This is a genomic window from Blautia sp. AM42-2 (genome assembly GCF_003480245.1).
Taxonomy (GTDB): Bacteria; Bacillota; Clostridia; order Lachnospirales; family Lachnospiraceae; genus Fusicatenibacter; species Fusicatenibacter saccharivorans.
The window spans coordinates 58062-173404 of record NZ_QUIM01000005.1; the positions used below are offsets into that span (position 1 = coordinate 58062).

The following is a 115343-nucleotide window of genomic DNA, read 5'->3' on the forward strand; positions in this document are numbered from 1 at the left end:
AAGTATCAGGGCCTGCCCGATGATCTCGACGATCTGATTTCCATTGGAACGATCGGCCTCATCAAGGCGGTGATGACATATGATTCGAAAAAAGGAAACCGGCTGGCCGCATACGCCGCCCGCTGTATTGATAATGAGCTGCTGATGTATCTTCGGAGCAAAAAGAAAACGGCACGGGAGATTTCCCTCTACGAGCCGATCGGAACCGACAAGGAGGGAAATGAGATCCATCTGCTCGACATCGTGGAGGGCGGCGGGGAGGATATCGCGGAACAGTACAACCGGAAAGAGGACGCGGTGCGACTGTACTGTTATCTGGATTCGGAATTAAAAGAGCAGGAAAAACAGGTGCTTCTTCTCCGGTACGGCCTTGGCGGAAAAGCAGAATACACACAGAAACAGGTCGCTGCCCGGCTCGGCATCAGCCGTTCGTACGTGTCGCGGATCGAGAAGAATGCAATTGAAAAGTTGCGGTTACGGTTTGCCGCTTCGTAAATGCTTGACATTTCAAACGGACTGCTTCTATAATAAAGGGTAAGGAAATCAGGTGCAGAAAAGGTTTCCTTATCCTTACTTTTTCGAACAAAAATCAAAGATAATATCTTCCCGGTGTTCTTGCCGGACATTTTCCCAAAATGAAAAATAAATAGGAACTATACGACCTGCTACTGAAAGAAAAGGAGGTTTTCTTTGTATTGCAGTGTATTATCAGCCACCGTCTCGGGCATGGAGATGATTCCGGTGCAGGTGGAGGCGGATGTCAGTGACGGCATGCCGCAGTTTACGATGGTCGGCTACGTGAGTGCCCAGGTAAAGGAGGCGCAGGACCGCGTGCGGACAGCCCTCAAAAACATGGGAATTTCCCTGCCGCCGAAACGAATTACGATTAATTTATCCCCGGCGGACGTCCGAAAAGAAGGATCGCGTTTCGATCTTCCGATTGCAGCGGGCGTTCTGATGACGCTCGGCCGGATTCCGCCCGGGTCACTCCGGAAAACGATGGTGCTCGGCGAACTCGGCCTTGACGGCCATGTGCAGGAGATCAGCGGTGTATTTCCGGCAGCGGCGAAGGCGCGGGAGCTTGGATGCACAACGCTTCTTGTTCCAGCCGGAAATGCCGCGGAAGGGGGTCTGGTCGGCGGGCTTCACGTCGTTGGAATCCAGAATTTACAGGAGCTTTTGAACTACTGCTGTGAAGGGAAAATGCCGTCGCTTCCGTCTATAGAAAATCAAAAGAAGGAGGACGGAAAAGAGCCGGACTTTTCCGAAGTGCAGGGCCAGACGGCGGCGCGGCGGGCGGCGCTCATCGCTGCGGCCGGATTTCACAATCTGCTGATGCTGGGGCCGCCGGGCAGCGGAAAATCCATGATCGCAAGGCGGATTCCGACGATCATGCCTCCGATGTCTGAGGAGGAGCAGATGGAAGTAACGCGGATCTACAGCATCGCCGGAATGCTTGCCAAAGGAGAGGGTGTCCGCCGGGAGCGGCCCTTCCGTGCTCCGCATCACACGGTGTCGCCGCAGGCTCTTGCAGGCGGCGGAAAACAGCCGTCCCCGGGCGAAATTACGCTGGCACACCGCGGCGTTCTCTTCCTTGATGAACTCCCGGAGATGACGCGCACAACCATTGAGATCCTGCGCCAGCCGCTCGAGGAGCACCGGATTGTGATTTCCCGTGTCAGCGGAAACTATGTGTTCCCGGCGTCATTTCTGATGGTGGCGGCAATGAACCCCTGCCCCTGCGGCTTTTACCCCGACTTATCGCGCTGTACCTGCGCACCCGGCGACATCAGCCGGTATCTCTCGAGAGTCAGCCAGCCGTTCCTCGACCGCATGGATCTCTGCGTGCAGGTGGAAGCACTTTCCTACGAGGATCTGCACGGCGAGGAGCGGTGCGAATCCTCGGCCAAGATGCGGGAAAAAGCGACGGCAGCGGCGGAAATTCAGGCGGCGCGCTACCGGCAGGAGTCGATTCATTTCAATAGCGAACTGAAAGCAGGCCAGATCGAGAAATACTGTATCCTGGAAAAGGCAGCGGAAGAGCTTTTAGAGGATGCCTTCCGCCGCCTGCGCCTCAGCGCGCGTTCCTACCACGGGATTATCCGCACCGCGCGGACAATTGCGGATCTGGACGGGGCGGTCAAAATCGGCGTGCCGCATATCAGCGAGGCGATCTGCTTTCGGAGCGCCGACAAAAGTATATGGAGGATCTGACGTATGGCGATGGAAATCTTTACAGTCGGCCGCGGGCAGGAGGGCTATCCGGAGCGGCTTATGCCGTTCGCGGACATGCCGTCCCGCCTTTTCGTGCGGGGCGCGCTGCCGGCGGATGAGCAGAAAACAGCGGCGATTGTGGGCGCGCGGATATGTACGGCGTACGGAAAGAGCCAGGCGGCCTTTTTCGCGCAGGTGCTGGCGGCAAACGGCGTGGCGGTGATCAGCGGACTGGCGTGCGGAATCGACGCGGCGGCGCACGAGGGGGCACTGCGCGGAAAGGGAAAGACGTTTGCCGTGCTTGGCTGCGGCGTGGATATCTGCTATCCGAAACAGAATTACCCGCTGATGCGGCGGATGCTGGAAAACGGAGGCGGTGTCTTAAGCGAATTTCCGCCGGGCGCAGAGCCGCTTCCGTGGCATTTCCCGATCCGCAACCGCGTGATCAGTGCGCTGGCAGATGTCGTTCTGGTAATTGAGGCAAAAGAGAAGAGCGGCTCGCTCATTACGGCGGACTACGCGCTGGAGCAGGGAAAAACGGTATTTGCCCTGCCCGGACGGACAACGGATGCGACAAGCCGCGGCTGCAACCGCCTGATCGCGCAGGGAGCGGAAATTGCGATTTCACCCGAAACGATTCTCGAGGAGCTGGGCGTGAAAAAGGCCGGGACAAAAAGAGCCGCACCGCGTCCGCGCTATGGAAAAGAGGCGGAAATGGTTCTGAAAACACTCGCGGCAGAACCGCAGAATCTTGCACAGCTTGCCGGCAGCACCGGAATCCCGCTGCAGGAGCTGACCGGCATTCTGCTGGCACTCGAAATTGACGGCGTTATTGCGGAAAATCCGCCGGGCGTGTACATGGCGTTATCGTAAAAGGGACGAGGAAAAGAAAGGTTTTGTGATATTCCGCCCGGTGCACAATTATAATAGAAGAAAAAGAAAAAAGGGGGCTCTTCTGCGCCGCGTGCATGTCTGAAAAAGGAAAAAGAAAAGAAAAAAATCAGGAAAAATCGTTAAAAAATAGAAAAAATCCTGTTATTTTGTCGGGAAACATCGAAAAATGGTACATTTTAAAAATGGAAAACACTTGCAAGAAAAAACTTTTTGGTGTATAGTCAGTGGAAGTTACGACTAATTTAGGAATTATTCTGGAATTTGTAATGATGCAGAACTATGCGATATGAAAAACGCAATATAGATCTGGACAGTTATAAAAATATGTATTCAGGAGGCATCAGAGGTGGCAAAATATCTTGTAATAGTGGAATCACCGGCAAAAGTCAAGACGGTGAAAAAGTATCTCGGGGCAAATTACGAAGTTGCAGCATCTATGGGCCATGTGCGCGATCTGCCGAAAAGCCGGCTTGGAATTGATGTAGAACATGACTTTGAACCAAAATATATCACCATCCGCGGAAAAGGAGAGCTTCTGGCATCTCTTCGAAAAGCCGCAAAAAAAGCAGATAAAGTTTATCTCGCAACTGACCCTGACCGCGAGGGAGAGGCAATTTCCTGGCATCTGTCGATTGCGCTGAATCTCGATGAGAACAAGATGCGCCGCATCACCTTCAACGAGATCACAAAATCAGCAGTCAAAGCGTCGATCAAACAGGCACGCGACATCGATATGAACCTGGTGGACGAGCAGCAGGCGCGCCGCTGCCTCGACCGTATGGTAGGTTATGAAATCAGTCCATTGTTATGGAAGAAAATCAAACGCGGACTTTCCGCCGGCCGTGTGCAGTCCGTTGCACTGCGCATCATCGGCGACCGCGAGGATGAGATCAATGCGTTCATTCCGAAAGAATACTGGACACTGGAAGCAGATCTGAAAATTCCGGGCGAGAAGAAACCGCTCGTCGCAAAATTCCACGGCAAAGGCAGTGAAAAGATGGCGGTCGAGACGAAAGAGCAGCTCGATGAAATCTTAAAGGGACTGGAAAATGAGACCTTTACCGTATCCGAAGTGAAAAAAGGAGAGCGTTCCAAGAAAGCGCCGCTTCCGTTCACCACGAGTACCCTGCAGCAGGAAGCATCGAAGGTGCTGAACTTCTCCACGCAGAAGACGATGCGTCTGGCGCAGCAGCTCTACGAGGGCGTGGAAGTAAAAGGAAAGGGAACGATCGCTCTGATTTCCTATCTGCGTACCGATTCTACACGAATCAGCGAGGAGGCCGATGCGGCAGCACGTTCCTTTATCCAGGAGCAGTACGGCACAAAATATACCGCAAGCGGGGACACGACGGAGAATAAAAACAGCAAGGCACAGGATGCGCACGAGGCCATCCGTCCGACCGATGTGACGAATACACCGGTAATGGTAAAAGAATCCCTGCCAAGAGATCTGTTCCGCCTGTATCAGCTGATCTGGAAACGCTTTGTGGCAAGCCGCATGCAGCCAGCCGTCTATGAGACAATTTCCGCACGGATCAATGCAGGAGAGTATCTCTTTACAGCAGCTTCCTCCCGTCTGGCATTTGATGGTTTCATGTCCGTTTACACCGATCCGGATGAGGAAAAGAAAGAGAAAAACGCCGCTGTCCGGAGCCTGGAGGCAGGAACGAAGCTGGCACTGGAAAAGATGGATCCGCAGCAGCACTTCACACAGCCGCCGGCACACTACACCGAGGCATCCCTTGTCAAAACACTTGAGGAACTCGGCATCGGCCGTCCAAGTACGTATGCGCCGACCATCACAACGATCATCAACCGCCGTTACGTGGCAAAGGAGAACAAGAACCTCTATATGACAGAGCTCGGCGAGGTGGTCAACAACATGATGAAAGAGGCATTCCCGAGCATCGTGGATGTCAACTTTACGGCAACGATGGAAGCTCTGCTCGACAGGGTTGGAGATGGAAGTGTTCCGTGGAAGACAGTAGTCGAGAACTTCTGGCCGGATCTCTATGAGGCGGTCACAGAGGCAGAAAAGAACCTCGAAGAAGTTAAGGTAGAGGATGAGGTGACAGATGTCATCTGCGAGAACTGCGGCCGCAACATGGTGGTCAAATACGGCCCGCACGGAAAATTCCTCGCCTGCCCGGGATTCCCGGACTGCAAGAACACGAAGCCGTATCTGGAAAAGATCGGTGTTCCGTGTCCGAAGTGCGGAAAAGAAGTGATCCTGCGCAAGACGAAAAAAGGACGGAAATATTATGGATGCGAAAACAATCCGGAATGCGATTTCATGTCCTGGCAGAAACCGTCTGCCAAGAAATGCCCGCAGTGCGGCGGCTATATGCTGGAAAAAGGCAATAAGCTGGTCTGCGCGGACGAGCAGTGCGGCTATGTAGAAGCACGCGAAAAGAAAGACGAAGACTGAGAATGACAAAGCGGTCTGTACTGGTGAAAAACTGGTGCAGGCCGTTTTTTTGCTTATCGCGGCGGAAAAACAGGAAGATCCGAAAAAATTTAGCATGAATTTTTATAAAATTTATAGTTTTCTGAAAAATATATTGATTTCCGGAAAACTACATGATAGAATGAGCTTAGTTTTAAGGGTTGTCTGAAAAAGGCATCAGTGTGCATTTTTTTCGGCGGATACGCCAAAAAAATGCAGAAAATAAAGAAAGGAGAAGAACATGAGCGTACAACTGCTGGATAAAACCAGAAAAATCAACAAACTGCTTCATAACAATCACTCCACGAAGGTCGTGTTCAACGATATCTGTGAAGTCCTGATGGAAACGTTAAGTTCCAATATCCTGGTGATCAGTAAAAAAGGAAAAGTGCTGGGCATCAGCCTTTGCCCGGGCGTGGAAGAAATTACGGAGCTGATCGAGGATAAGGTGGGCGGTTATGTCGATGCCGCATTAAACGAGCGTCTCCTCGGCGTACTCTCCACAAAAGAGAACGTCAATTTACAGACCCTCGGCTTTGAGCGGCCTGGTGTAGAGCGCTACACCGCAATTATCTGCCCGATCGAGATCGCCGGAGAACGCCTTGGTACCGTATTTATGTACCGCTGCACCCCGCAATACGATATCGACGATATCATCGTCAGTGAGTATGGCACAACCGTTGTCGGACTGGAAATGATGCGTTCCGTCAACGAGGAAAATGTGGAGGAAAACCGCAAGGTTCAGGTGGTTAAATCCGCATTCAACACGCTGTCCTTCTCCGAACTGGAAGCCATCATCCATATCTTTGATGAACTGAACGGGGATGAGGGCATTCTGGTTGCAAGCAAAATTGCAGACCGCGTCGGCATCACAAGATCCGTCATCGTAAATGCCCTCCGCAAATTCGAGAGCGCAGGCGTCATCGAGTCCCGTTCCAGCGGTATGAAGGGAACGTATATCAAGGTATTAAATGATTATATCTTTGATGAACTCGACGAGATCAAAGCAAGAAAGAACCTGAAAGGAAAGGGCGATGCCCATCCGGACGAGGCGAAAAAATAAAAAAGTGGAATGTAGAAAAGAATCGGAGCCGTTTAAGAATGGCGCCGTTTCTTTTTGTGCAAAAAGCATTCGGGGAGCGGAAAAAAATGGTATCATTCCCGTTTTTAGGAATAAACTATAATTAGATTCTAAAGAGAGTATAAAATATGAAAAAATTGCCAAAATAAGAAAAAACGAGGAAATAAGAGAAATTAAGAGTTATCACGAGAGAAAAAAAGAGAATTACAAAATTCATGCATTTGCGAAATGAGGTGGAAAACACTATAGTAAGAACCATCAAGTAGCACTCGAATGAACTGAGTGCTAATAAATAAAACTGAATGAAATCTTGAAGGAGGAAACATAAATGAAGTTAGTACCTTTAGGTGACAGAGTTGTATTAAAAGAGTTAAAAGCAGAGGAAACCACAAAATCCGGTATCGTACTTCCGGGACAGGCACAGGAGAAACCGCAGCAGGCTGAGGTTATCGCAGTAGGACCTGGAAAAGTAGAAGACGGCAAAGAAGTAAAAATGGAAGTTGCAGTCGGAGATCAGGTAATCTATTCCAAATATGCAGGAACCAACGTCAAACTGGAAGATGAAGAGTACATCATCGTAAAACAGGATGACATTCTGGCAGTTGTAAAATAAAGAATAATCAAGTAAAAATCAGGAGGCATGACAATCATGGCAAAAGAGATTAAATATGGAGCAGAGGCAAGAAACGCTCTTCAGAATGGTGTAAACCAGCTTGCAGATACCGTACGTGTAACCCTTGGACCGAAAGGAAGAAACGTTGTTCTGGACAAACAGTACGGCGCTCCGCTCATCACAAACGATGGTGTTACGATTGCAAAAGAGATCGAGCTGGCAGACGGTTTTGAAAACATGGGCGCACAGCTCATCAAAGAAGTTGCTGCAAAGACCAACGACGTAGCAGGTGATGGTACCACAACCGCAACCGTTCTGGCACAGGCTATGGTAAACGAAGGAATGAAAAACCTGGCAGCAGGTGCGAACCCGATCGTTCTTCGTAAGGGAATGAAGAAAGCAACCGATAAAGCTGTTCAGATCCTTGCAGAGATGAGCCAGCCGGTAGCAGGCAAAGAGCAGATTGCAAAAGTTGCAGCTGTTTCTTCCGGAAGCGAAGAAGTAGGCCAGATGGTAGCTGACGCTATGGAAAAAGTTTCCAAAGACGGCGTTATCACCATCGAGGAGTCCAAGACCATGCAGAACGAGCTGGAGCTGGTAGAAGGTATGCAGTTCGACCGTGGATATATCTCCGCTTACATGTGCACCGATATGGAGAAAATGGAAGCCGTTCTCGACAATCCATATATCCTGATTACCGATAAGAAACTGTCCAACATTCAGGAAGTTCTTCCGCTGCTGGAGCAGATCGTACAGAGCGGCGCAAGACTACTGATCATCGCTGAGGACGTAGAGGGCGAGGCTCTCCAGACACTCGTGATCAACAAACTGCGCGGAACCTTCAACGTAGTAGCTGTCAAAGCACCGGGATACGGCGACAGAAGAAAAGCAATGCTCGAGGATATCGCAATCCTGACCGGCGGCCAGGTGATCTCCGAGGAAGTTGGTCTGGAATTAAAAGACGCTACTCTGGAAATGCTCGGACGTGCAAAATCTGTTAAAGTTCAGAAAGAGAACACCGTTATCGTTGACGGTGCCGGCGCAAAAGATGCCATCGCAGCAAGAATCGGCCAGATCAGATCCCAGATCGAGGAGACCACTTCTGAGTTCGATAAAGAGAAACTGCAGGAGAGACTGGCAAAAATGGCAGGCGGCGTAGCTGTTATCCGTGTAGGTGCAGCAACCGAGACCGAGATGAAAGAAGAAAAACTCCGTATGGAGGATGCTTTAAATGCAACGAGAGCAGCCGTAGAAGAGGGTATCATCGCAGGCGGCGGTTCTGCATACATTCATGTAACAACACAGCTTGCAGAGCTGATTGACAGCCTGGACGGCGACGAGAAGATCGGTGCAAGAATCGTACAGAAAGCACTCGAGGCTCCTCTGTTCCACATCGTAACAAACGCAGGTCTGGAAGGCGCTGTTGTGATCAACAAAGTAAAAGAGTCCAAAGTAGGTGTTGGATTTGATGCATACAACGAAGAGTATGTAGACATGATCCAGGCTGGTATCCTTGATCCGGTTAAGGTTACCAGAAGCGCACTGCAGAACGCTACCAGCGTTTCCGCAACCCTGCTGACCACCGAGTCCGTAGTTTCCACCATCAAAGAGCCGGCTCCGGCTATGCCGGCAGGCGCAGACGGCGGAATGGGAATGATGTAATTTCCGGGATAAAAATGTCTGGTAAAACAAAATAAGAAAACCGGCTGGCAAAGACCGTAGCGGAACATGGGTTCCGAAGTCCTGTCTTTGCCGGCCGGTTTTTTAGTGGAAAGTTTTTCTTCCATTTCGCATGGCTCTGAATCGTTACAAAAAATTTCAGAAAGTTTTCATGCTTTCGCCGGGCGGCGTATATGGACGCTTCCGGCGTTTTATGCTATACTGATTTGTAGGATGTTGGGGGAAATACAACAAAGGAGAAGAAACACACATGGCAAGTCGTTATGAATCCGACATGACAAGGAAGGAGAAGATGCAGCTCGAAAAAGAGAAGCTGTCGAAAATGAATTTTAAAGAGAAACTGGCCTATATCTGGGAATACTACAAGGCTGTTATTTTCGGCATCATCGCTGTTATCTTCATCATCGGCACGATTGTGAATATCCATGAAAATGCGAAGTATTATGACCTCGTGAGCATTGCCGTAGTGGATTACGCAGGACTGCAGGATGTAAGTCCGATCGAGGAGGACCTAAAAGAAGCGCTCGGAACCGGAGATAAGTACGAAAAGGTAAGCATCGATACGAGCTACAGCTTCGGTGAAAACCTGGAAAACGCGGATTACAACACGCTGATGAAATTCACAGCCGTGATTGCCGCACAGAGCATGGATGCTCTGATCTGTTCACAGGCCGTGTACGACAACTACAGCAAAGACGATTATTTTCTGGATCTGTCCACACTGTTTGACGAAGCGACGTGTGAGAAGTACGGGATAAAGGCGGGAGATACCTGCCTCGACATTTCCAAATTGAAAAAGTACCAGGATATGGGCCTTACGTACTATGAGCCGTGTTATCTGACCGTGTTGGTCAATACAAAGAACGCGGACAATGTAGCAAAACTGATCGAATATCTTGAGGAGGATGGAGTAAATGAGTGATCTTTACACAGAAGTGCTGGTGAAAAAACAGCAGACAGGAAAAGACAAGGTGATCAAAGGAGTTCTGATCTTCTTTACCGTTCTTTTTGCAGCCGCAGGAATTATGATGAATCCGCTGATTCTGCTTCTTGCGCTGGTACTTGGAATCGTAGACTATATTTTTATCCCGAAGCTTTCGGTAGAGTTTGAGTATCTGTACGTCAACGGCGAGCTCGACATCGACCGTATCTATTCGCAGTCAAGAAGAAAAAGAGCCGCAAGCTATGAGCTTTCCAACATGGAAATCCTGGCTCCATACCAGTCCCATCAGCTCGATTCCTACAAAAACAATCAGAGCATCAAACGTTACAACTATTCCTCCGGAATCGAAGGACAGGGCCACAAACCGTATGCATTTGTGATCTCCAAGGACAACACAATGCAGATGGTGATCTTCGAACCGGATGAAGTGATGTTAAAAGATATCCGCAACCGCGCACCAAGAAAAGTATTTATGGATTGACAGCTTTTTTGTTTTGTGTTAAATTAGGTGATAAATCAAAAAGACTTAAGAAGAAAGGAAGATAAGAAAATGGGTACAATTATTGGTGATGGTATTACCTTCGATGATGTGCTTCTGGTTCCGCAGTATTCTGAAGTAACCCCAAACATGGTAGATCTGACTACGCATCTGACCAAGAAGATCAAGCTGAACATCCCGATGATGAGCGCCGGCATGGATACGGTTACAGAACACCGTATGGCAATTGCCATGGCACGTCAGGGAGGAATCGGTATTATCCACAAGAATATGTCGATTGAGCAGCAGGCAGAAGAAGTAGACAAAGTAAAACGTTCTGAGAACGGTGTTATCACCGATCCGTTCTATCTGTCTCCGGAGCACACCCTGGAAGATGCCAATAATCTGATGGCAAAATTCCGTATTTCCGGTGTCCCGATTACCGAGAACGGAAAACTGGTTGGTATTATTACAAACCGTGATCTGAAGTTTGAAACTGATTTCACCAAGAAAATCAAAGAGTCCATGACCAGCGAAAACCTGATCACTGCAAAAGTAGGCGTTACGCTGGACGAGGCAAAAGCAATCCTTGCAAAATCCAGAAAAGAAAAACTTCCGATTGTCGATGACGATTTCAACCTCAAAGGTCTGATCACCATCAAAGATATCGAGAAAACCATCAAGTACCCATTGTCCGCCAAGGATGAGCAGGGACGTCTGCTCTGCGGTGCCGCAGTCGGCATCACGGCAAACGTGCTCGATCGTGTCGATGCGCTGGTAAAAGCACACGTAGACGTGATCGTCATCGACTCCGCTCACGGACATTCCGCAAATATCTTCAAAACACTTCGTCTCATCAAAGAGCATTATCCGGATCTGCAGGTAATCGCCGGAAACGTGGCAACCGCAGAGGCAACAAGAGACCTGATCGCAGCCGGAGCAGACGCTGTTAAAGTCGGTATCGGACCTGGTTCTATCTGTACGACCCGTGTCGTTGCAGGTATCGGTGTACCGCAGATCACAGCCGTTATGGACTGCTATGAGGAAGCAAAGAAGACCGGAACTCCGATCATCGCCGATGGCGGTATCAAGTACTCCGGAGACATGACAAAGGCTATCGCAGCCGGTGCCAATGTCTGCATGATGGGAAGCATCTTCGCAGGATGCGATGAGAGCCCGGGAGATTTCGAACTGTTCCAGGGAAGAAAATACAAAGTATACCGTGGAATGGGATCCATCGCAGCCATGGAGAACGGAAGCAAAGACCGTTACTTCCAGACCGGCGCCAAGAAACTGGTTCCGGAAGGTGTGGAAGGCCGTGTAGCATACAAAGGCCTCGTAGAGGACACTGTATTCCAGCTGATCGGCGGACTTCGTTCCGGTATGGGCTACTGCGGAGCGAAAGATGTTGAGACCTTAAAGGAGACCGGAAAATTTGTGAAGATTTCCGCAGCATCCTTAAAAGAGTCCCATCCGCATGATATCCACATCACCAAAGAGGCTCCGAACTACAGCGTGGACGATAAATAAGAATAAAAAGTCGCAAAAGGCAGAAGGGGGAAAGGGCAGAAACTTTTCAGCTTCTGCCTTTTCAAATGAGGGGGCGCTTATTTGCAGCGGGGAGAGAACATATGGCACAGAAGAGACGGGGAAAAATGACAAGAAAACAGAGGCAGCGCCAGCTTCACCGCAGAATGTTTCTGACGGGAGTTCTGGTGGTGCTGATCTGCGTCGGCATTTACAGCGGCATCCGCCGTGTGGCAAAAACGGCAAGTGATATCACGGCCGTTGACTATTCCGGTTCTGATTATGAGGACAACGATATCACCGACTGGACCGGCGCTCCGCCGATTGATGTGGAGCTTCTGACGCCGAACAGCTGGTCCAGACCGCAGACGAGGCTGAAAAAGGTGGACGGTATCGTTATTCACTACACCGCAAACCCGGGAAGCACGGCGATGCAGAACCGTGATTACTTTGAAAACCTGCCTGAGACGCAGGAGGCGCAGGCCAGCAGCCATTTCGTCGTCGGCATCGAGGGAGAAGTCGTTCAGTGTATCCCGACGAGTGAATGGTCGTATGCATCGAACCAGCGTAATTTCGATACAATCTCGATTGAATGCTGCCACCCGGATGACAGCGGTGAATTTACCGATGAGACATACAATTCTGTGGTCCAGCTCGCCGGTTTCTTATGCAAGCGGTTCAATCTGACTTCGGACGATGTGATCCGTCACTATGATGTAACCGAAAAGCTCTGTCCTCTGTACTACGTGGAGCATGAGGATGCCTGGATTCAGATGAAGGCAGATATTCAGGCGTATGCGGATTCACTTTCCTAAGAGCTGTTTTTAAGAAAAATGAAAAAATCCCCGTTGGGAAAATCAGTTTCAGGAGAAATGATTTTTCCAACGGGGATTTTTCTGTTATCCAATATTTTTAGTAATAGTAACGCCGTCTGCGCCGCTTTCTTTTTTTCGTATTTCCGCCGAGTGCAATCCAGCAGAACAGCCGTACAAACGTGATGCCGAAGAGAACGCCGATGCTGTCGATGCCGACGTCCTTTACCGACGGGCCGCGGTTGGCGACCATCGTCTGGTGGAACTCATCGCTCGCGGCAAAGGCGACACAGAGGATGCCGGCAAGAAACGTGAGCGCGAAGCCGCGCAGGCCGTAGACGTAGAGCGGAAGCGAAACACAGATTGCAAGCAGACAGTACTCTGTCATATGAGCCAGCTTCCGCACCGGGTACTGATACTCGTCAGCCAGTTCCTGGATCTTTTCATCATCCCATCCGCGGTCCATGACGTGGTCGATCGTGATGAAAATGCCGCGCGCCACTTTTTCACTGAGCTGTGAGGATTCCGTTCCGTTCTGGGAAGAGAAGGAGAAAATCATCGACATCATCAGAATCGCCGGGATGAAGGAAAACGGTTTTAACAGTGCAATTACAATTCGATTCATAAAATACCTCCGGTAAAACAAAGCAGGTCAGATCGGAAACTTTTTATGCGGTATGCTCGCGGATTCTGGCAATCGCAGAAAAGATCAGGAATGCCAGCAGGTTCACGATTACGACCGTCGCTCCGGCAGGGGAGGACAGGAAAAACGAGAGGGACATGCCAAGAAGGAAGCACACCACCGAGAGAACCGCGGAGCAGATCACCACGCTCTGGAAGGTATGGCAGAGACGCATCGAGGTCAGTGCCGGGAAAATCAGCAGGCTGGAGATCAGAAGCGCGCCCATCATGCGCATGCCGAGGACGGTGGTGATGGCGGTTAAGAATGCCAGCAGCATGTTGTAAACCTCTGCGCGGACACCGGTTGCTTTGGCAAATGTCTCGTCGAAAGTGACGGCAAAAATACGGTTGTAATACAGGACGAACAGGATCAGCACGACGATGGAGAGCACCACGGAGAGAACAACGTCCTCATCACTCATCGCAAGGATGCTTCCGAACATGTAGTTGTTGACATCGGTGTTCATGCCGCTCGACCACGAAACCGTGATGACACCGATCGCAAGCGCAGAGCTTGAAATCAGGCCGATGGCGGCGTCGCCTTTGATCTTGCTGGATTCGTTCATGCGGAGCAGCAGAAAGGCGGCAAGCACGACGACAGGGATTGTGAAGGCAAGCGGAGCAAAACCGAGAGCCGCTGCAATTGCAAGAGAGCCGAATCCGACATGGGAGAGGCCGTCGCCGATCATGGAGTAGCGCTTTAACACGAGGCTGACACCAAGCAGTGCGGCACACAAAGAGACGAGAATGCCGACCACAAGGGCACGCTGCATAAACGGATAAGAAAGCATTTTCAGCAGATTCGAAATCATAAGTCAGCACCTCCTAAAAACTGTTTTCCCGCCTCGGTTTTCAGATACTCGTCCATCGGACCGAAGAAGACCTGCTTCTGGTCGAGCTGGAGAATGTGCGTTGCGTCCGGCAGAATATTGCGGATATCGTGGGAAACCATGATGATCGTAACGTTCTGCTCGCGGTTGATGCGGCGGATGAGCTGGTACATTTCGTTTGTCATGACCGGGTCAAGGCCAGTGACCGGCTCGTCGAGGAGCAGCAGTTTCTTTGTGGCGCAAAGCGCACGAGCGAGAAGCACACGCTGCTGCTGGCCGCCGGAGAGATCACGGTAGCATCGTTTCTTTAATGGAAGGAGGTCGAGAAGCTCCATATTGCGGAGCGCGTCCTCTTTGTCTGCCTTTGTGTAAAACGGCGGGAAATGCGGGTGGTTCTGCCGGCCGGACAGCACGACTTCCCAGACGCTCGCCGGGAAATCCTTTTGTGCGGCGGTCTGCTGCGGCAGATAGCCGATCTCGCTTGGATGAAGCCCGTCGCCGGTTGTGATCGAGCCGGTGGACGGATTTTTTAAGTGAAGCAGTCCCTTGACCAGAGTACTTTTTCCGGAACCGTTCTCGCCCACAATACAGAGGTAGGAGCCGGCTTCCAGGGCAAAGTTGACATCGGTCAGGACCGGGATGCCTTCGTAGGAGAAGGTGACATCACTGCAGGTAAGTAGAGCCATTAGTTCAGAGCCTCCTTTAGTGCGGCGACATTCTGTTCCATCAGGGAAAGATACGTGGCGCCGTTTTCGAAATCATCTTTGGATACGTTGTGACAGGAGTGAAGCAGCAGCTTTTTCGCGCCGGTCGCCTCACAGATGCAGTCCGTCATTTTTTCGTTGGACAGCTCGGTGTGGAAGACGACAGGAATCTGCTCTTTGGTGATATTGTCAATTAAAAAAGAAAGTGTTTTGGCACTCGCCTCGGATTCCGAGGAGCAGCCGGGGAATGCCGCGTAATAGTCGAGGCCGTAGGCGTCCGCGAAATAGCGGAACGGAAAACGGTCGCCGAAAACGATGGTGTGGCGGCTGGCATTCGCTGTGACATCGGAAAATTCCTCATCGAGGGAGGTAAGCGAAGCAAGATACGAGGCGGTGTTTGCCTGGTATTCATCCGCATGCTCCGGGTCGAGGCGGCAGAGGGAATCACAGAGCTTCTGGACAATCCGCATTGCATTTTTCGGCGAGGTCCAGACGTGCTCGTCCTGTTCGCCGTGGGATTCGTGCGCATGATCATGGGAAGATTCGTCGTGTGTATCCTCGTCCTCATGGTCGTGTACATCCTCGTGATCTGCATCTTCGTCCTCATGGTCGTGCGCATCCTCGTCCTCATGATCGTGTGCGTGGCCGTGGGTCTCCATTCCCTCGACGGTTTCCTCGGCAACGGTGTCAACGCAGTCCATCAGCGTCACTACCTCTTTGTTCGAGGTATCGACAGAATCAAGGATTGTCTCGACCCAGGCATCGGAATCGCCGCCGACGTAGACGAAGAGATCACATTCGGAAACCGTAATCATATCGCCCGGTGTCGGTTCAAACGAGTGACTTTCCGCACCCGGGGAAAGCAGCATGTGGAGATCGAGATGATCGCCGCCGATGGCGCGCAGAAAATCATACTGCGGAAAAATCGTAGCCACGGCGGAGAGTTTCGTGTTCTCCTGGGAATCCGCCGTCTCTTTTGAGGATCCCGCACAGCCCGTCAGAAGAAGGAGGGCAGGAAGGAGGAGAAGGCGTAACGTTTTTTTTGAAAAAAATGTCATGATACTCCTTTCTGAAAGAAAACACGGAGGCATTCGAAAAAGCTCCGTATCAGACTGTTTCGTGACAAATGCCGCAGGAGTGGGAAGCGGCAGACGGGAACAAATGTCCCCGAAAAAAGATCAGTTATCATCATATAGCAGGGAGGATTCATTTGTCAAGGAAAGGAAAACCAGTTATAGAAAAGAGGGAAAAAAACTGCCTTTCCCTGTAAAAAAGAAAGGCAGTTTTGAGAAAATTTCTTGATTTTAGGATACCCGGCGGAACTGTGCCTGGTAGAGCTGGTAGTACGCACCCTGCTTTGCCATCAGTTCGTCGTGGGTTCCCTGCTCGAAAATCTTTCCGTGGTCGATCACGAAAATCCGGTCCGCATTTTTAATAGTAGAAAGACGGTGCGCAATGATGAACGAGGTACGGCCCTTCAACAGGCTTTCGATTCCCTGCTGCACCTGAATTTCTGTCTGTGTGTCGATGCTGGACGTCGCCTCGTCGAGAATCAGAATCCGCGGATCGGACACCATCGTTCTGGCAAAGGCGAGAAGCTGGCGCTGGCCGTTGGAAAGACGGGCACCGCGCTCGCTGATCTCGGTGTCATAGCCGTCCGGCAGCTCTATGATAAAGTCATGGGCATGCACGGCCTTTGCGGCGGCAATGATTTCTTCCTCCGTGGCATCGAGCTTTCCATACGCAATGTTGTCGCGGATCGTGCCGGAGAAGAGAAAGTTGTCCTGTGTCATCACACCCATCTGGGCACGCAGGCTGTTGATGGAGACATCCGTCAGGCTGTGGCCGTCGACGCGGACCGTTCCCGAAGTAATATTGTAGAAACGGCTGATCAGATTGACAATGGTCGTCTTTCCAGCGCCGGTCGGGCCGACGAGTGCGATCGTCTCACCGGGAGCCGCTGTAAAGCTGACATCTTTTAAAACCAGCGTGTCCGGATCATCGGAGTAGGCAAAGCTGACGTGGTCGAACGTTACTTCTCCTTTGATCGGCGGCAGTTCTGTGACGCCAGGCTTGTCGGCAACCTCCGCCGGTGTGTCGAGGATCTCAAAGATTCGCTCCGCAGCGGAAAGGTTCGTGATCAGCTTGTTGTAAAAACCGGCCAGGTTCTGGATCGGATCCCAGAACATCGTCAGATACATCGCAAACGCCGTGAACGTACCGATCGGAACGGCATCCACGCCGAGTACGGAAATACCGATAAAATACAGAAGAAACGTTCCGATGCCCCATGTCACTTCGATCACAGCGGAAAAACCATCCGCCAGGCGGACCGCATGGATGAAGGAGTTCTGATGCTCAAGAAGAAGCCGGTCAAACTCGCCCTGCGATTCCTGCTCTGCGGTAAAGCTCTTGATGATGCGGATACCGGAGAAGTCCTCGTGGATATACGCCGTAACATTGGAAGATTTTTTTCGGAACGTCTGCCATCTCTTGTGTGCGACGATCTGAATAAAATACATGCCGATAGCGATCAGCGGCAGCACGAGAATCGCACTTAAGGAGAGCCAGATGTTTTTGATCATCATGATCACCAGAATGGCGATGATCGTGAGAATGTTTGGAATCAGCTTTGTGACACCGTCGTTCAGCACATCCTTTAACGAGTTGACATCGCCGATGATGCGCGCCAGGATCTTTCCGGCCGGGCGTGTATCGAAAAAGCTGAAGCTTAAGGTCTGGATATGCGTGTAGAGCTCGTCACGGATTTCCAGAAGAATGTTGTTGGTAATGCGCGCCATCAGAAGCATCCGCAGGCGGACACCGGCCGCGTAAACCAGGTTGATCACAACCATGAATACGCAGAGGGCAACAAGCCCACGCCAGTCTTTCTGCGCAATATTGACGTCGATGGCGTACTCCAGGAGCAGCGGGTTCACAGTGGAAATCGCGATGGTAACGGCGAGAACCACGAGAACGACGGCAACCTGGCGTTTATAATTTTTTAAGTAGGAGAAGAGGCGGCGGATGGTCGCGCTCTTTAAGACCTCTTTCTGCTCTTCATCTACTTTACTGGAATTGATAGCCATAATCGTATTGTTCCTCTCTTAACGGGTAAGTAAATACAGAAGTTGTCGGGTAACAGATTAAATTGAATTAAGCATTGGCAGGAAGTGCCTGCTCGAGGGCTGCCTTTGCTTTATGGTAATCACCGTACTGAGCCTCCCAGGTGGAGTAGTACAGGCCTTTCTGTGCCATCAGACTCTCATGCGTGCCGCGCTCGGCGATGCGTCCGTGATCGAGATACAGGATCTCATCGGCATTCTGCACTGAAGAAATGCGGTGGGCAATGATGATCTTGGAAACATCTTTTTTCTCGGCGAGATGGCTCTGGATTTCGTATTCGGTCTCCATATCGAGCGCCGAGGTGGAATCATCCAGTACGAGGATCGGAGCCTGTTTTGCCAGGGCGCGTGCGATGGAAAGACGCTGCTTCTGACCGCCGGAAAGTCCCATGCCGCGCTCGCCGATGACCGTTTCGTACTGATCGGAAAGGTGATCGACGAACTCGGAAGCACACGCAGCGGAGACGGCGTTATGTACCTCTTCGGATTTCATTGTGCTGCGGCTGCCGAGGCGGACATTCTCAGAAATCGTGTCTGAGAACAGGAAGACGTCCTGCATGACGACGGAAGAAGTATCGCGCACGGTGCGCAGCGGCAGGGTGCGGATGTCGTGGCCGTCGAGACAGATGGAACCGTCGGTGACATCGTAAAAACGCTCGAGCAGATTGACGATGGTTGTTTTTCCGGAACCCGTCATACCCATGATGCCGAGTGTGTGGCCCTGCTTTAAGGTAAAGTCGATATCCTGCAGAATCGGTGTGTCATGCAGGGAGAAATCGACGTGATGGAATTCCAGGTCACCCGGAAGTTTTGAAAGCTCCACCGGATTTTCCGGTTCTGCGATCTGCGGCTCCTCTGCGAGAATTTTGTTCAGCTTCTTGTTGGAAGCAATCGCAGAAGCGAAGCAGTTGCCGAGCCAGCCGACGTTTTCGATCGGCCAGGTGATCTTGGAGGTGTACTCCATAAAGGCCGTTAAAACACCGAGCGTAATGCGTCCGTGGATGACACCGTAGCCGCCCGCGAGAAGGACGAGCACGCGCATCAGCTTCGTAAGAAACGAGATGGCGGGATCGTATTTCATCAGGACGCGCGCCTGATCCATGTTGAGATCGCAGTATTTCTGATTGTGTTTCCGGAATTTTTTGATCTCATACGGTTCCCGTGCAAAGGATTTGACGGTGCGGACACCGGCGAGATTTTCCTGTGCAACGGTATTCATGACGGCGTTTTCCTCGCTGATCGCATCGTAGACACGGTCGAGTTCTTTTTCGAGGCGGATTGCGATGCCTGCGACGAAAGGAAGGATCGCCACGGAGACGAGTGTCAGCGGCAGATCCAGTTTGACCATACTGACCATTGCCATCATGATACAGATCAGGCCTTCTAAGATCAGCATGCCGGCAAAGCCGAGGATATCCCAGATCCGGTCGACGTCATCGCGCACGCGGGCGAGGAGTTCGCCGGTATTGTTTTTGTCAAAGTATTCCACCGAAAGCCGCTGGACGTGGCGGAACAGGTTGTCCCTCATCTGGCTGGCGACGCGGACGCTGCTGACATCGAATAAAAATTCTTTGATGTACTGAAACAGGGCTTTTGCGGCACCGATCAGAAGAAAGGCGGCAAGGTATTTCCAGAGCAGTTCCATTTTGTGACCGACCAGCACGTCATCCACGATGTGCAGCGTGACAAGCGGCGCGAGCATATCGAGAAAGACACTTAAGGCCATGGAACCAAAAGCGAAAACGTAGTAGTACCAGTTCTGGAGCAGGTACTTACCGATTGGATTTTTCTTCATGAATGTTAAAACCTCCTCATTGATGTCGTTTGGGTGTCTGGCAGAACATAGGCTTTCAAAAGCTCCGTAAGTGTGGGAACGGAACAACGGGAAACGAAAGCGAAGGCTGCGTTTGTATATAAAAGAAGGGAATCGATGCGGTAAGAAGACCGCGGAATCTGCCTGCCGGAAACGGAGCGAAGCCGGAAAGAACGGTTTCGTACTGTTTATAGCAATAAAAAAAGCCGCAGTATCGACGTACCGCGCCTTCTGTGCGAAATAGCAGGCATAAAGAATGCATAGAGATTTGTTATGCAGAGTTAATGCTTACAAAGAATTTCGAAAGAAGGGCAGCCACCTGGTTTGATCGCCATACGAAGTTTATTCTGTTTTACGCTGGATGCATAAATAAGATTGATCATAAGTGGTGTTCTCCTTTCATGATTTTTTCTGCCGCATCTGATCGAACACGACAGCTTATGGTTCTAAGCTACTCCTGTTTTCCGGATTTGTCAATTGTTATTTTCAAAAATTAAAAAATAAAAGCTGCAAAAGGTATGAAAATTGCGAATTTGGGTAGCTGTTTTGGGGAATATGAGATATAATATTACTGTTCAATCAGCAGTGAAACACTTGCTGTTTCGCTGCGTAAGAAAGTGATTCAGGTGTGAGCAGCCCTCCTTTTGCGTAGCAAAACTTTCAATGAGGGCTGCGAATGTTACAGTTCGCAGGTATCTGTGAACTGTAACGATATAATAAACGAGAGTATAAGCGGAAAAATCACAAGCTAACATGTGAAACGAGGGGACAAAAAGATGGAAAAAATAATTGCAGGCCTGGTGCAGATGGATTCCGGGCCGGATATGAATGAAAATATGCGTATGGCCGAGCAGTATGTGCGGGAGGCGGCGGAACAAGGAGCGAAGCTGATTCTTTTCCCGGAGACCGCAGAATACACGGGAGCAGACATGCCGGGCCACGCAAGTGCAGTGCCGGGCTACGTAAGCCGCCGGTTTTCCAGCCTTGCCAAACGGTACGGTGTCTATCTGCACTGCGGCAGCATGACGGTACGGCGCCATCCGGGGCGTCCGTCCAACACGTCGTTTCTGTTCGGACCAGATGGAGAAACGATTGCAGAATACAGCAAAATACATATGTTTGACGTAAATATTCCGGGCAGTGTCTCCTACGAAGAATCACACGAGATCTGCCCGGGAAATGAAATTGTTCTTGCGGACACGGCGCTTGGCCTGTTCGGCATGAGCATCTGCTACGATATCCGCTTTCCGGAACAGTACCGGCTGATGGCATCCTCCGGAGCCGATGCATTTCTGATAGCGGCGGATTTTACGAAAGCAACGGGAGAGCGCCACTGGGAAGTACTGCTGCGCACGCGCGCCATTGAAAACGGATGCTACGTGCTCGCCGCCAACCAGTGCGGCCAGAAAGCGCGGTTTGAGGCGTACGGCCATTCCATGATCATTGCGCCGGACGGCGAAATTCTTGCGGAGGCAGATGATACCCCGCAGGTACTCATCGCAGAGCTGGATCCGGAAGTGCTGGAGCGGACAAGAAATGAAATCCCGTCTCTGGAAAACAGGAGAGACGATCTTTACCGTGTAAGCTCGGGAAACGTACGGATTTATGAAGAATAAAAATGCAGGGAGGAAATAAGAAGATGGATCAGTTTATACAGTATACCCCGACGGAAGTCGTGTTCGGAAAAGAGACCGAAAACCAGGCAGGCGCTGAGGTAAAGAAATGGGGCGGCACAAAGGTGCTCGTCGTTTACGGAGGCGGAAGTGCAAAACGGAGCGGTCTTCTGGAACGAGTGGAAGCATCTCTTGCAAAAGAGGGCCTTGCCTTTGAAGAGCTTGGCGGCGTAAAACCAAACCCGAGACTTGCCCTTGCCGAGGAGGGTGTGAAAAAAGCAGTGGAAATGCAGGCAGACTTTATTCTTGCCGTCGGCGGCGGAAGCTCAATTGACACCGCAAAAGCCGTTGCGCATGGAGCTGCAAATCCGGAGGAGGCACTCTGGGATATCTGGACGAAAAAAGTACCGCTGACAAAATCTCTCCCGGTAGGAGCGGTTCTGACGATACCGGCAGCCGGAAGCGAGATGAGCGATTCAGCCGTTCTGACAAACGAGGCAATCGGCAAAAAGGCCGGCATCAACACGCCGTTCAACCGCTGCAAATTTGCCATCATGAACCCGGAGCTGGCAGCAACCCTGCCGAAATACCAGATTGCCTGCGGAGTAACCGACATCATGATGCACACGATGGAGCGCTATTTCATTCCGGAGAGCCAGTGCGAGATGACGGACGAGATTGCAGAGGGACTCCTCCGTACCGTAATCAAAAACGGACCGAAGGTTCTGGAAAACCCATCCGATTACAATGCGATGGCGGAAATCATGTGGTGCGGAAGCCTGTCACACAATGGACTGACGGAGTGCGGACGCGGCAAAGATTTTTCGGTACATAAATTTGGCCATGCGTTAAGTGCAAAATATGATGTAGCACACGGCGCATCCCTGGCGGCAGTCTGGGGTGCCTGGGCGAAATACCAGTACGATGAGGAGACGGTTCTCTGGCGGTTTGCACGGTTTGCAGAAAAAGTCTGGGGCATCACAGAGGGAAGCGATCACAAACGGGCAACGGAAGGCATTGAGCGCACAGTAGCGTTCTTCCATTCGCTCGGCATGCCGACCTCCCTGCATGAGCTTGATATTCTGAACCCGTCGGATGAGGATCTGCGTGCCCTTTCCATGGATGCAACACAGCAGGACACCGTAAAACTGTCCCGCATCCGCAAGCTGGGCGCACAGGAAGTATATGAGATTTACCAGATGGCGCGATAAAAGGAGGAAAACCAGATGGCAAAAAAGAAAATCGCAGCACTGCTGATCGCAGCGGCCGTTGCGGCAGGAGGCTGGGCGCTTCCGGCAAGGGTAAGCGCAGCAGAAAATGACGGCACGGCCGTAACCTGGCAGCAGGATGAGACGGAAAGTTCCGAGCAGAATTCGGATGAGGAAGCGGCAGCGCAGGAGCAGAGCGGTACTTCGGAAAACGAGACGCCGGCTGTTACGATTCCAGGTGAGGACAACGAACAGGAGCCGGAGGAGAAACTTCCTGCCGGCTGGGTGAAACAGGAGGACGGAAGCTGGAAATACAGAAAAGAGGACGGCACGATGGCCGCCAGCGAGTGGATCACCCATCTGAACCGGAGATATTATCTGAATGCAGACGAAATCATGTGCACGGGTCTTTCGATGGTCAACGGAAAGCTCTATTATTTTGAGAGCTGGGGCGGAGCCGGTTTCCAGGGCTGGAAAAAAGTCGGCGGGGCATGGTACTATCTGAACGAGGACGGAAGCGTCAAAACGAATGAATGGTTCGTTCACGACAAGAGAACATACCATGTAGATGAAAACGGTGTGATGAGCACCGGACTGCAGAAGATTGACGGAACGCTCTACTACTTCGAGAGCTGGGGCGGAGCCGGATTCCAGGGCTGGAAAAAAGTCGGCGGAACATGGTACTATCTGAATGAGGACGGAAGCCTCAGAACGAATCAGTGGTTTGTGCATGATAAAAGAACGTACCATGTAGACGCAGACGGTGTGATGAGTACCGGCTGGCAGACGATTGACGGCGTTGATTATTACTTTGAAAGCTGGGGCGGCATGCGCGTGAACGCCTGGGCGGCCAAGGGCAGTGACTGGTATTACATGGACAGCAACGGAACCCCAAAAGGGGAAGGCTGGCTGCTGTATGACAAGAACTGGTATTATCTGAGGCAGGACGGCAAAATGATGCACAGTGAATGGCTGTGGTATGATAATAACTGGTATTACCTGCAGAGCTGGGGCGGCATGTATAAGAGCCAGTGGGTAACGATCAAAGGCGCAACGTATTACTTCCGGAGCTGGGGCGGTATTTACAAGAACGGCTGGCAGGAAGTGGACGGAAAAACGTATTACTTCCGAAGCTGGGGAGGCATCTATAAGGATACCTACATCGACGGCTATTACGTTGATAAAAACGGTGTCCGCCGGAACAGCAAAAATATCTGCGTGGCAATCGACGCAGGACACCAGAGAAGAGGAAACAGCGAGAAAGAGCCGATCGGACCGGGATCATCGACCTATAAGGCGAAGGTTGCTTCCGGAACATGCGGTGTGGCAACCGGCATCAATGAGTATGAGCTGAACCTTGCGGTATCTTTAAAGGTACGCGATATCCTTGAGGAGCGCGGCTACGATGTTTACATGATCCGCGAGACGCACGACGTCAATATCAGCAACTCCGAGCGTGCAAAACTTGCCGCGCAGAACGGAGCAGACATTCTCGTGCGTGTACACGCGAACGGAGATTCGAACCAGTCGGTTTACGGAGCACTCACGATGGCACCGAGCAGCAGAAATACGTATCTTTCCGGTGATGTGGTCAGCAAGAGCCAGAAGCTCTCCCAGAAGATGATCGCAGCATTCTGCAAAGACACCGGTGCGAAGAACCGCGATGTGATTTACACCGATTCCATGAGCGGCATCAACTGGAGTACCATTCCGGTCACGATCATTGAGCTTGGCTTCATGAGCAATCCTTCCGAGGACCGTTTGATGGCAACCGAGGATTACCGAAACAAGATGGCACAGGGAATTGCGGACGGAATCGACGCATATTACGAATAAACAAAGGGACCTGCCTGAAATGGGCGGGTCCTTTTTGTATGCAAAAAAAGAAAGCGGAGCGAGTCCGCTTTCTTTTGGGAATCCATAGGATCAGATCTTATTTGTTGTTGTTTTTCTCCAGCTCCTGCATTTTCATCGCACGAACCTTCAGCGGCAGACCGAACAGTGTGATGAATCCGTCTGCATCGTGGTGATCGTAGAGATCGCCGGTGGTGAAGGAAGCAAGAGACTCATTGTACAGGCTGTACGGAGAAGACTCGCCGGCTTTGATGATGTTGCCTTTGAACAGTTTGAATTTTACTTCGCCTGTTACATATTTCTGGGTGACATCAACGAATGCCTGGATTGCCTCGCGCAGAGGAGTGTACCATTTTCCTTCGTAAACAACCTCAGCAAGCAGGTTTCCGAGATCTTTCTTTGTTTTCAGGGTCTCACGGTCGAGAATCAGCTCCTCTAACTGCTCATGTGCAGCCATCAGGATGGTTCCGCCAGGAGTCTCATAAACACCGCGGGATTTCATGCCGACAACACGGTTCTCAACGATATCAACAATACCGATGCCGTGTTTTCCGCCCAGCTTGTTCAGCTCGGTGATGATTTCAGAAACTTTCATTTCTTTTCCGTTTAAGGTCTTCGGAACGCCGGCCTCAAAGGTCATGGTTACGTACTCGCCTTCGTCCGGAGCTTTTTCCGGAGGAGTGGTCAGTACGAGAAGATCGTCGTAGTTCGGCTCGTTGGACGGATCCTCAAGCTCAAGTCCCTCATGGCTGATGTGCCACAGGTTACGATCACGGCTGTAGCTGTGGTTTGCATCAAACGGAAGGTCGATGCCGTGTGCTTTACAGTAAGCCAGCTCGTCTTCACGGGACTGCATGGTCCATACATCGGTCATTCTCCAAGGAGCGATTACTTTGATATCCGGAGCAAGGGCTTTGATGCCGAGCTCGAAACGGATCTGGTCATTTCCTTTACCGGTAGCGCCGTGGCAGATGGCAACAGCACCTTCTTTTCTTGCGATCTCAACGAGTTTCTTTGCGATAACCGGACGTGCCATGGAAGTACCGAGCAGGTATTTGTTCTCATAAACAGCGCCTGCTTTTACGCACGGCATGATGAAGTCTTCACTGAACTCGTCGATAACGTTTTCGATATATAATTTGGAAGCGCCGGAAAGTTTTGCTCTCTCATCGAGGCCAACCAGCTCGTTTCCCTGGCCGCAGTCGATGCAGCAACAGATTACTTCGTAGTCAAAGGTCTCTTTCAGCCACGGAATAATGGCAGTAGTATCAAGTCCGCCGGAATAGGCAAGTACAACTTTTTCTTTCATAATGTAAGATCCTCCTTGGATTTCTCGTGCACCTATATGCGCGGTGCATCGTCAATGACTAAAATATACATCATACGACAGGATTATGCAAGCTTTTTTTCAGAAATTCAAAAAAAACTTGCATAATATACATTTGAGGTGTATACTTATGCAATCGACGGTATATGACAGCAGAAAACAAAGATTTTTCATTGAAAAAAGAAAATAATTGAGATATCATAAAGAAAAAAGAAAAAATGTCCGGCAAGACAAGAAAACGGGCGAAAGAAAAAAGGAGAAAAAGGTATGATCAGAGCAGGAATTATCGGTTCTACAGGATATGCAGGAGGCGAGCTGGTGCGTATTCTCCTGGGACACAAAGATGTGGAGATTAAATGGTATGGTTCCAGAAGCTATATCGATAAGAAATATGCGTCGGTTTACCAGAATATGTTTCAGTTAGTAGACGATGTCTGCAAGGACGACAACATGGAGCAGCTTGCAAAGGAAGTAGACGTCATTTTTACAGCAACTCCGCAGGGACTCTGTGCTTCCCTGGTAAATGATGAAATTCTTTCGAAAGTAAAGGTCATCGACCTGAGCGCCGATTTCCGTATTAAAGATGTAAAAACGTATGAAGAGTGGTACAAGATCGAGCATAAATCCCCGCAGTATATCGACGAGGCGGTTTACGGACTGTGCGAGATCAACCGTGAGAAAGTAAAACAAGCGCGCATCGTGGCAAACCCGGGATGCTATCCGACCTGCTCAACTCTTTCGATTTATCCTTTATTAAAGGAAGATCTGATTGATGGAAACACCATCATTATTGATGCAAAATCAGGAACTTCCGGAGCAGGAAGAGGAGCGAAAGTGGACAACCTCTACTGTGAGGTCAATGAAAACATCAAGGCATACGGCGTTGCCGGCCACCGCCACACACCGGAGATCGAGGAGCAGCTTTCCTATGCAGCCGGCTACCCGATCACCCTGAACTTCACCCCGCATCTTGTTCCGATGAACCGCGGCATTCTCGTAACGGCATATGCATCCCTGAAAAAAGATGTGACTTACGAAGAGGTTAAAGCCGTTTATGATAAGTATTATGCCAACGAGCAGTTTGTACGTGTTCTCGATAAGGATGTCTGCCCGCAGACGAAATGGGTCGAGGGAAGCAACTATGTGGATGTCAACTTCAAGATCGATCCGAGAACGAAACGAATCATCATGATGGGTGCGATGGACAACCTGGTCAAAGGCGCAGCAGGACAGGCGGTACAGAATATGAACCTGATGTTCGGCCTGCCGGAAAACGAAGGCCTGTGCATGCCGCCGATGTTCCCGTAAAAAAGACAGAAGCAGACAACAGACGGAATTTACGAAAAGTGAGGATAAAAGAATGAAAAAGATTGAAGGAGGCATCACTGCTGCAAAAGGTTTTCAGGCAGCAGGCGGCGCAGCAGGAATTAAAAAACAGGGCGTAAAGGATATGGCACTTGTCTACAGCGAGGTACCGTGCGTAGCAGCAGGAACCTTTACTACAAACATCGTAAAAGCAGCTCCGGTCAAATGGGACCAGGAGATTGTATACAACCATCCAACCGCACAGGCAATCGTCTGCAACAGCGGAATCGCCAATGCATGCACCGGCGAGGAGGGCCATGGCTACTGCAGAAAAACCGCAGAGGCAGCATCGGCTGCACTTTCCATTCCAGAGGACTCCGTTCTCGTTGCATCGACCGGTGTTATCGGAAAACAGATTCCGATCGATAAGATCGCAGCCGGCGTGGAAATGCTGAAACCGCAGCTTGCAGCTACAAGAGAAGCCGCAGCTACAGCAGCACAGGCGATCATGACAACCGACACCGAGCCGAAGGAAGTTGCTGTTCAGATCGAAATCGGCGGAAAAACCGTAACGATCGGCAGCATGTGCAAGGGCTCCGGCATGATCCATCCGAATATGTGCACCATGCTGAGCTTTGTGGCAACCGATGCCAATATTTCGAAAGAGATGCTGCAGAAAGCACTGAGCGAAGTCGTACCGGACACCTACAACATGGTTTCCGTAGACGGTGATACTTCCACAAACGATACCGTTCTCCTTCTGGCAAACGGTCTTGCCGGAAACCCGGAAATTACGGAAGAAAACGAGGATTACAAGATTTTCAAAGAAGCACTCTTTGAAGTCAATAAAACACAGGCGATGCACATCGCAGGCGACGGCGAGGGCGCAACCGCACTGTTCGAAGTGACGATTCAGGGAGCCGAGAGCAAAGAGCAGGCCGTGACACTGGCAAAATCCGTCATCACATCGAGTCTGACGAAAGCGGCAATCTTCGGCCATGACGCCAACTGGGGAAGAATCCTCTGCGCGATGGGTTACTCCGGAGCAAAATTCGATCCGGAAAATGTAGATCTCTACTTTGAGAGCGCAGCCGGAAAACTGCAGATTATCACGAAAGGTGTTGCCGTTGACTACAGCGAGGAGGAGGCAACGAAGATCCTCTCCGAGCCGAAAGTAACTGCGATCGCCGACATCCACATGGGAGAGGCGACAGCAACGGCATGGGGCTGCGACCTGACCTACGATTACGTAAAAATCAACGCAGATTATCGTTCCTGACCGGATCCGGAACAGGCACGGGAAAAGAGCATAAGAGGAGAAAAAATCATGGTAAATCAGATGTATCTGGACAAAGCAAATGTGCTGATCGAGGCACTTCCTTATATTCAGCGGTTCAACCGCAAAATCATTGTCATCAAATACGGCGGAAGCGCAATGGTGGATGAAGAGTTAAAGAGAAACGTCATCCAGGACGTAGTTCTTCTGAAACTGGTCGGCTTCAAACCGATCATCGTACACGGCGGTGGAAAGGAAATCAGCCGCTGGGTCGGAAAAGTCGGCATGGAACCGAAATTCGTCAACGGTCTTCGTGTAACGGATGCCGATACGATGGAAGTGGCAGAGATGGTGCTGAATAAGGTCAACAAAGAGCTTGTCACCATGATTCAGTCACTCGGAGTTAATGCTGTCGGCATCAGCGGAAAAGACGGCGGACTCTTAAATGTAGAGAAGAAGCTGTCCAAGGGCGAGGATATCGGCTTCGTTGGAAATATCAAGAACGTAAACCCGAAGGTGCTGTACGATCTTCTGGAGAACGACTTCCTTCCGGTTGTCTGCCCGGTAGGCATGGATGATGATTTCAATACTTACAATATCAACGCAGACGACGCGGCATGCGCCATCGCTGAGGCGTTAAATGCAGAAAAACTGGCATTCCTGACCGATATCGAGGGTGTCTACAAAGATCCGAAGGATCCGGAGAGCCTGATTTCCGAGCTCCACGTACAGGAAGCAAGAGATCTCATCACAAATGGAAATGTCGGCGGCGGCATGATTCCAAAACTGCAGGGCTGCATCGATGCGATCGAGAACGGCGTATCGAGAGTCCACATCATGGACGGAAGAATCCCGCACTGCCTGCTGCTTGAGATCTTTACGAACAAAGGAATTGGTACGGCTATTTTAGGGGAAAACAAGGAGAAATTCAATCATGAAGACGAATGAGTATATGGAACAGACCGAGCAGTACGTGCTCCACACCTATAACCGGTTCCCGCTTGTGATCGACCACGGCGAGGGCGTTCATCTGTATGACACCGACGGAAAAGCATATCTGGACTTTGCGGCAGGTATCGCGGTATATGCGCTCGGCTACAGCAATGACGATTATAAAAAAGCAGTGAAAGACCAGGTGGACAAAGTCATCCATGTTTCCAACCTGTTCTACAATGTTCCGATGGGCTCCGCGGCGGAAAAGCTGGCGAAGGCATCCGGCATGGATAAAGTATTCTTTACGAACAGCGGTACGGAGTCGATCGAGGGAGCCATCAAAGTAGCGAGAAAATACGCTTACTTAAAAGACGGCAGCAACGATCACGAGATCATCGCGATGAACCATTCCTTCCATGGAAGAAGCCTTGGAGCGCTTTCTGTAACAGGAAATACGCATTATCAGGATCCGTTCAAACCGCTGATCGGCGGCATTAAATTTGCGGATTTTAATGATCTGGAGAGCGTAAAGGCACAGATTACCGACAAGACATGTGCGATCATCATGGAGACTGTACAGGGCGAGGGCGGTATCTATCCGGCAACGAAAGAATTTTTACAGGGCGTGCGCGATCTGTGTGACGAGCACGACATCCTGCTGATTCTCGACGAGATCCAGTGCGGTATGGGAAGAACAGGAAAACTGTTCGCATGGCAGGATTACGGCGTACAGCCGGATGTCATGACGTGTGCAAAAGCACTTGGCTGCGGCGTTCCGGTCGGCGCCTTCGTGCTGAATAAAAAGACGGCAGAGCATTCGCTCGTTCCGGGAGACCACGGAACGACATACGGCGGAAACCCGCTGGCCTGCGCGGCTGTCAATGCTGTATTTGAATGCTATGAGAAACAGCATGTCGTAGAGCATGTAGCAGAGACGGCTCCGTATCTGGAGAAAAAGCTGGACGAGCTGGTGGAAAAATATGACTGCCTCGCAGCACGCCGTGGAAAAGGCTTTATGCAGGGCCTTGTCGTAACGGGCCGTCCGGTCGGAGAAGTCATCAACCGCGCGATTGAGAACGGACTTCTTGTGATTTCCGCCGGAAGCGACGTTCTTCGTATGGTACCGCCGCTTGTGATTACGAAAGATGACATCGATGAGATGATTGAAAAACTGGAGAAAGCATTACAGTAATGTGAAATAGACAGCCGTCTGGTTTCCTAGGCAGGAGACCGGGCGGCTGTTTTTCTGCTGTCCCTGAGTTCTGTATAAAAACGGGGAAAAAAGGAATAGTATAAAATGTACTCTCGGAGCCTTTCTGCACTTGCTTTTACGGCCGATTTTCCGCCAGCTGCACCCAAATTTCATCAACGTACGCACCGCGTACGCCTCAGAAATTTGGGCACAACTGACAAAAAATCTTCTCGTAAAATCAAGCGCAGAAAGACTCCGAGAGTACATAAAAAAACAGCAGGAGGAAAAATCAATGGCGGGAATTTTAACAGCGCTGCTTTCCGGCGCACTGATGAGTATTCAGGGCGTTTTCAACACAGAGGTGACGAAACAGACGAGTACATGGCTGGCGGCCGGCTGGGTGCAGATTAGTGCGTTTGCCGTCTGTCTTGCGGCATGGTGCATCACCGGGAGGGAGCCGATCGGGGATCTGTTCCGCGTAAAGCCGTGGTATCTGCTGCTCGGCGGGGCAATTGGCGCGTTTATCACGATCACGGTTATCTGGAGTATGGCAGGCCTCGGCCCGGCGAAGGCGGCGATGCTGATCGTCATTTCCCAGCTCGCAGCGGCGTGGCTGATTGAACTGTTCGGCCTTTTCGGTATGGAAAAAACGGATTTCACCGTGCGCAAGTTGCTCGGCATGGCAGTGGCAGTTGTGGGAATTGTAGTGTTTCAGTGGAAATAAAGGTACAGATTTCTACTTGTATTTTTGCGGCATCTCCGATACAATAGAAACGTAGTTATGCGTACACAAGGGACCCTTGCGCGTCAGATGCGAAGCGGAAGGGAGTACACAGCATGAAATTGAAAAAACAGCAGAACAGAGGCAGAAAACATGCAAAAATACTGGCGGCGATGCTGGTTTTTTTGCTCTGCGGATGCAACCACAGGGATACAGAATACAAACTGTCAGATAGCACGGGCGGGAGCACGGCGGAAACCGTTTTCGGGAATCAGAAGGAAGTGGATGAGGAGCAGACGGTTTCCGAAAAAAGCGCCGGAGAAACCACAGGCATTCCGGAAAAACGTGAGGCACAGGAGACAGCACCGGAAGAAACAGTGCAGGTTTATATCTGCGGTGCGGTTGCTTCCCCCGGTGTCTACACGCTGCCGGGCGGAAGCCGCGTAGTGCAGGCTGTGGAAGCGGCAGGCGGATTTCTGCCGGATGCTGAAGAAAAAATCCTCAATCTTGCACGGAAAATCGAAGACGGAGAGCAGATCACCGTCTGGACGCGCGAGGAGGCAGAAAACATGGAAATCACGGAAACGCCGCAGCAGAATACGGGCGGCACGGAGCAGGCTTCCGGTTCCGGCAAAGTCAACCTGAACACGGCCGGAAAAGAAGAACTGATGACACTCTCCGGCATCGGAGAGAGCCGTGCGGATGCCATCATCGCCTACCGCGAAGCAAACGGCCCGTTTGGTTCGATTGAGGAGATTATGAACATTGAGGGCATCAAGGGAAAGATGTTTGAAAAGATAAGGGGTTCTATCGAGGTTTAGAACAAGAAGGAGAAGAAATGGCAAAGAAAGTTCTTGTAGTTGATGATGAAAAACTGATCGTAAAAGGAATCCGCTTCAGCCTGGAGCAGGACGGCATGGAGGTTGACTGCGCATACGACGGCGAGGAAGCACTCTCCATGGCAAAAGAAAAAGAATACGATATGATCCTTCTGGATCTGATGCTGCCAAAGCTGGACGGATTGTCCGTCTGCCAGCAGATCCGTGAATTTTCCAACGTTCCGATCGTCATGCTGACCGCAAAGGGCGAGGACATGGACAAAATCCTGGGACTGGAATACGGCGCAGATGATTACATCACAAAGCCGTTCAACATTCTGGAAGTAAAAGCACGCATCAAGGCCATCATGCGCCGTGCGGCCCGCCAGGAGCCAAAAGAAGAGAAAGCAAAAGTCGTACAGGTGAAAGACCTGCGGATCGACTGCGAGAGCAGAAGAGTCTTCATCGGAGACCGCGAGATCAATCTGACTGCGAAGGAGTTCGATGTGCTCGAGCTTCTCGTCTTCAATCCGAACAAGGTGTACAGCAGAGAGAACCTGCTGAACATTGTCTGGGGCTATGAGTACCCGGGCGACGTGCGCACCGTAGATGTACATATCCGCCGTCTGCGCGAAAAGATTGAGAAAAATCCAAGTGAACCGAAGTACGTTCACACAAAGTGGGGAGTTGGTTACTATTTCCAGGCTTAAAAACAAAGAAAAATGGAAGTTTCTGCGGAGTCTGCGCTTCCGCATCACGGTGATTCTTGTGATCATCGGCATTGTACCGTGTGTGATCCTTGAGAAGAGCATCGTAAACAGCTATGAGGACCGTGCGGTATCGGTGCGCAGCATTACCGTAAAAAATCAGTGCGATATTATCTGCAACCAGCTCATCCAGCAGAATTACATGGAAGATCCTGGATCGGATGTCATCAACGGACAGCTCAGTATGCTGACGAATATCTACGGCGGCAGAATCCTGATTATCGACCAGGATTTCCGCGTCATCAAAGATACGTACGATATGGACCGCGGAAAGACGATTATCTCGCAGGAGGTCATCCAGAGCTTTCAGGGCAAGGAGACGAGCCAGTACGACCGGAAAAACAGCTATCTGGAAATGACGGTGCGGATTCAGAATACCGAGACGAAGGAGACGCTCGGCGTTATGCTCGTCAGCATTTCGACGGATGAGATCCGTGCGAATATGAAAATTCTGGAGACGAAGGGAATGACGATTCTTTCGATCATTACGCTTCTCGTGCTGGTCTTTGGCTATCTGCTCGCGGGCATTCTGATGAAGCCGTTCCAGAAGGTCACCCGTTCCATCGAGGACATCACCGACGGCTATCTCGACGAAAGCATTTCTGTTCCGGATTACCTCGAGACAGAGCTGATCACGGACGCATTCAACAAGATGCTGACCCGCGTCCGTACGCTCGACGATTCCCGCCAGGAATTTGTTTCGAACGTCTCGCATGAGTTAAAGACGCCGCTTGCGTCCATGAAGGTTCTGGCGGATTCGCTGAACGGGCAGGAGGGCGTTCCGGTGGAACTTTATCAGGAATTCATGCAGGATATTACCTCGGAGATCGACCGCGAAAACCAGATTATTACCGACCTTTTGTCGCTGGTCAAGATGGATAAAAAGGTGGCAGACCTCAATATCACCCAGGTCAATATCAACGAGCTGTTAGAGCAGCTGCTGAAGCGGCTTCATCCGATTGCCGCACAGAAAAATGTGGAGCTCATTCTCGACAGCTTCCGCCCGGTCAATGCAGAGGTGGATGCGACGAAGCTCTCGCTGGCGTTCTCGAACCTGATCGAAAACGGCATCAAGTACAACAACGAGAATGGATGGGTGCGTGTATCCTTAAATGCGGATCACAAATATTTCTACGTGACGGTGGCAGACTCCGGCATCGGCATCCCGGAGGAGTCGATTGCGCATATCTTCGAGCGTTTCTACCGCGTGGACAAGTCCCACTCGCGGGAAATCGGCGGAACCGGCCTTGGCCTTGCGATTGCGCGGAGCGCGATTGTCATGCACCGGGGAGCGATCCGTGTATACAGCAAAGAAAACGAGGGAACGACATTTTCCGTGCGGATTCCTCTGAATTACGTGATGTAGGAGGTGGCGCACATGAAACGGATACTTGGCGTACTGCTGGCCGGCGTGCTGCTTCTTAGCGGCTGCGGGCAGTGGCAGAAGAGCCAGAAGGAGTCGGCGTATCACCTGTACTGCCTAGACAAAACCGGCACAACACTGGTGCAGGAGCCGTATGAACCAAAAGAAGGAACGGATCAGAAACTGATCAAGGAGCTGGTTGACGCGCTGCAGGAGAAACCTGCCAAGGACGGAAACCAGGCACTTCTTTCCAATGGGATTTCCATCAAGACATATACGCTGGAGAACGGGCTCCTTACGCTGAACTTAAGTGGAGAGTACGGAGAGCTTGCGCGGCCGCAGGAGGTTTTGGTGCGTGCAGGACTGGTGCGTACCTTTGTGCAGGTTCCGGAGGTGGAGCGCGTGACGCTTCTGATTGACGGGGATCCGTTAAAGGATTCCAAAGGACGCGAGATCGGAACGATGACGGCGGACAGCTTTCTGGAAAATTCCGGAAGGGAAATTTATCAGTATCAGTATGCGACGCTGACACTGTATTTTGCAAATGAAGCAGGCGATCATCTTGTGAAGGAGACGCGGCGGGTGCCGTACAGCACGAACATTCCGCTGGAGCGGGTCGTGGTGGAGCAGCTGATGAAGGGACCGAAAGAAGACGGCCATTATGCAGTGCTGCCGGATACGATGAATGTCTTAAGTGTCACGACATCCGATCGGATTGCCTATGTGAATTTTGACAAATCTTTTAAGGATTCTGCGCTTTCGAGTGTGGCGGAGCAGATTCCGATTTATGCGGTGGTGGATTCCATCACGGCGAACTGTAAGGTGGATAAGGTGCAGTTTTCCATCAACGGAGAGAGCGATGTAACCTTCCGTGAAACGATGAAACTCAATCAGTTCTACGAGGAAGACCTGTCTTATCTGGAGGAAAAAGATACATGAGAAAACGGCCCATGTGCCTGGCGTGTCTTGGATTCATGCTGGTGCTTGTGCTGCTGCGGATTGCGGGCGTGCCTCTTGGCACGCCTTTTTCTGACCCCAAATACGAAAACAAAGCGCAGCAGGGCAGGAAGGTGTGGATTGCAGGGACAATTGAAACGTATGAGAAAAAGAGCAGCAACAACGGGTATGTGCTGCGCGGGGAGGGAAGCAAAGGGAAAATTTATCTGCTCGCAAAGCGGGGAGATCTGCCGGTCGGAGCCGCTGTGCGGGTGTACGGAACTGTAAAAAAGCCGGAAAGCCCGCGCAATCCGGGGATGTTTGATGAGAAAACATATTATGAGGGAAAAGGCTGTGCGTTCTACGTGATTTCGGAGCGGGAGGAAGTTGTGGATGTCGGGCGGTGGAATCTCGGCGAAGCGCTCCGGCTGGAGCGGGAGCGGTGCTGTGCCGTTTTAAAAGAAATGATGCCGGAGGAGGAGGCAGGTGTGCTTTCTGCGATGCTGCTCGGGGAACGGTCGGAACTCACGGAGGAGACGTATCTGGCGTATCAGCAGAGCGGTCTGCTGCACCTGATTTCCGTTTCCGGCATGCATCTGATGCTGCTCGGCATGGCACTCCGACGGCTGCTGATGGCGCTGCATCTGCCGAAAACTCCCGCGTCTCTGGCGGCGGCCGCCGGTATGGTGCTGTATGGCATGTTTACCGGCAGCGGAACGGCGACCGTGCGTGCAGTGGTGATGTTTGCAGTGCGGATGGGAGCTGTCGCAGTGGGAAGGACGTATGATTCCTTAAGTGCGCTCTCTCTTGCGGCAATTCTGATGCTGGCAGAAAACCCCTCGTATCTGGAGCAGAGCGGGTTCTGGCTTTCGTTTGGAGCAGTAACAGCCATTTCCGGGGTTTATCCGGTTCTGGCGGGGGAGAAGGCGGAACGGAAGAGACGCGGGGAAAAAACGGGGCTGGAAAAACTTGCGGCGAAAGGGAAAGAGGCTGCGATGGTGTACCTTTCCCTGCAGCTTGTCATGATCCCGCTGCAGGCGTGGTATTTTTATGAGATTCCGCTCTTTGCGTTTCTGCCGAATCTGTTTGCAGGAGCTGTCATGACGGCGGTGCTGCTGACGGGTGCTGCGGGGCTTCTGGCGGGACTGGCAAGCGTGAAAGCGGGAAGTGTTGTTCTGCTTCCGGCGCGGTTCCTGCTCACACTTCTGCGGCAGATGACAGCGGCGGTCGCACAGATTCCGGGAAATGTGTGGATCTGCGGTCAGCCGGAAAAATGGCAGATGGCAGGATATGGAATCATTCTGACCGGTCTGCTGGTGATACTGTATGTGCGAAAACGAAAACGGGAGATGAATCCGGATGGGGCAAAACGAAAAGGTGCGCAGGCACGAAGGCGGGAGCGGATGCTCTTTGGTATTACCATGTTTTTTGCCTGTGTTCTGCTTTTTTACCGTCCCCGGGAAACGTTTTCCATTACAGCGCTTGACGTCGGCCAGGGCGATTCGCTGGTGGTGGAGAGCGGCCGTTTTGTGATGCTGAATGACGGCGGGAGCAGCAGTGCGTCTGCGATCGGGGAAAAAAGGATTCTCCCATATCTGAAACAGCGCGGCATTGCCGCTCTTGATGCCGTTGTTATCACGCACCCGGACGCAGATCACACGAACGGAATCCTCGAACTGCTGGAGCTGATCGGGGAGCAGAAAACGGCGCTTCGCATCCGCCATCTGTTCCTGCCTGTGTGGATGAAAGGAAGCGAAAAAGAAAATCCTTTTATTTTAGCCGCACAAAAAGCGGGAATTATGGTAGAATATCTAAAAAAGGGAGACGAGATCCGTGCAGGAGAACTCACCGTATCGGTACTTCATCCGGGAGCGGGCGAAGACTATACGGGAGAGGAAAACGCCGGAAGTGTTGTATTACAGCTTTCCTGCGGTGCCTGCCGCGCACTTCTGACGGGAGATCTGGAGGGAAGCGGAGAAGAAGAGGTCCTGGGGGCGGCAGAGCGGTGCCAGATTTTAAAGGTGGCGCACCACGGCTCGAGAAATTCAACGAGCGAGGCATTTCTGAACCGCATACAGCCGCAGATCAGCCTGATTTCCTGCGCGTGGCCGGGACGGTACGGCCATCCGCACCGGGAGCTGCTGGAGCGGCTTCGTGCCTGCAAAAGCCATATCTACGGAACACCGGTGGATGGAGCCGTGACAGTACAGCTGAAGCGTGACCGCCTGGCGGTTCATGGATACCGGTCGGATGTGGAATTTCCCGTCTCCTGAATGGTCAAAAGCTCCGGCTGCTGCGGCACTGCGCAAACGTGCTTCTGCCGGAACGAAAGAAAGAGGATGGAATGAAAAGCATTTTAGAAGATATCAAAACGCAGAATTTTAAGCAGGCCTACCTGCTCTACGGAGAAGAAGCCTATCTGAAGCATCAGTATAAAAACAAGCTGAAAAACGCACTGCTGCCGGAGGACGACACGATGAATTTCTCCCGCTTTGAGGGAAAAGGAACCGAGATTCCCAAAGTGATTGACCTTGCGGAGACGATGCCGTTTTTTGCGGACCGCCGTGTGATTCTGCTGGAAAATACAGGATTTTTCAAAAACAAAGCCGACGCGCTGGCAGACTACATGGGATCCCTGCCGGATTATCTGGTGCTGATCTTCGTGGAGGAGGAAGTCGATAAGCGGAACCGTATGTACAAGGCGGTGCAGAAGCAGGGAAGAGCAGTGGAATTTGCTCGTCAGGACGAAAAGACGCTGATGACCTGGGTACTCGGCATGATGAAAAAAGAGGGAAAAAAGATTACGCGCCAGGATATGGAAGATTTTCTGGAAAAGACGGGCACGGATATGGGAAATATCTCGCAGGAGCTGGAAAAACTGCTCAGCTATACGATGGGAAGAGATGTGATCACGCGGGCGGATATCGAGGCAGTCTGCACAACGCAGATTACGAACCGGATTTTCGAGATGATCCGCGCGGTAACGGAGAAGAAGCAGCGGAAAGCGCTCGATCTGTATCAGGATCTGCTGGCTTTAAAGGAGCCGCCGATGCGGATTCTCTTTCTGCTGGCACGCCAGTTTAATCTGCTGCTACAGGTCAAAGAGCTGCTGGCAGAGCACTGCGATCAGGCGACGATCGCAAAACGGACGGGACTGCAGAGTTTCGTTGTGCGGAACTATATTCCCATGTCGCGCCAGTATGCGGCGGAGGAATTAAAAGCGGCGGTCAATGACTGCGTGCAGATGGAAGAGGACGTGAAGACGGGAAAAATTTCCGATCTGCTGAGCGTGGAGCTGCTGATTACGAAATACAGCAGGGCGGCGTAAGAGCAGAGTTTTCTATAGCAAGACCCGAAAATAATGCAAAAAAGGCAGTGCTGCTGAGCGCGAATTGCAAGGAACAGATTTGAAGGCGTACCGGGGTACGACGAAAATCTGTGACGCAGTAATTCACGCTCTGCGGTGCTGAATTTTTTGCATTATTTTCGGGTCTTGCTATAAAAAGAACAAGGCGTACCGATACAGGAAAACTGGCCGATACGCCTTGTTCTGTGTTTATCAAAAGATCTGTCGCGGCGCACTCTTTTGGTAAGCATAAAAAAAGAACCCAGCCACATGACGGTATGACTAAGTTCTCTTTGTTTTATATCTTTATTATGCGATTGAGTTTACAGCTTTGCTCAGATTGGATACTTTTCTGGCAGCGTTGTTTTTATGATAAACGCCTTTAGAAGCAGCCTTGTCGATGGTAGAGATCGCATTTACTAATGCAGCAGCAGCAGCCTCTTTATCGTTTGCAGCAACAGCAGCATCTACTTTTTTCATAGAAGTCTTAACTGCAGAACGGATTGCTTTGTTGCGGTCTGCCTTTGTCTGATTTACCAGGATTCTTTTCTTTGCGGATTTAATGTTAGCCAAACTGTACACCTCCAATATTTTTAAAATTAATGTGATTTAAGGGATGTTATTCAATGGAACAGACACGGGCGCTCCACTGAAACATGCTTTATTATCCTATAATATTTCGCATGGTTTGTCAATACATATTTTTGAAAAAATTGCAAAAACTACAACAAAAATACAGGAGAAGGAGAAAAGTATGATAGGAAAGTATAGGATGCGGACAGACCTGGCGATGGAGAATCAGGAAAAATTTGAGAGGGACCATGTGGAGATCTCCGGGGTCGAGATTGAGAAGAAGAAAAGAAAGGCGGAAATTCAGACAACCATTGTGAAAATCACATCGGAGCAGGGTGCAAAAATGATGGGAAAGCCGAAAGGGACGTATGTGACGATCGAAGCGCCGCTGCTTTTGACGGCAGACGAGGAGGAGAGCCGGAAAGCGGCGGAGGAGTTTTCCCACTGTCTGATGGAAATGGTGCCGGAAGCGTGCGGATCCGTTCTTGTGGCCGGCCTCGGCAACCGCGGCATCACGCCGGATGCGCTCGGGCCGGAGACGGTGGAGCAGCTTAACGTTACGCGCCATCTGGTGCGCACCTACGGAAAGAAGGGCCGGGAAGTGAGTGCCCTTGCTCCCGGCGTTATGGCACAGACGGGCATGGAGGCAGTGGAAATCCTGCGCGGAACGGCAGAACAGACCCATCCAGATGTGATTCTCGCCGTGGATGCCCTTGCCGCATGCAGTATTCACCGGCTGAACTGTACGATCCAGCTTGCCGACACCGGAATCTGGCCGGGCTCGGGCGTCGGAAACCACCGCAATGCCTTAAATCAGGAGACGCTCGGCGTGCCGGTCATCGGAATCGGTGTGCCGACCGTTGTAGGGGCAGGAACGATCGTCCACGATGCCGTCGCAGGCGTTCTGGAATCGCTGGAGGAGTCCGAGATGGATGAATTTCTGGGAGAAGTCATTTCACCGGCGCTCGAAAGCCTTTACGTGACGACAAAAGAGATCGACGAGATGGTCCGCCGCCTGGCCGGGGTTCTTGCGGCAGGTATGAATCAGGCATTTTCCGGGGAACTGTAACATATCATGAATATGGTGATAATATGTGGAATGCCAGGCGAAATGGACGATGGTTCGGATGGGGATGTCTTTTCCTGTCCTGCAGTATACTGCTGTTCCGCAGTGCAGCGGTTCTCCGGAAAAATCATTTCTTAGAGGGGAAAGTTCTGCTGCAGCGGGCGGCAGCACAGGCGGAGCAGTTATCCGTGGATGTGATGATGCCGCTTCTTTTTTATGACGGAAAAGAGGACGGAAGGGGATGGATGGAAAATCTCCTCGCGGCAGTGCGGGATCAGATACCGGCGCTTCGGGAGGGAAGCACGGCAGAAAATACGCTGTCTGCCGGGACAGAAGCAGCGGAAACGGATACGGCGAAGCAGGATTCGAATCCGGGACCGGGAGCAGAAAGAGGGCAGACAGAATCGAAGGAGCAGGGAACTGAGGAAGATCAAAAGGATGGAACTCAAAAAGATGAAACTCAAAAAGATGGAATGGAAATCACGGAGCCGGAGCAGACGGAAACAGGAATCACAGAACCGGCAGCCGGAGAGTCGGCATCAACGGCAGAACCCGAAGCGCCGCAGTCTGTCCCGGAGGAGACCATCGAAACCGGCGGCGCACCGCGTGAGATTCTCTACCCGGAGGCCGACACGATTCAGGAGACAATTTCCCCTGACCTTCTTGCTGACCCGCAGGCGCTCCTGAACCGCTTCTTCGTTGTCGATCCCAACACTTCGGTCCTGCCGGGCGAGATCGACGGCAGCACCCTGCTCGGAAAAGACCTGACCCTGCCGGAAAATGCCGAAGGCCCGCAGATTCTGATCTATCATACCCATTCGCAGGAAACCTTCGCCGATTCCCGTCCGGGAGAAAGAGCGGACACGGTAATCGGCCTCGGTGATGATCTGCAGGAGCTTCTGGAAAAGCAGTACGGATACGAAGTGCTTCATATTACAGAGGCATTTGACATGAAAGAAGGCTGTCTCGAGCGGAGCCGCGCCTACAACTACGCGGAGCCGGTCATCGCAGCGGCGCTGGAAGAACACCCGTCCATTCAGGTCGTGATCGACCTGCACCGGGACGGGGTCAATGGTTCAAAACGTCTTGTGACAGAAATCAACGGAAAGCCGACCGCGCAGATCATGTTTTTCAACGGCCTTTCCCGCACGAAAGAAAGCGGCGAACTGACAAGCCTGCCCAATCCGTATCAGGCGGAAAACCTTGCATTTTCCTTTCAGATGGAGTATGAGGCAAAACAGTATTATCCCGGCTTTTCGCGCTGTATCTATTTAAAAGGCTACCGCTACAACCTCCATCTCCGCCCGAGATCTGTTCTTCTCGAGGTTGGTGCGCAGACGAATACGGTCGAGGAGGTGAAAAATGCAATGGGGCCGTTTGCGGATATCCTGCATAAGGTTCTGTCGGGCAAAAGTCCGGCATCAGGCGGATAAATTTATCTTGCTTTTTTGAGTGGAATTTCGTATCATACAAAATAGACAGATTGCGGGAGTACGAAATATGGAGCAATCTGGTATCGTAGGGAAAAAGCAGGAGGAAAAAACTTGTCAGGAATAGATCAGAGTAAAATTCGTAATTTTTGTATTATTGCCCATATCGACCATGGAAAATCAACCCTTGCGGACCGTATTATTCAGAAAACAGGCCTTTTGACCGAGCGTGAGATGCAGGATCAGGTGCTGGACAATATGGATCTGGAGCGTGAGCGCGGCATCACGATCAAGGCACAGGCAGTCCGTACCGTATACAAAGCGGCCGACGGCGAGGAGTACATTTTAAACATGATTGACACCCCGGGCCATGTTGACTTCAACTATGAGGTTTCCCGAAGCCTTGCCGCATGCGACGGCGCGCTGCTCGTTGTCGATGCATCGCAGGGTATCGAGGCGCAGACCCTTGCCAACGTCTACCTCGCCCTTGACCATGACCTGGATGTGTTCCCAGTCATCAACAAAGTAGACCTTCCAAGCGCCGAGCCGGACCGTGTAATTGCAGAGATCGAGGATGTCATCGGACTGGAAGCGCAGGATGCTCCGCGGATTTCAGCAAAAACCGGCCTGAACGTGGACGAGGTGCTCGAGCAGATCGTACAGAAAATTCCGGCACCGGAAGGTGATCCGACGGAACCGTTAAAAGCACTGATTTTCGATTCCGTCTACGATGCATACCGCGGCGTCATCATTTCCTGCCGTGTGATGGAAGGAAGCGTGAAAAAAGGAACGAGAATCCGCATGATGGCGACAGGCGCTGTCGAGGAAGTTGTCGAGGTCGGCTACTTCGGCGCAGGCCGTCTGATCCCGTGCGACGAGCTCTCCGCCGGAATGGTAGGCTATATCACCGCCAGCATCAAAAACGTGCGCGACACCCGCGTGGGTGATACCGTAACCGATGCCGACCGTCCGTGTGCAGAAGCACTGCCGGGCTACAAAAAAGTCAACCCGATGGTATACTGCGGCATGTACCCGGCCGACGGCGCACAGTACGGCGATCTGCGCGACGCGCTGGAAAAACTGCAGTTAAACGATGCATCCCTCTTCTACGAGCCGGAGACATCGGCAGCACTGGGCTTTGGCTTCCGCTGCGGTTTCCTTGGACTGCTTCACCTGGAAATTATTCAGGAGCGCCTGGAGCGTGAGTACAATCTGGATCTCGTGACGACCGCACCGAGCGTTATCTATAAGGTTCACAAAACCGACGGAACCGTCATTGACCTGACCAACCCGTCGAATCTGCCGGACCCGTCCGAGATTGATTATATGGAAGAGCCGCTGGTAAAAGCAGAGATTATGGTGACGACCGACTACATCGGACCGATCATGGAGCTCTGCCAGCAGAGACGAGGCCAGTATCAGGGAATGGAATACATGGAGACGACGCGTGCGATGCTTCATTACCATCTCCCGCTGAATGAGATTATCTACGATTTCTTTGATGCCTTAAAATCCCGCTCCAAAGGTTACGCGTCATTCGACTACGAGCTGCTCGGCTATGAGAGAAGCGAGCTTGTAAAACTCGATATCCTCGTCAATAAAGAAGAAGTGGATGCGCTGTCCTTCATCGTATTCGAGGGATCTGCCTACGAGCGCGGAAGAAAGATGTGCGAGAAGCTCAAAGAAGAGATTCCGCGGCAGCTCTTCGAAATCCCGATCCAGGCGGCTGTCGGATCGAAGATTATCGCCAGAGAAACCGTCCGCGCGATGCGCAAAGACGTCCTCGCCAAGTGCTACGGCGGCGATATTTCCCGAAAGAAGAAGCTGCTGGAGAAGCAGAAGGAAGGTAAGAAGCGGATGCGCCAGGTAGGAAACGTGGAGATTCCGCAGAAAGCCTTTATGAGCGTGCTGAAACTGGATGAAAATTAAGAAATAAAAATGAGACCGGCCTGTCGGCGCCGCCTGCTGTTGCGGGAGCGCAGGGGCCGGTCTTTCGATCGTACGGAGGAAAAGCAGAATGAATAAAAAAAGAAAACCACTGGAACTCTATGTGCATATCCCGTTCTGCATCCGGAAATGCGCCTACTGTGATTTTGTCTCGGGACCGGGCACGAAAGCAATGCAGAAGGAGTATGAAGAGGCTCTGCTGGCAGAAATCGATGCAGCGGAAGAGACGGCAGAAAGTGAAGTGATTTCCGTCTTTTTCGGCGGCGGAACACCATCCGCAGTGGATGCCGGAATGCTCGCCCGTGTGATGGAAAAACTGCGGAGCAAGTACGTTTTTTCAGAGGATGCTGAGATTACGCTGGAGGCCAATCCGGGAACGCTGGATGCGGAAAAACTGAAATGTTACAGGAAGAGCGGCTTCAACCGGATCAGTATCGGCTGTCAGTCGGTTCACGATGAGGAGCTGAAACGGCTGGGAAGAATCCACACGTTTGCGGAATTTCAGGAGAGTTTTGCACTGGCACGGGATGCCGGGTTTGCGAATATCAACGTGGATCTGATGTCAGGTCTGCCGGAGCAGAGTGAAGAGAAATGGGAAGAGAGTCTTCGGACGATCGCGGAGCTTTCTCCGGAGCACATTTCCGCCTACAGCCTGATCGTGGAGCCGGGAACCCCGTTTGCGGAGCAGAAACTGGATCTGCCGGATGAGGACACAGAACGCGAAATGTATGGCAGAACGGCGGAAATCCTCGCAGAATACGGCTTTTTCCAGTATGAGATTTCCAATTATGCAAAGCCGGGCTTCGCATGCCGCCACAATATCGGCTACTGGAAAAGGACGGATTATCTGGGGTTCGGGCCTTCCGCGGCATCGTTATTCGGAAACCGCCGGTGGACGAATACGGCAGATCGATCTTTGTATCTGAAAGCGTGCGGAGCACTGGAAAAGATCCGTGAGGATGAGGAAATTCTTTCCCGGCAGGATGCCATGGAAGAATTTATGTTTCTCGGCCTTCGAATGACACAAGGGATCTCGACGGCGGAGTTTGAGGAGCAGTTTGGAAAGGAGATCCATGCCGTATACGGCGGGGTTCTGAAGAAATACGAAGCGATGCATCTTTTACAGGAACACAGCGGGCGCCTGGCTCTGACACGCGATGGGATTTCCGTCAGCAATGTGATTCTGGCAGATTTTCTGCTGTAAAAAGATGATAAAGAAATAGAACAAATGTTTGCACAACGCACGGCGGTGTGCTATAATGGGAGAAAACGAGACAAGATTCCTGTCCCTGTCCGGACAGGGATTCCAATTAATAAGAGGAACAGTTATGGCAGAGAAAAAAGAGTTTATCAGAATACGGGGAGCCAGGGAGAACAACCTGAAAGCACTGAATGTCGATATCCCCAGAAACCAGTTTGTTGTATTTACGGGCCTCAGCGGTTCAGGAAAGAGTTCACTTGCGTTTGACACGATCTATGCGGAGGGTCAGCGGCGGTACATGGAGAGCCTTTCCTCCTACGCGCGCCAGTTCTTAGGACAGATGGAAAAACCGAATGTGGACAGCATCGAAGGCCTGCCGCCTGCTATTTCGATCGATCAGAAATCGACGAACCGGAACCCGCGTTCCACCGTCGGAACCGTGACGGAGATTTACGATTACTTCCGTCTGCTGTACGCGAGAATCGGTATTCCGCACTGCCCGAAGTGCGGAAAAGTCATCAGCCGCCAGTCGGTGGATCAGATGGTCGATCAGATCATGGCACTCCCGGAGCGGACGAAAATCCAGCTTCTCGCGCCGGTTGTGCGCGGCCGCAAGGGAAGACACGAAAAGGTGCTCGAACAGGCAAAACGCAGCGGCTATGTCCGCGTGATGATCGACGGCAGCCAGTATGAGCTGTCCGAGGAGATTACGCTGGATAAGAACCTGAAACACAACATTTCCATTATTGTGGACCGTCTTGTAGTCAAACCGGACATTGAGAAACGTCTGACGGATTCCGTCGAGAATGTACTGGATCTGGCGGACGGCCTTCTGGTGGTCGACACGATGGACGGAAATCAGCTCAACTTCAGCCAGAGCTTTTCCTGCCCGGACTGCGGCATCAGCATGGAGGAGATTGAGCCGAGAAGCTTTTCCTTCAACAACCCGTTCGGCGCCTGCCCGAGCTGTGCCGGCCTTGGCTACAAGATGGAATTCGACGAGGATCTGATGATTCCGGACAAGACCGTATCCATCGCAGACGGAGCCATCACCGTGCTCGGCTGGCAGTCCTGCACGGACAAATCGAGCTATACGAGAGCCGTTCTCGATGCGCTGGCAGAGGAGTACGATTTTTCCCTTTCCACTCCGTTCTGTGAATATCCGAAAAAAATCCACGATATCCTGATTTACGGAACGAACGGAAAATCCGTCAAGGTGCATTACCGCGGTCAGCGCGGCGTCGGTGTGTACGATGTGGCTTTTGAGGGGCTGATCAAAAATGTAGAGCGCCGCTACCGTGAGACCGGATCGGATTCTACAAAACAGGAATACGAAACCTTCATGCGTGTGACCCCGTGCCAGGCGTGCCATGGCCAGCGTCTGAAACCGACGTCGCTTGGTGTGACGGTCGGAGATAAAAATATTTTTGAAGTAACATCCCTTTCCATCGACAATCTGCAGAAGTTTATGCAGAACCTCGAACTCTCCGAACAGCAGCTGCTGATCGGAAAGCAGATTTTAAAAGAGATCCGTGCGCGTGTGAGCTTCCTTGCGGATGTCGGATTAAACTATCTGACCCTGGCGCGCGGAACGGCATCGCTGTCCGGCGGTGAGGCGCAGAGAATCCGTCTGGCAACGCAGATCGGCTCCGGCCTTGTCGGTGTCGCCTATATTCTCGACGAGCCGAGCATCGGTCTTCACCAGAGAGACAACGACAAACTTCTCGCGACGCTGAAACATCTGCGTGACCTCGGAAACAGCCTGATCGTCGTGGAGCACGACGAGGATACGATGCGCGCCGCTGACTGCGTTGTCGATATCGGCCCGGGAGCCGGTGAGCACGGCGGAGAGCTGGTGGCGATCGGAACGGCGGAAGATCTGATGAAAAATCCGAATTCCATCACCGGAAAATACTTAAGCGGAGAGCTGAAAATTCCGGTTCCGTCTGAGCGCAGAAAGCCGACGGGCTGGCTGAAGGTAGTCGGAGCAAAAGAGCACAATCTGAAAAATATCAACGTGAATTTCCCGCTCGGTGTCATGACCTGCGTGACCGGAGTCTCCGGATCGGGAAAGAGTTCCCTTGTCAATGAAATTCTGTACAAACGGCTGGCAAGAGATCTGAACCGTGCGCGGACGATTCCGGGTGCACACAAAGACATCATCGGTATGGAACAGCTCGATAAGGTCATCGCCATCGACCAGTCCCCGATCGGAAGAACACCGCGTTCCAATCCGGCAACGTACACAGGTTTGTTTGATCAGATCCGCGACCTGTTTGCGGCAACGCAGGATGCCAAGGCGCGCGGCTACAAGAAGGGAAGATTCAGCTTTAATGTGAAGGGCGGCCGATGCGAGGCCTGCGGCGGCGACGGTATCCTGAAGATCGAAATGCACTTCCTGCCGGATGTCTATGTGCCGTGTGAGGTCTGCCATGGAAAACGGTACAACCGTGAGACACTGGAAGTCAAATACAAAGGAAAGAGCATCTACGATGTGCTGAATATGACGGTCGAGGAGGCACTGGAATTCTTCAGGCCGGTACCGTCGATTTTCCGGAAATTACAGACCCTGTACGATGTCGGCCTTTCCTACATCCGCCTCGGCCAGCCGTCCACCACGCTGTCCGGCGGAGAAGCGCAGCGTATCAAGCTCGCAGCAGAGCTGAGCCGCCGCGGCACGGGAAAAACGATCTACATTCTCGACGAGCCGACGACGGGACTTCATTTTGCGGATGTCCACAAACTGGTGGAGATTCTGCACCGCCTGTCCGAGGGCGGAAATACCGTCGTTGTTATCGAACACAATCTGGATGTCATCAAGACGGCGGACTATATTATTGATATCGGACCGGAGGGCGGAGACGGCGGCGGAACCGTGATTGCGTGCGGAACGCCGGAGGAAGTGGCCAAGAGCCCGGTATCCTACACCGGAAAATATGTCGAAAAATATCTCTAAAAAATCCTTTCCATTTTAAAAGGGATTGTATATAATAAGAAGCGGGTTGGGTTCAGAGCACATTCGATCCTTTTGGGTTTCGGGTGTTTTGAACCCGAACTTATTCTATACAAATTTCAAACAGATTAAAATAAAGAAAAATAAAAGAGAACAGGAAAGGGGATTACTATGGCTGCAACGACCGATATCGGAATTGATCTGGGGACGTCCAGCATCCTGGTCTATGCCAAGGGAAAAGGCATTGTATTAAAGGAGCCGTCCGTAGTTGCGTATGATAAAGATGCAGATAAAGTACGGGCAATTGGAGAAGAAGCGCGTCAGATGATTGGACGGACACCGGGCAATATTATGGCGGTCCGGCCCATGCGGCAGGGCGTGATCACGGACTTTCTGATCACCGAGCGCATGCTGCGCTACTTTATCCAGAAGGCAATGGGAAGAAGAGCATTCCGGAAACCGAGAATCAGCATCTGTGTGCCGTCCGGTGTGACGGAAGTAGAGCGGAAGGCTGTGGAGGAGGCAACGTACCAGGCGGGAGCCCGGGAAGTGCTGATCGTGCCGGAGCCGGTGGCAGCGGCAATCGGATCCGGAATTGACATTACGAAACCATGCGGAAATATGATCGTGGACATCGGTGGAGGCACGACGGATATCGCTGTGATCTCGCTTGCGGGAACCGTTGTTTCCAATTCGGTCAAGATTTCCAGTGAGACATTTGACCAGGATATCATCCGCTATGTACGGAAAACATACAACGTATTTATCGGAGAACAGACCGCAGAGGCAGTGAAAATCCGGATTGGTTCCGCTTATCCGCGGGCCGAGGAGAAAACGATGGAGATCAAGGGAAGAAACGTCATCACCGGACTTCCGGCGACGATTACGGTTTCCTCCGACGAAATCCGAGGTGCCCTTGCCCAGACGACAAACCAGATTGCGGACGCGATCTGTGCCGTGCTGGAAAAAACGCCGCCGGAACTGGCATCCGATGTTTCCGACCGCGGCATTATCCTGACCGGAGGCGGCAGTCTCCTTGCCGGAATGGACGAGCTGATCCAGGAGCGGACCGGCATCAATACCGTGACAGCAGAAAATCCGGCGAGCGTCGTTGCGCTTGGAACCGGCCAGTACCGCGAAGTGATGAATGAATTTGAAAGCCAGTTTTGATAAAAGATGAGTGAAAAAGAAAAAGTAGAAGGCTACGTAGAACACATTATTTTCCGAAATGAGGAGAACGGCTATACCGTCCTGAATCTGAGCATGAAGGGGCGCGAGCTGACATGCGTCGGCACGCTTCCGATGATCGGAGAGGGCGAGCTGATCGAGGCTTCCGGAGATTATATTGAACATGCTGCCTATGGAAAGCAGTTCCGCATTGAATCCTATGAGACGAAAGTTCCACAGGATTCTGTTGCATTGGAGCGGTATCTCGGTTCCGGTGCGATCAAAGGAGTCGGTGCGGCGCTGGCGGCAAGAATTGTGCGCCGCTTCGGTGACGATACGCTTCGGATCATCGAGGAAGAGCCGGAGCGCCTCGCGGAGGTAAAGGGAATCAGCGAGCGGAAAGCGCGTGAAATTGCACAGCAGGTGGCAGAAAAAGCCGAAATGCAGAATGCGATGATTTTCCTCTCGGGATATGGCATTGCGCTGAATCTCGGTGCAAAGATTTATCAGCAGTACGGGGACAATGTGTACCGGATTTTAAAGGAAAACCCGTATAAAATGGCGGAAGATATCGCAGGCGTGGGATTTCGGACGGCGGATGAGATTGCCGGAAAAATCGGGATTGCCGTGGACAGCGAATTCCGCATCAAGAGCGGTCTTTCGTATGTGCTGAATCAGGCGACGGCAGAAGGCCATGTCTATCTGCCGGAACCGGTGCTGCTTCGGAGAGGGCAGGAACTTCTCGGCGTAGAACCGGAGCGGATGCAGAAATCTCTGCAGGATATGGCAATCGACAAAAAAGCGGTCATCCGCGAGCTCCCGGCCGAACGGGAAGGGGATGAGCCGCTGCGGATTGTGTACGCCAGCCAGTATTATTATCTGGAACTGAGTACGGCGCGCATGCTGCATGAGCTGAATATTACATGCGAGGAAGACCGTGAGGCAATCGAAAAGCGGATCGGAAAGATCGAGAAAAAATATCAGATCGAGCTGGATGAGATGCAGAAGACGGCAGTCGTTGAGGCGGTATACAGCGGTCTTATGATCCTGACCGGAGGGCCCGGAACCGGAAAAACGACGACCATCAATGCGATGATCCATTATTTTGAGGCAGAAGGCCTCGACATTTTCCTGGCAGCGCCGACCGGAAGAGCGGCGAAACGAATGACAGAGGCAACTGGCTGTGAGGCATGCACGATCCATCGTCTTCTGGAACTGACGGGAAATGTGGATGACTCCTCGGCAAATGTGCATTTTGAGCGGAACGCAGATAATCCGCTCGACGCGGATGTCATCATCATTGATGAGATGTCGATGGTTGATATCCACCTGATGCATGCCCTTCTTTCCGCGATTGTGCCGGGAACAAGGCTGATCCTGGTGGGAGACCAGAACCAGCTTCCAAGTGTCGGCCCGGGCAGTGTCCTCCGGGATCTGATCCGTTCGGAATGCTTTCCGATTGTCTGCCTGACGCACATTTTCCGGCAGGCATCCCAGAGCGATATTGTTGTCAATGCACATAAGATCCATAATGGGGAAGAGGTTATACTGGACAATAAGAGCAAAGATTTCTTCTTTTTGAAACGGTACGATGTCAACGTGATCTGGAAAGTGCTGGTGACGCTGGTGTCCCAGAAACTGCCGCGTTATGTGGATGCCCGCCCGCAGGATATCCAGATTCTGACTCCGATGCGGAAAGGTGCACTCGGCGTGGAAAATCTGAATCAGATTCTGCAGAAATACCTGAACCCGCCCGCACCGGACAAAGCCGAGCGGGAAAATGGAGGTAATATCCTCCGCGAGGGCGACAAGGTCATGCAGATCCGCAACAATTACCAGATGGAGTGGGAAATCCGCGGCATCAACGGAATCGTGGCGGAGCGCGGTATGGGTGTATTCAACGGAGACCTCGGCATGATCCGGAGCATCAACCCGTATACCGAGGTGATCACTGTGGAGTTTGAGGAAGGAAAATTCGCAGACTATACGTTCAAACAGGCGGACGAGCTGGAGCTCGCCTACGCCACAACGATACATAAAGCGCAGGGAAGCGAGTACCCGGCGGTTGTGATTCCGCTGCTCGGCGGCCCGCGCATGCTGATGACGCGGAATCTTTTGTATACGGCCGTGACGAGAGCCAGAAAGTGCGTCACCATCGTCGGAAGTGATGTGACATTCCAGGCAATGATCGGAAATCATATCGAGGCGAATCGGTATACAACGCTCGCCAGAAGAATCTGGGAAATGCGGGAAGAAAACGCGTAAACACGTTTTTCCGGGGCATGGATGCGGCTGCATCCGGCAGAGTGGATAAGGGAAAGCGCAGGTTACATGAAAGAAAAAAATAAAACAGGAAACTGGCTTTTAAACGCAGTTTATCCGAGACGATGTCCCATCTGTGACGGACTGCTGTCACGTGAGGAGCCGTATCTATGCCGGAATTGTGTGGAAAAGATCCATCCGATTCTGGGCGCGCGGTGCAAAAAATGCGGGAAACCCGTGGGCAGTGAGGAAGAGTTCTGCCGGGACTGCAGCAGAACGAGGCACAGCTTCGACCGCGGTTTTGCGCCGTACGGTTACCACGGGGAACTTGAGGCTTCCCTGATGCGGTTCAAATATCATGAACGGCAGGAATACGCCGGATTTTATGCTCACGCGGCGTTTTTCTATGTGGGAAAGCAGATCCAGAGAAGAAATCCGGAGGTGCTCGTTCCGGTGCCGCTTCATCCGGCGAGACAGCGGCAGCGCGGCTACAATCAGGCGGAGGTATTTGCAGAAAAGCTGGCAGAAGAAATGGAACTTCCCATGAATGCCCGCCTGATCCGCCGTGTGAAAAAAACAAAACGCCAGAAAGAGCTTAGTCCCGCCGAGCGGCGGAAAAACCTGGAGGGAGCTTTTGCATTGGCAAAGCCGGGACAGATGAAATACTGCCGGATTCTTCTGGTAGATGACATTTACACAACGGGAAGCACGGTTGATGCCATTGCGTCACTGTTGAAAGTGAATGGAGCAGAACAGGTGGATTTTGTTTGTGCGGCAATTGTAAAATAGTGTGTGAATATTTTGAGAATAGCTTTCCAATATCGGAAACATATGGTAAAATAAACATAATTTAGAACGGGAAGAGGAGACCAAGAGGCATGTTGGACGAAAAAAGGATTCGTCAGATGACAAAACTGGCTTTTTTTGAAAAAAAAGAAGAAAAAAATGCCTTACGAATCGGCCGCTATTTTCGGAGTGATTACATCGGAAAAGAGCTTCTGAAAAATTTTTTTCTGGCTTCCATCGGATACATTCTGGTACTTGCGGTTGCAGTCTTATATCATATTGAATGGTTGGTGGACGAGATAGACACAATCGACCTGCAGTTTGCAGCAGGGTGTCTGATCGCGTCCTATCTGTGTTTTCTGGCAGTCTATTCCATTGCCGTGTATGTGATCAGCACGATCCGTTACCAGGGAGCACAGAAAAAGCTGAAATGGTATGGAAAAGAGCTGGATGACCTGCAGAACATGTATGAGGAACAGGAAAAAAGCGGGAAGAAATCCGGGCGCAGGAGGAAGGAAACATGACAGTATTGATTGAACTGAAAGAAAAATTAAAAGAGTTTTACGGCTCCTGCAGCGGAATCGTACTTCCGATTGTGAAATTTCTGCTCGCTCTTGCTGTATTTCGTGGTATTAATTCCAATCTCGGCTATCTGAAGATGCTGGACAGCATGTATGTGGTATTGATTCTGTCACTGATCTGCGCTATCCTGCCATTGAATGGAATGGTTTTCCTTGCAATGCTGGTGATCATCGGCCACTGCTTTGCACTTCACATGGTAATCGCGGGTCTTGCGGCGCTGGTTCTGCTGGTGCTCTGGTTTCTATATCTTCGCTTTATGCCGAAGGATGCGCCGGCACTCCTTTTGACACCGCTCGCATTCTGGCTTCACGTGCCATCTGCCGTTCCGGTTGCCTATGGTCTTGCCGGCACGCCGCTCTCTGCATTTTCAGCAGCCTGCGGTGTCGTTGTCTACTATATGTGCGACATGATTCACGGAAAAATGGAGCCGCTGCTTCATGCGGCGGAAGCACCGGAGATCACGGCAGTCGTACAGGAATTTTTCAACGGCCTTTTCCGCAATGAGGAAATGCTGCTGGTTCTGATCGCCTGCGCACTGACCGTACTTCTTGTCAATGCAATCCGCCACAGCAGTGCGGACTATGCATGGCAGATTTCCATTGTGGCAGGTTCGGTTGCCTATGCGGTTATTATGATTGCCGGAAGCCTGGCACTGGATGTACAGATTGCACTCCCGATGGTTCTGATCGGGGCGGCGGCCGGCTGTCTGGTTGGATTTGTTCTGGAGTTTTTCCTGTTCGGTGCAGACTACACCCGGGCAGAATACCTGGAATATGATGACGACGATTATTATTACTACGTAAAAGCCGTTCCAAAATTCAATGTGACAAAGGCACAGCGCCGTGTGACTTATATTCGGAATGAAAAGAAAAAAGAACCGGATCTGACAGACGAGGAACTCGATGCTCTGGCAAATCTTGGACATACAGAAGAATCCGGGAACAGCAGGGATCTTGATGAGATCGAGGAAAAAGAAGAAATAGAAGAAATAAACGAAACAGAAGAAATTCAGGAAGAAGAAATTCCGCCGCTGGATGAGGGCGATTATCAGGATGTGGATTATAAGAGCATGCTGGAGGACACCTTAAAGGATCTTTAAAAGAATTTTGAAAATCAGAAGAAAACCGGCCGGGGGAAAAAGAAAGGAAGTGACAGTGTGCGTGGCGTGTGGAACTGGATTGTCACAAGAACGGCAGACTACGGGCTGCCAAAACAAATTGAACTGATTGATATTGTGCAGATTCTGCTCATTGCATTTTTCGTCTATCACCTGATCCGCTGGCTGCAGAATACAAAGGCCTATACGCTGATGAAAGGTATTTTTCTGATTGGTGTCTTTGTCATCATTGCAAACGTGCTGAAAATGCAGACGATTCTGTGGCTGTTCGGAAACATCGGCGGGGCGGCGATCACAGCGGTTGTAATTATCTTTCAGCCGGAGCTTCGAAGAGTGGTCGAGCAGATTGGAGAAAAGAATCCGCTGTCTGCCATTTCTTTTGCGAGCGGCCAGGAGGAAAATGAACGGTTCAGTGACAAAACCATCAATGAACTGGTAAGGGCCAGTTTTGAAATGGGAGAAGTAAAGACCGGAGCGCTGATCGTCATCGAAAAGACCATCACCCTGGAGGAATATGAAAAGACCGGAATCCCGATTGACGGCGTTCTGACCAGCCAGCTGCTGATCAATATTTTCGAACACAATACGCCGCTGCACGACGGAGCCGTGATTGTACGGAACAACCGTGTCACGGCAGCAACATGTTACCTGCCGCTGTCCGACAACATGGATCTGAACAAGAATCTTGGAACACGCCACCGTGCAGGTGTCGGCATCAGTGAGGTGACGGATTCCTTTACGATTATTGTCTCCGAGGAAACCGGAAATGTGTCGTATGCTTCCGGCGGAGAACTCCACACGGCAGTAACACCGAGCGACCTTCGGGACCAGCTTCACAAAATCCAGAAGCTCGCGAAAAAACCGGAAGAGAAGAAAGGATGGCATATCCGCGGAATGCGTCAGAAAGTGGAGGGAGAGAAGAAATGAAAAAGAAAATTCTGAAAAAGCTTCTGAACAATCTCCCTTTGAAAATTCTTTCTATCCTGATTGCCATTGTAATCTGGTACGTTGTGGTCAGTGTGAATGACCCGATTGTGAAAGAGCGCTTTGATGTCCCCGTGCAGGTGACCAATGAAGCCTACATCGCAGCCGGAAAGAAAACATACCAGATTGAGGAGGAATACCAGACGGTCACAGTTACTGTCACGGATAACAACTCGGTTGTCAGCCGGCTGAAAGCATCGGATATCACCGTCACGGCCGATCTGACCCAGATTGTGACGATGGATACAAACCCGGTTTATGTGCCGATTAAGGCAACGTGCTCCATGGTAAAACAGGAAAAACTGAGCACAGTGACAGCAACGATCCCTGTGGAAATCGAGGATGTGGACAGCGAAAAATTCCCGATCACAATTGACGCAGGAAATACGAAACCGGCAAAAGATTACGAAGTGGGAACGATGACTTCCGATCCGGAGAGCATCACCATTTCCGGCCCGACGTCCCTGATCAATAAGATCAGCAGTGTGGTGGCAAAAGTAGATGTAACCAATATGCGGAACTCCGGAACCGTCACGGCGGATCTGATGATTATTGATAAAAACCAGGATGAGATGCCGGAATCCCAGATGGAATTTTTGAATTTCGACAGCGGCTCCCCGCAGGTGGATGTGGATATTGAACTGTGGCGCCGTGTATCCGGTATTAAGCTGAGTGCACTGTACAGCGGAACTCCGGCAGACGGCTATCAGATTAAAAATATCTATACCACACCGGAGGAAATCACCGTTGCCGGATCCGAGGAGGCACTTGCAAAGCTGGCGGATGAAGGCAATACGATTGAAATTCCGGAAGACTATACCTCCGTTGCAGGACAGCGCTCCGATGTGGAGACGACGGTTGACTTAAGCGATGTTCTCGCCGATGTGACAGATCTGAAAGTATCCTCCAGTTCGTCTGCATCCGTTACCGTTCACGTAACGGTTATGCCGAATGAGAGCAGGGAATTTGAACTTGATGTCGATCAGATCGAGACGAGCAATCTTCAGTCCACTTATACCGTTCTGTATGATCAGACACAGCTTGCAATCCGCATTAAAGCATCGGACAAAAATCTGGCCAAATTAGATACTTCCCAGATCAACGCATCCGTAGATCTGAATGGAATGGGTGTCGGGGATTACGAGGTACCGGTAAAAATCACACTGCCGGATGGCTATGAGCTCGTAGACAGTGTCAAGACAACGATTCATATCAAAGAAAAAGCAGTAGCAAATAAAACGACAGGAACAAATTAGGAGGGAAACCAATGGTAAGCGGAAAAGTGACCGTGAAAAATCCAACCGGCCTTCATCTTCGCCCGGCCGGAACCCTGTGCAAACAGGCAATGCAGTTTAAATCATCTATTACATTCCACTACGGAGATGGAAATACAGCAAATGCAAAGAGCGTCTTAAGCGTCCTTGGCGCATGCGTCAAATGCGGAGACGAAATTGAGCTGTTCTGCGAGGGAGAGGACGAGGAGGAAGCTCTGCAGTTCCTTGTCAATTCCATTCGGACGGGACTTGGGGAAGAACTGTAAGGAGAAAGAACAATGAAGAAATATGATTATGTTCTGGTTGGCGCCGGTCTGTATTCCGGAGTGATCGCTTATCTTGCCGGTCAGGCAGGGAAAAACTGTCTTGTACTGGAACGAAGAGATCATACAGGCGGAAATATTTACTGTGAAGAAATCGAGGGAATTCATGTACACAAGTATGGAGCGCATATTTTCCATACTTCGAATAAAGAGGTGTGGCAGTTTGTCAATTCGCTGGCAGAATTCAACCGTTATACAAACTCGCCGATTGCCAACTACAAAGGCGAAATTTATAATATGCCGTTCAATATGAATACCTTCAGTAAAATGTGGGGAATCCGCACACCGGAAGAGGCGAAAACAATCATCGAAGAGCAGAAAAAAGCTGTTCCGGGAGAGCCGAAAAATCTGGAAGAGCAGGCGATCAAACTGGTTGGAAAAGATATTTATGAAAAGCTGGTTAAGGGTTATACAGAAAAGCAGTGGGGAAGAGACTGCAGTGAGCTGCCGAGCTTTATCATCAAACGGCTTCCGGTGCGCTTTACGTATGACAACAACTATTTCAATGACCTTTATCAGGGAATTCCGATTGGCGGCTATAACGTTCTGACAGAGCGGCTTTTTGAAAAAGCGGATGTACAGACAGGTGTTGATTTTCTGGAAGATAAAGAAAAGTACCTGGCGATGGGTGAGACGGTGATTTACACCGGAGCGATTGATGCGTTTTACGATTATGCACTTGGCAAGCTGGAATACCGTACGGTGCGCTTTGAAACAGAAGTGCTGGATACCGACAATTATCAGGGCGTAGCTGTAGTAAACTACACCGATCGGGAGACACCGTATACGCGTGTGATCGAACACAAGCATTTCGAATTCGGAACCCAGAAAAAGACCGTCATTTCCAGAGAGTATTCCACCGACTGGAAAGAGGGGATGGAGCCGTACTACCCGGTGAATGATGCCAGAAACCAGGAACTTTATCAGAAATATGCCGCACTTGCGGAAAAAGAAGAGAAGGTTATCTTTGGCGGAAGACTTGGAGAATACAAGTATTACGATATGGACAAAGTCATTGAGGCTGCACTGAACCAGTGGGAGAAAATGCAGCGGTAGGAAAAAGAACTGCAAACGGAAATCAATCAAAACGGACTGCACACTTGACAGCAGTCCGTTTTTTGACTATATTATAAACGATATCCGGCTGGAAAATACCGGAAAATAAGAAAATGAAAGAGGTCGTTATGAGAAAAGAATATGATGACGAGGATGAAATCCCGGAAAGACGCCATTCCTCAGGAAAGAAAAAGAAGAAATTCGGCTGGGTTAATGTGCTCACCATCCTTCTCGTAGTTGTACTGGTTGTGCTCGTCGGTGTCTATGCTGTAATCAATCACTATTACAGCAAGAGTAACTACGTAAGCGACGATAAAATCACGATCAATAAATCCACAGAGGTTGAGACCGAAAGTACCGGGTTGACTGATGAGGAGACGGATGCCCTGCAGTCTGAGATTTTAAATGAGACACAGGACATTGAACTTCCAAACAACAATAACGTGTACAACATTCTGCTGATCGGTGTTGACCGTCGTGACAAAACGTGGTATGGAAACTCCGATTCCATGATTCTGATGTCCATCAATAAAGATACAAAACAGATCCACATGACATCCTTTATGCGTGACCTGTATGCAAATATCCCGGATGTCGGTGTGAAAAAACTGAATGCAGCCTGCGCATATGGCGGCGGTCCGCTGGTTGTACGAACCATCGAGGACAACTACAAACTGCCGATTGACAATTATGCAAGTGTTGACTTCGATTCCATGATTGACATTATCGATGATATCGGCGGAATCGAGCTTTCGCCGAGCGATGATGAAATCCGTGTAGCGAACCAATATGTTGATGAAATGTGCAGACTCCGTAATGTGGAGGCTTCCGCCCATCAGTATACAGCAGGCGGAGAGCAGCATGTGGATGGCTATCAGGCAGTTGCATATGCAAGAATCCGTTACGTTGGAAATTCTGATTATCAGAGAACGGAGCGTCAGCGAGAGGTTTTAAGCAAGATGATGCAGAAAATGAAATCGTCAAGCGTAACAGAACTGAGTGCACTGGCGGATACCATTCTTCCAAGTGTTACCCATAACATTGATCAGTCTACATTGATGACATTGATCGGAGAGCTGCCGACGATCCTCTCCTATGAGATTGTACAGAGCCGTGTACCATACGATGATCTGTACTCCAGCAAGGGTGAGATGCTTGTTCCGGATTTCTCGGCAACCATTTCCAGACTTCAGACAGAAATCTACGGATCTACTACCGTAAACGAATAAAAAAGAAACAAATGAAAAACCTCCTGTATCCGGCAAGAAAACCGGAGCCGGGAGGTTTTTTCTGCCCGAAAAACCGGAAAAAACCATAAGAAATTTGTAAGGTATTTTACCGGCGGATAACTTGAAATAGATGGAAAAATGTAGTAAGCTATAAATTGTATAAGAGTAAAAAAATGGGAGGATGAATAAGAATGAAAAGAAAGTTTCTGGCCGCAGCCGTACTTGGCGTCATGGTAAGTGTTACACCAGCCGGTGCATATGCAGCTTCTACAGAAACCAGTCCATTACCGGTAAATTCGGAAAGTGATACTGTAGCTCAGGCCGAAGACGAAGAAACGACTCCGACTCCGGCGCCAACTGAGACCCCAGAGGTTACACCGAGTGAGACTCCGGCTCCAACCGAAGCACCGACCGAAGCACCGACCGCAACACCAACCGTAACACCAACTGAGACCCCTTCCGAGACACCGACGCCGAGCGCAACTCCGGCTCCGGAAGTAAGTAATCTGAAGGAAGGCTGGAACAGCGTTGAAAGAGATGGAAAGAAACAGTTTCAGTACGGAGTTCTGGATGAGAATAATAAGGTGGTAGCTGCTACCGGACCAATAGAAATCGACGGTGTCGGTTATGTGTTTGATGAAAACGGCTACATGCTGACCGGTGAAGTAGAACTTACGGATAAAGATGGAAAAACCGGAACCTACTACTTGGATACAGAAGGGGAAGATCCTGCAAAAGACGGACTTGGTTCGATGCAGCAGGGTATCTGTGAAGGAAAAGTATTTGCACCGGAACTGAAAAGAAATGAACTTGTTACACTCGAATTTAATGATGGAAGCGTAGACGATTACTATGCGGATGAAAACGGCTATGCCATCTGGAGCAAGACCCAGAAGGTAGGAGATAAAACATATCTGTTTGGCGATGACGGCACCCGCGTAAAAGAGGCAGGTTTCCAGACTGTTGTCGATGAAAAAGGGGTAACGCATACCTACTATCTGAATGCAGACAGCACCGTATCTCTTGGAAACCACACCGTATATCAGCAGGAAGACCGTACCGTAAGCTGGCTGACAGTAGGTTCTACCTGGTATCTGGTAGATGCAGAAACTGGAGAACTCCTTTCCGGCTGGCAAAAGGTAGATACAGCAACCTACTATATGAAACCAGGTTCCTTTGATGCGAACGGAGACATGAAAGACGGAAGCTTCGAGATGGAGACCGGCAATCAGAAAAATAAATCCGGCTGGGCTGAAATTGATGGAAAATGGTACAGCTTCCGAAGCTGGGGCGGCGTACGAACCGGCTGGTTCAATTACGATGGAAATAAATATTATCTCCACGAAGACGGCCATATGGAAGACAATGCACTGAATCTGAATGGAACCTTGTACTTCTTCCGAAGCTGGGGCGGTATGCGCGTTAATGATGTTGCTGAATATGAAGGCAATTATTACTATGTCGGAGCTGACGGAACCGTTTCGACCACAACTGGCTGGAAAAAAATTAAAACCGCAACTCAGACGATCTGGTACTGGACGACGGCAGACAGTGGAAAACTGCTGACGAATTCCTGGCTGGATTACAATGGAAACAGCTATTATCTGAAAGCCGATGGAAAAATGGCTTTTAATGAGTGGCTGGATAACACCTATTACTTCCGCAGCTGGGGTGCGGCCTACAAAAACGCATGGGCAAAAGTCAACAATGTATGGTATTATTTTGACGGAAATGGAAAGAAATATACCAGCGGCTGGCTGACCTACAAAGGAAATAAGTATTATCTGAAATCCGATGGAACCATGCTTGCCAATGAATGGCTCGATGGAAAATACTACTTCAAGAGCTGGGGTGGTATGTATAAAAACGAATGGGGCAAGTCCGGCGATACCTGGTACTGGTTTAATGCAGATGGAACCAAACGGACGCAAAAAGGCTGGTTCCTCTATGATAAAAATTATTATTATCTGGATAAAGATGGAAAAATGCTGACCGGCTGGGTTTACCATGACGGTAACTATTATTACATGAAGAGCTGGGGCGGCATGGCACATGACGAGTGGATTCTTCATGATAAGAACTGGTACTACTTCAAGAGCTGGGGCGGCATGTACCATGATCAGTGGCTGACACTGAACGGTTCTCAGTATTATTTCCGCAGCTGGGGCGGAAGATATCAGAACTGCACCGCTACGATCAATGGAAAACAGTACAAATTCGATGCTTCCGGACGCAGAATCACGGAAGGATGGGAGTACATCGGAAAATACCGCCGTTACCGCAAAGCAGACGGTTCTCTGATGGAGGATGTGACAAGCATCTTCAATCCGTCATCCAAATACATCACAGTAGACAGAACCCGCGGACGTGTCACCATTTACGGCTATAACAGTGCAACCGGTTCTTACGATACCCCGATCAAATCCATGATCTGTTCCGTAGGAAACCCGATCAGCAACACAGCGGCGGGAACGTATAAAATCGGATGGCAGCTGAAGAAGAAGGAAATGAACGGTGAAGATTACAGATGCTGGGCACCATACGTATCGCAGATTTACGGTTCGGTTTATTTCCACGGTGTAGCGAGCAGCACACCGGATCTGAATATGATCTCTGCCGTAGACTTCAATTCCCTGGGATCACCGATGTCACATGGTTGTGTCAGACTGACTGCAATCGATGCAAAATGGATTTATGATAACGTCAGCAGCGGAACAACGGTCCGCATTGGCGACAATCTGGATTATCCGCTGACAAACCCGACCCGTTATACCTGGACAGGCGGTGCTTTCGGAAGCGATCCGACATATCGATAAAAAATAGAACAGGAATACCTGTATGAGAAAATCCATCGGGGCAGCAGTGCCGCCGATGGATTTTCTGATAAGAAGACATCGGCCATTTTACAGGAAAGGAAGACAGATACGATGGAATTACAGGAAAAGAAAAAGAACCGGACAGAACAGAAAACAGATATGCAGAATAAGGAAAAAGCATTGCTTACCCAACTTGACGAGATTGCAAAACAGGATCTCTGTCTGGCATTCTCCGGCGGTGTGGACAGCAGTCTGCTGCTGAAGCTTGTCATGGATGCATCTGCAAAATATGGAACAAAGGTTTATGCAGTAACCTTTCAGACACGGCTGCATCCGCCCTGCGACCTGGAGACAGCGACAAGAGTAGCAAAGGAGGTTGGCGCTGTTCATGAGGTCCTTTTTGTTGATGAGCTGGAGCAGGAGGCAATCCGTTACAATCCGGAAAACCGCTGCTATCTCTGTAAGCACTATCTATTTGGGAAACTTCTGGAATTTGCCCGCGATCACGGTGTCACCCAGGTACTCGACGGAACAAATGAGGATGACCTTCATGTCTACCGGCCGGGGCGAAAAGCGCTGAGAGAATATGGTGTCATCAGCCCGCTTGCAGCGTGTCATGTGACAAAAACAGAGGTAAAAGCACTTGCTGCAAAGTACGGCGTTTCCGTAGCACACCGTCCATCCACTCCATGTATGGCGACACGCCTTCCCTACGGGGCAGAAATTAACTATGACGTTCTGGATCGGATTGCGGACGGCGAAGCATGGCTTCATACGCTGTTCGGTGCGGAAGAGAATCTCCGCCTGCGTGTACATGGCGATGTGGTGCGTCTTGAAATCGCACCGGAGCGTATGGGGGAAGTGCTTGAGAAGAGAGAAGAAATGATTGCATATCTGAAAAAGCTCGGCTTTTCTTACCTGACGATGGATCTGGAAGGGTTCCGTTCCGGCAGTATGGATGAGAAAATAACACAGAAAGAGGAAACAAAATGAAAGCAATTTTAAGTGCGGACCGCAAATGGGGTCTGGGATATCAGGGACGGCTGCTGGTAAGTATTCCGTCTGATCTGCGATTCTTCCGTGAAACTACGATGGGACACGTTGTCGTGATGGGAAGAAAGACACTTGCTACACTCCCGGCAGGGCAGCCCTTAAAAGGCAGAACGAATATTATCTTAAGTCGCGATCCGGAATGGACTGTCCGCGGCGCAACCGTTGTCCACAGTATCAAAGAGCTGATGGAAGTGTTAAAGCCGTATGAGGACGACGATATTTATGTTGCGGGCGGCGGAGAAATTTACCGTCAGCTTCTCCCATACTGTGATACGGCATACGTCACACGAATTGACATGACGTATCAGGCGGATACCTTCTTTGAGGATCTTGACGAATCACCGGATTGGGAGATGGTAGAAGAGGGCGATGAGCAGACCTGCTTTGATATTGAATTTTATTTCACGGAATACCGAAGAAAGAATGAAAAGGCAGAACGCCCGCGATAAGGGTAAGACAGGACGTAAAAAACGGAGAAACCACAGAAAAAGCGGCTTCTCCGTTTTTTTATATAGGATACAAAAAGTATCAGTGCTGTCCGCCTGCAGAAAGCTCCAGCATTTTTTTCTTAATATCATTTTCGAGCTGTACCAGCTCAACTTCAGCGGCGGCACGTTTCTGGCGGCCGTCCTCCTGAATCTTCATCACTTCATCGAGGGTAGAGATCAGGCTCTGGTTCGTCTGTTTTAAGGTTTCCATATCGACGATACCGCGCTCAGATTCTTTTGCAGTCTCGATCGTTGCCATCTTCAGATTCTCCGCATTCTTTTTCAGAAGCTCATTTGTCATATCCGAAACCTGGCGCTGTGCTTTGGCAGCCTCAGTCGAGTGATGAACGCCGAGTGCAATGATCATCTGGTTTTTCCAGAGCGGAATGGTGTTGACGAGTGTGGATTGGATCTTTTCGGCCATTACAGAATCGCTGTTCTGAATCATGCGGATCTGCGGCGCTGTCTGGATCGAAACCATACGGGTCAGTTCCAGATCATACAGTTTCTTCTCAAATCGGTTGCAGAGATCTTCGAGATCCTTGGCAGCCTGTGCATCTTCGGCCTTTCCGGTCATCTGCGCTTTATTCTGCAGATCACGGAGTTCTGTGGAACGTACCAGCTCCAGCTTTTTCTTTCCTGCGAGAATGTACATGGTCAGCTCTTTAAAATAATTCAGGTTCTGTGCATACATCTGATCCAGAATGGCAATGTCTTTCAGAAGCTGCCGCTGGTGGCCGTCGAGCACGTCACAGATTTTATTGACATTCACCTCTGCCTTGTCATACTTCGCTTTCATTGCATTGATTTTGTTCGTGCTTTTCTTAAAGAAAGAGAATGGTCCCTTTTCTTCTTCTGCGTCAAACGTTTTCAGCTCTGTCACAACAGAGGTGAGCAGATCGCCGATTTCCCCGAGATCTTTGCTTCTGACGTTCTCCAGCGTTTTCTCGGAAAAGTCTGCCATTTTCTTCTGTGCACCGGCACCGTACTGCAGAATGCCGTTTGTATTGGCAAGATCAATCTGGGAAACAAAGGCATCCACCATGGCTTTCTGTTCGTCGGACAGAACAGAATCATCCATGACCTCTTTCTTTTCTTCCGGCTGCTGTACCGGAAGTTCCGGTTCCGGCTCCGGAGCGCCGAAACTTAAGCTTGGAATTTCAGTGGTGTCCTTTATAAAATCATTCATGTTTTCTATTCTCCTTTTCTTCGGTACGGAAACGTAACCGGTGATTTGATTTCAATTGTATAGCTTTGAATAGTTACATGTGAAGCGGCTCAATATCCTGCTTTGACGGACCTGCCTGATTTGTCAGTCCCTCCTGCGCCAGCATCGTCTGCAGAACAGAGATATCAGAAGAAATATCCCATGCCGTTGTCTGGAACAGATCATCAAGCAGCTTTTCGAATGCGGCATTGATGGTATCCAGTGTGTCCTCGATTTCCTTCTTGGTTCGGAGAATATTGTCGCTTTGAATTGGTTCGTTCTCAAAGGAACGGTAAGCGTCGAGCAGCTTCCAGGTTGTCGGCATATAGTAATCCATAAATTTCCGCAGGGCGGCGGCTTCTTTTGGGCGCTTTTTTGCCTCCTCGAGAATCCGGGTAACAACCGTTTCGAGACGGCTCAGCTTGGCTGTGATGACTTCACCCGGCAGATCCAGGTTGCACTGATGGATCTTCTGAATATAAGATTCACATTCTTCCAGCATCTGCTGGTATTCCGGCGTTACACCGGAGGCCTCCAGCTGTTCACGTGCTTTCTGTTCGGCAATCTGCTGTTCCTTCTGGCTGGCGAGCATTGCGCGGTACTGGTCGTAGCAGTCCTTTGTCACCATCAGACAGGTACCATTCTCGTCGAGGTGGCCCTGGCGCAGCATGGATTTATCAATCATGGTCGTAATATCGGTCAGAAGCTCACCTTTCTCACAGTGCATACTGTCGCAGAGTTCTTTCGTAGAAATATATTCCTTTGTGCCGATCAGCGTACAGATCTGGCGGAAATGGCGGACCAGACGCCGGTTTTTACTTCCCTTTTTCAGAAGAATGCCGCCGCCGATGGTAAATGCGGCAAAAATAAGAGAAGGAATCAGCGCGCTGTTGTCTGGACCTGCAAATAAGGAATACAGACTAAGCGCTGTGCAGCAGCCGAACAGTCCGGTGACACCCCAGCCGGCAGCCGTCTGAAATCCGCCGACAAGTGCAAGATCGGTGGAGGGCATAAAGCGCTCGCGCAGTACACGACGTTCCTGTATGCGGCTGTTCCATTCCGTATTCTGGGGGGTCTGCCAGGTATGGGAAGGTTTGGGAACCGGGTTCGCGCTCTTACCCGGCATCGTGCCTCCCGGCCCGTAGGAATAGTGATGCGGTCCGGTCTGCTGCGCTGTATTATTATGGGAAGAATGCTGGCTGCTGTAGGAAGTATCTGCGGAATAGCCGCGGGACGGCTCCTGTGTGCCATTTGCACGGAATGGTCCCTTCCGGTTTGGGTAGACAAACTGGTTGATGGTGTCTGAAATCTTCCGGTTTAATTCCTGAAAATCCTGAGAATTTACAGCATTATCCACAAGCTTTCCAATACTGTCGCCGACATCCTTTAAATCATCTTCAAAACTCATGTCAGTTCCTTTCTGATGAGGTACTTTTTCTGTGTACCGTCTTCCGTTTATTATACAATGCGATTGGAAATCTTACAAGCATACAGTGCTTAATTTTCTATGAAGCTGGAGCTGACGGGAATGGTTACAGTTCACAGGAAATGATTTTGTTTTTGGATGAGTTGAAAGAAAGCAGTAACTATTATATACTAAAGAATATCGAATGTCAGAAAAAATCAAATTAGAATAAAGGGGCCGCAATACCAAATGAATAAAAACGAAATTATCCAGATACAGGGAATGGAATATAAAGAAATGACAAAACAGCTTTTGAACAAATGTGCCTTAGCCACGCTCATTCCTTCGAAGGTCAGTCTCATCGGTATTAAGCCAAATCTGGTAGCACCTGTCCCGGCGGAGTTTGGAGGGACGACACATCCGGAGGTGGTTGCGGGGATCATCGAATATCTTCAGGAAAACGGATTTACTAACCTTCAAATCATGGAAGGCTCCTGGGTGGGAGATAAGACGGAGGAATCGTTTGAGGTCTGTGGATACCGTATGCTTTCGGAACAGTACGGCGTTCCGCTTATCGATGCGCAGAAGGAAAAAAGCATGCCGGTGCAGTGTGGTGATATGGAACTTCAGATTTGCGAATGTGCGAAAAAGGTGGATTTTATGATCAATGTCCCGGTCATGAAAGGCCATTGCCAGACTAAAATTACCTGCGCACTGAAAAACATGAAAGGTCTCTTGCCGAATAAAGAAAAACGTCATTTTCATGCCATGGGACTTCATCGGCCAATTGCGCATCTGGGGCTGGGGATTCATCAGGATTTTATTTTGGTGGATAATATCTGCGGAGACCTTGACTTTGAGGATGGCGGTAATCCGTTTATTATGAATCGCCTTTTCGCTGGGTTAGATCCGGTGTTGATCGATGCATATGTCTGCGCGGAACTGCATTATAGGCCAGAAGATGTCCCGTATGTCAAAATGGCAGAAGAGTTGGGCGTGGGCAGCGCTGATCTCACACGGCTTTCAATCCGCCAAATTGGCGAAATTGGTGAAAAAAGAGTGATTCCGGAAAAACGGAAGATCGTGGAACTGCAGGATGCCGTAGAGGAAGTTGAGTCCTGCAGTGCCTGCTACGGCTATCTGATCCCGGCGCTCGACCGGCTGAAAGAGGAAGGACTGCTGCAGGAACTCCACGAAAAAATCTGCATCGGGCAGGGATACCGGGGAAAGAGCGGGGCGCTTGGTGTGGGAAGTTGTACTTCCGGGTTTGCATGCAATCTGAAAGGCTGTCCGCCAACGGATGAGCAGATGTATGAATTTTTGAAGCAGTACATTGCAACTAGACGAAAAACAGAAGCAGAAAAATAGCAACAGAGGAGAGAGCGAATGAAAAAAGCAGTCAAAGCCATTTTAAATGTATTGTCCTACGGCGGAATTGAAGTAGAATCTGCCCGTCGGCTTGCCGATATCAAGAAGCTGGATCCGATCCGTATTTTTCTGCGAAAATTGGATATGGAAATATATAATGGGGACTACAAGGTTCCGATTCGGCTGTTCTTCCCGGATGAAAAAATGGAGGAGCATGGTGCAAAAGAAGCGATTCTGTTCTTCCATGGCGGCGGCTGGACAACCGAGAGTGTGGAGACATACGACCGTGTCTGCGCACGCATGGCGCAGTCGACGGGGCAGATTGTTGTATCGGTAGAATACCGTCTTGCACCGGAGCATCGTTTCCCGACAGGCTTAGAAGACTGCTACGCCGCCGCCCAGGCAATGCTGCGCGGGGAGATTCTGCCGGAGGTAGCGCCGGAAAATGTCACGATCATGGGCGACAGCGCAGGAGGAAATCTTGCGGCTGTGGTCTGTCTGATGGCGAGGGACAAAAAAGAACTGCTGCCGGGAAAACAGATTTTGATTTATCCGGCGGTGAATTCCTGTTACACAGAGAAATCACCGTACAAATCCGTGAAAACCAATGGAACCGGATACCTTCTGACCAGTGTCAAAATGGAAGATTATGTAATTCTGTATCAGCGGACCGAAGAAGACCGCAAAAATCCGTACTTTGCACCGGTACTGGCAGAAAATCTGCAGGGACTGCCGGACACGCTGGTACTGACGGCGCAGTACGATCCGCTGCGCGATGAGGGCGAGGATTATGCGAAAAAGCTGAAAAGGGCTGGCAATCTGGTTGAACATCATCGGATCAAGGGTGCATTGCACGGCTATTTTGCGCTTGGCATTGAACACCTATATGTGCAGGAAAGTTTTCAGTATATGAATGCATTTTTAAGGAAAGAAAAACAGCAGAAAAATGCAGACGAAGAACTGGAAAACATAGCAGCAGTGAAGAAACAATTGACACACGGGAAGGCGTAAGGAGGCATAGAAAATGAAGAAAGAACATTCTTCGCGCTGGAGAAAGCTGGACAACGCGGCACAGGCATTTCCGGCGGCCACCGGAAAAAAGGATACGAGAGTCTTCCGGTTTTACTGCCAACTGAAAGAGGACATCCAGGCGGATCTGCTGCAGAAAGCGCTGGAGCAGACAATGGAGCATTACCCGGTGTTTTCCATGGTACTGCGGAAAGGTCTTTTCTGGTTCTATCTGGAGCAGCGCGATCTGCCAGCAAAAGTAGAAGAGGAAAAGCGTCCGCCGTGCAGTGAGATTTACGTACCCGACCACAAAACGCTTCTTTTCCAGGTTTCTTACTATAAAACCCGAATCAATTTCGAAGTATTCCATGCCCTGACAGACGGCACCGGAGCGATGCTGTTTCTGAAAGAACTGGTGAGCAATTATCTGATCCTGCGCCATCCAGAGGAAACATTTTCCAAGGTCAGCGAAGATATGCTGACGGAAACGGACTTCGAGGAGGACAGCTTTTCCCAGTATTACACCGGAAAGAAAAGTGAAAAAGAAAAGAGCCGCCCGGCATACCAGATCAAAGGCGAGTATCTGGAGCAGGAGGAGATGGAAATTACTGAGATTCTGCTTTCTGCGGAAGCAGTTCATAAGTGCGCAAAAGCACATGGCGTGTCGGTAACGGCGTACCTTGCGGCGGCGCTGGTATATGCAGTATATGAAGAAATCCCGAAAAGCAGGCTGAAAAAGCCGGTTTCTCTGATGGTTCCAGCCAACTTGCGTAACTTTTTCCCATCTGCATCGATGACGAATTTCTGGAGCTGGATCGAGATTGCCTGTGATCTTGGGCCGGAGGCATCGTTTGAGGATGCCCTGCAGATCACGGGAGCCGCGATGCAGAAAGAGGCGCTGAAGCAGGAGATTTCCACACGTATGAACGATCTGGTGCGGATTGAGCGGAATCCGGTGCTGCGCGCCGTGCCGCTGGAAATCAAAAATCTGGCGCTGATGGCGGGCACGACGCTCGGCGGACGAAGCATTACGACCGTCTATTCCAATATCGGCCGGATTCAGATGCCGCCGGAGTATGAAACATATATTGAGCGGTTCGGATTTTTCACCAGCACAGACAAAGTACAGATGTGTTCCTGCTCCTACGGGGACAGCATGGTGCTTGGAATCACATCTAAAATCGCCGATTCCAATATTGAACGGAACCTGATGCATCTGCTGCAGAAAGAGGGCATTGTCTGTGAACAGGAGGAAAATGATTTTCCGGGACAGAAAGAACAGCCGCACGGGACGGCCAAACTGGGATTGAAAATTTTTTCTTTCACCTGCATCGCGGCTGTCGTACTCTGCTGGATGATGAATTTCCTTGCAACGCCGCAGATGTGGTGGGCAGGTTATGCGACAGCGGGTGTGTTCTGCGCCTGGCTTCTGATCCGGGTGGGATATCAGAAACGGAAAAATCCACTCAAAAACAGTATGTGGCAATTGATCTTTATTATGATCGGTGCGATTTTGTGGGATTATGCGACGGGCTGGATCGGCTGGTCTGTCGATTTCGCAATTCCGCTCGCCGTTCTTCTGAATGGCGCGACGATGCAGATTCTGGCAAGAGCGTACAAAATGGAGGTCAGTGAATATCTTTTTTATCTGATGCAGTCCGGAGCAGCAGGAATCGTTCCGGCGATTTTGTGGCTGACGGGAACTGTCCGTATTACCTGGCCGTCCGTGATCTGCGTGGGCCTCAGTGTGCTGTATCTGATCGGGCTGTTTTTTTTCCGCGGAAAAGATTTTATGCGGGAAATGCAGAAAAAATTCCGGGTATGAAGGGAAAAGGTGATAGAAAAAATAAGAAGAGCAGGTAAGAAAAGTGGATGTTGGTCCCTTTTCTTACCTGCTCTTTTGAAACTTGTGTGTGTCTGCGGCGGAAAAGCCTGGAGAGAAATCTACTGCGCCTTCTCCTCACAGCTGCAGGAATCCCACGACGGCATTTCATCCCCATTCTTAATCGCATCGCGAACCGCACTGTAATACCGCACTTTCTGTTGAATATGCTCCAGATCGGATTCCATGCGCTCGATTTTTTCGCGTATATTCTGCTCATGTTCTTCGAGAATGGCAACCATCTGGTCAATATTTCCCGGGATATCATCCTCAAGCCGGAAAAACTCCTGAATCCCCGCAATCGGAAGACCGGTGCGCTTGAAGCAGAGAATTGCGGTCATGCAGTCAATGTGCTGCTGGGTGTAAATTCGTTTCTTACTTTCGGTATGAATGACATCCGTCAAAAGCCCGATCTCCTCATAATAACGAAGCGTAGAGGCCGGAAGTCCAAAACGCTCGGACATTTCACGAATGGTGTAGGTCTGCTGTTCCATGGAAAAACCTCCTTGAACGATAGAGTTTGAATAGTAGAATAACTTCTTAAAGTATACTTTAAGAAAGTGAAATTGTAAAGAGAGAATCTTCGTTACGTTTCACTTGGCAGTGCAGCACTTGCTGTTTTGATGCGTAGGAAAGGAATATTTATCAGAAAGTGAGAAGAAAAAGTACATTGCTTATCCAATGCGTCGTAAAATCCCTTGCTTCAGCTATGGGGATATAAGACGCGTCCATCGAATTTACGCAAGTAATTGAAGATGGACAAAATAACAATTGTGTTAATTGATAAAATATTGTATAATACAAACATGAACACAACATATAAATCAAACAATAATGTCGTCTATTCCTGTAAATACCATGTAGTATGGTGCCCCAAATATAGACGAAAAGTATTAGCGAACGGTGTAGATGTCCGGCTGAAGGAGCTGCTCACAGAGTATGCTGCAAATCGTTCTGTAGATATTCTGGAAATGGAGATCATGCCAGACCATGTTCATATGCTGCTGGAAGTAGATCCTCAGTTTGGAATCCACAAAGCTGTAAAATCGTTCAAAGGGTATACGTCCAGAATTTTAAGACAGGAATTTCCCTATCTCAAAACGAAAATGCCGACGCTCTGGACAAACAGCTATTTTGTATCTACCGTTGGCGGTGCCCCGCTGGAAGCAGTAAAACAGTATATCGAAAACCAGAAAACATCGCAGAGACAAAAGGATAAGATGGGCTAATGCAAAAAGGGATCAAATTCAGAATCTACCCGAACAGAGAACAGAAAAACTTCATCCACCAGACGCTGGGATGCTGCCGGCTGATCTACAACCGGGGACTTGCCATGCGCAAGGAAAGCTATGAAGAAGGGAAGAAGATTGGATATACCCAGACTTCCGCCATGCTGACCGAACTGAAAAGACAGGAGGAGTTTGCTTTTTTGAAAGCAGCAGATTCCATTGCCTTACAGCAGTCTCTGCGGGATCTCGACCGGAGCTTTGTGAATTTCTTTCAAAAACGTGCTTCCTATCCAACCTTCAAGAGCAAACATAACCGGTTCCAGTCATACAGAACGGTCAATCAAAAAGATAATATCCGTATTGTGGGAAGATATATCAAACTTCCGAAACTTGGATTTGTCAAAATACGCCAGTCGATGGAAGTGGGAAAAATTAATCACGTAACCATTGAGTACACACCGGCCGGAAAATATTTTGCAGTCTTAAATATTGATTTCGAACCGGAACCACGCCCAAATGCTGGAGGAACGATTGGAATTGATGTTGGAATCAAAGCATTCTATTCTGACAGCAATGGAAATACGGTATCAAATCCCAGATATCTGGAACGCTCCATGCGAAAACTCATAAGAGAACAGCGCAGACTTTCCCGGAAGCAGAAAGATTCCCATAACCGCGGGAAGCAGCGGCTCAGGGTAGCCAGAGTGCATGAGAAAATAGCCAATCAGCGGAATGATTTCCTGCAGAAACAGTCAACGATGCTGGTGCGCGAAAACCAAACCATCTGTATCGAGGATCTGAACGTGAAGGGAATGATCCGGAACCATAAACTGGCAAAATCCATAGCAAGTGTTTCCTGGGCAAAGTTTTTCAAAATGCTGGAATATAAAGCCAGCTGGTATGGAAATGAAATTCAAAGAGTACCAACGATGTATCCGAGCAGTCAAACCTGCAGCTCTTGCGGCTACAGAAATCCACGGATAAAAAATCTGAGCATTCGTATCTGGGAGTGCCCGAAATGCCATGCAGTTCATGACCGGGATACGAATGCAGGCATTAATATTCTGAAAAAAGCACTGCAGATGCAGTCTGCATAAAGATGAAAAGCTGTACCGTAGGGCATACGGGAACAGGATAAACATAGCTTGTGGACACTGTGTAAGACATTGCAGTACCGTAAGGTATTCGTCAATGCAGTGGTGGAAGAAACAAGAATCCCCCTGCTTTAGCTGTGGGGAGTGTCAAGTCTGCGTCTCAAATACGCTGCTTCTTTTTCATACTCTGTAATGGAAAACCAAGGAAAATCTCTTTTTACCTCTCTCATAGCGCTGCCTCCTGTGCATTACGATACAATCGGTTGATTCTTCCTGATTGCGGAAATGATTTTTCAGACACGCTCTGGCTTCTCTTCGGAAAAAGAAAGTAATAGCCACCAAAAATATCGGAAAAACTTTGTGAAAAAATAGAATTGTGTTTTGCAAGGGTCCCATGTAAAATAGCGGGCAGGAGGAGAAAGAGAGAAAAGGAGATTCTTAATCTTATGGGAACAAATGAAAAGAATATGACTGCGGGATCCCCCGGAAAACTGATCATAACGTTTGCCATACCATTGATGCTCGGAAATATTTTCCAGCAGTTTTATACGATGGCGGACACCATGATTGTTGGCCGGGTGGTAGGAGTAGAAGCGTTGGCGGCAGTAGGCGCCGGAGACTGGCTGGTCTGGCTGGTGCTGGGCATCATGACAGGTATCACACAGGGCTTTTCGATTCTTGTATCGCAGTACTATGGAGCAGGGGAAAAGGAAAATCTGAAATGTGCGGTGGCGAAAAGCTATATTATGACAGCATTACTGTCTGTGATTGTACTCGCGGTAAGTGAAGGAGCAGTTTATCACGTTCTTTTATTTTTGCAGACACCGGATAATGTTATTGATCTGACGATGCTATATTTGCGGCTGATTTTTGCGGGAGTCCCGATTATAGCTGCCTATAATATCTTTGCGGCGATCCTGAGGGCACTTGGAAACAGCAGATCTCCACTGATTGCAATGACAGTGGCAGCAGTGATCAATGTGGGACTTGACCTGCTGTTTGTGGCAGTTTTTGGCTGGGGCGTAGCCGGAGCAGCCGTGGCGACTGTTATTGCACAGGGATTTTCAGCCTTGTACTGTCTGCTTGTATTACGGAAAATCAGGGATATCCGACTGGAAAAGGAGGATTTTTACAGGCAGCCGTCTATGAGTCTGCGGCTTTTGAAGCTGGGTACTCCTCTTGCCATACAGAACGTGATCATTTCTGTGGGAGGACTTACGGTGCAGTATGTGATCAATGGCTTTGGCTTTCTGTTTGTAGCCGGATTTACGGCAACGAACAAGCTGTATGGAATTTTGGAGATGGCAGCCGTTTCCTATGGATATGCGATTACAACGTATGTAGGGCAGAATCTTGGCGCAAAGAAATATCAGAGAATCCGAAAAGGTGTGCGCAGCGGTACGTATATGGCAGTACTCACTTCTGTTTTCATTTCCGGTATGATGGTGCTGATTGGACGTAATATATTGTCTCTGTTTGTATCCGGTGAACCGGAGCAGATCAGACAGGTGTTAGATATTGCATATAAGTATTTGTTTATCATGGCTGTCTTTTTGTGGATACTGTATTTGCTGCATGTGTATCGTTCCGCGATCCAGGGGCTGGGCAATACTTTGATTCCGCTTGCCAGCGGCATTGCGGAATTTGTGATGCGTGTCAGCGTTGCGCTGCTGCTGCCGAAATGGATCGGCGAAGAGGGAATATACTATGCCGAGATCTGTGCATGGAGCAGTGCAGCTGTTTTACTGATCATAAGCTATATGATTCTGATGCGAAAATATAAAGATGCTAAAACGTCAGAAAGCTGATGCAGTCTCGCCTGCAAGAGGATTTTAGAGCTCTTACCCCGCTTAAAGCATAAGTAAGAAATAATACAAAAAAAGCAGTGCTGCAGAACGCAAACTACAGGAAACAGATGGGAAGGCGTACCCGAGGTACGACAAAAATCTGTCATGCAGTAATTTGCGCTCTGTGGGACTGCTTTTTTGCATGATTCTTGGAGTTTTGGGGAATTACGACAAGAAACAACCAAAAATTTCAATAACTAATCCAAAAATATTCTATTTTTTTTCAGGCCTCTTGTGATTATAATGAATTCATCAGCTAGGAACGAAGCGAATCTAGCAAAATCACCAAACTGGAGGAATAAAAATGAAAAGAAAAGCATTAGCAGCAATTATGGCAGTAGCTATGGCAGTATCCATGGCTGGTTGTGGAGGATCCACATCAGAGTCTAAAGATTCTACCCAGAAAACAGAAACAGCAGATTCTACGGCATCAACGGGCGGAAGCGTAGAAAACAAGGACAAACCTCTGTGCTGGTTCAACCGTCAGCCATCCAGCAGTGCTACCGGCGAACTGGACAAAGATGCTCTGAACTTCAACGGAAATACTTATTATGTAGGTTTCGATGCAAATCAGGGTGCTGAGCTGCAGGGACAGATGGTTCTGGATTACATCAAGAAAAACGCAGACACGATCGACAGAAACGGTGACGGCGTAATCGGATATGTTCTGGCAATCGGTGATATCGGACATAACGATTCTATCGCTCGTACACGTGGTGTTCGTTCCGCACTTGGAACAGGTGTAGATGCAGACGGCGGAGTAGATTCTACACCGGCCGGAACAAACGTAGATGGAAAAGCAAAGGTTGTGCAGGATGCAACTCTGGATGTAGACGGAAAAACATATACCATCCGTGAGCTGGCTTCTCAGGAAATGAAAAACTCAGCAGGTGCAACATGGGATGCTGCAACAGCTGGTAACGCGATCGGAACATGGACAGCTTCCTTCGGTGATCAGATCGATGTTGTAGTTTCCAACAACGATGGTATGGGAATGTCAATGTTCAATGCATGGGCAAAAGACAACAAAGTTCCTACCTTCGGTTATGATGCAAACAGCGATGCTGTAGCAGCAATCGGTGAAGGATATGGCGGAACAATTTCTCAGCATGCAGACGTTCAGGCTTACCTGACACTGAGAGTTCTGCGTAACGCACTGGACGGTGTAGATATCAATACCGGTATCGGTACAGCAGATGAAGCCGGCAACTGCCTGACAGAGGGTGAAGATTACAGATACAGCGAAGAAGAGAGATCTTACTACGCATTAAATATTGCTGTAACAGCCGATAACTACAACGATTTCACAGATTCTACAAAAGTTTACGACAAGGTTGCAAAACAGCTGGATGAAAGCAAGAGCCCATCCAAAAAAGTATGGCTGAATATCTACAACGCATCGGATAACTTCCTGAGCTCTACCTATCAGCCTCTGCTGGAGAAATATGATGATCTGCTGAACCTGAAGGTAGATTACATCGGTGGAGACGGACAGACAGAGTCCAATATCACAAACCGTCTTGGAAACCCGAGCGAGTATGATGCTTTTGCAATTAACATGGTTAAGACCGATAATGCAGCAGCATATACATCACTTCTCTCCAAATAATTTAGAGACAGAATAAAAGTGTAAATGGCAACGATTCAGAGCCATGCGAAATTGAGATGAGGTCTCTGAATCGTTACCGTAAATGAATGAAATTATAGAGGGGTGTCAGCAATGATACCCTTCTTTACTAAGAAAAGGAAGCGCAGCTATGACAGAAGATAAGAATAAATATATCTTATCGATTAACGGCATGAGCAAATCGTTCGGTAGAAATAAGGTTCTGAAACATATCAGCATGAATGTCAAACCTGGAACCATTATGGGACTGATGGGTGAAAACGGTGCCGGAAAATCGACAATGATGAAATGCCTCTTTGGAACCTATCAGAAAGATGAAGGAACCATCGTACTGGACGGAAAAGAAGTGAATTTCTCCGGTCCGAAGGATGCACTGGAAAACGGAGTGGCAATGGTACACCAGGAGTTGAACCAGTGTCTTGAAAGAAGTGTTGTAGATAACATGTTCCTTGGAAGATACCCAAAGAATTCCGTTGGAGTGATCGACGAAGGAAGAATGAAAAAAGAAACATCAGACCTGTTCAGAAAGCTGGGAATTACAGTTGATCTGACGCAGCCAATGAAGAAAATGTCTGTATCTCAGAGGCAGATGTGTGAGATCGCAAAAGCGATTTCCTATCATTCAAAAGTCATTGTACTGGATGAACCTACATCATCCCTGACTGCACCGGAGGTTGAAAAGCTCTTTAAGATGATGCGTCAGCTGAAGGCACAGGGAATTGCCCTGATCTACATTTCACATAAAATGGATGAAATATTTGAAATCTGCGATGAAATATCCGTATTGCGAGACGGAAGCCTGGTCATGACCAAGCCAAGTAAAGAAACGGATATGAACGAACTGATCGCCGCCATGGTTGGACGTTCTCTGGACAACAGATTTCCGCCTGTAGACAATACACCGGGAGAAACGATTCTCTCCGTACAGAATATATCAACAAAATATGCACCGAAACTGCAGAATATTTCTTTTGATATTAAAAAAGGAGAAATTTTCGGATTCTATGGTCTGGTCGGTGCCGGTCGTACCGAACTTCTGGAGACCATCTTCGGAATTCGTACAAGAGCAGAAGGAAATATCGTATATGACGGAAAGGTACTGAACTTCTCCTCCCCGAAGGATGCCATGGATCACGGATTTGCTCTGATTACAGAGGAAAGAAAAGCCAATGGTCTGTTCCTGAAGGGCGATATTACATTCAATACTACCATTGCGAATATGAAGCATTATAAGAGCGGAATCGCATTGTCGCATGACAAGATGGTGCGTGCAACGGCTGAAGAAATCAAGATCATGCATACAAAATGTATGGGACCGGATGATATGATCGCCAACCTTTCCGGTGGTAATCAGCAGAAGGTTATCTTTGGTAAATGGCTGGAACGTTCACCGAGCGTATTCATGATGGATGACCCGACACGAGGAATTGATGTTGGAGCAAAATATGAAATCTATGAACTGATTATCAATATGGCGAAACAGGGAAAAACAATCATCGTTGTTTCTTCCGAAATGCCGGAGATTCTTGGTATTACCAACCGAATCGGTGTTATGTCTAACGGACGTCTGGCCGGAATCGTAAATACCAAAGAAACAAACCAGGAAGAATTATTGAGACTCAGTGCTAAATACCTGTAACAGGAGGAAAATTGGAAATGGCAGAAAACAGCGTTATTATTTCGTCGGAAGAAGAAGCAAAGCTTTTGAAGCCGATCGATGAATATGTGGAAGAAATCCAGAAAAAAATCGATGCATTACGTGCAGACGGCTTTGACAAAGTGAGCGATCTGAAAAAACAGATCGCGATCGCAAAAGAAAACAAGAACTTATCCGCAACACAGAGAGATAAGATCATTGAAAACAGCAAAAAAGAGCTGGAAAATGCAAAAAAAGTAGAAGCAGACAACAAAGAAGAAATCAAAAAGCTGATCGCAGAGGCAGAAAGCTATCTGGCTGCGCATTACAAAAAGGATTATTACGACGTAGTAAACAAAAGCTGCAAAGCTGCAAAAGCAGAAGAAAACAGCAGATATGAGAAGATCAAAGCAGATCTGAAGAGCGAGCATCAGAAAAAGGTTGCTTCTCTGAAGGATGCAGAAGAGATCAAGGCTGAGAAATATGTGCTCAAAAATAAATTGTTTGATGCACAGATGGCTCACGAATCGAAGCTTCAGGAGATCAAGGACAGAAGACATGAAGCATTCATGCATAAATATCACCTGATCGACCTGTTGCGGGCTTCCAAATTTACATTCCCGCAGCAGAGAATACAGAAACTGGAAAATTACAGATATACTTTCGATTTATCTCAGTTCCTGTACAAAAACGGTCTGTATATCGTAATCATTCTGATCTTCATCGCACTGTGTATCATCACACCGATCGTCAAAAATACACAGCTGCTGACTGTTACCAACATCCTGAATATCTTACAGCAGGCATCCCCGCGTATGTTCCTTGCACTTGGTGTTGCCGGTCTGATCCTGTTAACAGGTACCGACCTTTCCGTAGGACGTATGGTTGGTATGGGTATGGTTACAGCAACCATCATCATGCATAACGGAATCAATACAGGTGCCGTATTCGGACATGTATTTGACTTCTCCGCTATGCCTGCTACAGCGAAAGCACTGTTTGCACTGTTAATGTGTGTAATCCTTACGACAGCATTTGCCATGATTGCCGGATTCTTCATGGCGAGATTCAAAATGCATCCGTTTATCTCTACCATGGCGAACATGCTGATCATCTTCGGTCTGGTTACCTATGCGACCAAGGGTGTATCCTTCGGTGCGATTGATTCTGCCATCCCGAATACCTTCATTCCGCAGATCGGAAAATTCCCGACCATCATTCTGTGGGCTGTTGCAGCAGTTGCCATTGTATGGTTTATCTGGAACAAAACAACGTTTGGCAAAAACCTGTATGCGGTAGGTGGAAACCCGGAAGCGGCAGCAGTATCCGGTATCTCTGTATTTAAAGTAACAATGGGAGCATTTATGCTGGCAGGTATCCTGTATGGCTTCGGTTCCTGGCTGGAATGTAACCGTATGGTTGGTTCCGGTAGTGCAGCTTACGGACAGGGATGGGATATGGATGCCATCGCAGCCTGCGTAGTTGGTGGTGTATCCTTTACCGGTGGTATCGGTAAGATCTCCGGAGTTGTAACCGGTGTACTGATCTTTACCTCCCTGACATATGCCCTGACGATTCTGGGTATTGATACCAACCTTCAGTTCATCTTCGAAGGTATCATTATTCTGGCAGCTGTAACACTTGACTGTCTGAAATATGTACAGAAAAAATAATGAGACATTCATAAAGATACCAGGAGTGCAAAGCACGTAGCAATCTGGTATCAAAGGGGTCAGAAAAACTTTTGATTCCAACATCTTCATAAACAGATAGAATATAAGACAGCCCGGTCGTCCGATGGATGACCAGGGCGGTCTTTTGTTCTGTTCTGGCAAAATTTGTAACTATTCAGAGCCATGCGAAATGGAAGAAAAATCGCGAATCATGTTTACATGAATGAGCTATTTTTCTGGAATTTCATATGGCGAGAAGCAACATCGAGATGCAGCGTAAGCGGAATCGAGATGGGGCTCTGAATAATTACAAAATTTTTGTAACTATTCATTCAGCAGAGAGCAATCTTCTGCTATAATAAAGGAACAATAATATGCTCCGCAAAACAGGAGGATAAGGATGGAACAATATAAAGTGATTCTTGTCGATGATGAAGTAGAGGTCATCGATGTTATGAAAAAAAAGATCCGCTGGAATGATCTGGGATTTGACGTAGTGGGAAGTGCCACCAACGGCGTGAAGGCTCTGGAGCTGGTGGAAAAGCTTCAGCCTGATGTGGTGCTGACGGACATTAAGATGCCTTATATGGATGGACTGGAGCTGGCAAGAAAGCTGAACCAGGACTATCCCAATATTTACATTATGCTTTGCACCGGTTTTGATGAATTCGAATATGCAAAAGAGGCCGTCCATCTGGAAATTAAGGAATATATGCTGAAACCCATCAGCGCCACCGAGCTGTCAGAAAGCCTGATGAAGCTGAAAGCCACACTGGACAGGGAACGGGAAGAAAAGTTAAATGTAAAAAAACTGGAAGACTATTTCCAGGAGGTATTACCAAAGCTGCAGTCCAATTTCTTCATTTCCCTGATTGAAGGAAGAGTCAGAGAAGAGGACTATGAACGATTCCTTTTGGATTATCAGGTGGATATGAAGGGACCTTTGTTTTGCTGTATTATCTTTCATACCTCGGAAAATGATGTGCCGGATGGGATGAATCCCTTATTATTATCCATGTCTGTGGAACGGGAGATCAAACAGCGGCTGATGGAGAACTGTAATTGCCAGGAATTCATCTATATGGGTAATACCATTCTGATTATGGAACTCCATTCAGAAGATGAGATAGCTCAATTGACGGACAAGTGTGACCGGTTCTGCCGCTGGGCATGGAGAATTATGGGGGCGGCGGTTACCGCAGGGGTCGGAACCGTCTGCAACAATCTGTACGATATCAGTATTTCCTACGAGGGAGCCAGAGAGGCGGTATCCTACCGTGTCCTGTACGGAACGAAACGAGCCATCAATATCGCAGAGATCGTTCCCAAAGAGTCAAAAAAGGCGGTTCCCTTAGAAGAAACAAAGATGCAGGAGCTGTTTCGTGCCATCCATGTAGGGGATCAGGAAAAGATCCGGAAAGAAGCCATCAAAGAGACAGAAAAGCTCCATAAGAATGCAGCCACCATCAGCCAGTACAATCTGGCCACCATGGAGATTGTCAGCGGCTTTTTCAAATTTTGTGCCAATAATTCCATGGATTTCAATGAAATTTCCGGAAATGTACAGAATCTTTACGAAAGAGTGACTCAGCTGGATGAAAGCTCTATGACAAACTGGATCATCAATATGTCTATGGCGATCAGCGAAAAACTGAGAAGTACCAGAAACAGTACCTCCAGACGGATCATCACCGATGCGCAGAACATCGTAAAAGACAGATATATGGAACCGGCGCTCTCGCTGGATGATGTGTGCGCAGATCTTGGGGTGTCCAATTCTTACTTTTCGTCCATCTTTAAAAAGGAGACCGGTCAGTCCTTTGTCTCCTATCTTACCGATTACCGAATGGACAGGGCAGAAGAAATGGTGCTGAACACCGATGAAAAAAGCTATAAGATCGCAGAAAAAGTAGGATATCAGGATGCGAACTACTTCAGCTATGTATTCAAAAAGAAATTCGGTGTTTCCCCTTCCAAATACAGAGCTTCCGGAAAATAAAAAGACGGAAAGCAGAAAGAGCAAGCACAGAAAGACTCCGAGAGTACATCAGGCAGAAAAGAGGGAACAGGTGAAAGGGAAAATACATGAAAGATAGAAAAAGAAATCCGGATTCCCGGAAGAATATCGTATTTAACATACAGTCGATCATCCTGTCTGTCCTTATGGCGATTTCACTGGTTACGATCATTGTAATGGGATTGCTGCTTTACCATCGATTCAAGCTGGCTCTGGAAAAAACAGCGGTAGACAACACGGAAGCTACTGTGGAGGCTACCGTAGACCGGTTAAATGCAGACCTGCTGGATATCCGGCAGATCCTAAACGGGGCAAACTACAACATAGTCCAGCAGTTTGATATATCCAGCCGGGAATTCTCGGAGCAGTTTAGCCTGCTCTATGAGACAAACTCCGATAAAATTCAGAGTCTGGCTTTGTATGACCCAAAAGGAAATCTGATCGCATCAGAGCCGGTGGCGGCAGAAAAGAAAAATGTGAAGGTGCAGACGCAGGAATGGTATAAAAATGCGGAAGATGCCATTGAAAATATACATTTTTCCACACCGCATATCCAGGAACTGTTTGAGGACGGATCTTATCGGTACCAATGGGTCGTTTCCCTGAGCAGGTATGTAGATGTCAACAAGGGAGAGACACCGGAAACCGGTATTCTTTTACTGGATATGAAATATTCTGTGATCAGGGACGTGATGAAGCAGATCAATGACTGTTCCGGCGGAATCTACTATTATCTGATCAGTCAGGACGGAGAGATGATCTATCATCCCCGGGGAACGGAATTAAACCGTGGATTATTTGAAGAAAACAGTCTGGAAACGGCAAAATACGAGGACGGAACCTATGAGATCCATTCCAACAGTCAGAATGAGACCGTGATCGTCGGCAGCGTAGCCTATACAGGCTGGAAAATGATCGGTGTTGTGCCGGAGAGTGTGCAGGCGGCAAACTACAAGAACTTCCGTTACTATGTATTTGCTACTGTTCTGGTTCTTATGGTCATGCTTTTGGAGGGAAACCAGCTGGTTTCCCGGAAGATATCCAAACCGATCCGGGAGCTGGATGCTTCCGTCAAGGCCCACGAGGCAGGAGGAAAACCGGATATCTATATCGGCGGCTCCTCGGAGATCCGCCATCTGGGACATTCTGTGCAGAAGTCCTATGAACAGATCGAAAAACTGATGGACGAGATCATCCGGCAGCAAAATGAACGAAGAAAAAGTGAACTGGATGCCCTGCAAAGCCAGATCAACCCCCATTTTCTGTATAATACACTGGAATCCATCACGTGGATGGTGGAAGCCCAGGAAAATGAAGCAGCGGTTCGTATGATTTCTGAACTGGCAAAATTGCTTCGTGTCAGCCTGTCACGCGGTAAGACCATCATTCCCATTAAGGATGAGCTGCAGCACAGCAGAAGCTATATGAATATCCAGCTGGCCCGGTACAAAGAGCGGTTTAAAACAGAATTCCGAATCGAGGAAGAGATCGAAAACTGCTGCATCGTAAAGCTGGTGATCCAGCCCATCCTGGAAAATGCCATCTATTATGGCGTCGGAAATATGGATGAGGATGATGACGGCATGATCATCGTCAGCGGAAAAAAGAAAGACGAGGACATTCTGATCACCATCGAAGACAATGGGATGGGCATGCGGGAAGAAGTCCTGGAAAATATTCTGACGGATAACAGCAAGGTTCCGAAGCACGGTTCCGGCGTGGGCGTAATCAATGTGCATTCCAGAATCCGGCTGATGTTTGGCGAAGAATATGGACTTTCCATAGAAAGCGAACCGGACGAAGGAACAAGGGTTACGATCCGTATTCCGGCAATCCCATATACACCGGAAAACGCAGAAGCATTGGAATTACAAAAATACATACAGAGGAGACCGGGCGGATGAAAAAGAACAGAATGAAATTTCTTATAATTGAGTTTCTTTTGCTGCTGCTGGCAGTATTCTTTGTATGGAAGATTTTCGATCAGAACGTAGCAGAGCCCCGGATTGCGGTGATTCTTCCGGAGTCCGGTGACAAACGCTGGGATGCCCTGATCAAGGGAATGAAGCAGGCTGCGGCAGAGAACAACGTTCATATGATCATCTGCAATACGGAAGAGATCGACGGGCCGGAGGTGGAAAGAGAATTTATCAGGGAACAGAAGGACAACGATATTGATGGCTTTATCATATATCCGGCACCCGGTCATGAGACGGAAAATATGCTGAAAAAAGAGTGTGGAAATAAACCGTATCTGCTGATTGCAGATGGTCTGGCGGTAAAAGAAGGAAAAACTGCCAGTCCCACGATCCAGCCGGATTACCGGGAGATCGGAAGGTGGCTGGGAGAACAGCTGAGAACAAAAAAGCAGAAAATCGGAGTTATCGCCGACTGGAAAATGTCCGAGGCTGTACAGGCGGAGATTTGTGGATTGAACGAGGCGCTGGAAGGCAGCGAAAGCAAGATCAGCTGGTGTATTTACCGGAGAAAAGAACAGGACATTGTGGAGCGGATGAAGAAGGAAACAGAGGCGGATGCTCTTGTCATCCTGGATGCAGGAATATTGGAAGAGTTTGGAGAGCAGGCAGAAAATGGAACATATAAGGGGGCAGAGCTCTATGGAGTGGGTTACAGTCTGAAGACGATTGCACTTCTGGATAACGGAAACATTCAGGGGCTGGCTGTGCCGGACGGATATGAAATCGGCTATAAAAGTGTGGAAGAAATAACCAAAAGGATCGAGCACAGGTCTTATAAAATGCAAGGATATATAACCGAATATCAGGTACTTGGCAAGGAAAATTTCTCTATGGACGAAGATTTAGAAAGGTTTTTATATTCCTATGAATAAAAAGAAAAGAAGGGTGGCAGTATTATTATCTGCCACGATAGGGAGTGCGGTGCTTGTGCTGTCGGGGTGTTCCGGCAAGTCGGACCAGACAGAGAAAACCCTGCGGGTCGGAGTGATAACCTACACGCAGGATGATCCTTTTATCAATGGACTGACGGATGAACTGAAGGAGCAGCTGAAAGCCATGGAAAACAAAGAACGAAGGATTATCGTATCGACAAAAAGCGGAAACGACGATCAGCAGGAACAGAACGAAAAGGTGGAAGAGATGATTGATGCCGGCTGTGATGTGCTCTGTATCAATCTTGTGGACCGGACAGCTCCGTCCCGGATCATCCGAATGGCAAGGAATGAAGACATTCCTGTGATCTTCTTTAACAGGGAACCGGTAAGAGAAGACCTGGTGCAGTGGGAAAAGCTGTATTATGTGGGCTGTGATGCAGAACAATCCGGGATCATGCAGGGTGAGATCGCAGCAGAATACATCAACAGCCATTCGGAAGTCGATAAAAACAAGGACGGAAAGATCCAATATGTGCTTCTGGAAGGAGAAGCGGGCCATCAGGATGCCATCAGCAGAACGGAATATTCCGTAAAGACACTGATGAAAAATGATGTTATACTGGAAAAGCTAAGTTATCAGTTAGCGGACTGGAACCGGGGACAGGCGGAGAACCGCATGAACCGTCTGATCAGCCAGTACGGAAAAAAGATCGAACTTGTCATGTCCAACAACGATGAGATGGCACTGGGGGCGGTGGAGGCCTATCGGAAAGCAGGCTATGCCCGTGAAGACTGGCCGGTGATCTTCGGAATTGATGGCCTGGAAGAGGCTCTGGAAGCCGTAAAGGCAGGAGAGATGCAGGGCAGCATCCTAAATGACAGAGTGGATCAGGCAAAGGAAATGGCGAAAATGGCAGTGGAGCTGTTCGAGGGAGAGGACTTTGAACAGGAAAGCCTGAAAGAAGGCCGGTACTATTTTTCGGAATATCAGAAGGTAGACGGCAGCAACATCGATGAGTACCTGAACGCAGAAGAGACGATTTCCCATTCCGGAATGTAAGCAGGAAGACTGCGTTTGCAGGCAGAAAGAGTAAGTGAAGACGTGTCTTTATTTTAAACCAATCAAGCAAGCAGCGAAACGGATTGCGAATATCCGCTTGACAGAATGAGGAAAAACATATGGAACATACATGGACCAAAGATTTTTATCAGGAGACAGATCCGGCAAAACGGCAACAGATCTTAAAAGAACATATCGGAGAGGAGGAAGCCTGGGAAGAAGAATACCGGGATCGGCTCTGGACGGCCCGATACGGACAACGCAGGCTCCAGAAGGATGAATTTGTCAAATGCCTGATGGAACTGAAGTATCTGGCGGAAGGAACCTCTCTGGATCTGGGAGGCGACAGAAAAAAGACGGGAGCCCGGATTCTCTCTACGTTGTGCCTGGCGGAAGCCATGCAGTCAGAGGAGGGATACCAGAAAATTCTTGCAGATGAACTGTACAATGTATTCCTGAAATTTATTCAGGTAAGCAGAGGAGGCAGAGGATTTACCTCTCTGGTATTCGGCATGGGACAATTGTCCGAAGAAGGAATCGCGAAAAAAATCGCCGAACAGATCAGTGTGATCGTGTTCAAGGCGCCTCGCCTGCTTCACATGGAAAAAGAATTCACCCTGCTCCGGGAAGCCGCCCTCCGGGCATATCGGCAGGAGTATCCGAACAGGGAGCATTTCCTGAATAAATATTGAGGTTATTGCAGTAATGTCTGAACAGTGGCAGGCGGAAAGAGAAAGGAGAATAAAGTGGAATACAGAAAATTTGACAATGTCATAGTAGCAAGGATTGACAAAGACGAGGAAATATTGGAGCAGCTGAAGGCAATTGCCATAAAGGAGAATATAAAGCTTGCCAGTATCCAGGCTCTTGGAGCGATCAATGATTTCACAGTCGGAGTATACAAGACAGACGAAAAGAAATATTATTCAAACAGCTTCCAGGGATATTATGAAATTACATCACTGACAGGTACAATCAATACAATGGATGGAGAGTATTATGCACATCTTCATATGAGTGCCGGAAATCAGAAGGGTGAGGTGTTTGGAGGGCATCTGAACAGAGCGGTTGTCAGTGCAACCTGTGAGCTGGTCATCACGGTAATTGACGGAAGAGTGGGCAGAGTTCATGATGAAGAAACCGGACTTAATATTTTTAAGTTTAACTGAATCAAGCAAGTAGCTCTAAGCGGATTGCGAATATCCGCTTGACTTAAAAGCCTGAGAGGAAATAGTGAGAAGCAACATCGGGATGCAGCGTAAGCGAAATCGAGATGTGATCTGAAGAGGTAATACAATTTACGAAAAAGTGGATTTTCTACATAATATCTGAACTGGAGGTGTATGGGCTATGATAAAAGAACATTATTCGATCCTGTTTTGCAGCTTAACGGGTAATACAAAGAAGCTGGCTGATGCAATCTATGAAACATTGCCAAAGGACAAATGCGATTATTTTGGCACAAACGATTCGCAGGTACCGCAATCCGACGTATGCTATATCGGATTTTGGACGGACAAAGGGAATGCGGACCAAAAGACATTAGAATTGCTGTCGAAATTAAAAAATAAAAAGATTTTTCTGTTTGGAACAGCTGGATTTGGTGGAAGTGATGCCTATTTTGAAAAGATTCTCGGACAAGTCAAACAGTCGATCGATGCAAGCAATACGGTCATCGGTGAGTATATGTGCCAGGGAAAGATGCCGCAGTCTGTGCGTGAACGGTATGTGAAAATGAAAGAAAACCCGGAACATCCGGCCAATCTTGATCTGCTGATTCAAAATTTTGACCGTGCTTTGTCACACCCGGACAGCGAAGATTTGGAAAGACTGAAAAAGTCATTATGAGATAGAAAAGTAATCAGATAAGAGCAAAATTCGCGAAATGATTGCAATGGATCGTCAAATGGAATAGAATGGAGAGAAAAAAGAAAGGTGTGGAAAAGGCAGGGCTGGCAAAGCATATCCGGCAGATGAGGTCATGCAGAAGTAAAAACAATGAAAACTACAACAAAACAAACTCATTTATACAGTAACACGGATCTTCGCAAACTTTTAATTCCGATCATCATTGAACAGTTACTTTCTTCCCTGATGGGAACTGTCGACACGATGATGGTCAGCAATGTCGGTTCTGCCGCAATTTCGGCAGTCTCGCTGGTGGATTCCATTAATATCTTAGTCATTCAGGCGCTTTCTGCGCTGGCGGCAGGAGGAGCGATTCTCTGTTCGCAGTATCTTGGAAGCGAAAAACGGGATGGAGCAATCCGTTCGGCACAGCAGGTGCTTTTTGTTATGACAGTTTTGTCCGTCGCATTATCCGCGGGCTGCCTGATTTTCCGTGTTCCGCTGCTGCGCGTGATTTTCGGGGCAGTGGAAGCGGATGTTATGAAAAATTCACAGGTGTATTTCCTGTTTACGCTGCTGTCATTCCCGTTTATCGGTCTTTACGATGCGGGCGCATCCATTCTGCGGGCGCAGAACAACAGCCGCAGTCCGATGGTGATTTCGGTGATTTCCAACTTTATGAACATCGGCGGAAATGCCATTCTTATTTTCGGCTTCCACATGGGTGTCGAAGGAGCCGCGATTTCGACTTTAATTTCGCGTATTTTCTGTGCGGTTGTTGTACTGTGGAAGCTTCGGGATGAAAGCAAACCGATTTTTGTGAAGCAGTATCTTTCCATTCGGCCGGACTTTGGTTTGATCAAAAAAATACTGTTTATCGGTATCCCATCGGGAATCGAGAACAGTATGTTCCAGTTTGGAAAGCTGGCGATTCAGTCCACTGTGTCCACACTTGGCACGGTTGCCATTGCCGCGCAGGCGATGACAAACATACTTGAGAACCTGAACGGTGTCGCTGCGATCGGTGTCGGCATCGGACTGATGACGGTAGTCGGTCAGTGTCTCGGCGCGGGCCGGAAGGATGAAGCAATCTACTATATTAAAAAACTGTGCTGGCTGTCAGAAGTGGTTATCGTTGCAAGCTGTCTGCTGGTATTTGTGCTGACAAAACCGATTACGATGATCGGTGGTATGGAAGCAGAGAGTGCAAAGCTCTGCATGCAGATGATGATCTTTATCACAATTGCAAAGCCGCTCTGCTGGGTCATGGCGTTTGTCCCGGGATACGGTATGCGGGCTGCCGGAGATGTAAAATTCTCCATGATCACATCCTGCTGTACGATGTGGCTGTGCCGTGTGAGTCTCTGTATTTACCTGTGCCGCGTATGGGGATTCGGCCCGATCGCCGTCTGGATCGGCATGGCGGCAGACTGGAGCCTGCGTTCCATTCTCTTTACCATCCGGTTTAAGTCAGGAAAATGGCTGAATCATCATTTGATAGAAGAAAAGAAACAGGAGAGCTAAACATCTTCTTCCGGTAAAAAAGAAAGCGCATATGCAAGAGAGTCGTTGAGATGAGATTTTTGACCGCGGCTGGAAGCCGTACCGGATCAATCACCTGAGCTGGTGGAAAGAGGAGCTTGCATCCGAAGAAGAGATGGAAGAGGGACGGAACAATCTTGCAGCACACGACAATCGGGTGGATTTTATTGTAACCCACTGCTGTGCATCGTCCGTGCAGGATGCCATCGGCGAAGGCCTATTCCAGAAGGATCGTGAGGCGGAATATCTCGAAGAAATTTTACAGACCGTACAATTTCAGAAATGGTTTTTCGGCCATTATCATGACAATCGGAATGTAGATGAAAAGAAAATCCTTTTGTATGAACAGATCATTCGGGTTGTGTAGAAACAGGAAGAAAAAACTGGATTTTTCCAGTACCGGATGATAAGATAAAACTGTGTTTCGGGATGGCTTAAACATATGGAGGTGCAGGATGGAACCAATTTATTTGTCAATCCAGCAGAAAGAAACTGGCAGCCGCATCAAATCCCTTCTTCGTGAAAGCGGATACACCGTGAGAGACATTCAGAATGCCATGGGTTTTGAAAATCCACAGGCGGTCTATAAATGGATTTCCGGCAAGTGCCTGCCAAGTCTGGACAACTTTCTCATTTTAAGCAGATTATTAAACACAAGCATCGAAGATATCCTCGTCATTGACGGGGATATTCCTCGTTTCCGAAGCAAATACAGAGAAATTCGAGAAAGATTAAACCGCTGGTATAATGACAAAATCGTTATTTTGTGATACAGTGAAGAAAAAGCAGAAAAAGAACCGGTTAAAAAGGTTTTGGAAAGGGAAAACAGATGTCAGCAGGAATACGTTTTGGCTACCGCAATTTAGAACATACCCCAGAAGCAACGTTTGTCGTCAAACAGCGTGGCTTTGTTTTGATATGTTCAATTGAGAAAAGCGACAGAACGGATTCTGTGGAATATGATACGGGAGGATCAAATTAGACGACCGCATCAGACAACTGGATACGAACGAAGAGGAGCCGCTTATCTTATGTTGAACACATGGGATAGGTGGCTTTTTCTATTAAATTTTTATATCAGAACAAATTGAGAAGGGAGAAATCCGGAATGGATCAGATCAAAATCAAAGGAAAAGTAAATACAGCCATCTGCTATGCCAGGGTCGTAGAGGAGGAAGCCATCGAGCAGATCCGCCGCATGTGCGATTATCCGATGACGGAAGGCTCGCGGATCCGCATTATGCCGGATGTGCATGCGGGAAAAGGATGTACGATCGGAACAACGATGACCATCCGCGACAAGGCAGTGCCGAACGTCGTCGGCGTGGACATCGGGTGCGGCATGTACACCGTAAATCTTGGAAGAGCCGAACTTGATTTTGCAAAAATCGACGAGGCGGCACATGTTATCCCGTCCGGCATGAACGTCTGGGAGGGGAGACAGGAACGTTTTGATCTGATGACACTTGCCTGCAGCCGGGAATTAAAAGACACAAAACGCCTGGAGCGGTCGCTTGGAACCTTAGGCGGCGGCAACCATTTTATCGAGATCGATGAAGCCGCCGACGGCACAAAATATCTCGTCATCCATTCCGGCTCGCGGAATCTCGGAAAACAGGTGGCAGAGTATTACCAGAATCTGGCAGTGCGGCTGGACCGCGGTTATGACGAGTACCTGGAAAAACGCGAGGAGCTCATACGCACCTACAAAGAGCAGGGCCGCAGAAAGGAAATCCAGGAGGCGTTAAAACAGCTGCAGTGGAAACCGGACGAAGCGCAGATGCCGGAGGATCTCTGCTATCTGACCGGAAAATATCTGGAAGCCTATCTGCACGACGTGGAGATCTGCCAGCAGTTTGCACGCCGGAACCGGGAAAAAATGGCGGAAATCCTGCTGGAACGAACCGGCCTTACCGGCACCGATGCGTTCCACACGATTCATAACTATATCGACACAAACGAGATGATACTCCGAAAAGGCGCAATCGCAGCGCACAAAGGAGAACGAGTGCTGATTCCGATCAATATGCGTGACGGCAGTATTCTCGCCGTCGGAAAAGGAAATCCGGAGTGGAATGATTCTGCCCCGCACGGAGCCGGACGGCTGATGTCGCGCAAAAAAGCGAAGGAAACCCTGGCACTGGAGGAATACCGGAAGAGCATGGAGGGAATCTATACGACTTCCGTCAACGAACATACCTTGGACGAGGCGCCGATGGCGTACAAATCGCTGGATGATATTCTCGATATAGTCCGTGCATCGGTCGATGTCGTGGAGGTGCTGCGTCCCGTTTACAATTTCAAAGCATCAGAATAGAGGCGGAGGAAACCAGTAAAATTCCTCCGCAAGAAGGAGGAAGAAAAAAATGATGGCAATTCCGTCAATTGATATGGAAGCAACAGGAAGAAACATTACAAGACTGCGGCAGCAGGCAGGCCTTACCGTCCGCGACCTGCAGAAAATTTTCGGTTTCACCACCCCGCAGGCAATCTACAAGTGGCAGCACGGCACCGCCATGCCGGCAATCGACAACCTGATCGTACTGGCAGCGGTACTGCATGTGTCGATCGATGAGATCGTGATTGTGGAGACAAGAGAGCTTGTGCTTGCGAGTGCATAAACCTGAGAACATATTTTACGCAACTTTAACACAATCTTCCCTCAATTTCATGTAGAATAAAAAGCACAGATTCCGTAGCTTTTCTACAAACCGCAGCAGCCGGCTTATGGTAGCAGAAGCACTCGGTGAGGCAAAAACAGCAGGCTGGATCGGGTTGGCTCCGTTGACTTTATATGTGCAAACTGATAAGATACTCATAAGTATATTCTTAGGGGTATCTTATTTTTGTGTTTCGAAAAGAAAAGGGGAAATTAAATAATGACAAAAAAGAAAATCATTGGCCTTTGCATCGGCGCTGTCGTTCTTGCCGTGGCTGCGGCCGGTGTGAAGGAAGGCAGCTGGCTGATGAAGCATCGCCGGATGCAGAATGAGTTTACGCATGAGATGAATGCATTCACGACCAAAACAAACGCTGAGCTGATCCAGCCGACGATTGTTGCGGAGGATGATATCTACGGCTGGTTTTTCCATGAGGAAGATGACGGGCTGTACATGAATCTCTATTACCGGATCAAAAACGAGTCCAATCAGCACGAAATTGCATCCAGTGAATTTCCTGTGAAGATCAAAAAGGAGCTTCTTGCGGATGATAAAGTGTGGAGCAGAACGACGCGGACCGCGAAAAATCAGGTTCACGCGGAATACCTGGAAGGAGAAGATGACATGACGGTTTCGTTTGACGTCTATTACCAGTGTGAGGGTTCCTGCGGGGAATATTTTGCGGATATTACCGTGACGGACAGTGAGAGCGGAAAGCTCTACTACAGCAGTGAAGCAGAAAATGAAGCGGCAGAATAGGAGGAGCGATGGCCGAAAAACAAAGCAAAAATAAATGGCACACACCGGCGGAGCGGATTATGATGCTGGGATTTGCGGCGGTAATCCTGCTGGGAACGATTCTTCTGTGCCTGCCGGTTTCTGCGGCGGACGGAAAAAGCGTTTACTGGCTCGACGCCCTGTTTACCGCAACGACATCTGTCTGCGTGACGGGCCTTGTCACCGTTCCGACGGCGACGACATGGAGTACCTTTGGAAAAATTGTGATCCTCGGGTTGATTCAGTTCGGAGGTCTTGGCATCATGGCGTGCCTGACGATGGTGTTTCTGATCCTGCGCCGGAAAATCAGTCTGCAGAGCCGGAAATTAATTCAGGATACCTATAATCTGCCGGTTTTAAAGGGCAGTGTGGGCATCGTGCGCCGGCTTCTGATTGGAACAGCAACCGTAGAGATTGCGGGGGCGGTTCTGTATAGCTTCTGGTTTGTGCCGGAGTATGGCTTCTGGAAGGGAATCGGCTACAGTATTTTTCACGCCGTTTCCGCTTTCTGTAATGCGGGAATCGATCTCGTTGGCGAAGCCTCTTTTGCTCCATTTGTAACGAACCCGCTGATAAACTTTACGACGATGGGACTGATTCTTTTGAGCGGTCTTGGTTTTCCCGTCTGGTGGGAAGTTATGGAGCGGGTGCAGGAGCTTGTGAAGGGAAAACGGCCCCGTAAAAATTTTGTGCGAGGATTCACGCTTCATACGAAACTGGTTTTAACGACAACCATGATTCTGGTGTTCGGTGGAGCACTGCTGATTCTTGCACTGGACTGGAATCACGCGCCATCACTTGGCAGCCTGAAACCGGCGCAGAAGGTCATGGCGGCTTTTTTTCAGTCCGTGACGACAAGAACGGCAGGCTTTGAGACGATCCCGCAGGCTGATTTCTCGGACAGCTCTGCAATGGTAAGTATGGTTCTCATGTTCATCGGTGGCTCCCCGATGGGAACGGCAGGTGGTGTTAAGACGACAACGGTTGCCATTCTGGTTGTGCTGGTTGCCTCCTATATTCGCGGAGACTCAGATACGGTGGCCTGGGGGCGGAAAGTGATGGAAGAAAATATCCGTACCGCTGTCGTCATTTTCTTTTTTGTACTGACGACAGTCTTTACTGCCACCGTGCTGCTGATTTCCGTAACCGGAAGCCCGCTGCTGGATTGTACGTATGAAATTATTTCTGCGGTTGCAACGGTGGGCCTCACCCGTTCCCTGACGCCGACGCTTCCTTTTATGGGAAAGGTGATTGTTATTCTGGTTATGTTTATGGGAAGAATCGGGCCGGTGACGCTGGCTGTCGCACTGCGCCGCAGAACAGGAAGAAAAGATGTCGATATTCAGAGACCGGAGCAGCGGATTCTGATTGGATAGTTGGGAAAATAAAAAACAGGACAGATTTCAGAAAACGAGGAAAAGAAATGAGTAAACAGTATGCAGTCATTGGACTTGGAAAGTTTGGTTTTTCTGTAGCAACGACACTTGCGCAGGCAGGAAAAGAAGTGCTTGCCGTTGATAAAGACGCTGAGCCGGTACAGGAAATTGCCGATCTTGTTACCTATGCGGCGCGTGCAGACATCACGGACAGTCGTGTGTTCGCATCTCTTGGCATCAGCAATATGGATGTGGTGATCGTTGGCATTTCCGAAAATATGGAGTCGAGCATCCTCGCCACCCTGCAGGCAAAAGAGGCGGGCGTGCCGCTCGTCATCGCAAAGTGCATGAGCCAGATGCATGCCAATATTTTGAAAAAAGTCGGCGCGGACCGCGTCGTGATGGCGGAGAGTGAGACGGGCATCCGCCTCGGAAAAAGCCTGATTTCCGGCGGCTTCCAGGACTTCTTCATGCTGTCGGATTCGTTCTCCATGGTAGAGCTTCCCGTGCCGGAAGCGTGGACGGGGCATAACCTCGAGGAGCTGGATCTGCGGAAGAAATACAGTATCAACGTAATCGCCGTCAAGGACGGGGAAGACATCCGTGTCACGGTCAATCCGAAGACGCTGCTCCGCGCAGAGGAAGTGCTGATTCTGATCGGCGAAAACAAAGAACTTGCCAAATTGATGAAAAACAGGAAATGAGGGGACCATTCATGATTACAAGCAGCAGCAATGCACAGGTAAAAAACATTATTGCGCTGAACAAAAAAGCAAAAGAACGCCGGGAGCAGGACGTTTTCGTGGCGGAGGGCTGGAAAATGTTCCAGGAAGCGCCGCGGGAATGGCTGAAAAAAGTATATGTGTCTGAGAGCGGCAGCAAAATGCATGAAATGCCGTCCGACGGGACAGAATACGAAGTAGTGGACGACCGCGTGTTCCAGTCCATGTGCGACACGAAGACGCCGCAGGGTGTTTTAAGTGTGATCCGCATGCCGCATTACACCGAAGAGGAGGTGATGGACAACGGAAAGACACCGCTTCTGATGGTACTTGAGGATCTGCAGGACCCTGGAAATGTCGGAACAATCATCCGCACCGCAGAGGGCGCAGGAGTCACCGGCATCATCATGAGCCGCGGTACCGCGGATATCTTCAATCCGAAAACGATCCGCTCGACGATGGGCTCGATCTACCGTATGCCGTTTCTGATCGTCGACGATGCGGTCGGATTTGTAAAAGGCTTAAAAGCGCGGAAGATCTGTACGTACGCGGCACATCTGCACGGCGTGCATTCCTACCGCGAGGAGGATTACACAAAAGGAACGGCATTCCTGATCGGAAATGAGGGAAACGGCCTGACTGATGCAATGGCAGAGGCCGCCGAGTGCCTGATCCGTATTCCGATGGAAGGAAAAGTGGAATCGTTAAACGCAGCGATTGCATCCGCCGTTCTCATGTATGAGGCACACGGCCAGCGCGCATAAAAGAAAGAGCGTTACCGGTTTTCTTACATTTCTCTTAACCTGCCGGAAACCTACTCGACAGAACCGGTATTTTGAGCTAAAATAGAAAGAGCAGAGTCCGGGCTGAATTTCTGTCAGTCCGGTAAAACTGTAATATTTGCCAGAAAAGCAAAAGCTGTTTTGGGAGGAAGGAAAAATGAGTGAGAAAAAAAACATCAGTAAAAAGGAGCTCCGAAGAAGAAAGCGGAAGCGTGCGCTGATGATCAAAACAGGAATTCTATGTGTTCTGCTTGTCATCTTCGGCATTGGAATCTGGGCTTTGGCCGGAGGAACAGAAAAAATCCAGCAGAAAGCACAGGAAAAAGAGGATCAGAAAACAGCAGAGGTGGACGGTTCCGTATCGTCGGACAGCACGGGAAGTGCTGAAGCGCCGACAACGAAAGCACAGATTATGGCGGAAGCCGATGCACTTGCGCAGACATACGATTACGATGGAGCCATTGAAAAGCTCCAGAGCGTAGAGGGCGCAGCGACCGACGCGGATATCATCACAAAAGTAGCAGAGTACACCAGCACGAGAGATGCCTGTGTGCGCGTCAACGTCAACGAAGTAACCCACATTTTCTATCATTCTCTTGTAGTCGATCCGCAGAAAGCTTTCTATCAGGACAACGCACAGACCGCAGGCTTCTGCCAGTGGATGACCACCGTGGATGAGTTCAACGCGATCACCCAGCAGATGTACGACAGAGGATATGTCATGGTTTCGATCAACGATCTCGTGAAAAAGACCGTAGATGATGACGGAACCGTTCATTACGAGGAAGGGGACATTTACCTGCCGGAGGGCAAGAAAGCATTCGTTCTTTCTCTGGATGACCTTTCCTATTACCACTCTTACGACGGACGCGGCATTGCCAGCAAGATGGTAGTCGGCGACGACGGAAAACCGACCTGCGAATACATTCAGGATGACGGAACTGTTGTGACCGGTGCTTACGACTGCATCCCGCTGATGGATCAGTTTATCGAAGCGCATCCGGATGCCGTATACCATAATGCGCGCGGAACCGTAGCACTGACCGGCTACGACGGAATCCTCGGATACCGCACCGACGGTGATTACAAGACAAGAGAAGATCTGACGGATGATCAGGTAGCATGGCTTGATGCACACCCGGATTTCGACTGGGATAAAGAGTGCGAGGAGGCGAAAAAAGTAGCCGATGCGATCAAAGCAGACGGCTGGACATTCGCAAGCCATACCTGGGGCCATATCCGTGTCGGCGACAAACCGATCGAGACGATCCAGGCGGATACCGAGAAATGGCTGACGTATGTTGCACCGCTCATCGGCGGAAGCGATATCATCATCTTTGCACATGGACAGGATCTTTCCGACTGGCACGATTACACGATGGACAATGAGAAGTTTGCTTACTTAAAGAGTCAGGGCTTCAACATCTACTGCAACGTAGATTCCTCCCAGTATTTCGTTCAGGTAAGAGACAATTACCTGCGTATGGGACGAAGAAACCTGGATGGATACCGTCTGTACCAGAACCTCTACGGAGGCGGCGAGGATAGAACAAGCGATCTGTTTGATTCTGCCTCTGTTATTGATCCGCAGCGGCCGACAGATCCATCTCTTTACAATTTAGGTTAAAGAATTTTGAAAATGAAAAAGATCTCACAGAACTTTTTATTATTTATAGAAGAAAGTCTGTGGGATCTTTTTTTCAGCAGGGCGAACCGTTTACAGATATTTTTCTACGAGCGGAAATGGCAGAGGCCCGAGACGGAGCAGTTTTTCATGGAAACCGATCAATGAGAATGAGTCACCTTCCTGTTTCTGCACTTCCGAGAGGAGCTGCGAAAACGAGAGCGATCCGACACAGTATTTCAGATAGTTCGCCGGTGTCTCGAGAATATACTGATATAAAGAGGCAGCGGCCGACGCATCCGTGATGCCGAACTGCGCCAGAAAGGCTGACGCATCCGAGAGGAGCCATCCCTGGCTGTGGATTCCGAGATCCAGCAGCGAGCAGAGGATAAGATGCACCGAGCGGTTCAGATACCAGAGACGGCAGAGCGCCTGCGTGTTTGCATCGAGATTACGTGCGGCGTAGCGGCAGGCATATGATTCAACGTAGGTTGCCCATCCTTCCACATAACCCGACGGCGCGTAGAGATGGCGGATCAGAAGCGGGTCGGAGCGCGAGAACGAGACGGTCTGGTACAGATGGCCGGGAAAGCCCTCGTGGGCAAGTGTGGAATACAGCTCGATGCCGGTCATTTCATCCGCGGGATTCAGGTAAATGGAGTTGGGTGAATTGACATCGGCGGGCGGTGTGAGATAAAAGGCGGGGCTTAAAAAATCCTTGAGGGAGTCATCCACGGTCTTTACTTCGTATGCGATACCCGAAAGAACGGGAAAATCTTCAGAAACGGCATTCTGCAGATCGGCAAGCATTTCCTCCGGCGTGGAGAACGGCAGCACGAGCGCCTGCTCGGAGAGGGAGAGCGACGGATTCTGATCGAGAATGATCTGCATTTCGGCACACTGGTCCGCAAGCTGCTGTGTTAAAAGGCGGGTCAGCTCCTCTGGTGAAGCGTCAACACCGACGCGGCTGCGGAGAAGATACGCATAGTAGGAAAGTCCGCCTTCCTGCCGGGAAAGACCGCCGGCGTTCTGTGTTCCTTTGCCGCGGAGTGAAGAAAGAGCATCGGAAAGAGAGCGGTAGGCGGGAAAAACACAGGAGATAAGGAGTTTTTCATGCGTCTGCAGACAGAGATTCCTTTCCGCCTCAGAAAACAGTGAAGACGCCTGCAGTTTATTCTGAAAAACGGTGTGGAGCAGATGGCTTTCCGGTGTATCCGCGTCGGCGAGAAAAGCACTGCACTGGCGGATAATGCCATCGACCGCAAGGTCATTCTGAAACACGCCCTGCCGGGATTTTTCCTGCTCGAGTGCGATGAGATCGGAGAAATAGCGCGGGAGATCCTGCAGAAGATGGAGGTAGTCGGCGATATCCTGCTGTGTGCGGAACGGGTACTCCGCGAGCAGAATGGGAAGCTGTGCCTGAATCCCGAGCGACGGACCGAGCGGTTCCGCAAGAAGGCTGGTGCTGCCCGGCATTTTCTCGCAGTTCAGCTCGTAGAGCAGAAGATCGAGCGTGATCTGATTTTCCGCGGAGAGGCGGTTTCGATGAAAGGATGTGAGCGTTGTTTCCACACTCTGCAGCAGGGCATCATACGAGGTGCGGTCAGGGATGGAAACCGTGCCGAACGAGGCGGTGCCGGGGGCAATTCCGCGGGAAGCCGGATCAGCGAGGGTATAGTGGAGCGTGATGGCAGAAGAGGTTACCTCGGAGTGGAACCGTTCCTCCACATACGCGGAAAACCGGCGGTTCTCACCAGGGGAAAAGAACGGGGAAAAATACCAGAACAGCAGGGCGAAAAGAAGTCCGCCGCACAGAAGCAGAGGGAACAGGATGCGGCGGTGCAGAGAAGCTGGTTTCATAGAATAGGCTCCGGTGCGGACAGTTATCATAAAGTATGTAAAAAATGCTGATTTTATGCGCTTTTTCCGTGGCCTTTCATTTGACTTTCCAAAACGGCTTTGCTATAATCAGTAACGAATGAAATAAGGGACTTTTCAGTGCGGAACGGATTTGAAAAAGAATCCGCGAAGATAAAAGGGAATCAGGTGGAAATCCTGAGCGATCCGGTCACTGTAAGCAGGAGTGTTAGCTGCAGAAATGCCATTGTGCGAAACGCATGAGAAGGCGCGGCTGCCGTGAAGATCTGCGAGTCAGGAAACCTGCTGGAAAGGTTAGTGAATCGCTTCCGATAAAAGCATATATATTCATGGAAAGATGTACGAAGTAAAATCGGACATCTGCTTTTTTGTCGCCATGCGTCCGAAAAAGAGCTCCGGTGGAGAAACTCTTTTGCAGAAAAAGCAGATGTCTGTTTGTCTTTTCGCAGAAAAAATGTGTCCTCAAAAACAAGATTACTTGCAGGGAGACATCATTGACGGGGACAGGCACCGCCCAGCTGCCTGAAAAAGTCAGACGGAATCCGGAGCAGATGCGCGAAGGAGATCCGAAGAAAAGGAGAAGTTATGAAAGGAAATTCAAGCAAATTTCTGGCACTGCTGCTGTCGGCGTCCATGATCATGAGCCCGACTGCCAGCGTATTAGCAGATATGCAGGAAAAAGCAGCACAGACAGAAAGCAGCGCAGCCGCAGAGGAAGCGCCGCAGAGCGAAGAAACAGCAGAGACGGCAGAACCGGAAACAACACCGGCAGAAACCGAGAGCAGTGAAAGCACTGCAGAGACTCCGGCAGAAGAGCCGACGGAAACACCGGCCGCGCCTGCAGAGGATCAGACACCGGCAGGATCTGACGAGACCGAGACATCATCCGCAGATGAGGATGCTTCGGAAGATACTGCAGAGGACACTGCAAAAGACGGTGAAGAGACTGCCGATACCACAGAAAAAGAGCCGGAAGCAGCAGATGAGACTTCCCAAGATGCTGGAAAAGAAACACCGGCAAAAGAAGAAACCAAAGATGCTGTAAAAGAGAATACCAGTCCGGCGGCAGAACAGCCGAAAACGGAAGTAAAAGAAACAACCCAAAATGAGACATCCAATACAGCCGAGAAGAAAGAAACAAAAGCAGCGGAAGCAGCAAAACCGGCAGATGGTGAGTATGAGACTTCTGCAGAAGCAACCGGAAGCATGTTCAGTGTGATTTCTTCCAGACTCATCGTAAAAGATGGAAAACTGAAAGCATCCATTCTGCTGAGTGGAACCGGCTATGATTACCTGTATACGGGAACAGCAGCAGAAGCTGCCGCAGCAGATGAAAAGAGCTGGATTGCTCCGACAGGAAGCGAAACCTATACGGATACGAAGACCGGTGCAGAAAAGACCGGATATCGTTTTGAAATTCCGGTGGAAGAGCTTGACAAACAGATGGATGTTGCCGTTCGCTCAGCCAAGAAAAAAACATGGGCTGATAAAACCGTTACGATCCACAGCACCGATGCAATCCCGACGGTAACACCGGAACCAACCGAGACTCCAAGCGAAAATCCAGGTGAGGATTCCTCGAATAAGCCAGCCAGTGTAGAAGCACCGGTTACCAAAGAGGACGGCAGCGTATTCAAAATGTTCGTCATCTCCGAGGCAACAATGATCAACAAGGGCGATAAACTCGTTCTTACACTGAAAACAAACAACGTATCATTTGATAAACTGTATCTTGGAAAGAACGATGACCTTGCAAAAACACCGGCTATCCAGGGAATGCAGGAAGCAAACGGCGGTTATTCCTTTACATTTGAAGTAGATGCGGACAAAGCCGGCACAACCGTTCCGATCGTTCTTGGAAAGAAAGACGGAACCTGGTACACCAAAAAGCAGCTTTATCTTGCAGTTCCGGGAAGTAAAACACCGGAAGTAACTCCGATACCGGAGCCGACCGAGACTCCGGTCCCGACTGCAACCCCGACTCCGAGTGAGACTCCGGTTCCAACCGCAACTCCAACTCCGGAACCGGCGAAAGTAGAAAACGGTATCTACAGCGGAACCGCGGAGACCGGCGCAGCTATGTTCAAAGTAGTCGGCGTAGAGCTGACCGTAAAAGACGGCGACATGAAAGCACGCATCACGTTAAGTGGTGTTGCCTACGATTATCTGTACATGGGAACACCGGAAGAGGCAGCTGCCGCAGACAAGAGTGCATGGATTGCAGGCGTCGGCACCGTTGATTACACAACAGCAGACGGCGAGACGAAAACAGGAATGCAGTATGATATTCCGGTAGCAGCACTCGATCAGGCACTTGTTGTTTCTTCCCATTCTGCAAAACGGGATAAATGGTATGCAAGAACCATTACTATTGCATCTTCCAGTCTGAAAAAGACCGCAGATCTTCCGGCAGATGAGACCAATAAAGTAGCAGATGGTATTTACAGTGCAGAGGCAACAACTAATGCAGCAATGTTCAAGGTAGTCGGCGTAAAACTGACCGCGAAAAACGGAAAAATGACAGCAGTTATCACCTTAAGCGGAAGCGGCTATGATTATCTGTATATGGGAACCGGAAAAGATGCGGCAGCAGAGAGCGGCGCATGGATCGCTTCCACCGGAAAAGTGGACTACACCTTAGACGGTGAAACCAAAACCGGAATGCAGTTTGAAATCCCGGTAGAAGCACTGGATCAGGAACTTGCTGTAGCAGCTCATGCAGTAAAGAGCGGCAAATGGTACGACAGAGCCATCACGATTGCATCTTCCAGCCTGAAAAAGACCGGAGACCTTCCGTCGGATGACAACAAGGGCGATACTCCGAAACCAACCCTCGTTCCGACCAATACCCCAACCGTATCTCCATCTGAGACACCGGTTGTAAAACCGACCAGCACCCCGACTCCGGCACCGACCCAGAAACCGGCCGATACCAAACCGGAGCAGGAATCCAAATATGAGTCTGACTTAAGCGGCGGCACATCCAAAGTAGACAGTGCAACCACACTGGCAGACGGCGTTTACACACCAGACGGATTCTCCTTCTCCGGCGGATCCGGAAAGGTAACCATCTCCTGCAGCAAGATTACTGTAACGAACGGACAGGCTTATGCAACGATCGCATTCAGCAGTCCGTACTACGGATATGTAAAAGCAAACGGAAATAAATACATGGCAAATGTCAGCGGCGGAAGCAGCATCTTCACCATTCCGGTTGAGCTGAACAAGAACAATACCATCATCGGTATGACCACCAGAATGTCCGTTGCCCATGAGATTTCCTACAACATCTTCATCTCCCTGGCAGCAGCAAAGAAGGGCGGCAGCACTTCTTCCAGCACAGGATTTGTAAAAGCAGACGGAACAACCTCCACGATCAGCACCGATAACTCCAAGCTGGATACCACCGCTCCAGAGATCATGGGACTGGAATACAAAGCAGAGACAAAACTTGCTTACGCAGAGTACTTCAAGATGTATCATTACGACGAAGGCATCACCCTGCTGGAGATCGATATGACAAAAGATACCGAGCGTGATCCGGAGAAACAGACCGAGGACGACAAGAAAGCAGAAGATACCGATACCGCAGCAGCAGAGGATACCGCAGCAGCAACCGACGAGGAAGAAGCGGCAGCAGCATCCGATTCCAAAAAGACCGGCACTGAGAAAGCGAAAGATCTGACCGAAAAGACAAAAGAGCTGTACGAAGGCAATGTTGTCAAATATCTGATCGTTCCGAAAGATGTTGAGATTCCGGCAGGACTGGACAAAGATATGATCGTGATCCAGCTTCCGGTTGAGAAAGCATACGTAGCATCTGAGGATGCCCTGAAACTTCTCGACGAGCAGTTAGACGCAGCAGAGAGCATCAAAGCAGTCGGCATGGAGCAGAAAGACTGCCAGATCGAAAACATTGCAAAAGCAATGGAAGACAAAAAAATCTCCTTCGACGGAGCATTCGATGATCTGGACTACAAAGCTCTGGTAAAAGACGAAATCGACTTTGCAATTCTTCCATCTGAGTTCCTTCCGGGAAATGCAAAAGATGAGGAAGATGCTGATGCAGCCGACGAGACCGCAGATACCAAAGCTGAGGATCAGAAGGACGATAAAGACGATAAGACAACGGATGAGAAAGCAGACGAAGACAAGACTCCGGAAGAACTTCTGAAAGAGGAAAATGAGCGTCTGTCCGACACCGCAGAGCGTCTGGCAACCCTGACCATTCCGATGCTGGTTGACCGTTCCGCAGACGAGAAGACCGATCTTGCGAAAGCAGAGTGGCTGAAAGTCTACGGCGTGATCTTCGGATGCGAGGATCAGGCAAACGAGCTGTTCCAGCAGATGGTAAAGGCAGAAGAGAATAAATAAGTACAATAATTTGCAGCAAAAAATGAGAAAGGGCTGCTGCCATATGGCAGCGGCTTTTTCTTTAAGAAAGGAATATCAAATGACAGGAAAAAACGAAAGAAAGCTGAAAAAATGGGCCGCACTTTTTCTTGCAGCAGCGATGTCACTGACGGCCTGCGGCAGCACCGCATCAACGGGAAGCAGCACATCGTCCGCGTCGGGCACTTCGGCAGTTTCTGAGAGCAGCACATTCACAGCATCCTCAGCAGACGTTTCCGAAAGCCAGACGGAGAGCACATCCGTCTCGGAAAGTACGGCTGAAAGTGAAAGCACCTCCGAAGCCACTGCTGAGAGCAGCACCTCCGGGAGTGATACCGCATCCGCGGATGGTTTCGCAACGACAGACGATGTCAGCGACGCACCGGACATCACCGGAATCACCATCGAGAGCAAGATGGTCCTGAATTACGCCGAGTGCTTTAACGTATACTACTGCACAGACGGCTATAAACTGCTCGATGTCAAAGACGGCGCGCAGTATCTGCTCGTCCCGGACGGAAAAGAGGCGCCGGATGACCTCGATTCCGATGTAATTGTAATCCATCAGCCGCTGGAACGCATCTACATGGCAGCAACCTCTCCGATGGCGCTGTTCGATGCCATCGACTCCCTCGATACGATTCGTCTCTCCGGTGAAACCGCAGACAATTGGTACGTACAGGATGCCGTTGACGCGATGAATGCCGGAACGATGATCTTCGCCGGAAAATACAGTGAGCCGGATTACGAACTTCTGGTCAGTGAGAACTGTGATCTGGCCATTGAATCCACGATGATCCTCCATTCCCCGAAGGTACAGGAGATGATCGAGATGCTCGATATTCCGGTCTTCATTGACCGTTCCAGCTACGAATCCCAGCCTCTTGGCAGAACCGAATGGATCAAACTCTACGGTGCCATGCTGGACAAAGAGGAGGAGGCAGCCGACTTCTTTGCAAGTCAGGCAAGTGTTGTGGAAAATCTGAAGGATTTCCAGAATACCGAAAAAACGGTCGCTTTCTTCTATATTAATACGAGCGGAGCTGCCGTTGTGCGGAACCCGGAGGACTATATTTCCAACATGATCGAGCTTGGCGGTGCGCGCAACGCCTTCCGTGATCTCCAGGACGACAGCGGAAAAACATCCGTGCCGATCACGATGGAGCAGTTCTACGATACGGCCGAAGATGCGGACTACCTGATCTACAACGCAAGCATCGATTCCACCGTCAAAACCCTGGACGACCTGCTGGCAAAGGATTCCATGTTTGCCGATTACAAAGCAGTCAAAGAGGGCAACGTCTGGACAACCGAGAAATCGATGTATCAGGCAACCGATAAAATTGCACAGTTTACCAACGACATTAACCTTCTGGTAACGGGCGGCGATCCGGATCAGATGGTATTCTTAAGAAAATTATCCTGATGGAGGAACGTATGTCAGAGAAAAAAAATATGACAGGAAAAGAGAACAGTTTCCATATGGAAAACTTCCGGCGCCGTTCGCGGTATGCCGCTGTGTTTCTGGTGCTGATTCTGGCGTTCGCTGCCATCACCGTGCTGAATATCAATTCCGGAAACGTAAATATTTCGATTCCGGAAATTTTCCGGATTCTGCTGCGGCGGACCGGAGAGGGGAAAGAGTATAATATTATCTGGAAAATCCGCCTTCCGCGTATTCTGATGGCGGCAATCCTGGGCGGTGCTCTGTCCCTGTCGGGCTTCCTTTTACAGACTTTCTTTGAAAACCCGATTGCCGGTCCGTTTGTTCTTGGAATTTCCTCGGGAGCCAAAATGGTCGTGGCGCTGACCATGATCTTTTATCTGGAGTGGGCGCGCAATATCACATCTTACACGATGATTGTTGCAGCATTCTTAGGATCCCTTCTCTCCGTCGGCTTCATTCTGCTGATGTCCCGACGGATCAAAAATATGGCAGGACTTCTCGTCGGCGGTATTATGATCGGTTACATCTGCTCGGCGGTCACGGATTTTGTTGTCACCTTCGCGGAGGATTCCGATATCGTCAACCTCCACGGCTGGTCACAGGGAAGCTTCTCCGGCATGAGCTGGAGCAACGTAGCGATCTCTGCGGCTGTGATCGGCATCACCTTTGTCATCACGTTCCTGATGGCAAAACCGATCGGTGCATACCAGCTCGGTGAGGCGTATGCGCAGAGCATGGGTGTCAACATCAAAGTATTCCGCATCGCGCTGATTCTGCTTTCGAGTATTCTCTCCGCATGTGTCACCGCATTTGCCGGTCCGATTTCGTTTGTCGGCATTGCCGTCCCGTTCCTCGTCAAACAGAGCCTCGGCACATCGCGTCCGCTCGTCGTAATCCCGGGAACGTTCCTCGGCGGAGCCGTCTTCTGTATGATGTGCGACCTGATTGCGCGTATGGCGTTTGCACCGCTGGAGCTGTCCATCAGTACGGTCACATCGATCTTTGGTGCGCCGGTCGTCATTTTCATGATGCTGCGCCGGAAAAGGGGGTAAGAGAATATGAATGAATATTATTTTCATCTGGACCACCTGACGGTCGGCTATGATAAGAAGCCGCTGATCAAAGATATCTGCATTGGCATCGAAAAAGGCGAGATCGTTACGCTGATCGGACCGAACGGTTCCGGTAAATCAACGATTCTGAAAAGCATCACCCGCCAGTTAAAGCTGGTCGGCGGAAATGTGGAGTTTGACGGGAAAAACCTGCATGAGCTTTCGTTCCGCGAGTTGTCCACGAAGATGGCCGTTGTGCTGACGGAGCGCATGAAGCCGGAGTTGATGACCTGCCACGATATCGTGGCAACGGGCCGCTATCCGTACACCGGACGGCTCGGCATGCTGACCCGCGAGGATGAGGAGAAGGTCGAGAAGGCGATGCGCGCTGTTCATGCCGAAGAGCTCGGCGGCCGCGATTTCAACGCTATCAGCGACGGCCAGCGCCAGAGAGTGCTTCTTGCGCGTGCGATCTGTCAGGAGCCGGAGGTCATCATCCTCGACGAGCCGACTTCTTTCCTCGATATCCGCCACAAGCTGGAACTGCTCGCGATTCTGCGCCGCATGGCAAAGGAGAAGGGCATCACCGTCATCATGTCGCTGCATGAGATCGATCTGGCACAGAAAATTTCAGATAAGATCATCTGCGTCAAGGGCGATGCTATTTCCCATTTCGGCGCACCGGAGACAATTTTCCGCGAGGATATCATCCGCGAACTGTACGAGATTGACAATGGTTCGTTTGACCCGTGCTTCGGAAGCATCGAGCTGCCACGGCCGGAGGGAACACCGCGCGTCTTTGTCCTCGCAGGCGGCGGAACGGGAATCCCGGTGTTCCGGAAACTGCAGAAGGAAAATGTCCCGTTTGCGGCAGGCGTCCTGTATACGAACGATATCGATTACCAGCTCGCCCGCATTCTGGCGATGGAGACGGTAACCGAAGCACCGTTCCAGGAGATCAGCGACGAGGCATTTGCCCGCGCCTGCGAGCTGATGAAGAGCTGTGAACGTGTCATCGACACCGGCGTCCCGGTGGGCATGTGCAACCGCCGGGTCGAAGAGCTGAGGGCAGAAGCAAAGCGGCTTGGAAAGCTGGCAGAGTAAAACAAAGAAAAATCCAATCAAAATCTCCTGTCTGGGAACGAAACAATTGTTTTCCGAACAGGAGATTTTCTTTTTGCAGCCATTGTAAAAACAGCAAAAGAACACGAAAAATGTAATATTAAATTGTACGAAAAATTCATACAATTCAAGTCAAAAACCAACAGAGATTGACACTTAAAAAGTCAAGTGCTTTGTAAAATCTTTTGGCGAAATAACGGTTTTCTCTGTTATGACCAAAACACGCGTTCTGATTTTGCAAGATTTAAACACATGCTTTCCACACCGTTTTTCGTGGATAATGTGGATAACTCGGTGTATAACTTGTTTTTAGGCATGCTTTCGGTGGTTAACTATGTGGATAACTTGTGGACGAGATGTTTATAAAATTGGCCCGTGTGGAAAAAACCCGGTTTCTTTGTGCAATTTCGACAAAAAGAGGTTTTAAAGTTTTGCACGACTGACATGAAAGGTTTTTCAGATTTCAGAAAATACGGGAAAACAAAAAAAGCAGGCAGTTCTCCGTACAATACGAAGAATGCCTGCTTTTGCTGTATTCTATTCGGAAGAAGCCATCAGTGGCTGATCAGATATTTCTCTACCGAAGTCACACAGTTCGCGCCGTCGGCGGCTGCCGTGATGATCTGACGGAGCTGCTTCGTGCGGACATCGCCTGCGGCGAACACGCCCGGCACGCTCGTCACACCGTCCTCGCCGGCTTTGATGTAGCCAGCCTCATCGGTTTCTACGGTGCCTGCGATCAGTGCGGAGACCGGAACGATGCCGACGGCAATAAACACGCCGTCTACCGTGATCACACCGGCTTCTCCTGCCTTTTTGTTCGTTACCTTCACGCCGGACACCATCTCGTTTCCCTCGATGGAATCCACAACCGTATCCCACACCATTTCCACATTCGGCAGTGCCAGCAGTGCATCCTGGAGAACACCGGCTGCCCGCAGTTCATCGCGGCGGTGGATCACGTAAACCTTTTTGCACGTTCTGGCAAGGAAAATCGCATCCTCCACGGCGACATCGCCGCCGCCGATAACGGCAACGGTTTTGTCTTTGAAAAATGCGCCGTCACACGTTGCACAGTAAGAGACGCCCATGCCGGAGAGCTCCTTTTCACCAGGTACATTTAACGCGCGGTGCTCCGCACCGGTTGCAAGAATGACCGTTTTGGCATGATACTCATTTTTTCTCGTGCGGACAATCTTGATCTCTTCGTCAAGAACAAGCTCCTTCACACGCTCGCGGGAAAATTCCGCGCCCATTTTTTCAGCGTGTGCGCGCAGCGTGCTTCCGAGATCCATGCCGCTGATGCCCGGAAGGCCGGGATAGTTGTCTACTTCATAGGTATTCAGCACCTGGCCGCCGCTTGCAAAGTTTGCCTCAATCGTAAGAGAGGAGAGCTTTGCGCGTTTCGCATAAATCGCGGCAGAAAGACCCGCCGGGCCGGAGCCGATGATGATAACGTCGTATAAGTTTTCCATAAAAATCCTCGTTTTCGTCTGTAGTAAGCTGCCATGCAGCCATTTTTCTGAAAGTATCGTTACGGAGCCGGTGTTTCGGACGGTTCCTGACTGTCGGAAACGGAAGATGAATCTTCCGCGGAAGTTTTTTCAGCTTCTTCTTCCGGCGCTTCCGGCTGGTTGTGAACCACCTTGATGCTGCGTACCAGCTTCAGATCGTTGTCGATGCCGACTTCAGTGTAGTCCAGCTTTTCGTCATCACTATAGAATGTGTAGAGTGTCAGGTTACTATCCTCTTTTTCCGTTTTTTCTGATTTGGCATCCCCTGCCTTCGCCAGAAAATCGCTCTCGGAGGTGCCGAGCGTGATGCCGTTTGTGATTGAAATCGGAATCTTTGTCGTATCGAGATCGCCGTACAGCGAAGTAACAAAACAGTTGCGCACTGTCGTCGCCTCCGCGCCGTAATTATGTACGGTGCAGTAAAGCTTCTGACCGCCCTTTTCCAGCGTGACGTAGCCGTATTTTCCGTTTAAAACGGCCGTATCGGACTCTTTCGTATTGACGGTCCAGTCGTGGTCCAGAAGTTCACTGACCGGAACGGGAAGATGATAGAGTACATCGTCAAAGCGGACGGTCCAGTCGTTGATTTCACTGCTGTCGGCTTCCGGTGCCTGGTAGGCCTCCACTTCCGGTGTTGTGGCATCGCTGACACCATCGAGCGCTTCTGCATCAGCCGTGGTCGTAAAGTTCTGCATATCGAGGGAATACAGAATTCCCGTTTCGTTATCGAAGCCGAGCGTGATCGTCTGGTACAGCCCGTACTCATACGTGAACTGCACAGAGGTATCGGCCTCATAACGGTCCTTTGGCACACCGTAGATGCTTTCCACATCCTCCATCAGCGACTGCTGCAGGGTGACGCCGTTCGGCAGGCCGACATAGATATTCTGGCCCTCAGCGGTCGAGGTATCGATGTGAATGCCTCCGATCAGGCATTCCGCCACTGGCTTTGCCGTGGTGTCCGGATTGGCAATATCGACGGTAATCTGGTTTCCGTCCTTTTCAAAGATTTCGCCCTCTGAGAAGGATTCCGGCTGGATTTCCTTTGCGTCGTCGCCGCTGTAGACCCAGCCAAGCGCTGTAAAATCCGCGTAGGATTCCGGAATTTCGTATGTATCGCCCCAGATGGCAAGCTGAAAACTGTTCAGGTTCTTCGAGAGATCCACATCGTATTCCGGAATCTCATCGGAATCGCCGGAGGCCGCCAGATTGTCTTCGGGGTCGTCATCGTCGGTACTCTGACTGATGGTTGTGATCGGAATCGTTTCTGTTTTCTTTCCGCAGCCGCTCGTTCCCACGAGGAAAGCGGCAAATACTGCTGTTAAAACCCAACGGTATTTTTTCATCAAAACCTCCTCATAATAAATGGTTAAAATATTTGAAAGTTACTTCATGTAAGTAACGATATCAGTTCCCCCTATTCTATCACATTCCGCTTCGTTTTCCAATGTCTGAAGCGGATTTGAGAAAAATGGTTTTTCAAAAGCGCGGTACGGAATACATATTTAGTAAGGAACTGGAAAGGGCAGAAGTCTGGGAGGAGGCTGTGTATGCGTTTTACAAAAATGCAGGGCTGCGGAAATGATTATATCTATGTAAATGCTATGGAGGAGCGGGTGGAGAGTCCGGGACGGCTGGCAAAAGCGGTAAGTGACCGCCATTTCGGCATCGGCGCGGACGGGCTGATTCTGATCGGGGCATCCAAAACAGCAGATTTTTCGATGGAAATGTACAACGCCGACGGCTCGAAGGGCGCGATGTGCGGCAACGGCATCCGCTGTGTGGGAAAATACGTGTACGAGCATGGGCTGACGAGAAAAACGACGCTGACTATCGAAACCGGCAGCGGAAACCGTGTGATTCATCTGCAGACGGGGGAGAATCCGAATGAGATCTGTCAGGTGACAGTGGAGATGGGAACGCCGGAATTCCGCGCCGCACAGATCCCCGTTGTTTCTCTGGGGGAATATGTGCTGGAGCATAAAATTACCGTGTGCGGGGAAAATTATACGATGACCTGCCTTTCGATGGGAAATCCGCATGCGGTGATTCCGGTGGAAGATGTGGAAAAAATATCCATTGCAAAGACCGGTTCCGCTTTTGAACACCTTTCCTGCTTCCCGGACCGTATCAATACAGAGTTTATCCAGATTTTAGATCAACACACAATAAAAATGAGAGTCTGGGAACGTGGGAGCGGTGAAACGCTGTCCTGCGGAACGGGAGCGTGTGCGGCAGCCGTCGCGGCGATGCTTTCCGGCTGTGTTTCGGAGGGAGAAACTGCCGTAGAACTGCGCGGCGGCAGGCTTTTCGTTACATGGGACCGGACGAAAAATAAGGTCCTTCTGACCGGCCCGGCCGAGACCGTTTTTGAAGGAACGCTTGCAGAACGAATTTGAAAAATGCAGATTTCTGTCTGCACGAAAGAGCAGTATGCAATATTCTGAAAATAAAAACTTACAGGAAATGCCTTTTCTTTTCAAAAGAAACATGCTACAATATGTGGTACCCGCTACAAGAAAAGGGTGGGGGACACACAAGATATAGTGTTTGATTTGGAGGACACCACAATGGTTTATATTATCAAAAAGGACGGAACCAAAGAAGAATTCGACGCGCAGAAGATCGTCCGTGCCGTAAATAAATCCGCACAGAGAATCCTGTATACCTTCTCACAGCAGGAGATTGACTTTATCTGTAAGTTCGCAACCGAGCACGTATATTCTCTTGGAAAGACCGAAATTCCGATCAGCGATATGCACAATATCGTGGAGGGAGCACTCGAAAAAGTAAACCCGGCTGTGGCAAAAAGCTACCGCGATTACCGCAATTACAAAACTGATTTTATCCATATGATGGACGAGGTCTACACGAAGAGCCAGTCCATCCGCTACATCGGCGACAAGAGCAATGCCAACACCGACAGCGCCCTCGTTGCAACGAAGCGAAGCCTGATTTTCAACGAGCTGAACAAAGAGCTGTACCGCAAGTTCTTCATGAACCGCAACGAGCTGCAGGCCTGTAAGGACGGCTACATCTACATCCACGACCAGTCCGCACGTCTCGATACCATGAACTGCTGTCTGTTCGATGTCGGAAACGTTTTAAAAGGCGGCTTCGAGATGGGAAATGTCTGGTACAACGAGCCGAAGACACTCGACACCGCATTTGATGTCATGGGCGATATCGTCCTCAGCACCGCTGCACAGCAGTACGGCGGCTTTACCGTGCCGGAGGTGGACAAGATCCTTGCTCCGTACGCACAGAAGAGCTACGATTACTACGTAAAAGAGTTCCTGAAATATACCGACGCATCCTGGGAGGGGGCACAGGAGAAAGCTATCGAGTATGCGATCGACAAAGTAAGAAGAGAGTGCGATCAGGGATGGCAGGGAATTGAGTATAAACTGAACACGGTCGGCTCTTCCCGCGGTGATTATCCGTTCGTTACCGTGACCCTCGGCCTTGGAACGAGCATGTTCGAGAAGATGATTTCCATCTCCCTTCTCGAGGTCCACAAAAACGGACAGGGCAAGAAAGGCCACAAAAAGCCGGTGCTCTTCCCGAAAATCGTCTTCTTATATGATAAGGCAATTCACGGAGAGGGCGGCATCGCAGAAGATGTCTTCGAGGCAGGACTTGACTGTTCTTCCAAGACGATGTATCCGGACTGGCTGTCGATGAGCGGCGAGGGCTACATCGCCGAGATGTACAAGAAATACAAGAGAGTCATCAGCCCGATGGGATGCCGTGCTTTCCTTAGCCCGTGGTACGAGCGCGGAGGCATGGAGCCGGCAGATGAGAACGACAAACCGGTCTTTGTCGGACGTTTCAACATCGGAGCCGTTTCCCTTCATCTTCCGATGATCCTGGCAAAATCCCGTTCCGAGAACCGCGATTTCCACGAAGTGCTTGACTTCTACCTCGAGATGATCCGCGATCTGCACAAACGGACCTACGATTACCTCGGCGAGATGCGTGCATCCACGAACCCGCTGGCTTACTGCGAGGGAGGTTTCTACGGCGGCCACTTAAAACCGTCCGACAAGATCCGCCCGCTGTTAAAGCCGATGACCGCATCGTTCGGTATCACGGCGCTGAACGAGCTGCAGGAGCTGTACAACGGAAAATCTCTTGTTGAGGACGGACAGTTTGCACTCGACACGCTGAAATATATCAACGACAAGGTTGCCGAGTTTAAGAAAGAGGACGGCATCCTCTATGCGATCTACGGCACACCGGCAGAATCCCTGTGCGGCCTGCAGATAGAGCAGTTCCGCAAACAGTACGGCATCGTCCGCAACGTTTCGGACCGCCCGTATGTGAGCAACAGTTTCCACTGCCACGTAACCGAGGACATCACCCCGATCCAGAAACAGGATCTCGAGGGACGTTTCTGGGAGCTCTGCAACGGCGGAAAAATCCAGTACGTGCGCTACCCGGTTGGCTACAACAAAGGTGCGATCAAGACCCTGATCGAGCGTGCAATGGAGCTCGGCTACTACGAGGGCGTCAACCTGTCCCTGGCTTACTGCGATGACTGCGGCCACCAGGAACTCGACATGGATGTCTGCCCGGTCTGCGGTTCCAAGAACCTGACAAAGATCGACCGTATGAACGGCTATCTTTCCTACAGCCGTGTCCATGGCGACACACGTCTGAATGAAGCAAAGATGGCAGAAATTGCAGAAAGAAAATCCATGTAATCATCCATGAAATAATCAAAAGCCTCTGAGAAAAGTCCGGTGTGAATGTGACTTTCCTCAGAGGCTTTTTGGGTATTGCATCCGGTGGAAGCTGCCGGCGGCAGGGACTGCAGATGATGTGAGAATTAATCTTCGACATCGCGGGTAATATTGCGAACCCAGATGTACTTTTTATAATGGTGATAAACGGCAGGAAGCTTTACAATTTCATCGAGATTTACAATGCAGTAAACCACCATAACCGGAAGCTTCAGCCAGAATGCGGCAAGAAAGCCAAGCGGTACAGAAAAGCACCACATAGCGCCGATGTTTCCCTGCATATCAAATTTCGCATCGCCTCCGGCACAAAAGATACCGTCGAGAACGGTGGTGTTGACCGATTGTGCCATCAGGTTCAGACCGCAGAAGAGAAGCATGTACTGCAGGTACTCGGCTGCGGTATCGGAAAGTGGGGCAAAATGAACGATGGCTGGAGAAATGAGCATCAGCAGGCCGCCGGTCACAATGCCGATGGCAATGGAGAGATGGCTTAAACGTCCTCCATACTCGCGGGCTTTTTCCAGCTCGTTCGCGCCGAGCAGATTTCCGATCAGAACCCCGGCACCACCGCTCACACCGCGGATCAGGCAGGAGAGAAGGCTCTTGGCAATCGAGGTGATGGAGTTTGCCGCAACGGCATCGCTTCCCATATGTCCCATGATAACGGAGTACAGAACGTAGGCAATTCCCCAGACGAGGGAGGCCGCAAGCACGGGAAGCGTGTAGCGCCAGAAGTCTTCTGAAAGTATTTTCCCTGCGGAAGAGAAGAGGCGGTTCCAGAGAATCCGTACACGCTCCGGTTTCTTTGTCTCGAGATAAGCCCAGATCAGTTCCACAACGCGGGCAGCTACCGTTGCATAAGCTGCTCCGCGGATCCCAAGTGCCGGAGCACCGCAAAGACCGTAGATGAGGATGGCATTTAAAATGATGTTCAGTACAACCGCAGTGGAACTGATGCGGGAGCTGACTGCTGCATGACCGGTGTTTTTCAGTAGGATCAGATAGACCTGCGAAATACCGCAGAGTACGTAGGAGAGTGCAACAGCGCGTAAATACTGGCTTCCGCTTGCAACCAGGGCCGCATCATTTGTAAAGATGCGCATCAGCATTTCGGGACAGAAACCGGCAAGGATGGTAAACAGGCCGGAGAACAGCAGGTTGGTGCGAAGTGCGATCGGAATCACTTTTTCGATCGAAGCGGCATCCTGTTTCCCCCAGTACTGCGCTGCCATAATACCGGCGCCCGCCGCGATGCCTGAGATAAAAAGGCTCAAAACAAACTGCACCTGTCCGGCCAGTGAAACAGCAGACAACGAAGTCTGATCAATCCAGCCCAGCATGATCGCATCCGTTGCGCTGACGAGAGCCAGCATAAAATTCTGGATCGCAATCGGAAGGACGAGGAGTTTTAGTTTCTGGTAAAATTCATCCTTAAAATTCATTCGTGTTTTCATAAAAATTCCCCCAAAGTATAAATAGTAGTTTTTGCTGTATTATAGCGGAAAGAAAATGGGAAAACAATGGCTAAAACAAGCTATTTTCTGGTCAATGTTGACATTCCCTGTATAATATAGAAGAAAAAGAACTTTTCCGGTGCCCGTGTCCGGTACGCCGGAAAGCGGAGAAGAAGTTTGATCAGAAAATCAGGTTTCCTTCAGCAGAAACTCCAGGATTTCTGCTATCAGAATAAATATGCCGGCAGCGGCTGTCTTTATAAAATCCAGAAATCCATGCAGGAGCTGGAGAAGCTTTTGAAAAAGAAAGATAAGAAACGGAAGTAGGTTCGGCTGCCATTGGAGCCGTCATCGAAACAAACGGAAATATACGAAAAAATTGTGAAATTTAATAGAATTATAAGACCTGTTTTCGCTGTTTTTAACAAAAGTAAAGAAACAGTGAAAAAAAGGTTGCTTTTTTCGGCAGAATCCTTTATAATCTTATTTGTGTTCAGCGAGTGGATCATCCGATGAAACACAGAAAAACAAAAGTAAGCGCCTTTAGCTCAGTTGGTAGAGCAGTAGACTCTTAATCTATTTGTCCAGGGTTCGAGTCCCTGAAGGCGCATCAAAAGCACTGTTTTTGCAGACCTGAGAGCTGCGGGGACGGTGTTTTTCTTGTTTTACGGGCGGAATACCGAAAATCTACGTATCAACTTTTCCTATCATCATAGCATCTCCAAATGAGAAAAACCGGCAGCAGAGGGATCCTTTCTGACATGGATCTTTCCGCTGCCGGTTTTGTCTTTCAGAGCAAAAAATTTAGTAGTTCTTCAGCCCGTTCTCCGAATCAATAATGATCTGGCAGCCCGGCTGAACATTTTTCAGAATCGTGATCATCTGGTCTTCCGGGACAGAAATGCATCCGCCGGTCGGACGGTTTGCACTGCAGTGCAGGAAAATGGCGGAACCGACACCCGGGGTGCAGCTTGGGTTGTAGTCGAGAGACAGAACGTAATGATAGGCTGGTTCGATCTCAATGATGTGCTCCGCAGAATTCCAGGCTTTCAGCGTTGTCTTCGTCGTGACGAACTGATTGTAGTATCTGGAATTTACATCATCGACCCAGTAATACGTATCATCCACCTGGGTATAGGAAAGTTCCGTTCCGGGATTCGGGAGAATGCCGAAGGCATACGTAAAGCTGAACTGTCCGCGCGGTGTTTTGCGGTTCCACTCTGTGGTTTCGCCCACGCCGCCGGAGCCGACATAGCCGCTTGTACAAAGATCCTCGTTCCAGGTGCCGTCCGCATCTTTCGTTACCATGGCCACTGTCGCACTGGTGCCGTCGGCACTGACAAAAATCAGCTGATTATGTGTTTTTGCAGCTTTCAATCCAGAAGCAAGTTTCGTCCACTCAGACTGGACAGAAATTTTATGTCCGTTCTCATCAAACGTGTACTGTCTGCCGCCGATGGTCACGGTAGTACTGGAATACATACCGCCCCAGCTGCGGAAATAGTAGGAGGATCCTCCTTTTACCAGCCATTCATCGTGGTACATACCGCCCCAGCTCTTGAAATAATACCAGTTGTTGTCATGCTTGATCCATTCGTTCGCGGCCATGCGTCCGCCGTCTTTCAGATAATACCAGTTATTGAGATAATAGAGCCATCCATCTGCATGCTTTGTGCCGTCCTCATTGAGATAGT

The 115343-nt window shown here is 49.7% G+C and carries 93 protein-coding genes, 1 tRNA gene and 1 riboswitch (2 of these 95 cut by a window edge); of the genes, 78 read left to right on the top strand and 16 right to left on the bottom strand.

Annotated features, from left to right (window positions below; translation table 11 throughout):
- The 11 genes from sigK to DW915_RS07835 form a co-directional block, all read left to right on the top strand.
- A protein-coding gene (gene sigK / locus DW915_RS07785) for an RNA polymerase sporulation sigma factor SigK (RefSeq protein ID WP_022462180.1) crosses the window boundary here: on the top strand, nt 1-495 show its 3' portion. The gene continues 132 nt to the left of window position 1, outside the view; only the last 495 of its 627 coding nucleotides appear in the window; its start codon lies off the left edge, out of view; it ends in the stop codon at nt 493-495.
- 195 nt (nt 496-690) lie between these two features.
- Nucleotides 691-2214, top strand: a complete 1524-nt coding sequence (locus DW915_RS07790; protein WP_118741895.1) for a YifB family Mg chelatase-like AAA ATPase — start codon at nt 691-693, stop codon at nt 2212-2214.
- 3 nt (nt 2215-2217) lie between these two features.
- On the top strand, nt 2218-3087 hold the full coding sequence (gene dprA / locus DW915_RS07795; protein ID WP_022462182.1) for a DNA-processing protein DprA: 870 nt from the start codon (nt 2218-2220) through the stop codon (nt 3085-3087).
- Between the two features lie 367 nt (nt 3088-3454).
- Nucleotides 3455-5536 (top strand): type I DNA topoisomerase, encoded by a 2082-nt coding sequence (gene topA / locus DW915_RS07800; RefSeq protein WP_022462183.1) that lies wholly within the window; start codon nt 3455-3457, stop codon nt 5534-5536.
- A 259-nt stretch (nt 5537-5795) separates the two neighbouring features.
- Nucleotides 5796-6617 carry a GTP-sensing pleiotropic transcriptional regulator CodY gene (codY, locus tag DW915_RS07805; RefSeq protein ID WP_022462184.1) on the top strand — a complete coding sequence of 274 codons (822 nt, stop codon included), beginning with the start codon at nt 5796-5798 and terminating at the stop codon, nt 6615-6617.
- A gap of 346 nt (nt 6618-6963) precedes the next feature.
- Nucleotides 6964-7248: a co-chaperone GroES gene (gene groES, locus DW915_RS07810; RefSeq protein WP_022462185.1), complete on the top strand. Its 285-nt coding sequence runs from the start codon at nt 6964-6966 to the stop codon at nt 7246-7248.
- Nucleotides 7249-7284: 36 nt separating this feature from the next.
- The gene (gene groL / locus DW915_RS07815; RefSeq protein ID WP_022462186.1) at nt 7285-8910 is read left to right on the top strand and encodes a chaperonin GroEL; all 1626 of its coding nucleotides are present in this window, start codon (nt 7285-7287) and stop codon (nt 8908-8910) included.
- Nucleotides 8911-9178: 268 nt separating this feature from the next.
- Nucleotides 9179-9850, top strand: coding sequence for a hypothetical protein (locus DW915_RS07820; RefSeq protein ID WP_118719544.1), 672 nt, complete (start codon nt 9179-9181; stop codon nt 9848-9850).
- On the top strand, nt 9843-10352 hold the full coding sequence (locus tag DW915_RS07825) for a DUF6106 family protein (protein WP_118741896.1): 510 nt from the start codon (nt 9843-9845) through the stop codon (nt 10350-10352). Before DW915_RS07820 ends, DW915_RS07825 begins: the two co-directional genes overlap by 8 nt.
- Nucleotides 10353-10421: 69 nt before the next feature.
- Complete coding sequence (gene guaB, locus DW915_RS07830; protein ID WP_022462189.1) at nt 10422-11879, top strand: IMP dehydrogenase; 1458 nt, start codon at nt 10422-10424, stop codon at nt 11877-11879.
- Nucleotides 11880-11980: 101 nt separating this feature from the next.
- Entirely contained in the window at nt 11981-12691 is a 711-nt protein-coding gene (locus tag DW915_RS07835) for a peptidoglycan recognition protein family protein (RefSeq protein ID WP_022462190.1), read from the top strand.
- A 97-nt stretch (nt 12692-12788) separates the two neighbouring features.
- On the opposite strand, the gene DW915_RS07840 is transcribed toward DW915_RS07835, so the two are convergent.
- The 4 genes from DW915_RS07840 to DW915_RS07855 are packed head-to-tail and all read right to left on the bottom strand — an operon-like array spanning nt 12789 to nt 15838.
- Complete coding sequence (locus tag DW915_RS07840; RefSeq protein ID WP_118741897.1) at nt 12789-13313, bottom strand: VanZ family protein; 525 nt, start codon at nt 13311-13313, stop codon at nt 12789-12791.
- Between the two features lie 43 nt (nt 13314-13356).
- Nucleotides 13357-14181: a metal ABC transporter permease gene (locus DW915_RS07845; protein WP_022462192.1), complete on the bottom strand. Its 825-nt coding sequence runs from the start codon at nt 14179-14181 to the stop codon at nt 13357-13359.
- A complete protein-coding gene (locus tag DW915_RS07850; RefSeq protein ID WP_022462193.1) occupies nt 14178-14885 on the bottom strand; it encodes a metal ABC transporter ATP-binding protein in 708 nt (235 codons plus the stop codon). Before DW915_RS07850 ends, DW915_RS07845 begins: the two co-directional genes overlap by 4 nt.
- The gene (locus DW915_RS07855) at nt 14885-15838 is read right to left on the bottom strand and encodes a metal ABC transporter substrate-binding protein (protein WP_243033804.1); all 954 of its coding nucleotides are present in this window, start codon (nt 15836-15838) and stop codon (nt 14885-14887) included. The genes DW915_RS07850 and DW915_RS07855 overlap by 1 nt, the downstream gene beginning before the upstream one ends.
- Before the next feature lie 13 nt (nt 15839-15851).
- Here DW915_RS07855 and DW915_RS15900 point away from each other — a divergent pair, with 13 nt between their 5' ends.
- Entirely contained in the window at nt 15852-16205 is a 354-nt protein-coding gene (locus tag DW915_RS15900; protein ID WP_173815799.1) for a hypothetical protein, read from the top strand.
- A 2-nt stretch (nt 16206-16207) separates the two neighbouring features.
- Here DW915_RS15900 and DW915_RS07865 read toward each other — a convergent pair whose 3' ends face one another.
- On the bottom strand, nt 16208-17992 hold the full coding sequence (locus tag DW915_RS07865; protein ID WP_117761029.1) for an ABC transporter ATP-binding protein: 1785 nt from the start codon (nt 17990-17992) through the stop codon (nt 16208-16210).
- 67 nt (nt 17993-18059) lie between these two features.
- Nucleotides 18060-19823 (bottom strand): ABC transporter ATP-binding protein, encoded by a 1764-nt coding sequence (locus tag DW915_RS07870; RefSeq protein ID WP_117801493.1) that lies wholly within the window; start codon nt 19821-19823, stop codon nt 18060-18062.
- A 794-nt stretch (nt 19824-20617) separates the two neighbouring features.
- Here DW915_RS07870 and DW915_RS07875 point away from each other — a divergent pair.
- Genes DW915_RS07875 through DW915_RS07885 form a run of 3 tightly spaced genes read left to right on the top strand, consistent with a single transcriptional unit; the run spans nt 20618 to nt 24498 of the window.
- A complete protein-coding gene (locus DW915_RS07875; RefSeq protein ID WP_118719534.1) occupies nt 20618-21457 on the top strand; it encodes a carbon-nitrogen hydrolase family protein in 840 nt (279 codons plus the stop codon).
- Between the two features lie 23 nt (nt 21458-21480).
- Nucleotides 21481-22665 carry an iron-containing alcohol dehydrogenase gene (locus DW915_RS07880; protein WP_118719598.1) on the top strand — a complete coding sequence of 395 codons (1185 nt, stop codon included), beginning with the start codon at nt 21481-21483 and terminating at the stop codon, nt 22663-22665.
- A 15-nt stretch (nt 22666-22680) separates the two neighbouring features.
- Complete coding sequence (locus DW915_RS07885; protein WP_118719532.1) at nt 22681-24498, top strand: N-acetylmuramoyl-L-alanine amidase; 1818 nt, start codon at nt 22681-22683, stop codon at nt 24496-24498.
- 97 nt (nt 24499-24595) lie between these two features.
- On the opposite strand, the gene DW915_RS07890 is transcribed toward DW915_RS07885, so the two are convergent.
- Nucleotides 24596-25828 carry an argininosuccinate synthase gene (locus tag DW915_RS07890; protein WP_055218598.1) on the bottom strand — a complete coding sequence of 411 codons (1233 nt, stop codon included), beginning with the start codon at nt 25826-25828 and terminating at the stop codon, nt 24596-24598.
- 282 nt (nt 25829-26110) lie between these two features.
- On the opposite strand from DW915_RS07890, the gene argC reads away from it, so the two are divergent.
- The 11 genes from argC (at nt 26111) to holA (ending at nt 38482) form a co-directional block, all read left to right on the top strand.
- Nucleotides 26111-27151 (top strand): N-acetyl-gamma-glutamyl-phosphate reductase, encoded by a 1041-nt coding sequence (argC, locus tag DW915_RS07895; protein ID WP_022462202.1) that lies wholly within the window; start codon nt 26111-26113, stop codon nt 27149-27151.
- 52 nt (nt 27152-27203) lie between these two features.
- A complete protein-coding gene (gene argJ / locus DW915_RS07900; RefSeq protein WP_117509513.1) occupies nt 27204-28427 on the top strand; it encodes a bifunctional glutamate N-acetyltransferase/amino-acid acetyltransferase ArgJ in 1224 nt (407 codons plus the stop codon).
- Between the two features lie 48 nt (nt 28428-28475).
- Nucleotides 28476-29372 carry an acetylglutamate kinase gene (gene argB, locus DW915_RS07905; protein ID WP_022462204.1) on the top strand — a complete coding sequence of 299 codons (897 nt, stop codon included), beginning with the start codon at nt 28476-28478 and terminating at the stop codon, nt 29370-29372.
- A complete protein-coding gene (locus tag DW915_RS07910) occupies nt 29359-30549 on the top strand; it encodes an aspartate aminotransferase family protein (RefSeq protein ID WP_022462205.1) in 1191 nt (396 codons plus the stop codon). Before argB ends, DW915_RS07910 begins: the two co-directional genes overlap by 14 nt.
- Before the next feature lie 292 nt (nt 30550-30841).
- Nucleotides 30842-31273: a DMT family transporter gene (locus tag DW915_RS07915; RefSeq protein ID WP_117509610.1), complete on the top strand. Its 432-nt coding sequence runs from the start codon at nt 30842-30844 to the stop codon at nt 31271-31273.
- A gap of 113 nt (nt 31274-31386) precedes the next feature.
- Entirely contained in the window at nt 31387-32091 is a 705-nt protein-coding gene (locus DW915_RS07920; RefSeq protein WP_117509512.1) for a helix-hairpin-helix domain-containing protein, read from the top strand.
- Nucleotides 32092-32108: 17 nt separating this feature from the next.
- Nucleotides 32109-32798: a response regulator transcription factor gene (locus DW915_RS07925; protein ID WP_022462209.1), complete on the top strand. Its 690-nt coding sequence runs from the start codon at nt 32109-32111 to the stop codon at nt 32796-32798.
- Entirely contained in the window at nt 32743-34221 is a 1479-nt protein-coding gene (locus tag DW915_RS07930; protein WP_242991129.1) for a sensor histidine kinase, read from the top strand. Before DW915_RS07925 ends, DW915_RS07930 begins: the two co-directional genes overlap by 56 nt.
- 12 nt (nt 34222-34233) lie before the next feature.
- Nucleotides 34234-35157, top strand: coding sequence for a GerMN domain-containing protein (locus tag DW915_RS07935; protein ID WP_055227346.1), 924 nt, complete (start codon nt 34234-34236; stop codon nt 35155-35157).
- Complete coding sequence (locus DW915_RS07940) at nt 35154-37427, top strand: DNA internalization-related competence protein ComEC/Rec2 (RefSeq protein WP_117509510.1); 2274 nt, start codon at nt 35154-35156, stop codon at nt 37425-37427. Before DW915_RS07935 ends, DW915_RS07940 begins: the two co-directional genes overlap by 4 nt.
- Nucleotides 37428-37498: 71 nt before the next feature.
- Complete coding sequence (gene holA / locus DW915_RS07945) at nt 37499-38482, top strand: DNA polymerase III subunit delta (RefSeq protein ID WP_055227342.1); 984 nt, start codon at nt 37499-37501, stop codon at nt 38480-38482.
- Nucleotides 38483-38809: 327 nt separating this feature from the next.
- Here holA and rpsT read toward each other — a convergent pair whose 3' ends face one another.
- Nucleotides 38810-39073: a 30S ribosomal protein S20 gene (gene rpsT / locus DW915_RS07950; protein ID WP_022462214.1), complete on the bottom strand. Its 264-nt coding sequence runs from the start codon at nt 39071-39073 to the stop codon at nt 38810-38812.
- A gap of 181 nt (nt 39074-39254) precedes the next feature.
- On the opposite strand from rpsT, the gene gpr reads away from it, so the two are divergent.
- The 18 genes from gpr (at nt 39255) to DW915_RS08040 (ending at nt 62768) form a co-directional block, all read left to right on the top strand.
- On the top strand, nt 39255-40142 hold the full coding sequence (gene gpr, locus DW915_RS07955; protein WP_055218620.1) for a GPR endopeptidase: 888 nt from the start codon (nt 39255-39257) through the stop codon (nt 40140-40142).
- 23 nt (nt 40143-40165) lie between these two features.
- Nucleotides 40166-41572: a stage II sporulation protein P gene (locus DW915_RS07960; RefSeq protein WP_243002019.1), complete on the top strand. Its 1407-nt coding sequence runs from the start codon at nt 40166-40168 to the stop codon at nt 41570-41572.
- Nucleotides 41573-41683: 111 nt separating this feature from the next.
- Nucleotides 41684-43498, top strand: a complete 1815-nt coding sequence (gene lepA, locus DW915_RS07965; protein ID WP_022462217.1) for a translation elongation factor 4 — start codon at nt 41684-41686, stop codon at nt 43496-43498.
- Between the two features lie 88 nt (nt 43499-43586).
- On the top strand, nt 43587-44720 hold the full coding sequence (gene hemW, locus DW915_RS07970; protein ID WP_118741899.1) for a radical SAM family heme chaperone HemW: 1134 nt from the start codon (nt 43587-43589) through the stop codon (nt 44718-44720).
- 124 nt (nt 44721-44844) lie between these two features.
- On the top strand, nt 44845-47673 hold the full coding sequence (uvrA, locus tag DW915_RS07975) for an excinuclease ABC subunit UvrA (protein ID WP_118741900.1): 2829 nt from the start codon (nt 44845-44847) through the stop codon (nt 47671-47673).
- Nucleotides 47674-47841: 168 nt separating this feature from the next.
- On the top strand, nt 47842-48840 hold the full coding sequence (locus DW915_RS07980) for a rod shape-determining protein (protein WP_117761048.1): 999 nt from the start codon (nt 47842-47844) through the stop codon (nt 48838-48840).
- A 6-nt stretch (nt 48841-48846) separates the two neighbouring features.
- A complete protein-coding gene (gene recD2 / locus DW915_RS07985) occupies nt 48847-51102 on the top strand; it encodes an SF1B family DNA helicase RecD2 (RefSeq protein WP_118741901.1) in 2256 nt (751 codons plus the stop codon).
- 66 nt (nt 51103-51168) lie between these two features.
- The gene (locus DW915_RS07990; protein ID WP_070103200.1) at nt 51169-51888 is read left to right on the top strand and encodes a ComF family protein; all 720 of its coding nucleotides are present in this window, start codon (nt 51169-51171) and stop codon (nt 51886-51888) included.
- An 89-nt stretch (nt 51889-51977) separates the two neighbouring features.
- Nucleotides 51978-52409, top strand: coding sequence for a hypothetical protein (locus tag DW915_RS07995; RefSeq protein WP_022462226.1), 432 nt, complete (start codon nt 51978-51980; stop codon nt 52407-52409).
- A complete protein-coding gene (locus tag DW915_RS08000) occupies nt 52406-53566 on the top strand; it encodes a hypothetical protein (protein WP_118741902.1) in 1161 nt (386 codons plus the stop codon). Before DW915_RS07995 ends, DW915_RS08000 begins: the two co-directional genes overlap by 4 nt.
- 57 nt (nt 53567-53623) lie before the next feature.
- Complete coding sequence (gene cdaA / locus DW915_RS08005) at nt 53624-54511, top strand: diadenylate cyclase CdaA (RefSeq protein WP_022462228.1); 888 nt, start codon at nt 53624-53626, stop codon at nt 54509-54511.
- On the top strand, nt 54508-55824 hold the full coding sequence (locus DW915_RS08010) for a CdaR family protein (RefSeq protein WP_158581042.1): 1317 nt from the start codon (nt 54508-54510) through the stop codon (nt 55822-55824). Before cdaA ends, DW915_RS08010 begins: the two co-directional genes overlap by 4 nt.
- Before the next feature lie 11 nt (nt 55825-55835).
- Nucleotides 55836-56108, top strand: a complete 273-nt coding sequence (locus DW915_RS08015; RefSeq protein ID WP_022462230.1) for an HPr family phosphocarrier protein — start codon at nt 55836-55838, stop codon at nt 56106-56108.
- Between the two features lie 12 nt (nt 56109-56120).
- The gene (gene glf / locus DW915_RS08020) at nt 56121-57221 is read left to right on the top strand and encodes a UDP-galactopyranose mutase (RefSeq protein WP_118741904.1); all 1101 of its coding nucleotides are present in this window, start codon (nt 56121-56123) and stop codon (nt 57219-57221) included.
- A gap of 128 nt (nt 57222-57349) precedes the next feature.
- Complete coding sequence (locus tag DW915_RS08025; protein ID WP_158581043.1) at nt 57350-58450, top strand: LCP family protein; 1101 nt, start codon at nt 57350-57352, stop codon at nt 58448-58450.
- Between the two features lie 191 nt (nt 58451-58641).
- Nucleotides 58642-61266 (top strand): L,D-transpeptidase family protein, encoded by a 2625-nt coding sequence (locus tag DW915_RS08030; protein ID WP_118741906.1) that lies wholly within the window; start codon nt 58642-58644, stop codon nt 61264-61266.
- Nucleotides 61267-61377: 111 nt separating this feature from the next.
- Entirely contained in the window at nt 61378-62259 is an 882-nt protein-coding gene (larE, locus tag DW915_RS08035; RefSeq protein ID WP_330376945.1) for an ATP-dependent sacrificial sulfur transferase LarE, read from the top strand.
- Nucleotides 62256-62768, top strand: a complete 513-nt coding sequence (locus DW915_RS08040) for a dihydrofolate reductase (RefSeq protein WP_055218639.1) — start codon at nt 62256-62258, stop codon at nt 62766-62768. The genes larE and DW915_RS08040 overlap by 4 nt, the downstream gene beginning before the upstream one ends.
- 79 nt (nt 62769-62847) lie before the next feature.
- Here DW915_RS08040 and DW915_RS08045 read toward each other — a convergent pair whose 3' ends face one another.
- Together DW915_RS08045 and DW915_RS08050 are read right to left on the bottom strand one after the other, a co-directional pair.
- Nucleotides 62848-63996, bottom strand: coding sequence for a toxic anion resistance protein (locus DW915_RS08045; protein WP_022462060.1), 1149 nt, complete (start codon nt 63994-63996; stop codon nt 62848-62850).
- 73 nt (nt 63997-64069) lie between these two features.
- Nucleotides 64070-65422 (bottom strand): 5-bromo-4-chloroindolyl phosphate hydrolysis family protein, encoded by a 1353-nt coding sequence (locus tag DW915_RS08050; RefSeq protein WP_118741907.1) that lies wholly within the window; start codon nt 65420-65422, stop codon nt 64070-64072.
- Nucleotides 65423-65668: 246 nt separating this feature from the next.
- Between DW915_RS08050 and DW915_RS08055 the strand changes: the two genes are divergently transcribed.
- From DW915_RS08055 to DW915_RS08065, 3 genes are read left to right on the top strand one after another with little or no spacing between them, the layout of a single operon-like run.
- Nucleotides 65669-66787 (top strand): DUF362 domain-containing protein, encoded by a 1119-nt coding sequence (locus tag DW915_RS08055; RefSeq protein WP_118741908.1) that lies wholly within the window; start codon nt 65669-65671, stop codon nt 66785-66787.
- An 18-nt stretch (nt 66788-66805) separates the two neighbouring features.
- The gene (locus DW915_RS08060) at nt 66806-67798 is read left to right on the top strand and encodes an alpha/beta hydrolase (protein ID WP_118741909.1); all 993 of its coding nucleotides are present in this window, start codon (nt 66806-66808) and stop codon (nt 67796-67798) included.
- 13 nt (nt 67799-67811) lie between these two features.
- The gene (locus DW915_RS08065; protein WP_118741910.1) at nt 67812-69620 is read left to right on the top strand and encodes a DUF6320 domain-containing protein; all 1809 of its coding nucleotides are present in this window, start codon (nt 67812-67814) and stop codon (nt 69618-69620) included.
- 119 nt (nt 69621-69739) lie between these two features.
- Here DW915_RS08065 and DW915_RS08070 read toward each other — a convergent pair whose 3' ends face one another.
- The gene (locus tag DW915_RS08070; RefSeq protein ID WP_022462066.1) at nt 69740-70171 is read right to left on the bottom strand and encodes a MerR family transcriptional regulator; all 432 of its coding nucleotides are present in this window, start codon (nt 70169-70171) and stop codon (nt 69740-69742) included.
- 312 nt (nt 70172-70483) lie between these two features.
- Here DW915_RS08070 and tnpA point away from each other — a divergent pair, with 312 nt between their 5' ends.
- The 23 genes from tnpA to DW915_RS08185 all read left to right on the top strand — a co-directional run bounded on the left by tnpA (nt 70484) and on the right by DW915_RS08185 (nt 96048).
- Nucleotides 70484-70906: an IS200/IS605 family transposase gene (tnpA, locus tag DW915_RS08075; protein WP_118741935.1), complete on the top strand. Its 423-nt coding sequence runs from the start codon at nt 70484-70486 to the stop codon at nt 70904-70906.
- Nucleotides 70906-72003, top strand: a complete 1098-nt coding sequence (gene tnpB / locus DW915_RS08080; protein WP_118741911.1) for an IS200/IS605 family element RNA-guided endonuclease TnpB — start codon at nt 70906-70908, stop codon at nt 72001-72003. The genes tnpA and tnpB overlap by 1 nt, the downstream gene beginning before the upstream one ends.
- Before the next feature lie 443 nt (nt 72004-72446).
- Nucleotides 72447-73808: an MATE family efflux transporter gene (locus DW915_RS08085; RefSeq protein ID WP_118741912.1), complete on the top strand. Its 1362-nt coding sequence runs from the start codon at nt 72447-72449 to the stop codon at nt 73806-73808.
- Nucleotides 73809-74151: 343 nt separating this feature from the next.
- Nucleotides 74152-75456, top strand: a complete 1305-nt coding sequence (locus tag DW915_RS08090) for a substrate-binding domain-containing protein (protein ID WP_022461114.1) — start codon at nt 74152-74154, stop codon at nt 75454-75456.
- A 148-nt stretch (nt 75457-75604) separates the two neighbouring features.
- Complete coding sequence (locus tag DW915_RS08095) at nt 75605-77113, top strand: sugar ABC transporter ATP-binding protein (RefSeq protein WP_022461115.1); 1509 nt, start codon at nt 75605-75607, stop codon at nt 77111-77113.
- A gap of 17 nt (nt 77114-77130) precedes the next feature.
- Nucleotides 77131-78783, top strand: a complete 1653-nt coding sequence (locus DW915_RS08100; RefSeq protein ID WP_022461116.1) for a galactose/methyl galactoside ABC transporter permease MglC — start codon at nt 77131-77133, stop codon at nt 78781-78783.
- A 400-nt stretch (nt 78784-79183) separates the two neighbouring features.
- Nucleotides 79184-80782 (top strand): response regulator, encoded by a 1599-nt coding sequence (locus DW915_RS08105; RefSeq protein ID WP_022462801.1) that lies wholly within the window; start codon nt 79184-79186, stop codon nt 80780-80782.
- 86 nt (nt 80783-80868) lie between these two features.
- Complete coding sequence (locus tag DW915_RS08110; RefSeq protein WP_118741913.1) at nt 80869-82704, top strand: cache domain-containing sensor histidine kinase; 1836 nt, start codon at nt 80869-80871, stop codon at nt 82702-82704.
- Nucleotides 82701-83651, top strand: coding sequence for a substrate-binding domain-containing protein (locus DW915_RS08115; RefSeq protein ID WP_118741914.1), 951 nt, complete (start codon nt 82701-82703; stop codon nt 83649-83651). Before DW915_RS08110 ends, DW915_RS08115 begins: the two co-directional genes overlap by 4 nt.
- Before the next feature lie 13 nt (nt 83652-83664).
- Nucleotides 83665-84714, top strand: a complete 1050-nt coding sequence (locus DW915_RS08120) for a galactose ABC transporter substrate-binding protein (RefSeq protein ID WP_330422676.1) — start codon at nt 83665-83667, stop codon at nt 84712-84714.
- A 119-nt stretch (nt 84715-84833) separates the two neighbouring features.
- Nucleotides 84834-85406: a DUF6553 family protein gene (locus tag DW915_RS08125; RefSeq protein WP_118741915.1), complete on the top strand. Its 573-nt coding sequence runs from the start codon at nt 84834-84836 to the stop codon at nt 85404-85406.
- 54 nt (nt 85407-85460) lie between these two features.
- A complete protein-coding gene (locus tag DW915_RS08130; protein WP_118741916.1) occupies nt 85461-85883 on the top strand; it encodes a PPC domain-containing DNA-binding protein in 423 nt (140 codons plus the stop codon).
- A gap of 181 nt (nt 85884-86064) precedes the next feature.
- Nucleotides 86065-86562 carry a flavodoxin family protein BilS gene (gene bilS, locus DW915_RS08135; RefSeq protein ID WP_055220197.1) on the top strand — a complete coding sequence of 166 codons (498 nt, stop codon included), beginning with the start codon at nt 86065-86067 and terminating at the stop codon, nt 86560-86562.
- 150 nt (nt 86563-86712) lie between these two features.
- Nucleotides 86713-88086: an MATE family efflux transporter gene (locus tag DW915_RS08140; RefSeq protein WP_055220198.1), complete on the top strand. Its 1374-nt coding sequence runs from the start codon at nt 86713-86715 to the stop codon at nt 88084-88086.
- Nucleotides 88087-88219: 133 nt separating this feature from the next.
- On the top strand, nt 88220-88471 hold the full coding sequence (locus tag DW915_RS08145) for a hypothetical protein (RefSeq protein WP_118741917.1): 252 nt from the start codon (nt 88220-88222) through the stop codon (nt 88469-88471).
- An 88-nt stretch (nt 88472-88559) separates the two neighbouring features.
- Nucleotides 88560-88874, top strand: coding sequence for a helix-turn-helix domain-containing protein (locus tag DW915_RS08150; protein WP_022461712.1), 315 nt, complete (start codon nt 88560-88562; stop codon nt 88872-88874).
- Between the two features lie 338 nt (nt 88875-89212).
- Nucleotides 89213-90421, top strand: coding sequence for an RtcB family protein (locus DW915_RS08155; protein WP_118720221.1), 1209 nt, complete (start codon nt 89213-89215; stop codon nt 90419-90421).
- Nucleotides 90422-90470: 49 nt separating this feature from the next.
- The gene (locus DW915_RS08160; RefSeq protein WP_118741918.1) at nt 90471-90725 is read left to right on the top strand and encodes a helix-turn-helix domain-containing protein; all 255 of its coding nucleotides are present in this window, start codon (nt 90471-90473) and stop codon (nt 90723-90725) included.
- A 258-nt stretch (nt 90726-90983) separates the two neighbouring features.
- A complete protein-coding gene (locus tag DW915_RS08165; RefSeq protein ID WP_022461708.1) occupies nt 90984-91523 on the top strand; it encodes a hypothetical protein in 540 nt (179 codons plus the stop codon).
- Nucleotides 91524-91531: 8 nt separating this feature from the next.
- Nucleotides 91532-92917, top strand: a complete 1386-nt coding sequence (locus DW915_RS08170) for a TrkH family potassium uptake protein (protein WP_055228548.1) — start codon at nt 91532-91534, stop codon at nt 92915-92917.
- A gap of 47 nt (nt 92918-92964) precedes the next feature.
- Nucleotides 92965-93621 carry a potassium channel family protein gene (locus DW915_RS08175; RefSeq protein WP_022461706.1) on the top strand — a complete coding sequence of 219 codons (657 nt, stop codon included), beginning with the start codon at nt 92965-92967 and terminating at the stop codon, nt 93619-93621.
- Nucleotides 93622-93632: 11 nt separating this feature from the next.
- Entirely contained in the window at nt 93633-94403 is a 771-nt protein-coding gene (locus DW915_RS08180; RefSeq protein WP_055228546.1) for a TrmH family RNA methyltransferase, read from the top strand.
- Nucleotides 94404-94578: 175 nt separating this feature from the next.
- Nucleotides 94579-96048, top strand: a complete 1470-nt coding sequence (locus DW915_RS08185; protein WP_022461704.1) for a hypothetical protein — start codon at nt 94579-94581, stop codon at nt 96046-96048.
- A gap of 90 nt (nt 96049-96138) precedes the next feature.
- On the opposite strand, the gene DW915_RS08190 is transcribed toward DW915_RS08185, so the two are convergent.
- The gene (locus DW915_RS08190) at nt 96139-97905 is read right to left on the bottom strand and encodes a DUF885 domain-containing protein (RefSeq protein ID WP_158581044.1); all 1767 of its coding nucleotides are present in this window, start codon (nt 97903-97905) and stop codon (nt 96139-96141) included.
- Between the two features lie 119 nt (nt 97906-98024).
- Nucleotides 98025-98227, top strand: a riboswitch (cobalamin riboswitch).
- 281 nt (nt 98228-98508) lie between these two features.
- Here DW915_RS08190 and DW915_RS08200 point away from each other — a divergent pair.
- The 4 genes from DW915_RS08200 to DW915_RS08215 all read left to right on the top strand — a co-directional run bounded on the left by DW915_RS08200 (nt 98509) and on the right by DW915_RS08215 (nt 105918).
- Entirely contained in the window at nt 98509-102297 is a 3789-nt protein-coding gene (locus tag DW915_RS08200) for a hypothetical protein (protein WP_118741920.1), read from the top strand.
- Between the two features lie 79 nt (nt 102298-102376).
- Nucleotides 102377-103741 carry an ABC transporter substrate-binding protein gene (locus DW915_RS08205; RefSeq protein WP_243033805.1) on the top strand — a complete coding sequence of 455 codons (1365 nt, stop codon included), beginning with the start codon at nt 102377-102379 and terminating at the stop codon, nt 103739-103741.
- A gap of 11 nt (nt 103742-103752) precedes the next feature.
- Nucleotides 103753-104814 carry a FecCD family ABC transporter permease gene (locus DW915_RS08210; protein WP_226906339.1) on the top strand — a complete coding sequence of 354 codons (1062 nt, stop codon included), beginning with the start codon at nt 103753-103755 and terminating at the stop codon, nt 104812-104814.
- Nucleotides 104815-104820: 6 nt separating this feature from the next.
- Nucleotides 104821-105918: an ABC transporter ATP-binding protein gene (locus tag DW915_RS08215; protein ID WP_118741921.1), complete on the top strand. Its 1098-nt coding sequence runs from the start codon at nt 104821-104823 to the stop codon at nt 105916-105918.
- 572 nt (nt 105919-106490) lie between these two features.
- Here the strand turns inward: DW915_RS08215 and trxB are convergent.
- Both trxB and DW915_RS08225 read right to left on the bottom strand, forming a co-directional pair.
- Complete coding sequence (trxB, locus tag DW915_RS08220; protein WP_022461698.1) at nt 106491-107411, bottom strand: thioredoxin-disulfide reductase; 921 nt, start codon at nt 107409-107411, stop codon at nt 106491-106493.
- Between the two features lie 59 nt (nt 107412-107470).
- Nucleotides 107471-108796, bottom strand: coding sequence for a hypothetical protein (locus DW915_RS08225; RefSeq protein WP_118741922.1), 1326 nt, complete (start codon nt 108794-108796; stop codon nt 107471-107473).
- A gap of 204 nt (nt 108797-109000) precedes the next feature.
- Here DW915_RS08225 and dapF point away from each other — a divergent pair, with 204 nt between their 5' ends.
- Together dapF and nrdD are read left to right on the top strand one after the other, a co-directional pair.
- Nucleotides 109001-109849 (top strand): diaminopimelate epimerase, encoded by an 849-nt coding sequence (dapF, locus tag DW915_RS08230; protein WP_055228538.1) that lies wholly within the window; start codon nt 109001-109003, stop codon nt 109847-109849.
- Nucleotides 109850-110020: 171 nt separating this feature from the next.
- A complete protein-coding gene (nrdD, locus tag DW915_RS08235; RefSeq protein ID WP_022461695.1) occupies nt 110021-112156 on the top strand; it encodes an anaerobic ribonucleoside-triphosphate reductase in 2136 nt (711 codons plus the stop codon).
- A gap of 125 nt (nt 112157-112281) precedes the next feature.
- On the opposite strand, the gene DW915_RS08240 is transcribed toward nrdD, so the two are convergent.
- Nucleotides 112282-113649 (bottom strand): MATE family efflux transporter, encoded by a 1368-nt coding sequence (locus DW915_RS08240; RefSeq protein ID WP_118640757.1) that lies wholly within the window; start codon nt 113647-113649, stop codon nt 112282-112284.
- Between the two features lie 177 nt (nt 113650-113826).
- Here DW915_RS08240 and DW915_RS15735 point away from each other — a divergent pair, with 177 nt between their 5' ends.
- Nucleotides 113827-113976 (top strand): hypothetical protein, encoded by a 150-nt coding sequence (locus DW915_RS15735; RefSeq protein ID WP_156327623.1) that lies wholly within the window; start codon nt 113827-113829, stop codon nt 113974-113976.
- Nucleotides 113977-114186: 210 nt separating this feature from the next.
- Nucleotides 114187-114259: transfer RNA gene (locus tag DW915_RS08245), tRNA-Lys, on the top strand.
- 194 nt (nt 114260-114453) lie between these two features.
- Here DW915_RS08245 and DW915_RS08250 read toward each other — a convergent pair.
- On the bottom strand, nt 114454-115343 hold the 3' end of the coding sequence (locus tag DW915_RS08250; protein ID WP_118741923.1) for a L,D-transpeptidase family protein. Its footprint extends 892 nt past the window's final position; the window shows 890 of its 1782 coding nt (coding positions 893-1782); its start codon lies beyond the right edge, outside the window — the gene reads right to left on this strand; its stop codon occupies nt 114454-114456.

What these genes read in the sequence shown, in the direction of transcription:
- dprA (WP_022462182.1), top strand. Translation starts at nt 2,218, where the DNA reads ATGGCGATGGAAATCTTTACAGTCGGCCGCGGGCAGGAGGGCTATCCG.
- codY (WP_022462184.1), top strand. Translation starts at nt 5,796, where the DNA reads ATGAGCGTACAACTGCTGGATAAAACCAGAAAAATCAACAAACTGCTT.
- groES (WP_022462185.1), top strand. Translation starts at nt 6,964, where the DNA reads ATGAAGTTAGTACCTTTAGGTGACAGAGTTGTATTAAAAGAGTTAAAA.
- groL (WP_022462186.1), top strand. Translation starts at nt 7,285, where the DNA reads ATGGCAAAAGAGATTAAATATGGAGCAGAGGCAAGAAACGCTCTTCAG.
- DW915_RS07820 (WP_118719544.1), top strand. Translation starts at nt 9,179, where the DNA reads ATGGCAAGTCGTTATGAATCCGACATGACAAGGAAGGAGAAGATGCAG.
- DW915_RS07825 (WP_118741896.1), top strand. Translation starts at nt 9,843, where the DNA reads ATGAGTGATCTTTACACAGAAGTGCTGGTGAAAAAACAGCAGACAGGA.
- guaB (WP_022462189.1), top strand. Translation starts at nt 10,422, where the DNA reads ATGGGTACAATTATTGGTGATGGTATTACCTTCGATGATGTGCTTCTG.
- DW915_RS07835 (WP_022462190.1), top strand. Translation starts at nt 11,981, where the DNA reads ATGGCACAGAAGAGACGGGGAAAAATGACAAGAAAACAGAGGCAGCGC.
- DW915_RS07840 (WP_118741897.1), bottom strand. Translation starts at nt 13,313, where the DNA reads ATGAATCGAATTGTAATTGCACTGTTAAAACCGTTTTCCTTCATCCCG.
- DW915_RS07845 (WP_022462192.1), bottom strand. Translation starts at nt 14,181, where the DNA reads ATGATTTCGAATCTGCTGAAAATGCTTTCTTATCCGTTTATGCAGCGT.
- DW915_RS07850 (WP_022462193.1), bottom strand. Translation starts at nt 14,885, where the DNA reads ATGGCTCTACTTACCTGCAGTGATGTCACCTTCTCCTACGAAGGCATC.
- DW915_RS07865 (WP_117761029.1), bottom strand. Translation starts at nt 17,992, where the DNA reads ATGGCTATCAATTCCAGTAAAGTAGATGAAGAGCAGAAAGAGGTCTTA.
- DW915_RS07870 (WP_117801493.1), bottom strand. Translation starts at nt 19,823, where the DNA reads ATGAAGAAAAATCCAATCGGTAAGTACCTGCTCCAGAACTGGTACTAC.
- DW915_RS07875 (WP_118719534.1), top strand. Translation starts at nt 20,618, where the DNA reads ATGGAAAAAATAATTGCAGGCCTGGTGCAGATGGATTCCGGGCCGGAT.
- DW915_RS07880 (WP_118719598.1), top strand. Translation starts at nt 21,481, where the DNA reads ATGGATCAGTTTATACAGTATACCCCGACGGAAGTCGTGTTCGGAAAA.
- DW915_RS07885 (WP_118719532.1), top strand. Translation starts at nt 22,681, where the DNA reads ATGGCAAAAAAGAAAATCGCAGCACTGCTGATCGCAGCGGCCGTTGCG.
- argC (WP_022462202.1), top strand. Translation starts at nt 26,111, where the DNA reads ATGATCAGAGCAGGAATTATCGGTTCTACAGGATATGCAGGAGGCGAG.
- argJ (WP_117509513.1), top strand. Translation starts at nt 27,204, where the DNA reads ATGAAAAAGATTGAAGGAGGCATCACTGCTGCAAAAGGTTTTCAGGCA.
- argB (WP_022462204.1), top strand. Translation starts at nt 28,476, where the DNA reads ATGGTAAATCAGATGTATCTGGACAAAGCAAATGTGCTGATCGAGGCA.
- DW915_RS07910 (WP_022462205.1), top strand. Translation starts at nt 29,359, where the DNA reads ATGAAGACGAATGAGTATATGGAACAGACCGAGCAGTACGTGCTCCAC.
- DW915_RS07915 (WP_117509610.1), top strand. Translation starts at nt 30,842, where the DNA reads ATGGCGGGAATTTTAACAGCGCTGCTTTCCGGCGCACTGATGAGTATT.
- DW915_RS07920 (WP_117509512.1), top strand. Translation starts at nt 31,387, where the DNA reads ATGAAATTGAAAAAACAGCAGAACAGAGGCAGAAAACATGCAAAAATA.
- DW915_RS07925 (WP_022462209.1), top strand. Translation starts at nt 32,109, where the DNA reads ATGGCAAAGAAAGTTCTTGTAGTTGATGATGAAAAACTGATCGTAAAA.
- DW915_RS07935 (WP_055227346.1), top strand. Translation starts at nt 34,234, where the DNA reads ATGAAACGGATACTTGGCGTACTGCTGGCCGGCGTGCTGCTTCTTAGC.
- DW915_RS07940 (WP_117509510.1), top strand. Translation starts at nt 35,154, where the DNA reads ATGAGAAAACGGCCCATGTGCCTGGCGTGTCTTGGATTCATGCTGGTG.
- holA (WP_055227342.1), top strand. Translation starts at nt 37,499, where the DNA reads ATGAAAAGCATTTTAGAAGATATCAAAACGCAGAATTTTAAGCAGGCC.
- gpr (WP_055218620.1), top strand. Translation starts at nt 39,255, where the DNA reads ATGATAGGAAAGTATAGGATGCGGACAGACCTGGCGATGGAGAATCAG.
- DW915_RS07960 (WP_243002019.1), top strand. Translation starts at nt 40,166, where the DNA reads ATGTGGAATGCCAGGCGAAATGGACGATGGTTCGGATGGGGATGTCTT.
- hemW (WP_118741899.1), top strand. Translation starts at nt 43,587, where the DNA reads ATGAATAAAAAAAGAAAACCACTGGAACTCTATGTGCATATCCCGTTC.
- uvrA (WP_118741900.1), top strand. Translation starts at nt 44,845, where the DNA reads ATGGCAGAGAAAAAAGAGTTTATCAGAATACGGGGAGCCAGGGAGAAC.
- DW915_RS07980 (WP_117761048.1), top strand. Translation starts at nt 47,842, where the DNA reads ATGGCTGCAACGACCGATATCGGAATTGATCTGGGGACGTCCAGCATC.
- recD2 (WP_118741901.1), top strand. Translation starts at nt 48,847, where the DNA reads ATGAGTGAAAAAGAAAAAGTAGAAGGCTACGTAGAACACATTATTTTC.
- DW915_RS07990 (WP_070103200.1), top strand. Translation starts at nt 51,169, where the DNA reads ATGAAAGAAAAAAATAAAACAGGAAACTGGCTTTTAAACGCAGTTTAT.
- DW915_RS07995 (WP_022462226.1), top strand. Translation starts at nt 51,978, where the DNA reads ATGTTGGACGAAAAAAGGATTCGTCAGATGACAAAACTGGCTTTTTTT.
- DW915_RS08000 (WP_118741902.1), top strand. Translation starts at nt 52,406, where the DNA reads ATGACAGTATTGATTGAACTGAAAGAAAAATTAAAAGAGTTTTACGGC.
- DW915_RS08010 (WP_158581042.1), top strand. Translation starts at nt 54,508, where the DNA reads ATGAAAAAGAAAATTCTGAAAAAGCTTCTGAACAATCTCCCTTTGAAA.
- DW915_RS08015 (WP_022462230.1), top strand. Translation starts at nt 55,836, where the DNA reads ATGGTAAGCGGAAAAGTGACCGTGAAAAATCCAACCGGCCTTCATCTT.
- glf (WP_118741904.1), top strand. Translation starts at nt 56,121, where the DNA reads ATGAAGAAATATGATTATGTTCTGGTTGGCGCCGGTCTGTATTCCGGA.
- DW915_RS08025 (WP_158581043.1), top strand. Translation starts at nt 57,350, where the DNA reads ATGAGAAAAGAATATGATGACGAGGATGAAATCCCGGAAAGACGCCAT.
- DW915_RS08030 (WP_118741906.1), top strand. Translation starts at nt 58,642, where the DNA reads ATGAAAAGAAAGTTTCTGGCCGCAGCCGTACTTGGCGTCATGGTAAGT.
- larE (WP_330376945.1), top strand. Translation starts at nt 61,378, where the DNA reads ATGGAATTACAGGAAAAGAAAAAGAACCGGACAGAACAGAAAACAGAT.
- DW915_RS08040 (WP_055218639.1), top strand. Translation starts at nt 62,256, where the DNA reads ATGAAAGCAATTTTAAGTGCGGACCGCAAATGGGGTCTGGGATATCAG.
- DW915_RS08045 (WP_022462060.1), bottom strand. Translation starts at nt 63,996, where the DNA reads ATGAATGATTTTATAAAGGACACCACTGAAATTCCAAGCTTAAGTTTC.
- DW915_RS08050 (WP_118741907.1), bottom strand. Translation starts at nt 65,422, where the DNA reads ATGAGTTTTGAAGATGATTTAAAGGATGTCGGCGACAGTATTGGAAAG.
- DW915_RS08055 (WP_118741908.1), top strand. Translation starts at nt 65,669, where the DNA reads ATGAATAAAAACGAAATTATCCAGATACAGGGAATGGAATATAAAGAA.
- DW915_RS08060 (WP_118741909.1), top strand. Translation starts at nt 66,806, where the DNA reads ATGAAAAAAGCAGTCAAAGCCATTTTAAATGTATTGTCCTACGGCGGA.
- DW915_RS08065 (WP_118741910.1), top strand. Translation starts at nt 67,812, where the DNA reads ATGAAGAAAGAACATTCTTCGCGCTGGAGAAAGCTGGACAACGCGGCA.
- DW915_RS08070 (WP_022462066.1), bottom strand. Translation starts at nt 70,171, where the DNA reads ATGGAACAGCAGACCTACACCATTCGTGAAATGTCCGAGCGTTTTGGA.
- tnpA (WP_118741935.1), top strand. Translation starts at nt 70,484, where the DNA reads ATGAACACAACATATAAATCAAACAATAATGTCGTCTATTCCTGTAAA.
- tnpB (WP_118741911.1), top strand. Translation starts at nt 70,906, where the DNA reads ATGCAAAAAGGGATCAAATTCAGAATCTACCCGAACAGAGAACAGAAA.
- DW915_RS08085 (WP_118741912.1), top strand. Translation starts at nt 72,447, where the DNA reads ATGGGAACAAATGAAAAGAATATGACTGCGGGATCCCCCGGAAAACTG.
- DW915_RS08090 (WP_022461114.1), top strand. Translation starts at nt 74,152, where the DNA reads ATGAAAAGAAAAGCATTAGCAGCAATTATGGCAGTAGCTATGGCAGTA.
- DW915_RS08095 (WP_022461115.1), top strand. Translation starts at nt 75,605, where the DNA reads ATGACAGAAGATAAGAATAAATATATCTTATCGATTAACGGCATGAGC.
- DW915_RS08100 (WP_022461116.1), top strand. Translation starts at nt 77,131, where the DNA reads ATGGCAGAAAACAGCGTTATTATTTCGTCGGAAGAAGAAGCAAAGCTT.
- DW915_RS08105 (WP_022462801.1), top strand. Translation starts at nt 79,184, where the DNA reads ATGGAACAATATAAAGTGATTCTTGTCGATGATGAAGTAGAGGTCATC.
- DW915_RS08110 (WP_118741913.1), top strand. Translation starts at nt 80,869, where the DNA reads ATGAAAGATAGAAAAAGAAATCCGGATTCCCGGAAGAATATCGTATTT.
- DW915_RS08115 (WP_118741914.1), top strand. Translation starts at nt 82,701, where the DNA reads ATGAAAAAGAACAGAATGAAATTTCTTATAATTGAGTTTCTTTTGCTG.
- DW915_RS08125 (WP_118741915.1), top strand. Translation starts at nt 84,834, where the DNA reads ATGGAACATACATGGACCAAAGATTTTTATCAGGAGACAGATCCGGCA.
- bilS (WP_055220197.1), top strand. Translation starts at nt 86,065, where the DNA reads ATGATAAAAGAACATTATTCGATCCTGTTTTGCAGCTTAACGGGTAAT.
- DW915_RS08140 (WP_055220198.1), top strand. Translation starts at nt 86,713, where the DNA reads ATGAAAACTACAACAAAACAAACTCATTTATACAGTAACACGGATCTT.
- DW915_RS08145 (WP_118741917.1), top strand. Translation starts at nt 88,220, where the DNA reads ATGGAAGAGGGACGGAACAATCTTGCAGCACACGACAATCGGGTGGAT.
- DW915_RS08150 (WP_022461712.1), top strand. Translation starts at nt 88,560, where the DNA reads ATGGAACCAATTTATTTGTCAATCCAGCAGAAAGAAACTGGCAGCCGC.
- DW915_RS08155 (WP_118720221.1), top strand. Translation starts at nt 89,213, where the DNA reads ATGGATCAGATCAAAATCAAAGGAAAAGTAAATACAGCCATCTGCTAT.
- DW915_RS08160 (WP_118741918.1), top strand. Translation starts at nt 90,471, where the DNA reads ATGATGGCAATTCCGTCAATTGATATGGAAGCAACAGGAAGAAACATT.
- DW915_RS08165 (WP_022461708.1), top strand. Translation starts at nt 90,984, where the DNA reads ATGACAAAAAAGAAAATCATTGGCCTTTGCATCGGCGCTGTCGTTCTT.
- DW915_RS08170 (WP_055228548.1), top strand. Translation starts at nt 91,532, where the DNA reads ATGGCCGAAAAACAAAGCAAAAATAAATGGCACACACCGGCGGAGCGG.
- DW915_RS08175 (WP_022461706.1), top strand. Translation starts at nt 92,965, where the DNA reads ATGAGTAAACAGTATGCAGTCATTGGACTTGGAAAGTTTGGTTTTTCT.
- DW915_RS08180 (WP_055228546.1), top strand. Translation starts at nt 93,633, where the DNA reads ATGATTACAAGCAGCAGCAATGCACAGGTAAAAAACATTATTGCGCTG.
- DW915_RS08185 (WP_022461704.1), top strand. Translation starts at nt 94,579, where the DNA reads ATGAGTGAGAAAAAAAACATCAGTAAAAAGGAGCTCCGAAGAAGAAAG.
- DW915_RS08190 (WP_158581044.1), bottom strand. Translation starts at nt 97,905, where the DNA reads ATGAAACCAGCTTCTCTGCACCGCCGCATCCTGTTCCCTCTGCTTCTG.
- DW915_RS08200 (WP_118741920.1), top strand. Translation starts at nt 98,509, where the DNA reads ATGAAAGGAAATTCAAGCAAATTTCTGGCACTGCTGCTGTCGGCGTCC.
- DW915_RS08205 (WP_243033805.1), top strand. Translation starts at nt 102,377, where the DNA reads ATGACAGGAAAAAACGAAAGAAAGCTGAAAAAATGGGCCGCACTTTTT.
- DW915_RS08210 (WP_226906339.1), top strand. Translation starts at nt 103,753, where the DNA reads ATGTCAGAGAAAAAAAATATGACAGGAAAAGAGAACAGTTTCCATATG.
- DW915_RS08215 (WP_118741921.1), top strand. Translation starts at nt 104,821, where the DNA reads ATGAATGAATATTATTTTCATCTGGACCACCTGACGGTCGGCTATGAT.
- trxB (WP_022461698.1), bottom strand. Translation starts at nt 107,411, where the DNA reads ATGGAAAACTTATACGACGTTATCATCATCGGCTCCGGCCCGGCGGGT.
- DW915_RS08225 (WP_118741922.1), bottom strand. Translation starts at nt 108,796, where the DNA reads ATGAAAAAATACCGTTGGGTTTTAACAGCAGTATTTGCCGCTTTCCTC.
- dapF (WP_055228538.1), top strand. Translation starts at nt 109,001, where the DNA reads ATGCGTTTTACAAAAATGCAGGGCTGCGGAAATGATTATATCTATGTA.
- nrdD (WP_022461695.1), top strand. Translation starts at nt 110,021, where the DNA reads ATGGTTTATATTATCAAAAAGGACGGAACCAAAGAAGAATTCGACGCG.
- DW915_RS08240 (WP_118640757.1), bottom strand. Translation starts at nt 113,649, where the DNA reads ATGAAAACACGAATGAATTTTAAGGATGAATTTTACCAGAAACTAAAA.